Below are 115,343 nucleotides of genomic sequence, written 5' to 3' on the forward strand. Positions count from 1 at the left end.
TCCTCGCCCGAGATGAACGGCTTCTGCCAGATCACTTCGTTGCCGCGGACGATCTTCGACGTGCCCTCGACGTGGGCGGGCAGGTCGCCCGTCAGGATTTCGACGCCGAGCGACGCCGGACGCAGCTTCGAATGGGCCAGCCACAGATAGTTCTGCTTCTCGACCACGTGGTCCGAGAACTCGTTGGCCAGGGCAAAGCCGATGCGATAGGCCTGAGCGTCGTCGCCGATGACGTAGATTCCGGCCATTTCCGGCTCCTCGCCGCCGTCTTCGGCAAAGTCCGGCGAGACCAGCGCCTCGCCCGGACCGACCAGACCGTGACCGTTGCCCTTGTAGAACCATTCCGGCTGCGCGCCGACCGCGCCCGATGCCGGCTTGCCGCCCTTCACGCCCATCAGGAACATGCGCATCGAGTCGGTCAGGTTCTCTTCGCCGGCTTCCTTGGCCTTGGTGTGCATCTTATCGCGGCCCTCGGCCGAGCCGAGGTGCGTCAGGCCCGTGCCGGTCAGGTGCAGGTGCGCCGGATCCGGATGGTCGATCGGCGAGAGGATACGACCTTCCGACAGGGCCAGCGCGATATCGACGCCTTCACCGAGGCCCTGTTGGGCGACCTGATCGGCAATCGAACGCTTGGCCGCGATGGCGGCGCGGGCCAGTTCGTAGGTCGAGGTGACGCCGAGGATGACCCTGGCGGAACCGTCGTCCTCACCGGCGGCGACACCGCGCGCCCCGTGGGCGTCGACGAACTGGATCAGGCGTAAGGTCATGGCGCTTCCCTCAGGATTATGTGATATAACTCAGACAATTGATTGTGACTTAGGCCGCGCTTTCGCGTTTGTCAAATCGTGTTTATGATGGCCGCGACGAATCTTAAATTTCCCCTCTCCCTGAGGGAGAGGGTGGTGCGCAGCACCGGGTGAGGGGGAACGGGTAGCCACAGAGGTGGTGGACGCATTTCCCCCTCACCCCAACCCTCACCCCGCAGGGGAGAGGGGGCAAAGTACCGGACGTGGAAACAAAAAACAGAATGACCATCGATACACCTTCGCATCCGCCGCTTCGCCGCACACCGGTGTCCGATCAGGCGCAAAGCTTCGGCCTGACGTTTCAGGGGCGGCTGCACGGAGCGCTGGCGCACCGGCTGGGGGTCGATATCCTCAAGGGCGTCTATGCCCCGGGTCAGGTCCTGCCGAACGAGATCGATTCGAGTTCCACTCTGGACATCTCGCGCTCGGCCTATCGCGAGGCGATCCGGATTCTGGCGGCCAAGGGCATGGTCGAGAGCCGCCCCAAGGCCGGGACCAAGGTCACCGAGCGCAAGCGGTGGAACATCCTCGATCCGGAGGTTCTGGGCTGGATGTTCGAGACCGAGCCGTCGGAAGACTTCATCAAGGGGCTGTTCGAGCTGCGGCTGATCACGGAACCGGCGGCGGCGGAGCTGGCGGCGCTCAGGCGCACCGAGGCGCATCTGAAGCAGATGGATGCGGCGCTGGACGTGATGGAGACGGAGACGCTGGCGACCGAAGCGGGACGCAAGGCGGATCTGGAGTTCCACGACGCGCTGATGAACGCGACGGGGAACGAGGCTCTGGCCAGTTTATCGCATTCCATAGGCGCGGCGGTGGCGTGGTCGACGCGGTTCAAGCAGCGCTCGGGGCCGCTGCTGCGCGACCCGGTGCCGGACCACCGCCGGGTCTATGACGCCATCCGGCGTCAGGATGCTGGTGCTGCAAGGTGGTGCATGGAATCCCTCATCCGCATGGCCCTCGATGACACACAACGAACCATGAAAACTCAACTCATCGAGCCAAGGGGCTGACATAACAAAACCCCCCGCCGAACTTCGGCGGGGGGTTTTGTTTGCGCATTTGCGTCCACTATAATCGCGGGTTTGCACTGCGTCCGGTGATCGCATTGTAAACCAGACCGGCGATGAACAGCACCACGAAGATCACGGCGATGAACTTGGCGATATCGGCGAACGTGCCGGCGAGGCCGGAGAAACCGAACAGGGCGGCCACGACGGCCAGAATGAAAAAGGTGATGACCCATCTCAACATGGAAAGTCTCCGTAAGTAGTTGAATATCAGCTCGAAGACCATCCTGCGCCTCAGGGCATAAGAATACAAAATGGTGTCATTTCATCGGCGTAAAACCGGAATAAAAAATAAAACGGCGGCCGTTGGGGCGCGGCCGCCGTTTCTTCGCAGGGAGAGCGCTTAACCGGAGGGGGCTGTTAAGCGACGACCTCCATGCGGTAACCGATGCCGGATTCCGAGACGATGGCCTTCGACAGGCCTTCCTTCGCCTCCAGCTTTTCGCGGACCTGACCGATATAGACGCGCAGATACTGCGTATCGTCGACGTGGGCCGGGCCCCAGACTTCCTTGAGGATCTGCTTATGCGTCAACATGCGCCCGCGGTTGACGAGGAAAAAGCGCAGCAGGTCGTATTCCTTCGGTGTGAAGGGGACCTTCTTTTCCTCGATGAAGACTTCGTGGCGCACCAGGTCCATGCGGATCGGGCCGTTGGTGACGTCGGGCTCGCCGACTTCCTTGACGACCGATTTGCGCAGGTTGGCGTTGATGCGCGCCAGCAGAACTTCGGCGGAGAAGGGCTTGGTCACGTAGTCATCGGCGCCGAGGTTCAGGGCGGCGGCGGCATCCATGTCTTCGGAACGCGCGGTCAGGACGATGATGGGGATATTCGACCACTGACGAATCGTCTGGATCACTTCCTTGCCGTCGATGTCGGGCAGGCCGAGATCGAGCAGAATCAGGTCCGGCTTGACCGAGGCCGACAAGCGAATCGCCTGCTTGCCGTTCTCGCTTTCGACAACCTTGAAATCCGCGACATCGAGAAAGATGTTGAGCATCTTGCGGATTTCATCTTCGTCATCCACCACAAGAATAGTGTTCTTTTTCTCGATCATCAGGCGTCCTCTGAAAACAATAAGCCAGTCGAAATACAGGTTTTTATAACGGCTTTATGGGTAGCCTTCCAAAAATAAAAATTAAATGCGGCTGTGGGCGGCATTTCCCAAAGGAGGGAAGTGTCACAGGGCGCGAAAGCGGATGGCCTGCCCGCCGCCGGGCGCAAGGTAGAGTGTCAGGCTGTCGGCGGCGGTGACATTGCGCGTCTCGATAACCAGTGAGTGCCGGGTTTCCGTGCGGAAATCGGCATCGTCGCCGTCGCGGTATATCTGGGCTTCATAAGCGCCCGGATCGAGGAAATCGAGCGCCACAGTGACCTGACGGGCCTCTGCATTGGTCACGGCGCCCAGATACCAGTCGCGCCCGCCGCGTGTCTTACGCACGATCAGCGCGTGTTCGCCCGGTTCGCCGCTGAGCATCCGTGTGTCGCTCCAGTCGGTGGGGACATCCTTGATGAACTGGAACGCCGCCATATCGCGCTCGTAATGTTCGATCAGATCGGCCGCCATGTGGATCGGCGAATAGAGCACGACATAGAGCGCCAGTTGCTTGGCCTTGGTCGAATAGATCGGCTGACCGTTGCCTTGCAGTGATAAAATCCCCGGCGTGAAGTCCATCGGCCCGGAGAGCATCCGCGTAAAGACCAGATTGACCTCATGCTCCGGCGGGTTCGGCGGATTACCCCAGCAATTATATTCCATGCCGCGCTGGCCTTCGCGCGACACCCAGTTGGGCCAGGTGCGACGCAGGCCGGTGTCCTTGATAGGCTCGTGCGTATTGACGGCGATTCGGTACTTTGCTGCCGTTTCGGTGACGCGCTGGAAGTGGCGTACCATGTCCTGACTGTCGTTCCACGTAAAATACACGGTGCCATCGGGGGCGCTCAGTTGCGCGCCGCCCGCGTCGGCCACATAACCGGTCTTCACCGAATCGACGCCGTGCTGCAGATAAAGCGCAAAGGCCGCCTCCATCTGGGCTTCGTAGCGCGCGGCATTGCCCGCCGTTTCGTGGTGGCCGACGATGCGGACGCCTTTTTCGCGCGCATAGGCGGCGACCTCGGCGAGGTCGAAATCGGGATAGGCCTCTACGAAATCGAACAGGTGCCCGGTGGCGAACCAGTCTTCCCAGCCGAGGTTCCAGCCTTCGACCAGCACGCCGCGAAAGCCGTGCGCAGCGGCGAAATCGATATAGCGCTTGGTATATTCGGTTGTCGCGCCGTGGTTAGGCCCGGCCTCCCACGTTTTGAGCCCAAGGTGCATGTCCCACCAGATGCCGACATATTTGAACGGCTCGACCCAGCTCACATCGCCGAGAATATTGGGCTCATTCAGGTTCAGCATCAGCGGCGAATGATAGAGGTCCGGCGCGGTGTCGGTGATGATCATCGTGCGCCACGGCGTCGCAAAGGGGGCGGGGCGCGTCACGCTCGGGCCGGTGGACGAGGGGGCCAGCCGCACCTTGAGCCGCTGCCCGTCGACCCGGCGCAGCCACGCGGCGGCATAGTCGATCAGGGCGGCTTCGTGAAAGGCGATGTAAAGGCCCGAGTCGGTCTTGACCGTCATCGGCGTCTGCGATTGTGAGACCTCGGCCAGCGGCGTCTGCTGGACGATATATTCTTCGCGGCTCCATTCCCCCGCGACGTTCCAGAAGGCCGTCGCAGAATCCACCACCGCAAATTCGGTCAGTTCGTCGCTGATGTTGAGGACCGGCAATTGCGCCTGATCGGGGAAAACGTAGCGGAACCCGACCCCGTCATCGAACAGGCGAAACACGACACTCATCCGACGGTTTTCGAATTTTGCCTGAACCAGATCGACGCGCAATTCGGTGTGGTGGTCGCGGCGGAATTGCCATTCACCCCACGGCTGTTCCCACGTCTCGTCGTGCGTCGTGGTAGTCGCGGCTTCCAGCGCGAAATGCCGGTCGAGCTTGGGGTGGTCGGTCAGGATGAATCCCAGCCGCGACGGGGCGATGACGGGCCGCCCCTTGCGGTCGACCATATAGGCGGCGCGGCCTTCCTTATCGAGCCCGATGCGCACCCGGATCACGCCGCCGGGCGAGGTGGCCTCTGCCACCACCGCATAGCCCGTGTCCCTTGTCACTTCGGCGTCGAGGGTCGGGATATCGACGGCCGGGGCAACCCAGCCGATGGTCGTAGTGCTCATGATGATCCCTGTCCCAATTATGCCGCCGCAGATTAGGGCGCTTATCGCGGACTGTCACCGCCTTTAATGAGCCGCGGCAAATCCGTCACCGTTGAATAAAAAGACGCAAGGCAATCTTCCTTTCAGTAATTGTCATTTGGCGACCCCCGCGTTTGGGGGTAATGATTGCGACCAAAATAAGGCCTGAATTGCGACCTCGTTACAGGGCGGGCCATATCCAGAAAGTCATGTCCACCCGTGTCCGATACGCGCCTGCCGTCCAAAGCCGCTCTTGACCGCCTGCTGGGCAATGCCGCCCTGTGGGGCGTGGCGGTGGCCACGGTTGCCCTGGTCGTGCTGACGCTATGGGCCGCGCTTAACCTGCCGCAGTTCAGCGGGCGGTTCGTGGCCAGGGATGACGCCGTCTATCTGATAACTGACGATGGCGAAGGCCGCGTCACAGGCCTGTCCAATCTTAAGGTGCTATTGTTCACGCCGGAAGCCGCGGATTTCGTGCCTGAGCCCGACACCCTGCCCGGCTATGCCGACTATGACCGCTTCCTGTCGCGTCAGGCGGTGCTGAACCGCATGGCGCAGGGTGATTTCATTCGGGTGTGGATCGACGGCGGCCCGGTGCAGGATCTGAGGCCGCAGCCGCGCACAATGGCCGACCTGCCGCCCGCCTTCTGGTCGCCGGTGATCACCGGTCTGATCGTTTTCTTTATCGGTGGCTGGGTGTGGGCGATGCGACCGCGTGACCTGGTGACGCGACTGCTGTTCCTCAATGCCTTTGGTCTGATGGTGTCGGCCCTGAGCATGGCCGTCTATGGCGCGCGGCCTCTGGCGGTTGAGCCGCACCTGTTCCTGTCTCTGATGGTGCTCAACCACGCCGGGGCGGCGCTGTTCGGCACATCGATTCTGGCGTTGCTGATGCTCTATCCGCGGCGGCTGACGTCCGGCAACTGGGCGCTGGCCATGCTGTTCAGCGTCGTGCCGATCGTCGTTGCCGATCAGATGCGGCTTCTGGGCTCGCCCGGCGGGACGTACCTCGTCAACGGTATCCATACGCTGGGGATTCTCGGCCTGATCGCGGCGCAGGCGGTGGCGACGCGGCGCGATCCGCGCGGACGGGCGGCGCTGGTCTGGCTGGGGGTGTCGGTGGCGCTGGGGACCGTGGCGTGGATGACGGTGGTCACGCTCTACGCCCTGTCAGGTGATCTGACGGCCATGCCCGAAGCCTATGCCTTCCTGAGCTTCCTTGTCATCTATCTGGGGCTGGCCTTCGCCGTCAGCCGGTTCCGCCTGTTCGAGGCGGGCGACTGGGCCTTTCGGATTCTGTTCTTTGCCCTGGCCGCCGTGCTGTTCATCGCGCTCGACGCGGCGCTGGTCTATGTCGCGCATCTGGGGCAGTCCCCGGCCATGACCCTGTCCATGCTGCTGATCGCCTTCGGCTACCTGCCATTGCGCGACGGGCTGTGGCGACGGATCGTACGCGGCAAGGCGCTGGATGGCGAGGCGCGTTTTGCCGCCGCGCTCGACATCGTCCACGCGCCGGCGACGGAGCGCGCCGATCGCTGGGCCAACCTGCTGCACGGTCTATTCGAGCCCCTGCGTATCGACGCGGTTGCGGGCGCGGTGCCGGTCGCCGCCATCGAGGCCGAAGGCATGGCGTTGTGTGTACCGTCCTTCGAGCCGGGGCAGTCCCTGCGCCTGAACGAGCCGCGTCTGGGGCGCAGTCTGTTCACCCCGGCGCAGGAACATCAGGTGCGGCAGTTATGGGCCCTGATCGACAGCGGCGTGGCGGGGCTGGAGGCCTATGAACGCGGGGCGAAGGCCGAGCGGCGCAAGGTCGCGCAGGATCTGCACGACGATGTCGGCGCGCGGCTGCTGTCGGGCCTGATGGTCGCCGACGACCGGACCCGGCCGATCCTGCAATCGGCGCTGGCCGATATCCGCACCCTGTCGTCCGCTATGCTGGCCGAGGCCGCTCCGCTCGGTCACGTGCTGGCCGATGTGCGGGCCGAAGCGGCGGGGCGACTGGAGGCCGCGGGGATCGCGCTCGACTGGGAGCTTGCGCAGGATACCGATGCGGTCATCGATCACGCTCAGCAAAAGGCGCTGGTCTCCGGTGTGCGCGAAATCGTGTCGAACATCATCCGTCATTCGGGTGCCGCGCAGGTCATCGCCGGAACGCGAATGGATGACGGTCTGACGCTGACGATCGCGGACGATGGCAGGGGGCTCGATGCCGGCCTGACCGAGGGCAGCGGCCTGCCGGGGCTGCGCGCGCGTTTTGCCGCCGCCGGCGGGCGCGCCGACATATCAAGTGAAACCGGCGTATCCGTCACCTTGCACCTGCCGGTGACGGAACGCCCTTTATCGGGGATGGACGCGTATGGATGACGGTGTATTCCGGGCCGGAAAGCCGGTCTGCCTGCTGATCGAGGATCAGCCCAGAACGCGCGACTGGATGCGCGCGGCCCTGACCGAGGCCTATCCGGACGCCGAGATCGTCGATGCGGCGACGCGGCGCGACGCCAATCTGTGGCTCGATCATTTTGCCGCCACGCCGGAGCGCCTGTGGCTGGTGCTGGTCGATCTGGGCCTGCCGGACGGGTCGGGCGTCTGCCTGATCCATCGCCTGACGGTGGAGTTCCCCAAGGCGGTCAGCGTGGTCGCCTCGATCTATGACGACGACGCGCACCTGTTCGAGGCCATATCCGCCGGGGCACAGGGCTATCTGCTCAAGGATCAGGCGCCGGAACAATTTGTGGGCTATCTGAAACGCATCGAACAGGGCGAACCGCCTTTGTCGCCGTCGATCGCGCGGCGACTCCTGACGCATTTCCAGAAACGCCCTCAGGTCAGCGCGTCGGGCGTCCCGCTCACCAGCCGCGAGACCGAGACCCTGACGCTTCTGGCGCGCGGCCTGACCATCAACGAGATCGCCAAACGCCTGAATCTGAAAGGGCAGACGGTCGCCAGCTACGTCAAAACGATCTATCAGAAGCTCAATGTCTCGTCCCGTGCCGAAGCGACTCTGGCCGCCGTGCACAGAGGACTGGCGTAAAACAAAAGGCCCCGGACGAATCCGAGGCCTCTGCTATTGGCTCCCTTTCGGGCGGCGAAGGCTATTTTCAAGCCCCGCAAGTTTTTTAGTCATGCCCGATGCAAATCGGAATATTACGACACTGACCATAGCTTGACGTCGCTAGGTGGTCAGTGGCCCTTGTCAGGGTCTTAATGCGGATGTCAAAAGACAGAGCCGCCACGCTGTCAATATAGGCAAGATCGCTCAAAATGTCAAAGGGGTGGAATACCCAAGCCGTACAGTACGCAATGACTAATAGCCTTCATGTGTACATCCGAAAGTCGGCTCAACTGATAAATTCGCTTACCATTGGCATCCTTCCCCAGTCGGAGGAGATCTACACGGTGAAGACCAACCGCATATATCATATCGCCTTTTACCCAACGGGGTATATTGCCCCACGCCGCAGGTAACTGAAAAGGTATATCCAGTTGGTAATGATAAGCCTGCGGCGGGTTTGGAACCGTTGTACTTAAGGGGACAACGGTACACAATCCGACGCGTGCGGCAATCGGCGGCGATATGACAACGCATAGACGCGGCTTCACCATTTCAGGCTCTTTGAACGCCTTATCAAAATTTACAGCAACTATGGTGCCGCGTTTAGGGTGATAGCTAAGAGCCAAGTCGAGTCTATTGATCAGTCAAATATATATGGTTGAATATATTTAGGGTGCAATTTTTAGAATACCAACATTTTTTCTCACTCACCCCTCATACGGCGGCAGGACCAGCGCGGTACGCAATCCCGGGCCCTGATCCTTATATACCCCCGGCCCCTCATCGATCGTCAGGCGACCGCGGTGCGCGACGGCGACGGCCTCGACCATCGATAGTCCCAGCCCCACACCCGGCAGGGAGCGTGAATTTTCCAGCCGCACGAAACGCTGCGTGATGCGGGCGCGGTCGGCTTCGGGGACGCCCTGACCGGTATCGGTAACCGAGAACTCGACCTCCTGCCGCGAAGTGAGGCGCAGGCGCAGCGTGATGCCGCCGGTCTGGGTATATTTGATGGCATTGTCGAGCAGGTTGGCCAGCGCCTGAGCCAGAAAATCGCGGTTGCCGAAGGCCGTGACGCCCTTGTCGATTTCCGACGTAAACTCCAGCCCCTTGTCCTCAGCCAGAATCTCGAACAGCTCGCACATGTCCATGGCCAGAGCCGTCGCGTCGAACGGTTTCTGATCCGGTGCCTGACCGGCGGCCTGAAGGCGAGACATCGAAAACACCGTCTGGAAGGTGCGCAGCAACTGATCGGTTTCGGCCAGAGCCTTCTCGATCACTTCGGGGGCGTGCGACGGGTCTTTCTCGACGTCGTAGAGCGACACCTCCAGCTTTGAGCGCAACCGCGACAGCGGCGTCCTCAGGTCGTGTGCGATGGCGTCGCCAGCGTATTTGAGATTGCCCATGGTCTTTTCCATGCGGTCCAGCGTCTCGTTGACCCGCTGCGCCAGCGCGTCGAATTCGTCGCCGGAATGGCGCAATTTCGCGCGTGCCTTGAGATCGCCTTCCTTGACGGCGTCGAAGACCTGCATCAGGCCCTGCACCGAGCGCGACACCTCGTTATTGATGATCATGCCGGCGAACAGCCCCAGCACGATGACCAGCACGCCACCGCCCCACAGGGCCTTGAAACCCATGTCGAAACCCTTTTCCGACCACGAGGTGTCCATGCCGACATAGAGGTTGAGGCCGGGCCTGAGCGTCAGGACCTGCCCACGATAGGCATAGGCCTTGCGCTGTCCCGCCGGATCGGTCAGGCGGTAATTGATCTGAAACGGTGCGCGCGCATCGGGCAAGGTTTTGATGCGTTCGCGGATATGGTTGAAGACGCGCGGCGTGACCTCGGTCATCGCACGGCGGTTCTGCGCCAGAACGCGGCCCTGATCGTCGTAGATGTTCTTGATGAAGAACCACTCGGTGATGTCTTCCTCGACCAGGGTCTCCAGCACCGCCGCCTCGCCCTGTTCGCGATAGACTTCCTCAAGATAGTCGATGCGCGACCTGACCTGAGCGTCCGACACGGCCTTGGTTTCGGATGACGAGGCGATGTAGATATAGGCGAAGATCAGCACCGCCACGAAAGAGTAGACGGTGATGAACATCAGGGTCAGACGGAACGGCGTCTGACGGAAAACGTTGGAACTAAAACTCAGGTTCCGTAAATTTGGGATGCGGAACGGCATCAGGCTTTCAACTGATAGCCTTCACCGCGCACGGTGTGCAGCATAGGTTTGTCGAAACCCTTGTCGAGCTTGGCGCGCAGACGCGAGATATGCACGTCGATGACATTGGTCTGCGGGTCGAAATGATAGGCCCAGACCTTCTCCAGCAGCATGGTGCGGGTCACGCTTTGGCCGACATGGCGCATCAGGAATTCGAGCAGCTGAAACTCGCGCGGTTGCAGGTCGATTTCGGTCGTGCCGCGTTTGACGACGCGGGTAATCAGGTTCATCTCAAGCTCGCCGACGCGCAGCACGGATTCGACGGCACCGGTGTCCTTGCGGCGCAGCAGGGCCTCGACGCGCGCGACCAGCTCGACCAGAGCATAGGGCTTGACCAGATAGTCGTCCGCCCCGGCCTTGAGGCCATAGACGCGGTCTTCGAGTTCGCCCAAAGCGCTGAGGAACAGCACGGGGATATCCATGCCTTCGGAGCGGGCGATTTCCAGCATCGACACACCGTCGAGCCCCGGCATCATCCGGTCGAGCACCACCACGTCGAACGCCCCGCCGCGCAGGGCCTTTAGCCCGGCTTCGCCGTCATGCGTCACGGTCGAGTCGAAGCCCTGTTCCTTGAGGCCCTTCTGCATGGTCAGGGCCGCTTCGACATCGTCTTCGACAATCAGTATGTGCGTCATGAAATCCGGCCCCGCCTGCATAAAATCGTATCATTTATGTCTAAAGCGCTTTCCGAAACCTGTGAAGGGGCCGCCGCGTTAAAAAGATGTCACGTTTGGAGGTTCAGACGCCTGCTGCGATGCACAATCCGCGTAAAATCGGGCTAGTATCGTGAATTCGAAGTTCGCCTCATTTTGATATCAGGCGCAAAGCGAACTTCGAATTCAAAACGATACTAGATTCAATAATTAACTAGTGTCCTATTGAATCTGAAATTCGCCACAGGTCGATATCGAGATCATGCGAATTTCAGATTCAGGACACTAGCGATTATGGAAAAAATGGAGTTAGATTATCGTAACCCTGACCGACGGAAAACAAAGGGGGGAGGATGCACCATGACCAATCCGGATTCACCGTTCGAAAAAGGCCTCAAGCTGATGGGCGCCCAGCAACAGCTGGCGACGCGCTCTCTGGTCAATCTGATCGAGATGATTTCGACCAGTTCGCACCGTTACGCTCAGGAAACCACCGATTTCACGCGTGACGCCCTGTCGTTGATGCAGGAGGCTTCGCGGACGCGTGACCCGGCGGAACTGCGCGAACTGCAGAGCCAGTGGGCCAAGACCTGCGTCAAATATAGCCAGAACCAGACGCGCGCCACCATGAGCTTCGTGGAACAGTGCGGCCTGCAGGCGCTCAATGTGGCTTCGACCGCAAAAGCGCCCCAATCCGAAGATACCCCGGAACCGCCAAAGGAATAGTAAGGAGATACCCTATGCTGTCAGGAAAAACCGCCCTCGTTACCGGCTCCACCTCAGGCATAGGTCTGGCCATCGCCCGCAAGCTGGCTGCCAATGGCGCGAAGATCATGCTCAACGGCATGGGCAACCCCGACGACATCGAAAATATCCGCGCGGGCATCGCAGCGGAATTCGGCGTCGAGGTCTGTTTCAACGGTGCCGATCTGACCAAGCCGGATCAGATCGCGACCCTGATTTCCGATGCGCATGAGCGTTTGGGCGGGCTAGATGTCCTCGTCAACAATGCCGGGATTCAGTTCGTCTCGCCGATCGAGGATTTCCCGATCGAAAAGTGGGACGCCATCATCGCGCTCAACCTGTCCTCGGCCTTCCACACGACGCGCCTCAGCTTCAAGGCGATGAAGGACAAGGGCTGGGGACGCATCGTCAATATCGCTTCGGCCCACGCGCTGGTCGCCTCGCCGTTCAAGTCGGCCTATGTGGCGGCGAAGCACGGCATTGCCGGTCTGACGAAAACCATCGCGCTGGAAGGGGCAGAGCACGGCATCACCTGCAACGCCATCTGCCCGGGTTACGTGCTGACGCCGCTGGTCGAAAAGCAGATCCCCGACACGGCGAAGGCGCGCGGCATCACCGAAGAAGAGGTGGTGAAAAACGTCCTTCTGGCGGCCCAGCCGACCAAAAAATTCGTCGAAACCGACGACATTGCCGAACTGGTCGTGTTCCTGTGTTCGGACGCCGGACGCTCGATCACCGGGTCGCTGCAATCAATCGACGGCGGGTGGACGGCGGCGTAAGCCCTTTTACTCCGCCGGTGCGGCCTCGACCTTTTCCTCAGCTTCCAGCGCCTTGGCCAGTTGATCGCGGGCCTGATCGGCGGCCTTCTGACGCTCCCACATGCTGTGATAGATGCCGCTGATCTTCATCAGTTGCGCATGGGTGCCGCGTTCGGCGACAACCCCGTCTTTCAGTACCAGAATTTCATCGGCCCCAACGACGGTCGAGAGGCGGTGAGCGATGACCAGAGTCGTGCGGTTGGCCGACACCTCGTCCAGCGAGGCCTGAATTTCGCGCTCGGTATGGGTATCCAGCGCCGAGGTCGCCTCATCCAGCAGCAGGATCGGCGGCGATTTCAACAGCGTCCGCGCAATGGCCACGCGTTGCTTTTCACCACCTGACAGCTTCAGCCCGCGCTCGCCGACCTCGGTATTGAAGCCCTGCGGCAGGGTGGCGATGAAACCGCTGATCTGGGCCTTGTTCGCGGCATCGACCACATCGGCTTCGGTGGCATTGGCGCGGCCATAGGCGATATTGTAGGCGATGGTGTCGTTGAACAGGACGGTGTCCTGCGGCACCATGCCGATAACCTTGCGCAGCGAGGTCTGGTTGACGGCGCGGATGTCCTGCCCATCGATCTCGATCGAGCCGCCCTTGACGTCGTAGAAGCGGAACAGGAGGCGCGAAATGGTCGACTTGCCCGCGCCCGACGGCCCGACGATGGCGACGGTCTTGCCGGCCGGGACCTCGAACGACACGCCCTTGAGGATCGGGCGGTCGGCATCATAAGAGAAGACGACATCGTTGAAGCGGATTGCGCCGTTGCTGACCACGAGGTCGGCGGCATCGGGATTATCGACCACCTCGGCGGGCTCGTCGAGCAGTTTGAACATGGCGTCCATGTCGGTCAGAGACGTGGTGATTTCGCGATACAGCGTCCCGATGAAGTTCAGCGGGATCGACAATTGCGCCATCAGGGCGTTGATCATGACGAAGTGGCCAATGGTCTGACCGCCGGCCATGACTTCGCGCGCCGACATCCACATCACCGCGCCCATGCCGACGGTGAAGATCACCGCTTGCCCAAGATTGAGCCAGGCCAGCGAGGTATAGGTCTTGATGGCGGCCTTTTCGTACTTGGCCGTCGCGCCGTTATAGCGGGTGGATTCGAGGCCTTCGTTGTTGAAATATTTGACGGTTTCGTAGTTCAGCAGCGAATCCACGGCCTTCGACATCGAATCCGTATCGGCGTCGTTCATGTCTTTGCGGATTTTGATGCGCCAGTTCGAGGCGACGATCGAGAACCACACATAGAGCCACACGGTCACCGCAATGATGACCACGTACATCCAATTATATTCGTGCCCGATGATGGCCGCGGTCAGGAAGAATTCGATGATCGTCGGCACGCCCATCAGGATGGTCAGGCGGACGATGGTCTCGATGCCGGTCGAGCCGCGCTCGATGACCCGCGACAGGCCGCCCGTGCGGCGTTGCAGGTGGAAACGCAGCGACAACTGATGCAGGTGAATGAAGGTGCGGTTGGCCAGGCCGCGCACGGCGTGCTGCCCCACCGGGGCGAACAGGGCGTCGCGGACCTGATTAAGCGCATTGGCCGCCAGACGCGCCGCCGAATAGGCCAGCACCATCAGGATCGGCGAGGCCAGCAGCAGGTTGGTCACAGTGACATTTTTCGGGTCCAGCGCATCGGTCGCCCACTTATAGGTATAGGGCATCAGGACGGTGAACACCTTGCCCAGCACCAGCGCGAACAGGGCGGCGACCACGTACCAGCGCAGATCGGCGCGATCCTTAGGCCACAGATAGGGCTTGAGCACGGCCATCGTGGTTGCGAATTTCGAGGGTGGTTTGGCGGTGGCAGCGGGCGTGGTCATGACGGATCGGAAGCTTTCGGGCATGTAGGTGCAGCGCACTATATATGTCCGCAATGGTACAAAATCCAACGCGCAAACGATTTATTTTTACACGCATAACCGATAGTGTATGCTCAACATCAATCAACCAAGCTTCTCTCTCCCTGAGGGAGAGGGAGCTATCAATCATAAAAAAGGAAACACCATGCTTCGCCGTTCACTGATCGCCGCCGCGCTTTTGTTCGCCACGCCTGTTTGCGCGGCGGAAAAGCCTGCCGCAAAACCCACCGGTAACGGCCCTACCCGCGTCATCCTTGTCGGTGACTCGACCATGACCGACAAATCCGGCTACGGCAAAGGCTTCTGCGCCCAGTTCAAGCCCGAGGTCGTCTGCGTCAATGCGGCGCGCGGCGGGCGCTCGTCGAAGAGCTATCGCGTCGAAGGCCTGTGGGACAAGGTGATGGAGCAACTGGCCGATAAATCCTTCGGCAAGACCTATGTCCTCGTCGCCTTCGGCCACAATGACGGCTCCTCGAAGCCCGAACGTCACACCAATATTGAGACCGAGTTCGGCCCCAACATGCGCGGCTACGTGCTGGACGTGAAAAAGGCCGGGGCGACCCCGGTTCTGGTCACGCCCCTGACGCAACGTCATTTCAAGAACGGCAAAGTCCAGAACGACCTGTTGCCGTGGGCGCAGGTGACGCGCCTGATCGCCAAAACCACCGATACGACGCTGGTCGATCTCTATGCCGAAGGCCAGATCAAGGTTCAGGAAATGGGCATCGCCGAGTCCCTGACGCTGGCCGGTCAGCCGGTGCCGCAAAACGTTATCGACGCCGTGCCGACGGGCACGACGGTCCCCGCCGTCTTCACCGACGCTTCGCAGGGGCAGGGCAATGCACAGGCCTTCGACTATACCCATACCGGCCCGAAGGGCTCGGACTATTTCGGCAAGATGGCCGTCGATCTGTGGGTTGCCGCTGATCCGAAAATCAAGGCACTTCTGAAAGACTAAAGATCTGGGAAGCCGTGCTCACGCAGCACGGCTTTCACCTGCTCGACGTCCAGACCGGGCAAGAGGCCCAGTTGCATCGCGCCAAGCCACAATACCAGCGCGGTGAGGACCGCCGTCGCAATCTGCCACGGACGTTGCGGGGCGCCATAGGTCTTGCGCAATGACGCCGGGGCGGCCCCGTAGGAGCCGGTTTCAAGCTTGAAGGCCATCTCGAACCCATCCTGAAAGCGCTCGTCCGGATTGGGGGCGAGGGCCTGCAGGATGAGGCTTTCCAACCAGCCCGGCGCGTCCTTGCGCTTTTTGGTCAGCGGGTCGGGGCGTTTCAACACCGGCTTGGCAAAGGGTTCGGCCTCGCCATAGGGATAGGAACCGCCGGTAAACATGCGGTGCAGGGTCACGCCCAACGCGAAGATGTCTGAGCGCTCATCCCCCCACTGGCCTTCGAACAGTTCCGGCGCCATGTAATTGTTCGTCCCCGGCGGCAGGATGCCGGTCTTTTCATCAAGCGCGGGCAAACGCGCGAAGCCCAGATCGACCAGTTTCAGCCCCCCGTCTTTCAACAGGATGATGTTGTCGGGCTTGACGTCGCGATGGATGATGCCGACGCGGTGCAAAGACCCCAGCGCCTTGGCCAGCTTGGTGGCGATGTCGATACCTTCCTCAAGGCTCAATTCCGGCGAACGAGACAGTCTCTTCTCCAGCGTTTCCCCTTCGTAGAAAGGCTGTGCGACATAGAGACAGGTTTGTCTTTTGGGCGGCAGTTGCAGGACCGAACCGATCCAGATGTGCTGGACGCGGCTAGCCACCCAGGTCTCACGCACGAAGGCCGCGCGTGCCATGGTCTCGGCCCCCAGATTGTGGGGCTTGGGGAATTTGAGCAGGACGTTCGACTGGGGTCCGGTCGCCGACAGGTCGCGGGCGCGGAAGACGCGGCTATAGACACCGTCGGCCAGCATGGCTTCCAGCTTGAAATCGTCGACGATCGCGCCGGTTTCGGGCGGATCGAGCATCGGCAGCTTGGCGATGGCCGCGTCGAGATCCTTGACCGTGGCGGGCGGCAGCTCGAAAATGTCGATGACCAGCACGGTGGCGTTGTCGTCGCCGCCGTTATGGATGGCCAGATCGACCAGCTTCTGAGCCGTATCATCGGCGGAATGGCGCTCGGACAGGATAGTATTGATCTGGTTCTCCGACACCTTGCCGTGGACGCCGTCCGAACAGAGCAACAGGCGATCATGCGGAAAGATGTCGTGGATGCGGTAATCGATGCGCACCACTTCTTCGAAGCCGATGGCGCGGGTCAGAAAGGGCGAGTCTTCACCGCCCTGAGGCTTGTGGTCACGCGTCATCTGCCCCAGATAGCCCTCGCGCCAGCGATAGAGCCGCGTGTCGCCGACGTGGAAGCTGTGCAGGCGGTTGCCCTTGATGACCACGCCGGTAAAGGCACAACTCATGCCCTTGACGTTCTCGTCCTTTTCGCCTTGCCGGAAGATCCAGTAATTGATGCTTTCCAGCGCTCGCCCGGCGGTCTTTTGCGGTGACAGGGCCTCGGTCTGGCTGAGATAGTCGTCGATGAAGGAGCGCACGCTGAGTTCGGCGGCGACGCGTCCACCCTTGCGTCCGCCCACACCATCGGCCAGCGCCGCGACAAGCCCGTGGTGCGAACCGTCGTCGGCCAGACACGAGGCGGCGAAGTCCTGATTGTCCTCGCGGCGGCCGATATGGGTCGCAAAGCCGACAGCGGCTTTGAGGCGGGAATGGGTAGCGGTCGCGACCATGGTGTCTTTCTTCGGCAAACCCGCCTTTCATACCTCCCCAGTTTACTGGGGAGGGGGACCGCACGACGCGCGAAGCGCTAGATGCGGTGGTGGGGGCTCGCCCGGCCTGCCCCTGCTCAGAGGGATGAACCTGAGATGGCCCCCCTCCGTCGTTTTCGCTTAATGCTCAAACGCCACCTCCCCCGGCACGCCGGGGGAGTATGAGGGGACGGGACACGGTTAGTAATGTATCAGGACGATAAAACGAAAGAACCGCGATTGGCAAAGCTTTACAGCTTCACACCGATTCTAAATCCGCCCCAGTGTCTTCCGTGCACGAAAATAGGTGCCGAAACGTCTTTCATCATGATGAAGTCGCCGTTGCCCATGTCGCGGCGATAGGCCTGAACCAGCGGCGAGCCGTTGTTTTGTCCGGCCCGCAGGCCGACGCGATCGTTGAACAGGCGACGGTTGCGGCAATTGGCGGCATTCCATTCGGGTTCGAAAGGGCGTTGGGGTTGCGAAAACTTGCGGTTATGGGTGGGCAGGAAGCCCTTGCGGTCGACCGCAGCGCAGAAAGATATGCGCGAGTCAAATCCCAGTACCTGTTCCTGTACGTCCGGCAACAGACGGTCGGTGAGGGCGACGAAACGTGTCATATACTGTGGTGGGTCGCTGTCTTCTATGGGTTGATAACGCTCATCGAACAGGTCTGTCTCGCTGATATCGCCGGCGATCAGGGCCTCTTCGAACAGGACGCCGATGCGCGCAGCCGTTTCCGCGGCCTTGCGCACCATGGCACTGTCGGCATTCTGAACGCCCGCCGACGCGGTGACCTGCATGATGGCTTCGCCGTCCATCGCCACGCGCTCAAGGCGTTTGCCGCCCTCCGCCAGTAGTTTGTCCAGCGCCACCACATCGGCAGAAAGCGCGGACAGACCGGTCTGTACGTCGGTCGAGCGGCCCTCGATCAGACCCGCTCCGTTGGTCACGGCGTGAACCGTTTCCCGCACCTGGGCGAATGTCCCGCTGATGGCGGCCAGAGACGCGGTTTCCGCCCCTTCGGAGCGCCCCGACATGGCCAGGGCCATTTTCAGGTTCTCCTCGCTGATGCGCATCAGGGCGTCGATTTCCTGAGTCAGCGCGCCGAGCGTCTGCTGAATATGGCGCGACGCCTCGCGCGTCTGTCCGGACAGGGTCTTGACCTCCTGCGCGACGACGGCAAAGCCACGCCCGGCGTCGCCCGCACGGGCGGCCTCGATCGTGGCATTGAGCGCCAGTAGATTGGTATTGGCGGCGATGGTCTCGATCGACTTGGCGACGTGTCCGACCGAAGACAGGGACTGCGACAGGGACGAGATGCGCGCGGCCGAGCCTTCGGCGCTTTGCACCCACTGGCTCATGGCATTGAGTGCCTCGCCGACACGGTGTTCGGTTTCGCGCGCCGAGCGGTCGAGCGTGCCTTCGGCGGCACGGGCCAGTTCGACCAGACGGGCGTTTTGCGCGGAAACTTCAGCGGCGGCCTGCGCCAGCGTATCCAGCGTTTTCGCCTGATCGCCGTGGCGGCGGATGACGGTGTCGACGGCACCGGAGACCGAAACGAGTTCCAGCCCCAGCGATCCGGCGATGTCGGAAATGCGGGCAATCAGCGCGGCTGTGTCGTGGGTGCGGTCTTCAGCTGCGGGCGCAAGGGCCTGATCGATCATGAAAGCGTTTCCTGTAAATCCGGCGTTGCGGAGCCGGGCTTTTGCCGCGAATCATGTAACGATTTGGTGCTAACGTAAACCTTCGACTATGGTCGTATGACGTTTTGCAAAAAGGCAGGTTTATCGTGATCGGACTGGTTCTGGCCGGTGGCGCCGGGGTGCGGATGGGGGGTAACAAGCCCTTTCAGCCCCATGGCGGAAGCACCCTGATCGACCGGGTGATCGAACGCCTGTCGCCTCAGGTCGATGGGGTATGGATCAATGCCGGGGCGGCTGGCCATCCCCTGTCTGATGCCTTGTCAGAACTGGGGTTGCCGCTGGTTTACGACGATGCGGATTGGGCCGCGCTAGGGCCGCTGAGCGGGGTGTTGTCCGGGCTCCTGGCCGCGCAAGCCGCAAACGCGGAAGCCCTGATCACCGCGCCCTGCGATATGCCGAACCTGCCGCCGGATATGGTGGCGCAACTGGTGGCCGCCCGGCGGAAAACCGGCGCAGAGATCGTCCATTTCAGGGGGGAACGCGACTATCCGCTATGCGCCCTGTGGTCGGTCGAGGTCGTCCCGGCTCTACGCATCGCTCTACAAACCGCTAAATCGCAGGGCGGGTTGAGCGTGTTCAGGTTTCTGCAAACACAGAAGACAATGACTATTTCAGTGACAGATGAACTGGCATTTTTAAACGTCAATTATCTGGATAAAAGCTAGCTGTTATTGTCCAGATGCCAGATTTTTTTCTCGCAGATACGGCATTTAGATAACGGTATGCTCCACAAAGCAAAAGCAACAGGCCCGTTTATAAAAGACAATCCACGCCCTTGGCATCTGGTGCATAGCTTGGGCCGCACCCACTTCCAGAAACCCAGAAAATATAGTCCCGCAGCTATCAACCCGGCAGGAAGTGCCGTGTGAAAGCAGAGATAAGCCACGCAATAGACTATAACACAGACGACCAAAAGCAGCAGGGATCTGAAAATATAGCTTCTGTAACCTTGTTTCACGATTAATCCAGCGCGCCGATAAACGGCAGACCGCGCAGACGTCCGCCGTCATCGAGGCCGTAGCCGACGAGGTAACGCTTGGGGGCCTCCCAGCCGACATAGTCCGCTTCAATGTGGCGGGCGACGGGCTTGGATGCCATGACGGCGGTCAGGACTTCGGTTGCTCCGGCGCGCAGCAGATGGTCGCGGGCGAATTTCAGCGAGGCACCGGTATCGAGGACGTCGTCCATGATCAGCACCTGTTTGCCCTGTACCGGGCGTTGCAAATCGGCGCGCAGGATCATCTCGCCGCTTTCGCGTCCGTCGCCGTAGGACGACAGCCACATCGAGTCGAACCCGATGCCGAGACCGATCCGCGCCAGAGCCCGGGTCAGGTCGGCGGCAAACCAGATACCGCCGGACAAGAGGCAAATCCCGATGGTGTCGTCGGACAGGCGTGGGGCCATGTCTTTGGCCATGGCTTCGATGCGCGCGGCGATGTCGGTTTCACTCAGCAGGATGTCGTAGGTCATGCACGGTCCGGAACGGTAAAAATAGAAACAGGTTTCAGGATATAGAGCATGCTGCGAAAAAGTGGAAACCGGTTTTTCGCATCAAGCATGCGGCCACTAAAGAATCCAGACCACGCTACGTTTCCTTCAAAACGCAGCGTGGCCTAGAGGCGTGTGTAGAAATCAACCCCGCGCCAGACCGTTACGTTTGAAATCAGTGATGGCCTGCGTCGGACGCGCCGTGCGCGGGCTTGAGCTCCGGCAGTTTTTGCGCCGGGGCATGGGTTTCGGGCGCGTGGTCCGTGGGGGCCGGCTCGTGCGTATCGGCGGGGGCATGGCCATCGCCATGATCTTCGGCTATCGGCACCGCATCGGCGACCGGTGCGTCGTGACCTGCCGGTGCAGCGTCATGTCCGTCGCCGTGAGCGTCGCCTTCGTGGGCGGCGGGCGTGGCGTGATCTTCCGCCGGATCGGCGTGATCGCCTTTCAGCATCGACGGACGCAGGCGCTGCATATCCTTCATAGCCTGCATGTCGAAGCCGAGATCGAACAGCTTAATCTGGTTCTGGGCGTCGGGCAGATCGAAGACGAGGGTGCGCGTGGCGTTGGGTTCGACCGTCAGGCCCTGCGGCGGGATGAGGATGCTGCCGACCTCGGCACCGTGTTCGTCGAGAATCTTGACGCGCACCGGCGGGACCGGGGTTTCTTCGTTGCGCACATTGCGCACGACGGCGGTCACGGTGACGGCGAAACGCCCCCCGCGCAGGACGGTCTCGGCCTTTTGCGACACGAATTCCAGACCCGCGGCATTGACCGGTACGCCAACGGCAGCATAGGCCCCGGCCAGACGCGGGAAGGACTTCACGACATCGACGCGCAACAGATAGGCGCCGGCCATGATCATGACGAAGGTCGCGGCCAGTGCGCTCCAGATGATGCCCTGCGCCATTAGCGCCTTATGGCGTTTCTGGCCCTCGATCATCTCGCGGTACATCGACGGGATTTTCTTGGCCTTGACCTCGGCAAGCTTCTTGGGCGCCTTGACGGCGGGCTTTTCGACGGCCTTGTCCAGCGGCAGCTCGATCGGCTCTTCGGCCTTATGCGCGTGCCACGTCGTCTTGCACGCCGCGCAGCGCACCGTGCGGCCCTGCGGCCCCAGTTGAGCGTCGTCTATGGCATAGGCCAGGGCGCATTTCGGACAGGTTACAAGCATGTTTTCGGCGAATCGCTGCATAAAGCCCGTTAACCAAAACGGGTGTTTAACCTTTTTGGCCCAAAACTCTTAACAAGTGATAAGCGATTAACGGAAACCGCGTGGCCCCGATCTCCGAAGACGACGATATTTTCGCGCCCGATCACCGGCAGGTGGTCGTGTTCGACGGCGTGGGCCTGGGCTACGAAGGGCACGGCCACACGGGGCACGATCCGGACCATTACATCCTGAAAGACCTGAACTTTTCGCTCGAAGCCGGGTCGTTTCACTTCCTGACCGGACCGTCGGGCGCGGGCAAGACCTCACTGCTCAGGATGATCTATCTGTCGCAAAAGCCGTCGACCGGCGAAGTCAGCCTGTTTGGCGAACGAATCAGCTATGCCAACCGCAATCAGACGGCCCAGCTTCGCCGCCGCATCGGCATCGTGTTTCAGGATTTCCGTCTGCTCGACCATCTCGACGTGTTCGACAATGCCGCCCTGCCGCTGTTCGTGCGCGGCGAAGACCCGAAGCGGTTCGAGGCCGACGTGCAGGAACTGCTCAACTGGGTGGGGCTGAAAACCCGGCTGCACGCCATGCCGGACGTCCTGTCGGGGGGTGAGAAGCAGCGGCTGGCCATTGCGCGCGCCGTGGTCAATCGTCCGACGCTTATTCTCGCCGATGAGCCCACCGGCAATATCGATCACGCCATGGGTTTGCGCATCATGCGGCTTTTCATCGAACTGAACCGGCTGGGGGCCACCGTGCTGATCGCCACCCACGACGAAGCCCTGATCCGCGCCTCGGGGATGCCGGTGCTGGAACTGCGCGAGGGTCGGGTGCACAAACGCGATCTGACGGCGACGGTACGGGGGGGATCATGACCCTGAAACGCAAGGATTTGCTGCCGATTCAGGACACGCGCGAAGTGTCGCTGCGCTACGTCATCGCCGTGCTGTTTTTCCTCGCCTCGATGGCGTTCCTGATCGTGCTGGCGTCGAACCGCGCCGCGACGGGCTGGTCGCGCGAAATCCGCTCCGAAGTCACCGTGCAGGTCCGTCCGACGGGGCTGGAGACCGGTTCCGTCGCCGCCGCGCGCGCCGCCGAAGTGCTGGCCGGGGTTTCGGGCGTCAAGGAGGCGGCGGCCATAGAACCCGAACGCGCCAAGGAACTGATCAAGCCGTGGCTGGGCGACGCCGTTCTCGAAGACCTGCCGCTGCCCAATCTGGTCGAGGTGCGTCTGGACGATAAGGCGCCTGCCAAAACCGCCGCCCTGTCCGAAGCCCTGGCGGAAAAGGAGATCGACGCGACCATCGACGACCATTCGACCTGGCTTGAGGATATCGAAAAGTCGGCCCTGATTATCCGGCTGATTTCGATCAGCATTTTCCTGCTCATCGCCTCGGCGGCGGCGGCCGTGGTGGGCTTTGCGACGCGGGCGGGCCTGACGGCGCGCGCCAATATCGTCGAGGTCCTGAGCCTGTGCGGGGCGACCGACCTGTTCATCGCCCGGCGGTTTCAGTACCGTTTCGCGCGCATGGCGGGCCTGAGCGGTCTGTTCGGTGCGGGGGCGGCCGGCGCGGTCATGGCGGTCATTAAAGTCACAGCCGCGTCACAAAGCTTCCTGCTGGCCCTTCCCTTTTCGTGGCTTGACCTGTTAGTATTAATACCTTGTCCGTTGCTGGCGGCGGTAATCGCGGCCTTTACGGCGCGGACGGTCACCTTGAGGATGCTGGGGGAGAGCTGATGCGGCGTCTCGTTGCCGTGCTTCTGATCGTGGTCTTGTGGGCGGCGGGGCTTCTGGCCTTTGCCGATCGCGTCATCGACTCGACACCGGCCTCCGAGCCGGATCAGGCTGCCGATGCCATCGTCGTCCTGACCGGGGCGTCGGATATGCGCATCAAGGAAGGCATGCGGCTGCTGGAGCGGCGCAAAGGTACGCGGATGCTGATTTCCGGCGTCAATCGCGAGGTTACCCGTGACGAACTGCTGACCGTCACCGAAGGCAACAAGCGGCTGTACGAATGCTGCGTCGATCTGGGGTACGAGGCGCAGACGACGCTCGGCAACGCCCACGAAGTCGCCGAATGGGCGAAGGCCAAAGGGTTCAAGGACCTGATCGTCGTCACCTCCGACTACCACATGCCACGCAGTCTGCTGGAGATCAAGGCGACCTTGCCGGGTGCAACGCTGCATCCCTATCCGGTCGCGACGCCGTCTCTGGACGCCCGGGCGTGGTGGAAATCGGGATCGGGCAGCCGGACCCTAGTGATCGAATATTCGAAATATCTTGCCATACTGGGCCGCGATATGCTGTTGAGCGTCAAGGGCCTGTTCAGCAAGGACAAGCCAGAAACAGACGGCGCGCCCGACGCGTCGGCGGAAGGTTCGGCTTCGTGAATTTCATTCGTTCGCTGGTTTACGTCGTCTGGCTGTACGGCGCCGTGGTCGTGGTCGGCCTTCTGGGCATGCCGTTCATGCTGGTCTCGCGGCCCTGGGGCATGACGGTCATCCGTATCTGGGCGAAGACGGCCCTGTGGGGGTTGCGGGTCATTTGCGGCGTCAAGGTCGAGTTCCGGGGGCTTGAACACCGCCCGACCGGTGCGGCCCTGATTGCGGGCAAGCACCTCAGCATGCTTGACACCATTGCGCCCTTTGTCGTGCTGGATAAGACCTGTTTCATCCTGAAAAAGGAACTGACCTATCTGCCGTTTTTCGGCTGGTATATCTGGCGCACGAAGATGATTCCGATTCAGCGCAAGGATGCGGCCAAGGCGCTCAAGGCCATGGTCGCCGATACACGCGACCGTCTTGAGGACGGGCGGCAGATCGTGATCTTCCCTGAGGGGACACGCTCGGACGTCGGCGAGGATGCGGCCTATAAGCCGGGCGTGGCCGCGCTTTACCGCGACGTGGACTATCCGTGCCACCTGATGGCGACCAATTCGGGACAGTTCTGGCCCGCGCATGGCATTACGCGCAAACCCGGGACGGTGGTGTTCGAATTCCTGCCGCCGGTGCCCGCTGGTCTCAAGCGCGGCGAATTCATGAGCGAGATCAAGACGCAGCTGGAGACGGCGTCCAATGCGCTGATCGCCGAGCATTCGAAATAATTGAAAAAGGCCACGAACCGCGTTCGTGGCCTTTTCATTTAGTGCGCCGTCGCTGCCGTGCACTTCTTCTTGCACTCGACCCAGGCGGCGAGGCATTTGTTCTGGTCCTTGCCCGCTTTCTGGCAGGCCGCATAGATTTCATTGCATTTTTTCTTACAGTCTGCGGCCTGGGCATACACCACCCCCGCCGACAATACCGACACGACCACGACGGCCGCAGCGACCTTACGCACGTACTTCATCGGACGCCTCCCTTGGCGATTTCTCTGTCTCTTGGACGCCGGTTCCGGACATCCGGCGGCGCTTCTTATGCTGTGACCGCGTAGGATGCGATCCAGTGTAATTGAGTGTAACCCAATTTTGGGATTCGCCAAGAGGGAGAATAACGACGGTATGCAATTGCCGTAAGGGAAGGGCTCAGGGCGCGACCGTCATCGAAGGCAGCAACAGAAGGGCTGGCGCAGCGGCCACCGCCAGAAGCCCCAGACTGAGCAGGATCGCCCGTACTGTCGGGCTTTTCAGGGCGCGCTTCATGGCTTCTCGAATTCCTGCACGATCTTCAGCGCGGCGATCTGCATGATCAGCTCGGCGTTCTTGTCCAGTTCGCCGGTGTCGTCGATACGCATCTGGGTCAGTTTGCGCTGGGCGTCGGTATCATTGACCTGAGTGAGGTGCAGCAGTTCGTCGCGCGTCAGGTTCTGGGCGTGCTGCCGCGCGCTGACCAGCAATATCTTGTCACCCAGTTCCGTGGCGACCACCGCTGCGATGCTGGCCAGACGGTAGCGATCCGCTTCGCTGAGGGCGTTGAGATCGATATATTTGCCGACCTCGGTCACGATGAGGCGCATATGCACCTCGTTGACGAAATGGCGGATGATGGCCTCGGTGCCATCGACCTCCAGCAGACGTTGCGCCAGGGCTATGCGGTCGTCGTAGCTGCTGTCGCCCTTGACCGCCGCGCCGGGGGCCTGTGCCGCGACCAGAACCGGCCTGGGTTTGGTATCGATCATCTCGATGGAAGGGGCGATCTGTTCCTTGACGGCGGCCTGTACGTCGTTTTTGGCTGTGGGCGCGAGATCATTGCCTTTCGTCAGGTCCTTGTACGGCACCGGGGCGGCGGGCGTATCGCGCACCGAGTCGTAGGGCAGGGGGGCGGCGGGCTGGAACGGCAGCGGCGCTTCCGGCGCGGCAATCGGGCGGTTCTGCAACTTCTTCACGGGTTTCGGCGCGACGACGATAGGGGCGCCGGGCTCCTTAAGCGGCACCGGTGTCTGCGCGACGGCGGCAAACGATACGCTCATCATCAGACCAGCGCACAGACCGGCCATCTTCGTTTTAACTGACAAAACCCTGAACCCCCACATACGCCCCAAACCTGCTTAAGACGAGATCGATTGCTGGAACGTCTTGATGATCTTGACCACCGCATCGACCATGAAGCCTTGAATCTGCTGGGCATTGGCTTCGGGATTGGCGAATTTCCCGGCATTGTATTTCGCCGCCGCCAGACCGGAATTGGCGTTGATCAGCGACACGATCTCCGCTTCCTCGAAACCGGCGGCCTGCGCGGTAGCGATCTGGTCGATGATGGTGACCTCGGCTTCTTTCAGCACGCGATCGGCGATCTGGTCGAACTTGGCTTCTTCGGACGGCAGCAGGTTCTTTTTGCCCTGACGCTCAAGGATGACCAGTTTTACCGCCGACTTGGTATTGGCGAGGATCATCCGCACGTTCTTGGCCGTGCCGTTCAGCTCCATGAGCTGCTTATAGAGGGCGATCTTGCGCGTCTTTTTGGCCGCGGCGGCCTTGTCCTCAACGGATACGGTCGAGGCGGCGGTGCCTTCGACCTTGGGCGCGATGCCGATAAGGGCCGGGTCGATGACCAGCTTCGGCGCGGTGGGCGCTTCGGGCGACAGGAAGGAGCCTTGCAGGGTCGGCGGCACCAGCGTTTCCGCCGACGCGATGCTGGCTGAGGCCATAAGCCCCAGCGCCATTACCGTTACGATTTTACCCGATATTGCCATGAACGCCCCCAAAACCACGCCTGTAAGGAAGTGGTAAAGAGGACGTTAACTAAATCAGGGCCCCGTGGCAATGCTTGAATTTCTTGCCGCTGCCACACGGGCAGAGTCCGTTGCGGGGTGTGGCTTCCCAGCCCGCCAGCAGCGCTGAATGGGGGAGTTTTTCACGCTGTTCGGTCGTTAAATCGTCCGTCAGTTGCGGGGCGAGGGTGTTTTCCCCGGTCGTCGGATCGAGGTGGATTTCCTCGAACTGCACCGGCTCCGGGTCCGGCTGACCCTGGAAGCGGATTTCGACCGTCATCAGCCAGCGCGTCGTATTGTGGCGCAGGTTGATAAGCAGGGTTTCGAACAGCGAGAAGGCCTCGGTCTTGTACTCGTTCAGCGGGTCGCGCTGACCGTAGCCGCGCAGGCCGATGACCGCGCGCAGATGGTCGAGGTGCATCAGGTGCTCGCGCCACTGCATGTCGATCATCTGGAGCAGGAAGTTCTTTTCCAGCGCCTTCATCTGATCGGCACCGAGCAGGTCCAGACGCTGCGCCATGGTGTCGGCGGCGGTTTTCTGGATGCGCTCTTCGATCTCTTCGTTGGCGATGCCTTCTTCGGCGGCCCAGTCTTCGATCGGCAGGTCGAGGCCCAGCAGCTTCTCGCAGCTGTCCTTGAGGCCCGCGACATCCCACTGCTCGGCATAGGCCTTGGGCGGCAGATGGCGGTCGACGAGGTCGCGGATGGTGTCTTCGCGCATTTCCGAGATCAGCTCGGACAGGTCTTCGGAGTCCATGAACTCCTGACGCTGCTCGAAGACGGCCTTGCGCTGGTCGTTGACCACGTCGTCGTATTTGAGCAGGTTCTTGCGGATTTCGTAGTTGCGCTGCTCGACGCGTTTTTGCGCGGTCGCGATGGCCGAGTTGAGCAGCTTGTGTGTGATCGCCTCGCCCTCTTCGACGCCCAGCGTCTTCATCATGGCGTTGAGGCGATCGCCCGCGAAGATACGCATCAGATCGTCTTCGCAGGACAGGTAGAATTTCGAGGTGCCGGGGTCGCCCTGACGGCCGGTACGGCCGCGCAGCTGGTTGTCGATGCGGCGGCTTTCGTGGCGTTCGGTGCCGAGCACGAACAGGCCGCCGGCCGCCAGCGCCTTTTGCTTGGAATCGGCGATCTGGGCTTCGATCTCGGCCTTTTTGGCCAGAAGCTGTTCGTTGGTGACATTGGCCGCGGCCTCGTCGCCCAGTTCTTCGAGCCACTTCTGCACGCGCAGATCGACGTTACCGCCCAGCTGAATATCGGTACCGCGACCGGCCATGTTGGTGGCGATGGTCACCGCGCCCGGCACGCCCGCGTCGGCGATGATATAGGCTTCGTTTTCGTGATGGCGCGCGTTCAGCACGCTGTGCTTGATGCCCTTGCCCGAGGTGAATTCGATGTCGTAAGCCTCGTCGCCGAGCTTCGCCAGTTCCTTCTTGTCGGCGCTGGCGTACTGGCTTTTCAGCGTACGGCTCTGTTCGACGCGGTAGGTATATTTATCCAGGAAGTCCGACAGTTGCTCGGACTTTTCGATCGAGGCCGTACCGACGAGGATCGGCTGGCCCCGAACGAAGCAGGCGGCGACCTGATCGGCGATGGCCTTGAACTTTTCGGCTTCGGTGCGATAGACCTCGTCGTCGAAATCGACGCGCTTGATGGCGCGGTGGGTCGGGACTTCCAGCACGTCCATCTTGTAGATGTCGCCGAATTCCGAGGCTTCGGTCGCCGCCGTGCCGGTCATGCCCGACAGCTTTTCGTACATGCGGAAATAGTTCTGGATCGTCACCGAGGCCAGGGTCTGGTTTTCCGGCTGGATCGCCACACCTTCCTTGGCTTCGATGGCCTGGTGCAGGCCTTCCGACAAACGACGGCCCTGCATCATGCGGCCGGTGAATTCGTCGATCAGGATGATCTCGCCATCCTTGACGATATAGTCCTTGTTCGCGGTGTAGAGCGTGTTGGCGCGCAAAGCTTGGTTAGCATGATGGACCAGCGACACGTTGGCGGCGTCGTAAAGACCCGTCGTGTCTTCGGCCAGATAGCCGCCGGCCATCAGCATGTCTTCGAGACGCTCCGAGCCCAGCTCCGACAGCAGTACCTGACGCTGCTTTTCGTCCAGCTCGAAGGTTTCCGGATCGGTGATCAGTTCCTTGGTCAGGCCGTCGAGCACCTTGTACAGTTCCGAGCGGTCCTCGGTCGGGCCCGAAATGATCAGCGGCGTGCGCGCTTCGTCGATGAGGATCGAGTCGACTTCGTCGACGATGGCGAAGTGGTGGCCGCGCTGGACCATTTCCTGACGGTTATAGACGAGGTTGTCGCGCAGATAGTCGAAGCCGAACTCGTTGTTCGTGCCGTAGGTGATGTCGGAATTATAGGCCTGCTTGCGGGCGGGCGGCGACATGCTGGACACGATGACGCCGGTGGTCAGGCCGAGGAAGCGATAGACGCGGCCCATGGTTTCGGCGTCGCGTTTGGCCAGATAGTCGTTGACCGTGATGAGGTGGACGCCCTTACCCAGCAGCGCATTGAGATAGACCGGCGCCGTGGCGACCAGGGTCTTGCCTTCGCCGGTGCGCATTTCGGCGATACCGCCTTCGTGCAGGATCAGGCCGCCGGTGAGCTGAACGTCGTAATGGCGTTGCCCCAGCGAGCGCCAGGCGGCTTCGCGCACCGTGGCGAAGGCCTCTTCGAGCAGGGACTCCAGCGAGGCCCCGTTGGCGAGGCGTTCGCGGAACAGGACCGTCTGATGCGCCAGTTCCTCGTTGCTGAGGGCCTTCATCTTCGGTTCGAGCGCATTGATGCGGCTGACCCGGCCCGACATCGATTTAACCTTGCGCTCGTTAGCGGAGCCGAACAGCGATTTGGCGAAAGCCAGCATGAGAAACCCGACGGTAAATGTTCAAGAACCTGCCCCCCTGACCGCGCCCTGTTTCCACATTTAGCGAAATATCAAGGTCTTCGGCGTAAGGCTTTTAAGGCAGATAGGTAAAAGGTGACGCTTTTCAAGCGCGGGGACTGACTTAAGCGTGGCGCAGGCCTATGTCAACGATGAAGGGGTTTTGCCCTTTGCTGTAAAAGGCTCTTGCAGAGCCACGGGTTTGAATGGCTAATAGGCGCGATTTTGTGTGCGCGTGCTGACTGGGGATAGTTTGTATGGGGCAATCAACCGGCTTCAAGGCGTTTTTCGCCGTTCTGGCGTTAACCGTAACGCTGGCGGCGTGCGACAAGCCGACTCTGGACGAACGTCCGCCCGAACCCGGCGATGTCGCGGTCGCGCGTATCGACGGCCATACGGTCTGGGCTTCGGACGTGCGCTACGAAGCCATTCAGCAGGGCCTGATCGGTGAAGGCGAACCGCTGGATATCTCCTCGCCCCTGTTCCGCCGGACGCTGGAAGAAGTGATCGATCAGAAGCTGCTGGCCCGTGCGGCTCTGGCCAAGGGGCTGGATCGTACCGAACTGGCCCAGCGGCGTATCGCGGCGGCGCGCGAGGACATTCTGGGGCATATGTTGCTCGAATCCTCGGTCGATGCCGCCATCGACGACAAGAAGGTCAAGGACCTTTACGACGAACAGGTGCGTCTGGCTGAAAAATCCGAGGAAATCCGCGCCCGCCTGATCCTGGTCAAGACGAAGGAGGAGGCCGATAACGTCGTGCGCCAGATTCAGGGCGGGGCGCTGTTCGAAGCTTTGGCCATGGAGCGCTCCATCGATCAGGCGACCCGCTTCAACGGCGGCGATATGGGTTATTTCACCACCGACGTCATTCCGGCGGCCTATCGCGGCGCGCTTTTGAACGCCAAGCCGGGTCAGGCCGTCGGGCCGGTGCAGATCGACGGCGGCTGGGCGATCTTCAAGTTGGAGGAACGCCGTCCGGAACAACCCCTGACGCTTGAAGAGGCGCGCCCCAGCATCATGTCGGCGCTCAAGCTCGAACAGGTGCGCGGCCTTCTGCAAGGCCTGCGTGACGGGGCGCGCGTCGAAATGCTGGTCAAGGACATGGGCAGCGGCAATGAGCGCGAACCGGCCTCGGCCCCCAAGGACGTGCCGCCCGCCGGTGACGATGCCTCCGCCGCCGGGGATGAGGCGTCGGAAGACGCGCCTGCGTCGTCGTCCTCATCTGCGTCCAAGGCGGCCTCTAAGTCCGCTGCGCAAAAGCCCGCCGCGCAAAAGAATGCGACCAAAAGCGCCGCCAAACCGCTCGCCTATTCGCAGCCGCTCAACGACGGCACGGGCACGAAGACGAAACTGCTGGCAACGGCCAAACCGGCTTCGAACTGATTTACGCTAATAAAAGTCTTCACAGGGTCACAAATAGGGGGTAATCCGCCCTTTTTGAACAACCCTCTGGTGGAGTGCAGCGCGCATGACCAAGCCCCCTTCCTCTGGCAAATCGACGGATCACACGACCCCGGCGGCCAGCCATGACCGAGGGATCGGCGGCGCGTTCGATGCCATCAAAAAAGTCGTCCAGACCGGTGCCGAGCTGGTCGGGGTGCATCCGTCGGCACCGGCTGCCGAAGTGCCCCAAAATCAAAACAAGCCGGTGACCGGCAAGCCCGGACTGGCCGTGTCGCCGCTGGCGGTGCCGCTGCCCGCCATGCCGCCCGTCAACGGCGTCGAGATCGCCATCGGTCAGGCCGGCTTTTACAAGCACGCGCGTCCCGACCTGCTGGTCATGAAATTCGCCGAGGGCACCACGGCGGCGGGCGTTTTCACACGTCACACCATCGGTTCCGCCCCGGTCGACTGGTGCAAGAAGCAGTTGACCGCCAACGAAGGCAACGAAATCCGCGCGCTGGTCGTCAATGCCGGGTGTGCCAACGCCTTTACGGGCAAGCTGGGGGCCGACGCCGCCCGGCGCACCGCTGCGGCCCTGTCGCGGCGTCTGGATTGCCGTCAGCGCGATATCCTGCTGGCCTCTACCGGCGTGATCGGCGTGGTGCTCGACGACTCGAAAATCGCCGCGCAACTGCCGCTGATCGAAGAAACCTTCAAGGCCGACGCCTGGCACGACGCCGCTCAAGCCATCATGACCACCGATACCTTCCCCAAGGGCGCCTATGAAACCGCCTTAATCGATGGCGTCGAGGTAAAGATAGCCGGGATCGCCAAGGGCTCGGGCATGATCGCGCCGGATATGGCAACCATGCTGGCCTTCATCGTCACCGACGCGACCTTAAGCGCAGGCGTGCTGCAAAGCCTGCTCGGTCTCTATACGCGCACGACCTTCAACGCCGTGACGGTGGACGGCGACACCTCGACCAACGACACGGCGCTGCTGTTCGCCACGGGGGCTGCCGGGGCCGTGAAGATCAGCCGCGCGGGCGACAAGCGCCTGGCCGACTTCCGCGACAAACTGGAAAAGGTCATGCACAATCTGGCCACGCAACTGATCCGTGACGGCGAAGGCGCGACCAAGTTCGTCAAGGTTACGGTGACTGGCGCGTCGTCGCCTGCCTCGGCGCGCAAGATCGCCAAATCGATCGCCGAAAGCCCGCTGTGCAAGACCGCCTGGGCCGGTGAAGACGCCAACTGGGGCCGCATCGTCATGGCGGTCGGCAAGACCGAGGAAGAGGTCGACCGTGACCATATCGCTATCCGCTTCGGCGACCTTGTGGCCGCCGAACACGGCGCGGTGTCCCTCACCTACGACGAGGCGGCGATGAGCGCCTATATGAAGAAGCAGGACTTGGAGATCGCCGTCGATGTCGGCGTCGGTCGCGGTTCCGCGCACGTCTATACCTGCGACCTGACGCATGGCTATATCAGCATCAACGGCGATTATAGGTCGTAAGATATAAAAGCCCTTCCGAAGTCTGGAAGGGCTTTTTAGTATCGTCAGGGAGCGACATCGTCCGGCGACAGGTCGCGCAGGGTGATGTGCTGCGCCTTCCAGCCCTTTTCGGTCCGGAACATGACGACCGCAATAAAATAAGGGCCATTGTCGTTATAAAGCACATAGCGGCGGTAAACGAGCTGCGTCCCCAGCGTGCTTTCCGCGACCTTTTCATACTTGAGCGGCATCACGAAATATTCGCCCACCTGCTTGGTAAGGCCGACCAGATTGCGCAGCAATTGCGCCTGATCCTTGATCTGCGGCATCATGAGTTCATTATAGGCATCATCATATTGTTTCGCATTGACCTTTGTCATGAAGCTTTCGAAGGCCCGATCGATCTGCTTTGAATCGGCATCGCTGACCTGAGCCTGGACGGTGACCGGCAACAGCAGGCACAGGCTGATAAAAAGGCTGATTAAGGTTTTCATTTTTCCCCCTCGGAAAGTGTGCCGGGGTAGGATAGACAAGGGGTTTAGGTCGCGCAAGCGGCCATGCGGTAACATAGGATACGCCAGATCATGAAAACCGTACTCGTCGTCGCGGCGGCCCTGATCGATAACGATGGCCGTGTGCTGATCGCCCAGCGCCCCGAAGGCAAGTCGCTGGCCGGACAGTGGGAATTTCCCGGCGGCAAGGTCGAAGAGGGCGAAACGCCCGAGGCCGCGCTGATCCGCGAGCTTGAGGAAGAGCTGGGCATCACGACGAAAGCGGCCTGTCTGGCGCCGTTCGTCTTTGCGTCCCATACCTATGAGACGTTTCATCTGCTGATGCCGCTATACCTGATCCGCCGCTGGGAAGGCACGGCGCGCGCGCTTGAACACACGGCACTGAAATGGGTGAAGCCCAAGGATTTGCGCGACTATCCCATGCCGCCCGCTGACGCGCCACTGGTGGCCTATCTGGTGGATTTTCTTTAGATTTAAGCCGCCGGGCAATTGCCGTCGATCATCTTTTTCAACTGCACCTGACCGTCCGTGACGACGGTTCGCTTCTGCGCCATCTCGGTCTTTGAGGCTCTCGGCTTGTCGGCGGCATCGACGGGCGCGTTTTCGGCCTTATCAAGATTTTTGAGCGCATATCCCAGGGAATCGTAAGCCGAGCGCATGGCAACGCAGGCGTCCTTGAGGTTGCCGAGTTGCACGTGGGTCTGCGCACCGGTCAGTTGGATATCGACATTTTTCATGTTCATATCATAGACGAAAATCGCGTCATTATAGGCCGTATCCGCCAGGGCACTGGCGGGCAGGAGAACCAGACTGCTGAGGACAAGCAAGGCGCGACGAATGGACATGAGACAGCTCCGGAAAAACGATGCGGCTGTCCTAACACGTCTAAAATATCGACGTTACTTACAAAGCCTGATAGGATCGGCGTTCACAGTCGTCCCTCTTTGACGCCCAGCGCATCGGCCAGACGTACCTTGGCCGAGCCCGGTTGCAGCGGTTTTTGCTGGCTTTCGTGCGGCGTCCAGCCGGACAGGGTAATGATCTCGAACGTGGCGCGCACACCGCCTTCGGGGTGCGGGAAGCGTTCGGCATAAAGCTCGAAGGCGCGGTTTAAAATCGCACGGTTAAGGCCCTTGCGCGGGCGATCATGCAAGATATTGGTTTCACCCATCGCCCTCAGGTCGCGCAGCAGATTGAGCGGATGGTCATAGGCCACCACGACCTTATCGGTATCGACGACCGGCATGTTGAACCCGGCGCGTTTCAGCAGATCGACGCAGTCATAGCTTTCGGCAAACGGCGCGATGCGGGCACCGCTGCCGCCGCGAACCTCAAGTTCGGCCTCCATCAGCACGTTGCGCAGTTCACGCAGGGTTTCGCCGCCGAATTGCGAGGCGATCAGCAGGCCGTCTGGGCGCAAAGCCCGCCGGATCTGCACCAGAACCCCCGGCAGATCGTTCGTCGAGTGGAACGCCAGCGCCGACACCACCAGATCGAGCGTATCGTCGCCAAAGGGCAGGGCCTCTTCATCGAGAACAACCTGTGCATCATTTTGGTCGGACAGGTCTGTCTCTATAAGAAAATCAATTTTTTCAGAAACTAAAGCGTTCTCAAACAACGTGCGACGCAGGCTGCCGTCGCGCGAACCGATCTCCAGCGCCGTCCCGAAGCGCCGGTTGACCGCGCTCAAGGTGTCCAGAATATCCTCTATGGATCGCGTTTTCAGGAAGTTTGCCGCTGAAAAACCACTGGCGGCGCGTCCGATCCGGCGGCGCAGCAGTTGACGATCGAATAAACGGGGTGCACTGGTCATGGTCACAACATGGGGGGTAATGTGGCGCTTTCCATAGGCCATCTGCCGGAAAAGGTTAAGGCGTTTCTCGATGAACACGCCATAGGGCCGCGCTTGCGTGAGGGCGCAATGCAGGCGCTTGACCTGATCTATCCGCGTCAGCCCCTCAGCCACGACCCCGATATCCGCAACTATGCGGGGCCGTCGGTGTCGGTTCAGGCCTCCGGGCTCGATGCCGGGGATTGGGCCGCGATCCGTTTTCTCGGCGACGACGGTTGCGATATGTGCGCGCGACTGTTCGAAGGCGGTCTGCATCTGGGGACAGGTGCCCTGTGCGACGACTGCACGAAGACGCCATTTCCGTTCAAACGCGGTCGCGCGGCCTGTATCTATGGCGAGGCGTCGAAGGGTTTGATTCTCGCCTTCAAACACGCTGACCGGCTCGATTTGCGGCCCGTTCTGCTCGGTTGGTTGTCGCGCGCCGGGGCCGGGATCATGCCGGACATCGACGTCATCGTGCCCGTACCGCTGCACGTCGATCGGCTATTTCAGCGGCGCTATAATCAGGCTTGCGAACTGGCTCGACCTTTGGCACGCGCATTCCACAAAGACTTTGAACCCGACGGTTTGCGCCGCGTCCGCCCGACGCATCAGCAGGGCGGCAGTCTGGCGCGTACCGCCAAAGGTCGTCGCGCGGATCGCTATGAGAATGTGAAAAACGCCTTTGCCGTGACGCCTGCCGGGCAACGCCATTTGCGCGGGCGGCATGTGCTGCTGATTGATGATGTGTTCACCTCCGGCGCAACGCTGTCGGCCTGCGCGACAGAACTGCTTAAGGCCGGGGCGCGTCAGGTCGATGTGCTGGTCCTGGCCCGCGCGGTCCCTGCCTCACTGTTATAAGCGCGCCACACACCCTTCTTTAAAACTTACAAGCCCTTGCCTATATAAGTGTTTATGACATTGTTACGTTTTGACGAGTGACTCATGGCCAATATCGAAATCTACACCAAGCCCTACTGCCCCTATTGCGAGCGCGCCAAGTCGCTGTTCGACCGTAAAGGCGTCGAGTTCAAGGAAATTATCGCCTCGAACGACCCTGCGCTGCGCAAGGAAATGAACGAGCGCTCGGGCCGCAGCACCTATCCGCAAATCTTTATCGACGGACTGCATGTCGGTGGTTGCGATGACCTGATGGCGCTCGATTCGCGCGGTGGTCTGGACCCGCTTCTGGCCGCTTAAGATGAAAGTTGCGCTCCTTCAGACGACGACGCCCGGCCGCCCGGATCAGGCTTTGGCACACCTGACACCGCTGTATGAGACGGCGGTGGCTCAGGGTGCGCAACTGATCCTGACGCCGGAATGCTCGAACCTGATGGAGCAGCGCAAGGACCGCAAGGCCGAGGTCGTCACGACGCTGGAGGGCGACGCCTGCGTGCAAGGTGTGCAGGCTTTGGTGAAGCGTTATCGCGTCCCGACGCTTCTCGGTTCGGCCATCGTCGCCTCGCCCGACAACGACGAAGATCGTGCCGTCAACCGCACGCTCTATTTCGACGGCAATGGCGAGATCGCGGCCTATTACGACAAGATACACTTGTTCGATGCGACGACGCCGAACGGCGAGGTCTATCGCGAAAGCGCCTCGGTCAAGGGCGGTGATCGCGCGGTCGTGGCGCAAACGCCGTTCGGTGGATTGGGCCTGACCATCTGTTACGATGTGCGCTTCGGCTATCTGCACCGGGCTCTGGCGCAGGCAGGCGCCGCGATGATCGCTGTGCCTGCGGCATTTACGGTGCCGACCGGTCAGGCGCATTGGGAAGTCATGCTGCGTGCGCGAGCAATTGAAACCGGCGCGTTTATCCTCGCTCCGGCGCAGGGTGGACAACACGAGGATGGCCGCAAAACCTGGGGCCATTCCATGGTCGTCAATCCGTGGGGCGAGGTCATAGCGCAGCTCAATCATGACCACCCAGCGGTGCTGATGGTCGATATCGATCTGGCCGAGGTCGCCCGCGCCCGCGCGGCGATCCCGCAACTACAACACGACAGGACCTTTGTACGCGTATGATCCGCTATGCCCTCAGATGTGAATTCGACCACGAATTCGAGGCGTGGTTTTCCAATTCCAGCGCCTTCGACGAGCAGAAGGCGAAGGCGCTGATCGAGTGCCCGCATTGCGGCTCTCTGCACGTGGATAAGGCGATCATGGCGCCGATGGTGCGCACCTCGGAAACGGTGGATGCGCGTCAGGCCGATGCCACAAGGGCCATGCGCGAAGCTTTGCATAAGGTGCGCAAGCACGTCGAACAGAACTTCGACTATGTGGGCAACTCGTTCGCCAAAGAAGCGCGCGACATGCACGACGGCATCGCGCCCGAACGCGCCATCTATGGTGAAGCCAGCCGCGAAGAAATCCGGGAACTGGTCGAGGACGGCGTGCCGATCGCGCCCTTACCCGCCGCACCTGAGGCGGTAACGCCGAAATCGAAAGCCCTGAATTAGGACGTAAAGCATTAACGAATTCTTGGCCGAGACCTTGCATAAGAGATGCAATGGAGACCGCCATGAAACGCCTTGCCCTGATTGTCGCCCTGATGTTGATGCCCGTTGCCGCCTGCTCTCAGGTGCCGGTGACGGCGGCTGTGGTTAACCCTTTGTCGCGCGAACCGTTCTACGCGATGATCGTCAAGGACGCGGGCAATCTCAAGGCGACGACGGAGGGGTTCGCCAAAGCGCCGTCATTGGCATTACTGTCGCAACCGGGGTTCACCAAATATGCCGAGGCGATTACGGACCTGTCGGCGCGCGATCTGAAAGGGCATCAGGATCTCAAAAAGCGCGGCACGGACAATGATCTGAAATGCGTGCTGATGGGGGTATCGCTCGATTTGCCGATCAAGCTGAAAGCCATTCAGGCGGCGACAACCGAAGCCGAACTCAAAAGGGCTTTGAACGATATGGCTTTGTTGCTGGGCGATAATATCGACGTCATCGTCACGCCCGCGACGGCGGATTCAGGCCTCGATTGCGTCATCGAGTTTGGTGATAAGTAAGTAAGGTTTGACCACGAAAAACACGAAAAGCACGAAAATGGAGTACGCTTAAATTCTTGCGCGAAGCGCCTAAAATTGGAGTTGTGAGACGATGGAAAAAGCCCTTCGGGTAAAGACTGAGCAACCAATTTTTTCGTGCTTTTCGTGTTTTTCGTGGTCAAATCTTACTTCTTCAAAACTTTCACCAAATCATCCGTCTTGAGCAACTGACCCAGCACCACGGGTTCAGCGTTGTTTGCTCCGTAATAGACGTAGAGCGGCACCCCGGAACGACCATTCTGGCTCAGATATTGCGAAATCGCCGCGTCCTGATTGGTCCAGTCACCGACCATATAGACCGTGCCGGATTGCGTCAGTGCGTCCTTGAACGTTCTGGTCTCAAACACCAGTCTTTCATTCACCTTGCACGTCACGCACCAGGCGGCGGTCAGATTGACCAGCACCGGCTTGCCCTGTGCGCGCAGTTCGGCGATGCGGGCGGTCGAGAAGGGTTCATGGTCGGTGGCGACAGTCGGCGTGACGTTGGGCTTTTGCACGGCGGCGATGCCGGCGACGACCAGGGCCAGCCCCAGAAACAGCGGACGCAGGACGGACGGTAAGGACAGTTTCGGCCACCACAATCCGGCGGTCAGCAGCGCCAGCGCGATCACCAGCGCAAACAGGCCCCAACCGGAAACCTGCTGCGCGAAGACCCATGCCATCCACAGGGCGGCACCGTACATAGGCACCGCCAGAATAAGCCGCAGGCGGTCCATCCACGGACCGGGGCGGGGCATCTTTGCGGCCACGGCGGGGACGTAGGTGATCAGGTAGGTCAGGGCGATGACGGGCAGGGCGAAGCCAAGCCCCAGAGCCAGAAACACAGTGATGCTGACCACACCGCCCTGCGCCAGTGCGACGCCCAGAGCCGTGGCCATGAACGGAGCGGTACACGGTGCGGCGACGACGACAGCCAAGGCTCCGGTCAATACGGCGGTCACGTCGGCGTTTTTACCGCTCAATCGTCCGCCCGCCAGCGATTGCAGGCTGGAGCCGACCTCGAACAGGCCGGACATGTTGAGCGCCACGGCGAGCAGCAGCAACGACAGCCCCGCCGTCACCCACGGCGACTGCAACTGAAAGCCCCAGCCGAGCGCTGAACCGAGCACGCTCAGGACCAGCCCCAGCACAGTAAAGGTCAGCAACACGCCAAGGCCGTAGAACAGGGATTCACGCCGTCCGGCGGCCCCTTCGTGGCCAGCACGGGCCAGCGCCAGAAGCTTCATCGACAGGACCGGGAAGACGCATGGCATCAGGTTGAGGATCAGGCCGCCGACAAAGGCCAGCCCCATCGCGGTTAGGACGCCCGCGATGTTAATGTCCGGCTTTGCGGCGGCGGGACGACCAAGCCCTGAAGTTCCGGCGTGCAGTTCGCCAGCGGGCACGGTGATCGCGTAGGATTGGCCCGAAGCGAATTTGATGACGGCCGCGAATGGCGCCTCGATAGCGCGTTTGGTTTTGAGGGTCATACTGAACCCCTTGGGGCCCAGTTCGATGGTTTGCGCGGCGGACGGGTCGATCAGTCCGCCTTCGACGGGGAACAGATAGGCGCCTCCGGGATGGGTGAAATCCTCCGTTTGCGCGGGCGAGAGCAGGCCAAGCGTCAGGGTATTGCCATCGACTTTGTAAGCGCCGGCGACCGGCACGGTCTGCGGCAATCCGGCATGCGCCTTGCTGAAATCGCTCAGTTTTTCCGGTGTGACGGTGACCTTGAGATCGAGCGACAGATTGACGGTTTCCGGCACGCAGACCTTTTCGCAGACGAGGAAATCGACGCGTGCCTTGACCGGCAATACACCCGACGTCAGGGCCGAACCGTTGGTCAGCTTCGCCAGCAGGAAGGTCTCAGAACTGTAGCCATAGTTGGTCAGGCCCATATAGGGCTGCACCTCCGGCGTCGGGAAAACGAGGTCCGACACCGCGACATTGAGGGGCAATGTCCACGTCACGCGCGGCGCAAGGCCCGTATCGCCGGGGTTTTGCCAGTAGGTGTGCCAGCCTTTCAGCGGCACATGGCGGATGGCCAGCCACGTCTCGCCGCCCTTTGTGACGGTGGTCTCCGCGATCAGCTCGGTGGTGAGGTGGGCGGTTTTGACCGGTTCGGCGATCGCCATACCGTTGAGGGCAAAAAACGCGAGTACCAAAGCTAAGAGTTTACGCACCTGATCACCCGTCGAAAATGTCACGGTCTTATACGATCCGATATGGGATTTGGCTTGGATAAAAATCAAGCCGCGCAAATTTGTTCGAAAATGCGTGAGCTTGCGACGGAACTGTCTTTGCGCTACGTATGATTGGTCGAACAATCAAAAATGGTCATTGTCTTATTGGTTGACCAAAAGCACAGACAAAAGGGGTGCGGCGATCACATCGCTGCCGGAATAGAGGATCACGGCTTTGACGTCCAAATGGCTTAAAATTGCGCTGGTATCGGCGTCCGTTCTCGCGCTGGCCGCACCAGCATTCGCGCATCGCGCTTCGGTGGCGGTGCCGTCGCCGCGTCAGAGCTACAGCTTCGATCAGGGCTGGAAGATGAAGACCGGCGATGATGCCAAGGCGTCGGACATGGCTTTCGACGACAAGGCCTGGGCCGACGTCACCCTGCCGAATGCGTTTAACGAGGAAGAAGCCTTCGCGTCCGATATCCATGAGCAGAAAACGGGTATCACCTGGTATCGCAAGCATTTCAAGCTCCCGGCGGGTGCCAAGCCCGAGCACGTCCTGATCGAGTTCGAGGGCGTGCGCCACATCGCCGACGTCTGGGTCAACGGTGTCAAGATCGGCTACAACGAAAACGGCGTCATGGCCTTTGGTTTCGACATCTCGAAGGCGATGAAAGACGGCGACAACGTCATCGCCGTGCGCGTCGACAACGACTGGGCGGCGCGCGAACGCACGACCGGTACGCGTTATCAGTGGGCCGACAAGAACTTCTACGCCAACTATGGCGGCATCAACAAATCGGTCGTCCTGCACCTGACCGGCGGCGTCTATCAGACCCTGCCCCTGTGGTCGTCGCTGAACACGACCGGCGCCTATATCTACGGCAAGGACTATGACATTGCGGGCAAATCGGCGACGATCCACGCCGAGTCCGAAGTGAAGAACGACAGCGCCGCCGAGCGCACCCTGACCTACGGTGTGCAGATCCGCGACCTCGACGGCAAGGTGGTCGCCACCTTCGACGGCGGGCAGACGAAGATCGCCGCCGGACAGACCGCGACGCTGAAAGCCGAAAAGAAGGTTGCGGGTCTCAACTTCTGGAGCTGGGGCTACGGCTATCTCTATACGGTGACGACGACCCTCAGCGAAAACGGCAAGGTCATCGACGCGATGGATACCCGTACGGGCTTCCGTTCGACCGATTTTTCCGACGGCAAGGTCAAGCTCAATGGCCGCGTTCTGCTGATGAAGGGCTATGCCCAGCGCACGACCAACGAATGGCCGGGCGTCGGCACCTCCGTCCCGCCGTGGATTTCGGACTTCGGCAACAATATGATGCTGGAAGGTAACGGCAATCTGGTGCGTTGGATGCACGTCACGCCATCGAAGCAGGACGTCGAATCCTCCGATCGTCTCGGTTTGATTCAGGCCATGGGCGCGGGCGATTCCGAAGGCGATCCGCAGGACCGCCGCTTCGATCTGCGCGTCGAGCTGATGCGCGACGCTATCATCTATAACCGCAACAATCCGTCGATCCTGTTCTATGAGAGCGGCAACAAGGGCATCACCGAAGACCATATGGCCAGGATGAAGGCCGTGCGCGATCAGTACGACCCGAACGGTGGCCGCGTCATCGGTTCGCGCGAAATGCTCGATTCCAAAATCGCCGAATATGGCGGTGAAATGCTCTATATCAACAAGTCGAAGTCGAAGCCCGTCTGGGCGATGGAGTATTCGCGCGACGAAGCCGCCCGCGCCTATCAGGACGACTTCACGCCGCCGTTTCACAAAGATAGCCCCGCCTATAACCGCAATGTCGAAACCATCGCGGTCGAAAACGTCAAGCGCTGGTGGGACTTCTATCAGTATCGTCCGGGCACGGGCGACCGCGTCAGTGCGGGCGGCGTCAATATCGGCTTTACGGACTCCAATTCGCACTTCCGCGGCGACAATAATTACCGTCGTTCGGGCGAGGTTGATGCCATGCGTCTGCCTAAGGACAGCCTGTGGGTCCACAAGGTGATGTGGGACGGCTGGGTCAATTCGGAGGGCTATCATACCTTCCTGATCGGTCACTGGAACTACGCAGCAGGCGTCAAGAAGGATATCTTCGTGGCGTCGAACGGCGACAGTGTCGAGCTGTTCCTTAACGGCAAGTCGCTGGGCAAAGGCGAGAAGTCCGACGGCTTCCTGTTCACCTTCAAAAATGTCGCCTATGCGCCGGGTGAACTGAAGGCTGTAGCGACCTATACCGACGGCAAGACGTCTCAGGACGTGCGCAAGACCGCCGGTGCACCGGTCGCCGTGAAACTGACGCCGGTCTACGGGCCGCGCGGCTTTGTCGCCGACGGTATGGACGCCATGCTGGTCGATGTCGAGGTGGTCGACAAGGACGGCAACCGCGTGCCGACCGCCTTCAATAAGATCAATTTCAAGCTCGACGGCGCGGCGGTGTGGAAGGGCGGCATCGCGCAGGAAGAGGGTGGGGCCGACGCCAACAAGCCCGACACCAAGAACCCGCAGGATTGCAAGTGCACCTCGGCGGATAAGAAAAAATCCACCAACTACGTCCTGTCGCCCGTCCTGCCGGTCGAAGGCGGTATCAACCGTGTCCTGATCCGTTCGACGACGAAGGCAGGCAAGGTGACGCTGACTGCCTCGGCGGACGGCCTGAAACCCGCGACGATTTCGGCCGCCACCAAGGCCATCGTGGTCAAGGACGGCCTGTCTACGGTCTTTGCCGAGGATGCGCAGCCGGTCAACCTGTCGCGCGGTCCGACGCCGCTGACGCCGTCTTATACAGACACGATGAAGGGCGTGAAGGTGCTCGGTATCACCGCCGGGTCGAACGCCGCCGACGCGGCGAAGTCGCACGACGATGACGAGCGCTCGACGTGGAACTCGGACGGCACGCCGAACGGGGCGTGGATCGAATACGCGCTGGACGACGCGCAACCCGTGTCGAACGTCTCGCTGCGCCTGACCGGCTGGCGCGTGCGCAGCTACCCGATCCGCATCCTGCTTGACGGCAAGGAAGTCTATAAGGGCGAGGCGGCGAAATCGCTCGGCTATGTCGATTTCAACTTCCCGGCCCAAAAGGCGAAAGCCCTGCGCATCGAACTGACCTCGGCAACCCAGGACCGCGACGGTTTCGGCAATATCATCGAGGTGACAACCGATCGTGATGGCGCATCGACCGGGGCCGAAAAGGTCAAGACCGGCAATATCCTCAGCATCGTAGAGGCCGACATTCAGGGGCCGGCCCAATAGGCCGCTTCTGAAGGCACTCCTCTCTTTATCCCTCAACTTGCACCTTCCCGGGACATCGGGAAGGTGTTTTTTTGTCAGACAAAAGTGAAAGTGTGCTACAGGGGAGGGCAAAACAGGAAGGAACACATAGATGCGCACAAACATCAGAACGGTTTTAGTAGCAGGCCTGCTGTCATTGTCGATAACGGTGCCTGCGGTGGCCGGAGAGCCGATCTCGCCGCGCTTCAATGCCGATCCATCGCCGCACTATTTCAAGGGCAGGTTCTATCTCTATGCCACCGACGATGCTTCCAATTCCGGTAAATACTGGGATTCGACGTCGTGGCGCCTCTATACGTCGAAAGACCTGAAAACGTGGACAGACGACGGTGCGTTTTTGGACGTCAAGGTCTTCAAGTGGGCCAAGCCCGACGCCAAGGCCTGGGCCCCCGAAGCCGCGGCGCGCAATGGCAAATACTATTTCTACGCCCCCATCGGCGGCGACAAGATCGGCGTGGCCGTCGCCGACAAACCGCAAGGGCCTTATCGCGACGCGCGCACCGACGCCCTGATCGACAAGGCGCGCGACGCCAATGCCGGGGCCGAGCCGATCGACCCGGCGGTGCTGATCGACGACGACGGTCAGGCCTATCTGTTCTTTGGCACCCGCGTGCCGAAGGTCGTCAAACTGAACAAGGACATGATCTCGACAACCGGCCCGATCATGGATGTCGTGGTGACCGGTTATCCGAGCGACGACCCGAAGAAAAAGTACGGCGAAGCGCCGTTCCTGCACAAGCGCAACGGGCTCTACTATTTCAGCTTTTCGACGGGCTGGCCGGGGCAGATCATCTACGGAACGTCGACCTCACCGGTGGGGCCGTTCGAATACCGCGGCGTGATCCTCGACTATCTCAAGATCAGCACCAACCATCAGGCTATCATCGAACACAAGGGCAGGTCGTGGCTGTTCTACCACGACAACCTGCTGCCGGGGGGCGGCAGCCATCGCCGCTCGATCGCCATCGAACCGCTGGACTACAACGCCGACGGTTCGATCCGCGAGGTCGTGCTGAAAAAGAAGTAAGTAGTTTTGTTTGTCGCGATATTATTGCAAAAAACCGCTTACACTTTTTTGCATATCGCTTAAGCAGCCTTGAGCTTGCCGACGAAATCAGCGACCTCGGTTTCCAGCGCCCGCGCCTGATCGGCCAGGGCATTGGACAGGCCGCGAAGCTGTTCGGAGGCGACGCCGGTTTCCTGCGCCCCGTGCGAGACGGTGGACATTTGAGCGCTGACCTCGGTGGTGCCGGACGCCGCGCGGACCGTATTGCTGGCGATGTCCTGCGTGGCGCTGCCCTGTTGCTCGACGGCGTCGGCGATGGCCACGGTCGAGGCGCGGATCATCTCGATGGTCGAGACGATGCGCCCGATGGAGGCGACGGTGACGTGGGTCGCCGACTGGATTTCGCTGACCTTTTCGGCGATTTCGTCGGTCGCCTTGGCGGTCTGGGTGGCCAGTGACTTGACCTCGGTGGCGACGACGGCGAAGCCCTTGCCGCTGTCGCCCGCCCGCGCCGCTTCGATGGTGGCGTTGAGCGCCAGCAGATTGGTCTGGGCGGCGATGGCGCGGATCAACTCGATCACATCGCCGATGCGCGCGGCGGCACCGGTCAGGACGCTGATATTGTCGTTGGTGGCGGCGGCCTCTTCGGCGGCCGAGGCGGCCACGGCAGCGGAATGCGAGACCTGATCGTTGATGTGGCGGATGGAGTGGGCCAGTTCCTCGGCCCCCGCGGCCACCGTCTGAACATTATCGGAAGCGTTACGCGCCGTGTCGGTCACGGACGCCGCCGCGTGGTTGGTACGTTTCACGCTGTCGCTTAAGGACGCGGCGGCTTGCGCCATTTCGTGCGAGGTGTGGTTGAAGCCGCGCGTCAGATCCTGCACCCGGTCGATCAAGGCCCCGGCGAGGGCGTCGCGCTCACGGATGCGGCGCAGTTCCTCTTCCTTGATACGATCCTGACGCGCCGACAGGTCGCGGGCCTCGGCCTCGGCGGCGCGGGCGGCTTCGAGGGCGTCGTCGGCCTCGGCGAAGCTGCGCTCCAGTGTCATGACCAGCCAGACGAGGAGGCTGGTTTGCAGGACGAGGATCACCGCGTGCAGGACGACGCGCAGCAGGTCGGGCTGGCTGGTCGGAAAGACGGCGGCAGGCAGGAGGAAGTTGAGCCCCAGATGGTGCACGGCCACCAACGCCGAATAGGCGACCAGGGCGCGCCAGTCACACCACCCGGCCACCAGCGCCAGCGCTGCGAAGAAGTACATGTGCATGTCGATCTGATAGGTATGGCCGTCGAAGACATAGACCATCAGGCCGACCATCGCCGCCAGAGCCAGAGACGTCACGATACGCGTCGTCGGCCCTTCGCGATCCTGCCACCACATTAGGGTCGCCAGGCCGCAGATAAGCCCGCCGGTGATCAGGGGCAGACCGGCGGACACCCCCGTATGGAAGGCGAATGGCAGGATGGCCAGCAGCAGGAGGTTGACCCAAAGATAAGCGATCAGCGCGTGGCCGAAACGGGTGCGGAGAGCAAAAAGAGCGTGCATGGGCGTTTCCGGGGTCAGAGAGGGCGGCAGCCGGCGAGAATGCCGGGATTGAAGACGAGGACTGCACCCTGAGTATAGAGGCGGTCAATGAAATGAGGATCGTCCGAGCGGGCAACGATGATACGGCCCGACAGGGCGGCGTCCTCGAACTGGCCACCGGCGCGGGCAACCACCAGGCCGGTTTCAGCAACAGAAGACAATGGCAGGGTCAGGACGGCAACGCTTTTGCCGGGGCGTGGTGCAAGACCGTTGGCGATCAGCAACAGGAGACAAAGGCCGAACCCACCCGCGACCGCGCAAGCATTCGGCCGGCGCGGCGATGCAGATGTCGGTGATGGTAAGGGCTTACGCATACTCGGGTCACGCTGTTAATAAACACACCCCAGATAACGCCGCTTTGGTTAAAAAACCCTGAAACACCCGAAGACTTTCCAAACAGTCTCTCATAGTTCCGGTGTCGTGATGACCGCGCCCTGTGCCTCAAGCTGTTGCAACGCGCCGCCCTTGACCAGCAGGGCCGACAGCGGCAGGACGATCAGGCTCTTGCCGGGGGTTTTCAGCGCCGTATCGATGGACTCTACCGTCTGGGTCACCGTCTTGCCCAGCATGGCCGAGGTATTGGGCGCGCCTTCGAGACAGGCCAGCATGGCCGAGTCGGGCGACAGGCGCTGCACGGTTTTCAGATCGCCGATGGCCCAGGCCTCCGTCGCGGCGCGTGAATGGGCCGTGGCGAATTCGATCTCGTCCAGAGTCGCGGCAACGCAGGCGTTTTCCTGCGCGGTCGTGAAGGCGTCGACCCGCCCGATGGCCTTGGCGACGGAGAAACTGCCGACGGGTTTCGTCTTGAGCTTCTTGTCCTTCGCGAAACGCAGCAGGGTCTTTTCCGGGTCACGCGTGGCGATGCCGACCTTGTCGTAGACGTCTTGGCGCAGGGCGGCCACGGCCCACAGGGGCGCGGATTTGCGGTACTTGGTTGCATCGAGCCCATGGGCGGCGGCCACCGCATTGAAGCGCGTGATCAGCGCGGGCGGCAGGACCTGATCGAGGGTCTTGCCCATCGGCAGGCCCTTGTTCAGTTGTAGTTTGGTGATGCCGATGATCCCGCCCTTGGCTTCGGGTGCGGTGAGCAGCACGTTGGACAGGCCGATGACGCGCTCGACACGGTTGGAGTTCCACGGAATGCGCTTGGTCATGACCGGCATGGCTCCGAGAATATAGACCTCGGACTCGCCCTTTTTCACCTTCCACAGGGCTGGGCCGGGCAGGCGCGCGGTGACCGTGACCTCGGTGATCCATTCCTCGCCGTCCCTGACGGCTGGGCCGGTGGTGATGGTTTCCTGCGCCTGAGCCGCCAGCGGCAGAAAGGCGAGCGACGCAGCCAACAGGGTGGATTTGAGACAGGGCATGGTCGGGTCCTCACGGTCTTGCGCCGCAACATAAAGCCGCAAGACCTTGACCGGAATGGGGCAAGGCGACTTATTCGTCTTTAGTGTTCAGATCGTCTTCGTCAGGCAGGTACTCGATGATGTCGGCGGGCTGACATTCGAGCAGGAAGCAGATCTTCGACAGGGTGTCGAAACGCATTCCCTTCACCTTGCCGGTGCGCAACAAAGACATCTGGGTTTCGGAGATGCCGACCTGCGCGGCGAGGTCCTTGGCCCGGACCTTGCGCCGCGCCAGCATGACATCGAGCGTTACGTTTATGGGCATGTCAGACGAAATCATCCGATTTGGATTTGAATGCTTTCAACTGGCTTGCGGCGAGGTGAAACATCCCGCCCAGCGCAAAAAGCGTGAAACCGCTCGTATTGAAGGCGTCGTCAGATATTATCCATTTCTCTAAATAAAAGGCGAGCAAGCCGCCGAAGGCCAGGCATTGGCCCGCTCTCTTGAATGAAAGAATGAATTTATCCGCGTCTTTTTTCCAGATAATCGTACCTGACCCGAACCAGAGCGCGGCGGCGTAAAACAAGGCTGGGCATAGCTCTGCCAGGGATTTCGGCCCGGCAAGGTCGTGAATGTCCGGTACGGTTTTTGATACGAACAGGATATCCATACATGCACCCGCCAGCAGCAATACGGGCATTACAAGCCGGGCAATGAATATCTTGATCGGGCCATTGCCATAATAATGATCGTTCATCAGATGATACCGTCCAGAATGGTTTTGTCGCGACGATGACGCTGGAATAGTGCATTGCCGTTGAAGCCGAAGGTTATGATGGCCAGCGCCAGAAAGCAGGTGCTCAGCCCTTCGGTGTAGTTAACCGACAGATGCAGCCGGCCCTCTGTCAGAAATCGGGCGATGAGGGGCATGCCCATGGACGCAAAACTGCTGAAAAGCAATAAAATGCCGCCGAAAACGATGCGCCGGGCGTTGTGGGCGCCAAACGGCATGGCCTTGTCGGTATAATAGCTGACGGCTGTGACAAACAGCCATAGGGCGGCGGCAAGAAACAGCCACGGCGCGACGACGCTGGTCCATACAAGACTATCAAATACCGGCCCCGCTGGTTCCACGGCCGCGGCCCTGAAGGCGGCGATGAGTTCATGCTTCTGGCTATTGAATATCGGATATACTTGGCACAGGCCGATGAGGCTGAATATAATCGCCGTGAGACGTGAACCTGCTTTTGTCGTAGGCTTGGACCACTCCATCAGACGTACTGCTCCAGTTCGCTTTGCAGCGCGGTGCGGGCGGTCTGAAGATGCCGGATACGCCCGGCCACACCCATCAGGACCGCGCCCATCAATCCGGCGACCAGGGCGAACAACACATAGTTGGCCGTACCCGGTGGTTGAGGACCTGTATTGTTATAGATGACCGTCCATACCCACGGGTTAACCTTGAGCCCCAGCGCCATACCACCAAGGATCAGGCCGGTGCCTGCCCGGCGAAGGCCACGGATGAGCACGGGTTCCAGCGGCATATCGGGGCGGACCCGGCCAATCATGTCGGCGGCGAACCATAGGGCGGCGGCGAAAAACACATAGGGCAGCAGGGGCAGGCCGCCTTGCAGGACGGCCAGCCCGAAAATATCGGGGCGCTGACCGACCAGCGTCCACAGTTTAGGCAACTGGACGAGGGTAAGGAGGGCCATGCTCGCGACGGGCAAGCCGACGAGCCATTTCAGGCTGACTGACATGAGGCGCATCAGACGTAGCTTTCCATCTCGGTTTGCAGCTTCGCCCCGGCCTGAGTGATCAGCCACAGCATCAGGCCGATGAGGCCGATGGTCAGGGGCTCGATCGCGAAGTCGTAGTGGATGCCGCGGAATCGATCTTCGAACATGACGGTCAGGGTCGGCATGATGACGATGGCGGCCACCGCGCCGTAGATCAGGTTCGACCCGACGTCCTTGAGCCCCCTGACGACCGAAACCCCGAACCCTTCGCCCTTGTGCAGCCGCATGAACACCTCCGAGGCCGACCACAGGGCGGTCAGATAACAGATCGGCGCCAGCAGGCTGACCCAGAAGGACGGCAGCGCCATGCTGATCGTCAGCAGGGACACATGCACGAACGGATCGGGGTGCAGGTCGTTCAGCGGCGCGGCTTTTTCCACGACCAATCCGGCGGTGAGCAGGCCGACGGCGACCTTTGTGCCGATCCCGATCATATCGAGTGGCCATTTAGATATAAACATGTGAACCCCTCCTGAATTAACATTAGGGGTATATAAATTTAAATAAAACTTAAAGTCAAGCAGCGAATTAGGCACCCTCTGACAGGGTGCTCTGCGCGCTTTGCACGAAAAGACCTCGCCGGAAAACGATCTTGCCAGACCCCCAAAAAATCCGATACTGCATAACGGAGCAACAAAGGACAGGCGCGGTGAGTGAAATCGAAAGACGGGGTTTGATCGTGACCGGCGCAGCCCTGATGGCCAGCGCTTTGGCAGGGTGTGAGAAGCCCGAACCGCCCAAACCGGCGGCCAGGCCCGCGCCGCCGCCCGCCCCGCCCAAGCCTCAGGCCGACGGCTCCGAAGGGATCACCGCCACGAAACTGCCGACCCCGCCTGATGTCGTCCACATCAGCCTGATGACGTCGATGGGTGAGATCGTCTTCGAGCTGGACGGCAAGCACGCGCCGATCTCGACGGCCAACTTCCTGCAATACGTCAATGCCGGTAAATTCACTGATGCCGAATTCTGGCGCGCCATGAAATCCGGCGCGGCAGACGGCGGCGGCTTCATCCAGATGTCGGCGACCGGGCATAAGTTTCCGCCGATCCCGCACGAAGCGACAACGAAGACCGGCCTGTCGCACACCAACGGCACTCTGTCGACCGCGCGCTACGCCGTCGGCACGGCGTCGAACGAATTCACCATTTCCATCGGCGATATGAGCTATATGGATGCCGGACGCGACCCGTCGGGCGACAATCTCGGCTATGCCGCCTTTGGGAAGGTGGTGTCCGGCATGAGCATCGTGCGCAAGATCCTCAATGGCCGCATTTCCAAGGTCACCCGCGAAGGCGGCTGGGCCGGGCAGATGCTGGAAAAACCGGTAAAGATCCTGTCGGCGAAGCGGCTGGACTAGGATGGTGCATACGCTTGCCCAGTTGCGTGCCGGGCATCTGGCCGGGGCGACGCAGTTGCACCTGTCCGAACCGCTCGACGGGTTTCCGGATGACATCTTCGCTCTGGCCGACACGCTGGAGGTGCTCGATCTTAATGGCACCGGGCTGTCGGCCCTGCCGGACGATCTGCACCGGTTGCACCGGCTGCGGATTCTGTTCTGTTCCAATAACGCCTTTACCGAATTGCCCAAAGGACTGGGGGCGTGCCCGTCCCTGAGCATGATCGGGTTCAAGAGCAACCGCATCCGTAGCGTACCGCCTGAATCCTTGCCGGAAGGCTTGCGCTGGCTGATCCTGACCGACAATGAAGTTGAAGCCTTGCCTGACAGCATTGGGCGTTGCACGGCTCTGCAAAAATGTATGCTGGCCGGCAATGAAATATCGTTACTTCCGGAATCAATGAAAAATTGCACGTCGCTGGAATTGCTGCGCCTGTCGGCCAACAGGTTCGACGTGCTGCCGGATTGGCTGTGCGACCTGCCGCGGCTGTCGTGGCTGGCCTTTGCGGGCAATCCGTTTTCGACGGCGGCCGAAGCGCAGGCCCTGACCGATCCGGCCATCGAAACCGTCCCCTGGGCCGAGCTTGATTTGGACGACAGACTGGGCGAAGGCGCATCCGGCGTTATTTACCGCGCCCGCTATCGCAGCGGGACCGTGGCCGTGAAGCTGTTTAAGGGCGGCATGACCAGCGACGGTCTGCCGCAAAGTGAGATGGCCGCCTGCCTGTCGGCGGGCCGTCATCCGCATCTCATCCCGATCCGGGGGCGGGTGTGCGACCACCCGCAGTCGACCCCGGTTCTGGTCATGGACCTGATCGATCCGGCCTTCACGACTCTGGCCGGACCGCCCAGTTTCGCGACCTGCACCCGTGACGTTTATGCGCCGAGCCTTCGGCTGGAAACCGCCGCGATCGTCAGGATGTTGCAAGGGCTGGCATCGGCGGCGCAGCATCTGCACAGCAAGGGCGTGATGCACGGTGACTTCTACGGCCACAATATCCTGCACGATGGCCGGGGCGCGGCGCGGCTCGGCGATTTCGGCGCGGCGTCCTTCTACGCGACCGGCACCGCCCGGTTCGAGCGGCTCGAAGTGCGCGCCTTCGGCTGCCTGATCGAGGAATTGCTGACCCTTTGCGAAGACGCGCCACTGGCATTGATCGCATTGAAAGCGGCCTGCCTCGCACCCGATCCGGCCGAACGACCGTTGTTCGCCGACATCCATACCGCACTTGCAGCAGAAGCGGTTAACCTGCAAAATTAACACAAGTTTTTTTGCCTCTGACCTTTGAAATGCAATCTCCGGGCGGTGCAAATCAAGGTGAAAACATCTTAAGCATCAGGAACCCATCGCCTCTTTATGCGGCCCTGCTTACGCATCTGCGAAACAGGAGGTTGGCATGGTTCTGGAAATGGAAATCGAGCGGATTGCCGGATGGGTGGAGCATCGGGTCATGCCGCCGAACGCCGCGGCCAGAGCCCTCAGAAACCTGCTGGCCTGCTATGTCCGGGCCAGCCAGTTGAACCGCAATCTTACGGTGTTCGAGCAGTTCGCGCACGCCCTGTTCGAACGGCATTTTCACGGCACCGGACATCCGCGTCTTGCCGCGGTGCTGATCGAGCGCGCCTGGCGATTACTGGACACCTCCACCGGCCCGGCATCGGCGATTACGAGGCTGTCGTTTTAGAGCACGTCCCGATCCGATTGGATCGGAACTGTACTCTAAACTTTTGTTTTATCGCGCATTTGAATCCGAAAACCGTTGCACACTTTTCGGAATGCGCTCTAGCCGCCCGGATGCAGCCCCGGCGCTTCCTGCCCCGTGCGCGCGACATATTCCGTATAGCCGCCGCCGTACTGATGCACGCCTTCCGGCGTCAGTTCCAGCACGCGGTTCGATAGCGCCCCCAGAAAATGACGGTCGTGCGAGACGAACAGCATGGTGCCTTCGAAATCGGCCAGGGCCGCGACCAGCATCTCCTTCGTCACCATGTCGAGGTGGTTCGTCGGTTCGTCCAGCACCAGCAGGTTCGGTGGATCGAACAGCATCCGCGCCATGACCAGACGCGCCTTTTCACCGCCCGACAACACGCGGCACGGCTTTTCGACGTCGTCGCCGGAGAAACCGAAGCACCCGGCTAGAGTCCTCAGCGCGCCTTGCGGGGCCTGCGGGAACGCGCCTTCCAGCGACTCGAAGATCGTTTCTTCGCCGTCGAGCAGGTCCATCGAATGCTGCGCGAAATAGCCCATCTTGACGCTGGCGCCCACCGTGACCGTGCCCTTATCGGGCTTGGCGTCCCCGGCCACCAGCTTGAGCAGGGTGGACTTGCCCGCGCCGTTGGCGCCGAGGATGCACCAGCGTTCCTTGCGCCGGACCTTGAAATCGAGACCGGCATAGATCGACAGTTCGCCATAGCCCTTATGCACGTCACGCAGGTTCAGCACATCGTCGCCCGACCGCGGCGGGCTGCGGAATTCGAACTGCACCGCCTGACGACGGCGCGGGGCTTCGACGCGCTCGATCTTGTCGAGTTTCTTCACCCGGCTCTGGACCTGAGCGGCATGGCTAGCGCGGGCCTTGAAGCGTTCGATGAACTTGATTTCCTTGGCCAGCATGGCCTGCTGACGCTCGAACTGCGCCTGACGCTGGGCTTCGGTCAGGGCGCGCTGCTGATCGTAGAAGTCGAGGTCGCCCGAATAGGTGATCAGGGTGCCGCCATCGATTTCCACCACCTTGCCGATGATGCGGTTCATGAAGGCGCGGTCGTGCGAGGTCATCAGCAGCGCGCCGTCGTAGTTTTTAAGAAACGCCTCCAGCCAGATCAGGCTTTCGAGATCCAGGTGGTTCGACGGCTCATCCAGCAGCATCCCGTCGGGCCGCATCAGCAGGATGCGCGCCAGCGCCACGCGCATCTTCCAGCCGCCGGAGAGCAGGCCCACATCGCCGTCCATACGCTCCTGACTGAAGCTCAGGCCCGCCAGCACTTCGCGCGCCCGCGCCTCCAGCGCATAGCCGTCCAGCTCCTCGAATCGGCCCTGCACCTCGCCGTAGCGTTCGATGATGGTGTCGAACGCTTCCAGCTGATCCGGGTCGGCCATGGCGGCCTCAAGCTCGGCCATTTCGGCAGCCAGCGCGCTGACGGGACCGACCCCGTCCATCACGGCGGCGACCGCGCTCTGACCCGACATTTCACCGACTTCCTGACTGAAATAGCCGATCGTCATGCCGCTATCGATGGCGACCTGTCCGTCGTCGGGCTGTTCCTGACCGGTCATCATGCGGAAAAGGGTCGTCTTGCCCGCGCCGTTCGGCCCGACAAGGCCGACCTTCTCGCCCTTCTGGATGCCCATCGAGGCATCGATGAACAGGATCTGGTGGCCGTTTTGCTTGCTGATATTGTCGAGGCGGATCATGAGGGCTTACTGACGAAAAGAAAGAATATGGGCGGGCTTTACAGGGGCGCGGACCTTTAGGGAAGGGCCTCGGCGCGCATTTAACCGCACGCGGGCACAACCGGCCGGAATGTCCGGCATGTCTGCGTCGTCATAAGAGGAAGGTGGTGGTTGGAGGCGGGATCGAACCGCCGACCTGTGGGTTATGAATCCACCGCTCTAACCATCTGAGCTACCCAACCATGTTCACGTCCGGAACGGCGTCAAAGCCTCGCTCCGATATGAAGAGGCCCGCCTATATCCAAAATGCGGAGCCCGTTCAAGCCCGCTTTTTCAGTTTTGCCCACCAAATGCGTTGATAAGCGCGCTCAAACGTGCGCGCCCGGCGATCAGGCCGTAGCTTTCCAGTGCATGGGCCTGGGCATGGTGCGCGCGGTCGAGCGCCATGATCCAGTCGGCAAGGACGGTCTCCATGGCATCGGCCAGAGCGTCCGGGTCTTCCGGCGGGACCAGTCGGCCCAGTTGGCCGTCGAGCAGGATGTGGCGCGGGCCGTCGATGCCGGTCGAAACCACCGGCACGCCCGCCGCCATGGCTTCGGCCAGCACCAGACCGAAAGGCTCGACCCGCGACGACAGGACGAACAGGTCGCAGGTCGCCATGAAGCCGTCCGCCGGTTCGATCCAGCCGGGAAAGCCGACGATCGCCTGAAGGCCGAGATCGTCGACCAGTTTTTGAAGGCTGTCCTTTTCCGGCCCGTCGCCGGCGATGCTCAGATGGACCTCGGTGCCCCGGTCGCGCAAAAGACCGACGGCGCGGATCAGCACGTCGAAGCCCTTGTTGACGTGCAGTCGCCCCAGTGCCCCGATGACCGGAACGTCGAGCGGGAAGGGCTTGACCGGGTGCATGCTTAGGGGCGTGAAGTTTTCCAGTAGATGCACCGGCAGCTTCGGCTGGCGCGCGCTCAGGGCCTCGGCCACGGCGGGCGATACGGCGATGGCGGCGACGGCTTTGGCGATATCGGGCTTCGAGCGGAAATTATGCACGACCGCCACGGTTTCCGGTGCCAGATTGGCCCAACCGTGGACGGCCAAAGTGATGGCGCGGTTGCCGTGCGCCAGAACGATGTCGGGCTGGAATTTTTTGGCTATGGCCTTCAGCTTCAGCGCCGCCAGCGGCGAACCGGTGAATTTCGTATTGAGGGCGGTAAAATCCGCGCCGTTCAGCTTGCCTGACAGGACGCCATCGGCGTGGCCGACGCTGAGCACCTCGAAGCCCTCGGCCTTGAGCGCTTCATGATAGCGCAGCGCCATGGTCTCCAGACCGCCGCGGCCCTTGGCCAGCATGAGATTGAGTACGCGCATAAGGGCTCCCGCCGTCATCTGTTTGTGCTCTACAGCCTTATGGCGGTCTCGAAAAGACCGTCTGGTGCCCGTTTGGGCGTCTATTTTGCAATTTGTGACAGTTTGTCGCCTTCCGGGGGTGGATTTTTTTAAAAAATGCGTCCTTATGGAAAAGGTTTTGCAAAAATGGCCGCGAAGGGAAACGATTGTGTCCGCCGATATTGACGAACTCGATGCGCGTATTCTGACTCTGGTGCAGGAAAACGCCAGTCTGTCGGTCGCCGAGATCGCCGAAAAGGTCAATCTGTCGCCATCGCCCTGCTGGCGCCGCCTGAAGCGGCTGGAGGATATCGGCGTCATCCGCAAGCGCGTGACCATTCTCGACCCGGACCTGCTGGGGCTGGGGTTCGAGGTCTATGCCGCCGTCAAGCTGTCCCTGCCATCGCGGGAGAACCTCGAAGCGTTCGAGGCGCGGCTGGCGGAATGGCCGGAAATCGTCTCCTGCGCCACGGTTACCGGGCGCGAAGACTATATGTTGCGCATCGTGACGCGCGACATGCACGCCTATGACGATTTCATGCGCGACAAGCTGCTGGCGTCGGACCTCGTCTCGGCGATTGAGAGCCGCATCGTCATCCGTTCGGTCAAGACGACCTCGGCCTTGCCGTTGAAGCTGGTCGTACCGGAAGCCGACGCTTAACCGGCGAAAGTGCGGTGCGTGCCATAATCCAGTCATAATGGGCGGCTTTTTTTGCGCCTGCACATTCATAGCATAAGGCTCGACGATGAAGGTCTGGACCCCCGTACTGGCGTCACTGGTATTGCTGGCCTCCTCGGTTCAGGCGCAGAACGTCGATCCGACCTCCGATCTCGGTAAGTTCCGCGCCCTGCGCGCCGATGGCATAGCGGCTCTGCAAAAGAACGAGCGGCAAAAGGCGCTCGACCTGATCACTCAGGCCGGCGACATCCTGCCGGATTCACCGTCGATCCTGCTGCTCAAGGCGCAGATCGAACTTGAGATGAAGCGCAAGACCCTGGCGCGGGCGCATCTGCTCACCTATCTGCGCCGCGGCATGGTCGTCGACCTCAAGCGTAACCCCGAATTCGAAGCCATCTGGGACGCCGAGCTGGAGTCGATGCAGGCGGAAAACGCCGCGAAAAAGGGCGGGCTGACGGTGCGGACCGAGGTCGGGGACCTCAACCTGATCGAAGGCGTGGCCATCGCCGAAGACGGGACCTTATTCGCCACGGCCCTGCGTACGGGTATCGTCGGCACGGTGGGTAAGGACGGTATTGAAAAACGCCTCAATTTCCGTCCCGGTGTCGCGGCCAATGCTATCGGCCTGCGCGAGGGTGTCCTGTGGGCGTCGACGGCACCGTCGCGTCAGACCGTAGGCTACAAGGCCGATGCCAAACTGGTCTCGAAGATCGTCAAGGTCGATCCGGCGACCGGCAAGATTTTGGGGCAGTTCGAGAACAAACGCCCGGATCGTCGTCTGTCGGACATGCTGCTGGGTAAGGAAGACCTCTATGTGTCCGACGGCAATACGGGCGAGGTTCTGCGTCTGACCGGCTATCAGGGCGCATTGGACGTGCTGATCCCCGAAGGCTATCTCGGATCGCCGCAGGGTCTGGCCGAGAACGAGGCGGCGACGATGCTGATTGTGGCGGACTACAGCTCCGGGCTCTATCGCGTCGACCTGACCGCCGGGACGATCAAGCGCCTGCGCGCGCCGCAAAACGCCGTGCTGCTGGGGCTGGACGGCCTCTATCGCTACGGGAACGATATCATCGCGGTGCAGAACGGCTTCAAGCCGAACCGCATCCTGCGTCTGAAGATGAGTGCCGACTGGGGCGAGGTCGAGTCGGTCGAGGTCCTGCTGCGCGGCGCGCCGGAGATGCTGGAGCCGACCGGTGGGCAAATCGTCGGGGACAAGTTTATCTTCGTGGCGCGCAGTCAGTGGTCGGAATTCGACGACAAGGGCAATATCAAAAACCCGACGCCGGAACCTGCGGTGATCGGTGAGATTACGCTGGTGCCGTAATATTCATTTCTGACTAAGCACTTTCATACTCCCCCGGCGTGCCGGGGGAGGTGGATTTTGGCGCGAAGCGGCAAAAGACGGTGGGGGGCTCGCGTAGATACCACATGAGAATTTGCTGTCCCGTTTACTCGCTGCCACTACAGCGCAGGCCCCCACCACCACATCTCAGGGCTTACGCCCTTCGTGCGGTCCCATCGCTTGCGAAAGCTATACTTTCGCGGCGCTATACCCCGGTACACCGGGGAGGTATAAAAACGGTGCGTCAAAAATTCACTCGCCGTATTCGTCGTCGCAGACCATGCCCTTACCTTCCATGCCGTTCCATTCGATGACGAAGCCTTTTGACATCATCTTTTGATCGATGCTGGCCTTGACCTGTGTGGCACTGTGCTTGGTGAGTTCCGTGTAGCGTTTAAAGGCCCGTTCGCGCGCCTTGATCATCCACGCATCGGGCGACTGCCGGGCATGAAGATAATCGTAGGTGGCCAGACAGATTAAGGCGAACTCGGTCTCTTTGGCAATTTCCGCCTTGGAGGGCGGGACCGGTGTTTTGGAAGTTTGGGCGTTTGCGGAAAAAGAAATAACCGTCAGGCAGGCCGCGAAGGTCAAACACCGTATGATCATGACGTCTATCTCATTTACCATTGAAAGCGGTAGAATGGGGGGATCAAACGCGTGTCACAACCCGCATTCGGGGGGGAGGCGTCTCCCGAAAACTTTATCGCCTGTGACGAAATAGTCGGTTGCCAATCCGATATTGCGAGTTATTCTCATTAAATCGGAGTGTTCGGCAACGGAGTCGTCTCATGATCCTGCTCAGCCTGGGGGTTCAGTCCCTGACCCAGCGTCTCAATGCCGACCGGGTGCGGGTGACACCTGTCCGCGATACCGGACGTTTCGCCTCAAAAGAGAACAGTGCTCAGATCGGTTCTCCGATAGCGGACAATCATCGCTAAAACATGTCCCGATCCGAATGTTTCGAGACATGTTTTAGGATTTTCTTTTGTCGCGCATTTGATTCCAAAAACCGCCAAGAAAGTATTTTGGCACTTTTTGGAATGCGCTCTGATTTTGACGCATCTGACAAAGATGTGAATTGGCTAATCCATTCAAACCGCTATTCGGTTAACGAAAGCGCTTTACCGGCGTTAACCTTTGTGGCAGTGGTGGCATAGAACCTGCATTAAGACAGGGTGAGCGGCTTTGCCTGTATGATTGCAGGACAAAAAAGTCGCCAACGTCAAAAAGCGACATAGGAAACGACGGATGTTTAAGGGTTTGGTTCAGGCTGCGGCTGTGGTGTCTCTTCTGTTCGGCGCGGGTACCGTGTCGGCGGCGGAACTGAAGGCTGATGTCGTGAAGGCCCCCTATGCCGGTCTGGCTGCGCCCCTGAAAGGCGACTTCGATGGCGATGGCCGTCAGGACGACGTCTGGTTCAGCCAGGACGACGATGCCCGTCAGAGCGTCTATATCCGCCTCAATCGCGAAGATGCCGCCGAAGATATCAAGGTGATGAGCCTCGACGCCAAGCTGACGCCACAGGCCCAGCGCGCCGCGGCGGCGGAATACAAGATCGATTGCGGTGCCTTTTCGGATAATTGTAGCGAAGGCGTCCGCCTGAGCACCGATGGCCTGATCCTCTCGCTGGATGAAGGCATGACGGTTCTGATCCACTGGACCGGCAAGGGTTTCGATCAGGACTTCATCCGCAGCGACGATGTGCGCCTGAGCCGCGCGGTCGCCACCCTGTTTGCGTTGAATCCGTAGTCATAGCGGTTACGAAAATACACCTTTCGTTAGCCGTGTTCCTTAGGTCTTCGTAAAGAGAAGGCCTATTAAGTCTTGCATCCAGTAGGATGTTGCGACGCAATATCAGTGTTTTTCCAATAGGTTCCAGCGTACCCGACGGCCCGTTTTCCGGTGTCCGGCGCTTGGGCTTTGTGCGGAGTGGCGCTGTCGCGACGTATAAGAAAAGAAAGACTTCATGGGACGTTCGGCCGACTATTCCAAGGAAAAATGCGCCATTGCCGCCTCGGTGGATCTGGTGGGGGAGCCGTGGACCCTGCTGATTATCCGCAATGCCTTCATGGGACATAGCCGCTTCGAGCAATGGCAAAAGAGCCTTGGCGTGGCGCGCAACGTACTGGCGGCCAGACTGAAACGGCTGGTGGCACTGGATATCATGCGCGCCGAAGCCTATAGCCAGCGGCCCCTGCGCTATGAATACGTTCTAACGCCGAAGGGGCAGGGGCTGCTGGGCGTGATCATGGCGCTCTACAGCTGGGGTCGCGAGCACGTCTATGAGTCCGAGGCCGTCATCGAAATGGCCCATGATGACTGTGCGCACGATCTGCACACGACGGCGCACTGCACCCATTGCGACGCGACCCTGACGCCGCAGAATGTGCTCAAGCTGAAGTTTCACGACGAGGCCCTGACGCTGGCCGAGCTTTATGAGAAGAAGGGTATCGTTCTCTAAGCGCACGCCAAAAAGTGTGCAGCGGTTTTTGGATTAAGTGCGCGACTATAAAAATGCGTGGGTGCGCTCGATAAAGCCGCCGCCCAGCACGCGGTCGTCATCTTCCGGATCGTACAGCACGCAGGCCTGACCGGGAGCGACACCTTCTTCGCCATCGCCGAAGATGACGCGGATTTGAGCGCCTTCGAGTGCCAGATGTGCGGCGACCGGCGGGCGGGTCGAGCGGACGCGTGCCAGCACCGGGCGGTGGTTTTGCGCCGCCTCGATCAGGCTGTCCTCGTCGCCGAGCCAGTTGGTTTCCTTCAGATCGAGCGCCCGCGTCAAAAGCGCTTCGCGCGGCCCGACATAGACCCGGCGCGTCGCGGCATCGAGCTTGATGACGAACAAAGGTTCACCGACGGCGACGTTGAGGCCGCGGCGCTGACCGATGGTATAGCCGGTAATGCCGTCGTGACGCCCCAGCACACGCCCGTCCAGATGGACGATTTCGCCGGCTTCGCGGCCCTGTGGGCGCAGACGGTCGATGAGCGTCGTGTACTTGCCTTCGGGCACGAAACAGATGTCCTGACTGTCCGGTTTGGCGGCGATGCTCAGGCCCAGTTGGCGGGCGATGTCGCGCACCTGCGGCTTGGGGATACCGGCCAGCGGAAAGCGCAGGAAATCGAGCTGATCGCGCGTCGTCGCGAACAGGAAATAGGACTGATCGCGACTCTTATCTATCGCGCGGCGCATCTCGACGCGGTTGCCGGTATCCGCGCGCTCAACGTAGTGGCCGGTGGCCATGGCTTCGGCGCCCAGATCGCGGGCGACGTCGAGCAGGTCGCGGAACTTGACCGTCTGATTGCAGCGGATGCACGGCACCGGGGTTTCACCGCGCAGATAAGAGTCGGCAAATTCCTCGATAACCGAGTCCTTGAAGCGGCTCTCGTAATCGAGGACGTAGTGACTGATGCCGATCTTTTCGGCGGCGACGCGGGCGTCGTGGATGTCCTGACCGGCACAGCAGGCCCCGGTTTTCTTGAGCGCCTGACCGTGGTCGTAGAGTTGCAGCGTAACGCCCACGACTTCGTAACCGGCAGCGTGCAGCAGGGCGGCGGCCACGGTGGAATCGACGCCGCCGGACATGGCCGCGACGACGCGCGCGCCGATAGGCAGGCCGACGCTTTGCCGCACGGCCTCGATCGCCGAACCGAGGTCGGCGGTATCGAAGGCAGGAATGGGGCAGGCTATCGGAGCGTTCATGAGCGGGTAAATAAGCTTTTTAGAGCCAAAAGAGTAGGGGGTGGCGTGAAACTATTTAAATCATTCCTCCCTGGCTATGCCGAGGAGCCGGGCTGCCGGTGCCGGGGACCGCTTTGCGAAGCAAAGGGGTGGTGGGGCATCTTGCTTACTAAGATTCCACGTCTTCTATAGAAAGTAAGCAAGAACCCCCACCACCACATCTCACTCACTGCGTTCGCTCGTGCGGTCCCCCTCCCCAGCAAGCTGGGGAGGTATAAAATCAACAAAGGCTCCGCCTTACGACGGAGCCTTTTTGCTTTTGCATCCCGAATGGGCGGTTCGTGACCTAGGACGTGAACTGCCGACATTCCGATGGCCCCACACGGGGTCTTTTCATGTGGATTAACCACACATCTATCTTACGCCTTACGGGTACGGCGCGAAACTCACATTCCGGTGACTCTACCGCAGCAGATCGAGCAAGGACGTGCTGCGCAGGTTCGAGACGACCTGCGCCGAGGCCTGAACGGCCAGTTGGGCCTGTTCCAGTCGCGTATAGGCTTCGGCCATGTTGACGTCGGTCTTGTCTGAAATCAGGTTTTCCAGACTTGAGGCCTGGGATTCCAGCGACGTCATCGTATTGTCGACGCGGTTCTGGAACGTGCCGTTGAGCGCGGTGGCGTCGATCATCTTGTCGTAGGCGGCACCGAGCTTGGTCGCCATGTCCTGCATGAAGGTTTGCTGGGCTTCGGTCATCTTGCCGGTCATCGGCTGATTGGCGTCGGCGAACTGCTTGATCTGACGGAACAGGTCGGCGGCTTCACCGCCCAGATCGCTGGCCAGCATACCGGTTTGCAGGGTGGTCGTGCCGTCGATCTTCGACGTCTTCTTCACCGTGCCGTTGGCAAAGGCCGTCGCCGAGGTCGTGGCCGCCAGCTCGTCGAGATTGTTGGCCGCCAGAGGCAGGGTATCCTCGCGCCCGCCGCTGAACAGGTACGAGCCCTGATGCTTGTAGTTGATCCCGTCGGCAAAGGCCATGTAGCTCGATTGCAGGGTGGTCATCAGCGAGTCGAGGCTGTCGGTGGCGATGGCGTTCTGGATGCCTTCCTTGGCCGTCATGATGCCGTCGCTGGCGCGTTCCAGCGCCACGTTCTGGCTGTCGAGGCGGTCGGAAACGCTCTTGGCGACTTCGGTATAGCCGTTGGTGCGGGTGAGCGACGACTGATAGGCGGCGATGACTTCGGACGAGCGCCCGTAACCGCCGAGGTCCGACGCGATCTTCTGCGACGAGACCTGATTATTGGCCTCGTTCTGACGGTTCTGCGCCTGCATCAGGTTGGAAAGCGCGTTGTTCCAGATCTGTCCGGTCGAGATACGCATGACCTTGTCCTTAAATTAGATTGAGCAGGACGTCGTACATGTCCTTCGCTGCCTGGATCAGGCGCGAAGAGGCGCTGTAGGCCTGCTGGAAGGTGGTCAGATTGACCAGCTCTTCATCGAGATTGACGCCTTCGGTGGCGCTGCGGCGGGCGGTGGTTTCGGATGACAGGGCCTGAGCGCCCTCCATCCGGCTCTTGGCGGTCGAGGCGAGCGTGCCGACCTGACCGGCGAGGTCGGCGGCGTAACGCGTCAGGCTCGATGTGCCCCCGGCGTTGTAACCGGCCTTCTGGAAGGTGACGCTGGCCGAACCGATGGCGGCCATGGCCTGACCGCCGGTGCCGTCGCCCGACACAAGCGCCGGGCTTCCGGCGGCGGCGTTGAGATTGACCTTGGCGAGCGACAGGCGGTCGAGATTGCTGAGCACCGTCGGGTTGACGGTGAGGCCGCCCGCGCGTTCCGCCGCGGCACCGCCGAGGCCGAAAAAATCGCTGAACGAGGCGCCGCCGGTCCCGAGGCGGGCGGTGGTGTCGTCACCGATATTGAGCGTATTGGCCGGATTGCCAAAACCCTTGAACGACAAAGCGCCGGTCGACGGATTGAGCGAGAAGGTGCCGTATCGCCCCAGCCCGTTCGTCGAATCGTTCAGCGTATTGACCAGATCGGTCATGGTGCCGCCGGCGGGGAAGGCGACATCGACATTGGTCAGCTTCTTGCCGTCGCCGCTGGCCAGCTGGAAGCCGACCGTGCCGCTGTCGAACCCGTGCGAAGAGGTGGGCGTCAGGCCGGTATTGTAGTCGAGTGCCGCCGGCGACGTGATAATGTCGTTGAGGCCGAAATAGTGCGAGAACCCCTTGCCCAGCTTGGCCGAGCCCGTGGTGGCGTCGTCAGCCACGGCGACCCCGTAGCCCGCGCCCGCCGACAGGCTGAGCTTGCCGCCGGTAAAGCTGACCGAACCGTAGGCCCCCAGCGCACCGCTGACGTCGCTTTCGAAACTGGCAGCGGAAAACGGCGCGGCGGCCCCGCCGTCGACCGACATCTGCATGGTCGAGAAGTCGAGCTGGACTTCGCGGGCGATCGTGCCGTCTGCGTTGGCGATGACGATATTGGTCGTGCCGGTAAAGCCGTTCAGGGCTTCGGGCAGGGTCTGGCTCAGGGCTTTCCCGGTCAGCGACGAGGGCGCAGGCACGGCGGTGGCGGCGTTATGCGCGGCGTTCAGCTTGTCGGCATAGACCGACATATATTCCGACAGCTGATCGGCGACGGCGGTGGAATCCTTGTCGCGCACGTCCAGAAGCCCGCGCAGTTCGCCCGACCCGACGTGGTCGGCAAAGTCACGCTTTTCACCGTTCGGGCCGGTGACGATGATCGAATTGAAGCTGCTTTCGGCGGTGACGGGGTTGGTCGGCGTATAGCTGAGCGAGGCCTGCTGATCCCCGGCCAGCACCATGCCCGACGTCGTGCGCACCGTGACGCCGCCATTGGGGTTGGTGGTGACCTGAACGTCGATCAGCTTGGACAACTGGTCGATATAGGTCGACTGGCTGGTCTGGGCGCCGCTGGCGTCGCCGCCGGAAATATTGGCCTGAGAAATGGTCGGATTGAGGTCCGAAATATTCTTGATCAGTTCGTTGATCGACTTGACCGCCGTCGCGATGCGGCCATCGGCGCTGGCGCGGACCGACTGGATTTCGTCCGAAATGCGTGCCCCTTCGTCGAGGAAGCTTTTCAGCGACGAGACGACCTCCTGACGCGCGGCGCTGGAATTGGTGCTTTCCGCGGCTGTGGCGATGGCGCTCAGGGTCTGGTCGCCAAGATTGAACAGGCCGTTCTTGTTCGTGATGTCGCCGAACTGCGACTGGATCTGGTCGAACATCTCATAGAAGACCTCGGCCTGCGACGTGGCCGAGGTGGCTTTCAGCGAGGCCGATTGCAGGTACTTGTCCGCCGCCAGCGTGACCTGGGTCGCGGTGACGCCCGCGCCCTTGCCGCCGAGGATCTGGGCGGCCTGACCGCCGATCTTGCGGATATAGCCCGGCGTATTGACGTTCGAAATATTGTCCGACACGACCTTGAGCTGGCTTTGCGCCGTCATCAGGCCGGACACGCCGATATTGAGGATGGAATTGAGCGACATGACTAAACCTTCGCCTCCGTTCTGGAGGCTTCGCTGCCGTGTTTAGGCAAGCCTTGCCCGCAAACCGGCAAAATTTGCCCGTTCTTTGGGAATGTGTCAAAAAATTTACTCATATTTTTCATTGACTTAAGGTTTTGCCATGGGCGGGTTTGTATAAAGACTGATCGCAGAGGTTCAAATACGGTGCCACAGGCCGAAGAGGTGCCGGAATGTTTCGGGCCGGACATCCGCCAGGCCGGGTTTTGGCGGCACCCGGCAAGTTTGAACCGGCGGTTTAGGGGCCGTCCCGGCAAATTTCACCCGGCAGGAAAATAAAAACTCAATAAATACAGTGGAGTGATCTGTGGCACGGGGTTTGCGAAGGTGACGTGACGATCTGTGGGCGCAAAAGGCGTTCACCCAGACCCCGGCCTGAAGCTGTCGCGAAACGCGCCCTCACGCCCCGTTCGTTGTGACCCCGCCTGTGACTGCCTTCCTTGCTCAGACTGCCGCGATCAGTGCCGCCCGCGTCCTGCCTCAGGACGGTGGTGCCGTCGTGCGTGCGGGGGACGGGGCATTCGGGCATATTCTGGCGGGGCTGGTATCCGGTGTCGATGCCTCGACCGAAACGGCCAGTGTCCAGTCCGCCAACCCCCGGCCTGAAGGCCTCGCGGGCAATGGTCAGGCTGTTGTGAATACCGCGTGGCAGGCCCAAACCATCGACGCTCCGCTACCCACCGAAGAGACTGAAACGCCCGTCACTAATATGGCCGAGGCGCTGCCTCAGGGGCTGCCGGGCGATGAGCCGCTGCCGAATCCTCAGGGAACGCTCAAGGCCGGCGATGCGACGATTGAAGTTGCGTCCGGGACTACGGTCGAAAACGTCCGCCTTATGCCGTCGCCCCGGATCGAGCGGACTTATACCGCCGATAGCGCATCGCAGGTCAAAGACGAACCCGAGGCAAGAGCCGTTTCTGAAACGGCCGACAAGGACACGTCGGAAACCGATATCGAGACCACGGTCGCCGTGAAAGCCGACACGTTCGTCGCACCGGTGATCATGCCGGAGACGGTTAGACCCGCTGAGATCAAACCTGTGGCGGTAGATGCGTCGGTTCAGGCAGCGGATATCGGATCGGTCAACCCGAACACCGCGGACCTTAAGACCACCAACGCTCAGATGGCGCTGGCCTCGGCCTTCGAGGGTCTGGAGAATGCGTCCGACGCCGATGCGCCCACGCTCGATGAGCGGGCGGTGGAAGGCAAACGGGCGTCGTCGAAGGTACGCGGCAAGGAGACGAACACTGCCGAAGCCGTCGGTGACAATGACGTTAAGGCTAAGGCGGCGATCACCCGGGACGGGGCGTCCGCGGATCGCCTGACCAGCCTGCTCACCACACTGTCTTCGGGCCTGGTCTCTGGTCTGGCCTCTGGTCTGGCGGCGGAGGCGGCTCCGCCATCCCTGGCTCCGGCCTCGTTTCAGCCGCAGGTCGTCAGCGATATGGGCCTGAAGCTCACCGCCGCGCCACACGCCCAATCCACGGCGCAAACCTATTCGCCCCAAAACGCGTCGACTTCTCAATTGGCACAGCACACGATCGAGAATATCGCCGCCCTGAGCGCCCAGATCACGCGCAAGGTCGGTCAGAAAACGACGACCTTCGATATGGAACTGCGTCCCACCGATATGGGCCGCGTCGAGGTGAAGCTTGAGATCGGTGCCGATGGCAAGCTGTCGGCGGCGCTGAATTTCGACAGCCCGATGACAGAGAGCCAGTTCCGCGACCGTCAGGACGATCTGCGCCGCCAGCTGGAGCAGGCCGGGTTTCAGCTTGAGGACGGCGCCCTGAGTTTCTCGTCGCGCGAGCAGGGGGGCCGCCGCCGCGAACAGCCTGAGGCTGAAACCTCGCCCATCGTGGCCGTCGAGGCCGCAAACGATACCAACACCCTGATCGGCGCGCAAATGCACGCGCAGTCTTTGGCCGATCATATCCCGCAAGACACGTTTCTGAACGGAGTCGGTCTCATGGGCGGCCTTTATGGCGGCGCGCAGACCCTTTCGCTCAGCGTACTGGTTTAGGAGCTACCCATGGTTACCGCCGTCAGCAATTCGACGACCACCACTTCCACCACTGGGACGACCACGGATACGTCGACGACCAGCGCCAGCTCGCTGGCCACGACCTATGAAACCTTCCTCGGTCTGCTCACGGCGCAGATCAAGAACCAGGATCCCCTCTCGCCGATGGATTCGACCGAATGGACGAACCAGCTGGTGCAGTATTCCAGCGTCGAGCAGCAGCTCAAGTCGAACGAATATCTGAAAGCCCTCGTGGGCCTCGGTTCGGGCAGCATCGCCAATTCGGTCAATATGATCGGCAAGACGGCGATCGCCGACATCGACACCCAGTCCTACACCGATCAGCCGCTCACCTGGCATTACGAACTGGCCTCGACCGCGTCGAGCGTGCAGGCCGAAATCCTCGATGCCGACGGCAATACGATCTGGAAGGGCGACGCATCGTCCATGACCAAGGGTGACAACAGCTTCACCTGGGACGGCAAGGATTCGTCCGGCAAGACCGTGTCCGAAGGCAATTACACGCTGAAAATCACCGCTACCAATTCATCGGGTGCCACCATCGCCAACGCCATTTCGGTGCAGGCCCCCGTGACTTCGACAGAACTGATCGACGGAGAAATCGTCCTCAAGATGGCGCAATCGCTTATCGCCCTCAGTTCCATCTCCGGCGTCAAGGAAACGACTGACGCTTAACCCGATCCCTCTCCTCATCCCTGTTCCCCCCCTTTTCCGCATTTATGGAGCCTAAAACATGTCTGGTCTGAATGCTGCCATGCAAGCCGGTGTGTCCGGTCTCGCCGCTTTCTCCACGTCCCTCTCGGCCATCTCGAACAACATCGCCAACGTCAACACCACCGCTTACAAGCGCGTGCGCACCGACTTTCAGGCCATCGTGACGGCCTCCTCGACGCCGACCGGCTATAATGCCGGCGGGGTCATCGCCACGACGCGTCATATGATCTCGCAACTGGGCACCCTGCAAAAGGCCGCCACCGACCTCGATCTCGGCATCGACGGTCAGGGCTTCTTCGTCACCACCCAGACCGCCGACGCCACCGCGCAGGACACGCACCTGTTCACCCGCGACGGCTCGTTCTCGCCGGACAAGCAGGGCTATCTGCGCAACTCCGCCGGTCTTTATCTTCAGGGCTGGCCCATCGCGGCGGGCGGCAGCGCGGTTCAGTCGGCGGCGGACCTTAGCCAGCTGACCGCCATCAATGTCGATCAGATCGCCGCGGCGGTCGAAGCCACGACCTTTGCCGGGGTCAGCGGCAACCTCAACGCCAACCAGACCGTATCGAACAACGCCGCCCGCTATGCCGCCGATCCGACGACCTATCCGATGTCGAAATACGACGCCTCGACGGTCAATACGACGGTAGCCACGGGTCCGGACTACGAAATCAGCATTCCCGTGTCCGACTCGCTGGGCGGCGAACGCACCCTGACCATGTCGATGATCAAGCTGGCGCCCGACGCCACGGCGACCCCGCCGATCGCCGACAACACCTGGGCCTACGAAGTCTGGTCCGACGACGTCGATCAGGGCGCGCCGGTCGACAATATCGTCACCTCGGGCCGACTGGTCTTCAATTCGTCGGGCAAGCTGGAATCGATCACCCAGGGCGGCGTGACGCAGGTCGACGCCAATGGCGACCCGGTCACCAATTTCAAGTTCAATGTCGACTGGAAGGATTCCATCGGGGTCGCCGATCAGGAAATCACCCTCGACTTCAACAATGCTGCCACCCAGCTGACGCAGCTCAATGCCGCCTCGACCAGCCGTGTCGATCCGAACGGCACGCCCTTCTCCGGCGTCGATCAGATCAAGATCTCCGACAGCGGCATGGTCACCGCCGTCTTCAAGAACGGTTCGACCCGCGACATCGCGCAACTGGCTCTGGCGACCTTCGTCAATGCCGACGGCCTGACCCCGGTGTCGGGCAATGCCTATACCGTCTCCAACACCTCCGGGCCCTTCACGCTCAAGGTGCCGGGCGTTTCGGGCTCGGGCCTGCTCAGCGTCGGCACGCTCGAAGCCTCAGGCGTCGACCTGTCCGAAGAGTTCACCAATCTGATCACCACGCAACGGGCCTATTCGGCCAATTCCAAGACGATTACTACTGCGGATGAGATGTTGCAGGAACTTCTTCAGATTAAGCGTTAAGTATTAATCTGAATTAATTATGAATAACAGGCGTAAAGCATGATGAATGAGAGGTTAATATCCTGAACCGTTGTTATTAGTAATATATTTACTAAGGCAATTAAGTGGATGTTAGACTCCTGATGCTATCTTACCGTTATGTGATGGTAAGAGAGGCGTGAAGAATCATGCTGCAAGAACAGCGCCGCGATAGCAAAGGCGAAAAATACGTGATTGGACCTACGGGTGCGAAACTGACCCTGAACGACCTGCCGCCGCCGGGAACGGAGCGCTGGGTTATCCGCCGCAAGGCCGAGGTTGTCTCGGCGGTGCGCGGGGGGCTTCTGAGCTTTGACGAGGCGTGCGAACGTTACCGCATCACCTCGGAAGAATTCCTGGGCTGGCAAAAGGCGATCGACAGCCACGGCATGGCAGGTCTGCGGACGACGCGGATTCAGCAGTACCGTTAATAACGGTAAAGCCGGGGTGCGCCCGCACCCGAGCAACAGGAAACGACCTCAGGCCCTGCCCCGCGAAACTGCGGGCAGGGCCTGTGTGGTTTCAGGGGTCCGGTTCATGCCTCGACCTAGGCCCGAGCCGATCCTTTTGTTAACAAATTTACCCGTTTACCCTCCGTCTTAACGCGGCGTTTACGCTTCACTGGGAAATTACTGCCTAGTGAGCCGCGCACGACGCGCGGAAATTTGTGGGTAGTCGGGATCGTGGAGTTCCTTAAACAGTTCGGTCTGAGCCGTCTGGCCGTGATTATCGGCGTGTCGATCGGCGTTGCCGCCGTTCTGGCGGCGGTCTTCCTGAACATGGGCGGCAAGCCGCAGGCGCTGCTCTATTCCAATCTCGACCTCAAGGAAGCTTCCGAAATCACCGCCGCGCTCGATCAGGCGGGCATCAAGTACGAGGCCAAGGGCGACGGCTCGACCCTGATGGTGGATCGGGATTCTGTCGGCGAAACGCGTCTCATGCTCGCCTCGAAGGGCCTGCCGACCGCGGGCTCCGTCGGTTACGAGCTGTTCGACAACGCCCCGGCGCTGGGCCAGACCGAATTCGTACAGAACCTCAACAATCAGCGCGCCCTCGAAGGCGAGCTGGCGCGCACCATCTCCTCGCTGAAAGGTATCAATTCGGCGCGGGTGCATCTGGTCATGCCCAAGCGTGAACTGTTTCAGGACGAAGCCGCCGCACCGACCGCTTCGGTCGTGGTCGGGTTGTCGAACGGCGAACTGAGCGGCGATCAGGTCCGCGCCATCCGCAACCTTGTGGCGGGTGCCGTGCCGAACCTCAAGGCCAATGCCGTGACCCTGGTCGATGACAAGAATCGCCTGCTGGCCGCCGGTGGCGAAGACGACGCACTGTTGGGTGCCGGTGGGGCAGAGCGCAAGACCGAGATCGAGGAATCCCTGCGCAAGCGCGTCAAGGAAATCGTCGAAGGCGTGGTGGGTCCGGGTGCGGCGCGTGTCACGGTCACCGCCGAACTCGATCTCAACTCGATCACGCGCAAGCAGACCCAGTACGATCCGGACGGTCAGGTCGTCCGTTCGACCCGCACCAATTCCTCCGCTGACCGCGCCAACGAAGCGGCACCGGACGGCACGGTGACGGCGCAGTCGAACATCCCTGGTGGCGATCCGAATGCCGGAACGACCGCAACCGGCACCCAGAGCGAGACGACGGACGAACTGACCAACTACGAAATCTCCAACACCCAGACGACCGAGGTCGTGGCCCCGGGCGCGATCAAGAAGCTGGCTGTGGCGGTTGTGGTCGACGGGGTGTCTACGCCCGCGGCCGACGGCAAGTCGCCGGCCGCCTATGCCCCGCGTTCGGCCGAGGACATGCAGCGCCTCGATCAGCTGGTCAAGGCCGCCATCGGCTTCCAGCAGGATCGCGACACGGTCGAGGTGCTGAACGTTCGCTTCAACCGCGACGCCAATGCCGTCGGCGGCACCGAGGCGAAGGCGGGTATGTTCGATTTCACCAAGGACGACATCATGTCGGCGATCCAGTGGCTGATCCTCGCCATCGTGGCGATCCTCGTCCTGTTCTTCGTCGCGCGGCCCTTGCTCAAGTTCGTCAATGGCGGCGCGGCGGGCGGCGTAGCGGGTCTCAGCGGCCCCGGTGGTATGGGCGCGCTTCCGGCGGGGGCTGCGGCGGGAGCGCTCGGCTATAACGGCGAGCCGGGCACCGATCTGGCCATTTCCGCCGTCGATCCGCGCATCGACATTGCGAAAATCGAAGGTCAGGTGAAGGCGTCTTCGGTGAAGCGCGTGTCGGAATTCGTCGACCGTCACCCGGATGAATCGATCTCGATTCTCCGCGCGTGGCTGCACGATAACTAAGGTAGGCGTAGAATGGCCAAGAACATCATCGATGATCCCAAGCGACTGAGCGGGGTGGAAAAAGCCGCCGTGGTCATGCTGGCCCTCGGCGAAGACCATACCGAACTGTGGGCGCAGCTCGACGAGGAAGAGATCAAGGAAATCTCTCAGGCCATGTCGTCGCTGGGCTCGGTGTCGTCGGGCGTCGTCGAGGAGCTGCTGGTCGAATTCGTGTCGGGCATGTCGTCGTCGGGCACGATCATGGGCTCGTTCGAACAGACCCAGCGCCTGCTGCAATCCTTCCTGCCGGCGGATAAGGTCGACGCCCTGATGGAGGAAATCCGCGGTCCGGCGGGTCGGACCATGTGGGACAAGCTGGGCAACGTCAACGAGGCGGTGCTGGCGAACTACCTCAAGAACGAATACCCGCAGACGGTGGCCGTCGTCCTCAGCAAAATCAAGTCCGACCATGCGGCGCGCGTTTTGTCGTCCCTGCCCGAAGACTTCGCGCTGGAATGCGTGCAGCGGATGCTGCGCATGGAGCCGGTGCAGCGCGAAATCCTCGACAAGATCGAGCAGACCCTGCGCGTCGAGTTCATGTCAAACTTGGCGCGGACCTCGAAGCGCGACTCGCACGAGCTGATGGCGGAGATATTCAACAATTTCGACCGTCAGACCGAAAGCCGCTTCGTGGCCGCTCTGGAAGAGCGCAACCGCGAATCCGCCGAACGCATTCGCGCCCTGATGTTCGTCTTCGAGGATCTGTCGAAGCTCGATCCGGGCGGGGTGCAGACGCTTTTGCGCGCGGTCGAAAAGGACCAGCTCGGGCTGGCGCTCAAAGGCGCGTCGGACAGCTTGCGCGACATGTTCTTCTCCAACATGTCCGAGCGCGCGGCCAAGATCATGCGCGACGACATGGACTCGATGGGGCCGGTGCGTCTGAAAGACGTCGATGGCGCGCAGATGGCCATGGTGCAGGTCGCCAAGGACCTCGCGGCCAAGGGCGAGATCATGCTGGCCGGTCAGGGAGGCGATGATGAACTTATTTATTAAGATCAGCGACGCCGACAGGGCGCAAGCGCGCCTCGGCGACACTTCGCCGCCCTCGCGGAGGCCTTTGGCCGTGAGCGAAAAAATGGGAGGCGACGATGAACTCATCTACTAATCCCCCGCAGTACAAGAAATTCGACTTCGGCACGGTCTACGACACCGGCGGGCGCGTCACCGCGACCACCCCGAAGGAAAAGAAATTCTACACCCCCGAAGAGGTCGAGGCGATCCGTCAGCAGGCCCATACTCAGGGCGAATTGTCGGCCATGGCGCGCGCCCAGATGGCGCAGGCTCAGGCCGTGCAGGCCCTGGCCGAAGCCGCCGGGGTCGGGCTTGAGGCGCTGAATGGCGTGCTGGCCCAGCACAAGGAAGAATGCGTGCAACTGGCGCTGGTCTGCGCGCAGAAGATCGCCGCACAGGCGCTTGAGCTGTTCCCCGAAGCGCCGGTCAAGGCGGCTCTGGAGGCCTTGGGCGAGGAAATTTCCGGTGCGCCGCGTCTGGTCATCACCGCGTCGTCGCCCGACGCCAACCTGCAAAAGGCCGTGCGCGAAGCCGCCGCCCTGACCGGGTTTTCCGGCGCGATCGTGTTTCGCGACCAGCCGGGCGGACATCGCGGGGCTTTTGAAATTCAATGGCCGGAAGGCCGGGCGGCCTACGACCCGGACAAGGTTTTCGAGGCTTTGCGCGGCGCGCTCAAGGAAGTGCTGCTGGCGGAAGCCTATCACAAGCAAAAAGTCGGCTGATGCCGTTTGTAAGGATGCCTGATCATGGCTGACAATTTTGAACTGGAAGATTTTGGCGATGGCACCGCCGCCGCTGTGACCGATGAAGACGGCAACAAGTCCGCCGTCGATCTGGCCCCGGTCTTCGACGTGCCGGTGAACATCTCGGCGGTGCTGGGCAAGTCCTACATGTCGGTGTCGCAGTTGCTGAAGCTGGGGCAGGGCAGCGTGCTGGAGCTGGACCGCAAGGTCGGTGAGGCCATCGATATTTACGTGAACAACCGTCTGGTCGCCCGCGGCGAAGTGGTGGTGGTGGATGAACGTCTTGGGGTGACCATGACGGAAATCATCAAGTCCGAAGACAGTGCGGGTTAAGGGAGTAGAGACATGAGACTTTTAGTTGTTGGACGACTGAGCGGTCAGCTCTCTGCGGCGGTGAAGATGGCGATGGATACGGGCGCCAAAGTCGCCCACGTCGACACGATCGCTCAGGCCACCGAAGCCCTGCGCAAAGGGCAGGGCGCGGACCTGCTGATGGTCGATTACGAGCTGGATATCGCGGGCCTGATCGAGGCCAATGAGCGCGAGCGCATCCACGTGCAGATCGTCGCTTGCGGCGTCAATCCCGATCCGCGCAAGGCCGCCTATGCCATTTCGCAAGGTGCCAAGGAATTCATCCCGCTGCCGCCCGATGCCGAACTGATCGCCGCCGTTCTGGCCGCCGTGTCGGACGATTCGCGCCCGCTGGTCACCCACGACCCGGCCATGCAGGCGGTGCTGAAACTGGCCGATCAGGTGGCGGGCTCCGACGCCTCGATCATGATCACCGGCGAAAGCGGCGTCGGTAAGGAAGTCATGGCGCGCTACCTGCACGAAAAGTCGAAGCGCGCGCAAAAGCCGTTCATCTCGGTCAACTGCGCCGCCATCCCCGATAACTTGCTGGAATCGGAACTGTTCGGCCACGAAAAGGGCGCCTTCACCGGGGCCATGGCGCGCCGTGTGGGCAAGTTCGAAGAGGCCGACGGCGGTACCCTGCTGCTCGACGAAATCTCGGAAATGGACGCCCGCCTGCAGGCCAAGCTGTTGCGCGCCCTTCAGGAACGCGTCATCGACCGCGTCGGCGGCACCAAGCCCGTGCCGGTCAATATCCGGGTGCTGGCGACCTCGAACCGCAATCTGGCGCAGGCCGTTAAGGAGGGCGTCTTCCGCGAAGACCTGCTCTATCGCCTCAACGTCATCAATCTGGCCATTCCGCCGTTGCGTGAGCGTCCGGCGGATATCCTCGCCCTGTCGGAATTCTTCGCCAAGAAGTACGCCGAAGCCAACGGAATCCCGCTCAAGCCGATCTCGACCGAGGCCAAGCGCCGCCTTCAGGCCCACGGCTGGCCCGGCAATGTGCGGGAGCTTGAAAACGCCATGCACCGCGCCGTCCTGCTGTCGCCGGGGGCCGAGGTCGATGCCGAGGCCATCCGCCTGCCGGACGGTCAGCCGCTCAATCCGGTCGCGCCGATCGGTATGGACTATATCAACCACGCCGCTCAGGCCTCGATCAGCGCCGCGCGCACCTTTGTCGGCTCGACGGTGGCCGAGGTCGAGCAGAAGCTGATCCTCGACACATTGTCGCACTGCCTCGGTAACCGGACCCACGCCGCCAATATCCTCGGCATCTCGATCCGGACCCTGCGTAACAAGCTGAACGAATATTCGGCGGCGGGTTTGAGTGTGCCCGCACCGCAATCGGGGGCTTCAGCCGCTTAAATGTGAGCGATTGACCTTCGTCCAATCACACCTCCCTGCGTTTGCGCGGGGAGGGGGACCATTTGCAGAGCAAATGGTGGTGGGGTGCCTTGCGGAGATTCAGCGGTGACAGTCTAAGTAAGTAAGAAACCCCACCATCACATCTCACCGCTACGCGGTTCGTGCGGTCCCCCTCCCGGCATATCCAGGGAGGTATAAATGTTCAGGGTGCAGGGGCCGTGCCCCTGCTTTACCCTTTCACCGGCATGGGCACAGGGCCATCGTGCCCCGGCATGGCGGGCATCCGGGGTGTGTCCAGCCCACTGACCAGGCTGTCGATACGTACCGGCTGGCCGGTTTCGAAACAGCGATTGGCGGCCACGCCGATCAGGATCGAGGCCGCGCCGCCCCGTTCGTCCGCCGCTCGCATCAGCGGATCGGCAGGCGCCGCCGGATTGAACAGATCGTTCAGCATCACCGCATCGCCGCCGCCATGCGCGCCCTCTCCGGTGCGCAGAGGGATGGTCTGCGCCGCCTGACGCAGCGGGATGAGGCGGATGACGCCGCGCTCGGTTTCGCTTTGCGGCGCGCCCGATCCGGCGGTGGTCGCCTGTTCGTTGAGCGTATGCTCCAGACGTCCCTTGGTGCCGTTGAAGGCGATATTATAGCCTTCCCAGGCATTGAAGGCATTGAGGCTGTAGTTCAGGGTCGCGCCGTTGCCATAGCTGACCGTGACGTTCATCGTATCCTCGATATTGATATCGGGACGCCAGACGCAGCGATCGCGGAAATAGCCGTCGTATTTCTCATTGTCGAGATAGAGCGCCTTCAGGCCGGCATCGGCGGCGAGGTCAAGATGGAAGCTGCACGCCGCCTTTTCCGGACAGGTCAGGCACCGCTCGTGCGGTCCCGACAACCCCATCCGGCGAGCCATCTGCGGGGTATAGAAATCGCGCTTGCCGACCGCCGTGACCGAGACCGGCATGTCGGACAGCCACCAGTTGACGAGGTCGAAATGGTGCGTCGCCTTATGCACCATCAGCCCGCCGGATATGGCTTTGTTGGAATGCCAGCGGCGGAAATAATCGGCGCCGTGCGAGGTGTTGAGCAGCCATTGGAAATCGACCGACAGGATATCGCCGATCACGCCGCTCATCAGCAACTCCTTGATCTGACTGCGGAAGGGCGCATAGCGATAGTTGAAGGTGACGCGGATGTGGCGGCCGGTACGTTTGACGGCATCGAGAATTTTCTGGGCCTTGGCGGCGTCCGTCGTCATCGGCTTTTCCGTCACGACATCCAGCCCGGCCTCCAGCGCCTTCAGGATATAGTCGACGTGATAGGCGTCCGGCGTGGTGACGATGACCGCATCGGGCTTGGTTTCGCGCACCATCTTGTCGAAATCGTTAGCCAGATAGACGCCGGGGACGGGCGCGCCCGCGCTTTTGGCCCGGGCGGCGACATAGGCCAGGCGGCCCGGATTGGTGTCGCAGACGGCAACCAGCTGATTGTGGTCCTTGTGCGCGCCCCAGATCGCCGACTGAAACATGCGGGCGCGGCTGCCGCAACCGACGAGGGCGTAGCGTTTGCGCGTATCGGCAGCCCGGGTTTTCGTTGCCGTGGTAGCCAGTAAACCGGCGGCGGCACCGGACAGCACGGCCCGGCGACCCGGACCTTTGGCGGGTTCATGTGACATGGGGTTTCCTCGGTATATTTTATGGTTGGCTATTACATACCGCCGAATCCGCCATCTGACCACAGCCTCTTCTTAACCGGCCTTAACCCTTTCTTCACCACGCTATAGGTAAATTTTGCCTAACACCCGAAGTGTGTCTTTGGGCGAAGTGTGCATAGGTTCGGAGAGCGTTCTTGGCTGAGGCGGCAGCGGCAAATTCGGGCATGGCCCCTTTCAGGCTGTCCGACATTCAGGGCTGGCTGAAGCGTGGCGAAGTCGTCATGGCCGTCGGCGTCATGATGATCATCGTCTTCCTGATCATCCCGATTCCGTCGGTTTTGCTCGACGTCCTCCTGTCGATCTCGATCGCCTCGTCGGTCCTGATCCTGATGACCTCGATCCTGATCCAGAAGCCGCTGGAATTTTCGGCCTTTCCGACCGTTCTGCTGATCACCACCCTGTTCCGGCTGGCGCTCAATGTCGCCTCGACGCGCCTGATCCTCAGCCACGGTCACGAAGGTCACGCCGCTGCCGGTGCGACGATTCAGGCCTTCGGCAACCTGATCATGCAGGGCAATTTCATCATCGGGCTGATCGTGTTCGCGATCTTCATCCTGATCAACTTCGTGGTCATCACCAAGGGTTCTGGCCGCATTGCCGAAGTGGCGGCGCGCTTCACCCTCGATTCCATGCCCGGCAAGCAGATGGCCATCGACGCCGACCTGTCGGCGGGCATCATCGACATGGATGAGGCCAAGCGGAAACGCAAAGAGGTCGAGCAGGAATCGAGCTTCTTCGGCGCCATGGACGGTGCCTCGAAATTCGTGCGCGGCGACGCGGTCGCGGGCCTGATCATTACCGCCATCAATATCATCGGCGGCATCCTGATCGGTATCCTGAACCATCAGATGCCCGCGGGCGAAGCGGCCTCGACCTATATCCAGCTCACCGTCGGCGACGGCCTGGTGACGCAGATTCCGGCCCTGATCATCTCGATGGGTGCGGGTTTTCTGGTGTCCAAGGCCGGTGTCGACGGCTCTGCCGACAAGGCGCTGGTGGCGCAGCTGGCGACCAACCCGGTCGTGCTGGGCATGGTTTCGGCCTCCGCGGGCGTGCTGGGTCTGGTGCCGGGGATGCCGATCCTGCCGTTCGCGGTGATCGCCATCGGGGCCGGGTTTCTGGCGTGGCGGCTGGGGCGAAAGCCGAAGCCGCCGACCCCCGCCGAAGTCGCCGCCGCTCAGGCCGCCGCAACGGCTGCCGCGGCTCCGCCCGAAGAAGAAACCATGGCCGCGACTCTGGCCATCGATGACGTCAAGGTCGAGTTGGGGCTCGGCCTTCTGGGCCTGATCAACGACAACGAAGGCCGCAAACTGACCGATCAGATCAAGGCGCTGCGCCGGACTCTGGCGCAGGAATACGGCTTCGTCATGCCGTTCGTGCGCCTGATGGACAATATGCGTCTGGCCCATCAGGGCTATACAATCCGCCTCAAGGAGATGGAAGCCGGGGCGGGCGAGGTGCGTCTGGGCCACCTGATGGCGATGGACCCGTCGGGCCGTCAGGTCGAACTGCCGGGCGAGCACATGAAGGAACCGGCCTTCGGCATCCCGGCGACGTGGATCGACAACGCCCTGCGCGAAGAAGCGACCTTCATGGGCTATACCATCGTCGATCCGGCGACCGTCATCACCACGCACCTGACCGAACTGCTCAAGGACAATATGTCCGAACTGCTGTCCTATTCCGAGGTCGCCAAGCTGCTGAAAGAGGCCCCCGAAGGCCAGAAGAAGCTGATCGACGATCTGATCCCGTCGGTGGTCACCGTGGCGACGCTACAGCGCGTCCTGCAGGCGCTGCTGAAAGAGCGCGTCTCGATCCGCGACCTGCCCGCCATCCTCGAAGGCCTCGGCGAAATCGCCCCGCACACCAAGTCGGTCACCCATATGGTCGAACACGTGCGCGGGCGTCTGGGGCGGCAACTGTGCTGGCAGAACCGCTCCGAAGACGGGGCCCTGCCGATCGTCACCCTGTCGAACGACTGGGAAAACGCCTTTGCCGGGTCGCTGGTCGGGGCGGGCGAAGAGCGGCAATTGTCGATGGCGCCGTCGCAGCTTCAGGACTTCATCCGCGCCGTACGTGACACCTTCGAGCGCGTCTCGATGAATGGCGAGGTCGCGGTGCTTTTGACCAGCCCCGGCATCCGGCCCTATGTGCGCTCGATCGTCGAGCGCTTCCGCGGCAATACGACGGTGATGAGCCAGAACGAAATCCACGCCAAGGTGCGCCTGCGGACCGTGGGGCAGGTATAATGCCTCTTATGTCAGCGCCGATTCTCGGCTATCACTTGACAAGGCATGGGGTTTTCCGGCTTTAGGACGGAAAAGTATCAGCGTTTTTAAGGACGGGACATCATGGGCGGCCTCATCAAGACAGCGTTCGGCAGCAGCAAGCCTAAGGACATCTTTCACGGTATCCTGACCTTCGACCGCCTGCTGACCAAGCCGGTCATCCACCTGATCTACTGGGCCGGGCTGGCGCTATTGGTGCTGGGCCTGTTTGCCGTCGTCGGCGGTACTTTCGGGATCGCCTTCAAGGAAGAAATGCCGTGGGGCCTGTTCCTGGCCCTGCCGTTCCTGATCGGCGGGCTGGTGTTCCTGCTGGCGGCGCTGCTGCTGTGGCGCTCGTTCTGCGAGCTTTATGTGGCGCTGTTCCGTATTGCCGAAGACCTGCGGTTCCTGCGCACCGCCGCCGAACAGGGGCAGGGCGCATTGGCGCCTGCACCGGTCGCGGCGAACCCGACGTTCCAGACGCCCGCGCCGGACACGACGGGCACGCACCTGTCAGCGGATGACGCCAAGGTCGGTGATGCGCTGGATAACCCGTTCTTTCCGGGCCGTCGTATAGTCGATTAACGAAGCGCCTTTACAAAGGCCTGCCCCAGCGGCTTGAGCGCACCGGTGTCATCGAACAGCAGAGGTTCGTCGGCCAGCAAACCCTTCTGGCTCCGATTATACCACGAATCCTTGTCGCGCAGGCCCCAGATGGTGATGCCGTACTGCTGCGCCACAGGCAGAGACAACCACGCCTCGGCCAGTTCCTCGATCTGACGGATCTGCTGCGCGCGGTAACTCTTGAAATCGAATGCGTTTTTCGCGGCCTCTTTCAGGCTGACATCGACCTCGGACACATGGATTTTCAGCCCCGTCGCCGCCAGATCGCGCAGGGTCGCCTTCAGCGCCCCCGGCTCCAGCGCCGCCGAAATATGGGTCTGCGTCCCCAGCACATGCAACGGCACGCCGCGCTTTTGCATATCGTCGACCAGTTTCAGAAACTGACGCCGCTTGGCCGGGGTGTGTTCGAGATTATAGTCGTTGAGCACCAGCGGGCAGGCCGGATCGGCCCCATGCGCGGCGTGATAGGCAATGTCGATATAGTAATCGCCCAGAACGTCGCGCCACAGGCAATTACGCAAACCCGATCCGTCGTCGAGGATCGGTTCATTGACCACGTCCCAGCCGTCGACCTGGCCTGTATAGCGCCCGACGACGGCCTGCACATAGGCGCGATAGGCGGCCTCGAAGCGCGCCTTGTCACTGCGCAAATTCTGGAAATAGGCCCCGTCCTGCGCGTACCACACGAGCGCGTGCCCGAAGATACCCTGACGGTTCAGCTTGGCCTGACGCAACAGGCGATCCGGCGCCTCGAACCGGTGCGAACCGTCGGATTGAAGAATATATTCCATCTTCATTTCCCATTCCGGCGTCAGGCGGTCGAAATGGGTGGCGGTCAGGGCCTGCCACTGCGGATCGGCAAACTCCGCCGTCATGGCGGCGACGCCCAACGGCGCGGTCAGGAAAGATTTGAGAGGGGCGGCGTCTGTGGTGGCCGCTTCGCCGGTACAGGACGACAGGATCGCCGCCGACAATCCGGTAAGGGCGGCGCGTCTGTCGATCATGGTTTATCCGGCCTTTTTAAACCGCAGGGCCGCTTCGTCCATGGCGGCGTTTTCGCGCTTGAGATCGGCGGCGACGCGCGACAGGCGGGTGACTTCGGCCACGTGCTCGAACTTCTTCAGTTCTTCGAACGCGCCGGTCAGTTCGTCGCGGATACCGGCTTCTTCGTGGGCGACCAGTTCCAGATCGGAGACCGCCTGCTGACGGCGCATCGCCCAGCCCGCCTTATAGGCCGGCATGTGCTGGGTGATCAGGATGTCTTCGGAGGCGCGGGCGATTTCGAGTTGAAGCTCGGCATCGAGCGTGGCGATCTTCATTTCGGCGTGGGTGCGACGGACGCCGACCTCGGCCAAGCGCTTCTGCAGGGTCTCGACCTCGAAGGTCGAAATACGGATCAGAGACTTTACCCACTTGGCCATGACGCTCACCTAACTTTTGCCACGCTAAACGCGCGTTAATCAGAAGCTAAAATCTGAGCCAAAAGAGTAAAGGAGTCGTCAAGACTGGTCGCCTCATCGGGGGATTGCGTTAAAAATTCCTCGATGTGAGGATTGAGATCGATGGCGCGGTCGACCAACGGATCGGCCCCGGCGCGATAGGCCCCGATGCGGATCAGTTCTTCCATGTTGGAATAGGCCGACATGACCGCGCGGGCATTTTTGACGACGCCGCGTTCGGGGATGGTCTGGCATCCCGGCATGGTCCGGCTGATGCTTTTCAGCACGTCGATGGCCGGGAAGCGCCCGCGTTCGGCGATGTTGCGGCTCATGACGATGTGACCGTCGAGAATACCGCGCACGGCGTCGGCGATGGGCTCGTTATGATCGTCACCATCGACCAGCACGGTGAACAGGCCGGTGATCGGCCCGGTCTGCGTCCCGTCGGGCAGGATCGGCCCCGGCCCGGCGCGCTCCAGCAGCTTCGGCAGTTCGGCAAAGCAGGTGGGGGTATAGCCCTTGGTCGTCGGGGGTTCGCCGGTGGCCAGACCGATCTCGCGCTGAGCCATGGCGAAACGCGTCACCGAGTCCATCAGGCACAGGACTTCCAGGCCCTGATCGCGCAGATATTCCGACAGGGCCAGCGTCATATAGGCGGCCTGACGGCGTTTGAGGGCGGGCTCGTCCGAGGTCGCGACGACGACGATGGCGCGCGCGATCCCGGCTTCACCGAGGGTTTCTTCGACGAATTCGCGGACTTCGCGGCCGCGTTCACCGATCAGCCCGACCACGACCGCGTCGCAAGCCGCTTCGCGCGCCAGCATCGACAGCAGCACCGACTTGCCGACGCCAGACCCGGCAAACACCCCAAGGCGCTGCCCGCGGCAGCAGGTGGTAAAGACGTTCATCGCCCGGACGCCGAGGTCGAGCCGCTCACCGACGCGGGCGCGCGAATGGGCGGGCGGCGGCGCGGCCTTGAGCGGGTAACCGATCCCGCCCTTGGGCAGCGGGCCCAGACCGTCGATGGGGTCGCCGAACGAGTCGATGATCCGCCCCAGCCACGCCGTGGTCGGATAGACCTTAGCCCCTTCGTTCGAGATGCGGATTTCGGCCCCCGGCGCCACGCCTTCGACGGGGCCGAACGGCATCATCAGGGCGCGGTCTTCGCGGAAGCCGACGACCTCGACGGGGAGGGGGGCGTCGTGACGGCGCAGGATTTCGCAGCGGGAGCCTACCTCCATGAACGACATGCCGCCCTTGGCTTCGATGAGGAGGCCGTTGACGACGGCCACGCGGCCAAAGACCTGCATGGGCTCGATATCGGCGGCGGTTTTGAGAAGGTCCTGCATGGCCGCCATTATGGTGAACGACGGCTTAAGAAAGGTTAACGAGGTAAGCGTTTTCGTGTCTTGTCAAATGTCTTGCTTAGGCGCAGGGTCGCGGTAATCGAGGGGAAGCGATGCTCAGAAAATACCTGTTCCTGATCCTGCTGGCCGCCGCCGGCCTGTGGCTGTTTCTCTACATTTTCGCGGGCGGCATTATCCTGCATCGAGGTTTGGGACGCCCCGGCTGGCCTGAAATGGCGCGCGACGATTTTCGCATCGCCGAGCCTATGCGTCTGGCGCTGACGCATTCCAAGGCACCGGTCACGGCGGGCACACTGGTATGGCGGCAGGTTGCGCCGGGCTATGAGGTCGCCGAGTTGCCAGTGCTGATGAACGGTAAGGAAGTCGATCGTGTCCTGCTCAACCGCATCGATCCGAAGCTCTACGTCTTCTCGGTCCAGACCCAGCCGCACAAACGCTGGACGATCAGCGACTGGGAGCGCGAATTGCCGACGGCGGCCCTGATTGTGAACGGCAGCTATTTCGGTCACGACCGGCTGCCGGATACGCCGACGATCAGCAACGGCATGGTCATGGGACCGCAACGCTATGACGCCAGGGCCGGTGCCTTCCGGGCGGATACAAACGGCGCGACGACTATCGATTTAACGACCGGCGCAGGCGGGATGCCGGACTTCGCCGGTGCTGAGAATGCCTTTGCTTCCTACCCGTTGCTCATCGGCGACGATGGCGCGCCCCATATCAAACGCCCGAGCGAATGGCTGGCCAACCGTAGCTTCGTCGCCGAGGATCATGAGGGGCGGATCATTGTCGGCAGCACGCAAACCGCCTTCTTGTCGCTGACGCGTCTGGCGGATTTTCTGGTGGCTGCGCCGCTCGGTTTGAAACGCGCCCTGAACCTCGATGGCGGGCCGGTGGCCTGTCAAAGCGTTCGCGTCGGGGGCTATCGTCGCCACCATATTGCCCGTTGGGAGGCGCAGGTAACCGGGCCAAAGGTCAATCTGCTCAACTGGGCGGTGGGCGAAGCCGACATGCCGGTGGTGCTGGTCGCTACGCCAAAGGCCCGATGATGCGCGCCTACTACACCGCCGACCGGGCGAAGTTTTTCAGCGATAGTGACGACCATATCCTCGGCGAGCTGGCGCGCGGGCACAGTTTCGCGCTGGAAATCACCCAGCGCGAGGCGTGGCGGCAGCAGGTGACGATCCTGCGGCAGGCGTTAAGCGACCAACCGGCCTTCACCCTCTATCTGGAGTTCGCCATCCCGCGCATGGGCAAGCGCGCCGACGCGGTGGTGCTGATTGGCGACGGCGTCTTTGTTATCGAGTTCAAGGTCGGCAGCGAGGCCTTCGACCGGGCGGCTATAGAGCAGGTCGAGGACTATGCGCTCGATCTGAAAAACTTCCATGCGGGCAGTCATGACCTGGCCATCGTACCGATACTGGTGCCGACCAAGGCCAAAGCGTCGGGCATTATCCAGTTCGAATTGCCCGGCAATCACGTCGCCAGACCGTTGTGCGTCAGTGCCAATGACCTTGGCTACGTGCTGAAACTGTTCAGCGCCGGGCATGACGCGCGGTTCGATGCGGATCTATGGGCGGCCAGTGGTTATCGCCCGACGCCGACCATCATCGAAGCGGCACGGGCGCTGTATGATCGCCACGATGTGAAAGACATTGCCCGGTCCGATGCCGGGGCGTTGAACCTCAGCCGGACACAGGACGTTATCGCGCAGGTTATCGAAACCTCGAAAGCGCAGCGCCAGAAAGCCATCTGCTTTATCACCGGCGTGCCGGGCGCGGGCAAGACCTTGGCCGGTCTTAATATCGCTACTCAACGCAGCGATGGCGACCGGTCCAGTCACGCGACTTTTCTGTCCGGCAACGGGCCGCTGGTCGCCGTCCTAAGCGAGGCCCTGATCCGCGATCAGGCGGCGCGTAACAAGACGCCGAAAACCGCTGTGGCGCGCAATGTCCATGCCTTTATTCAGAACATCCATCACTTCCGCGATCATTATCTCCGGTCTGACGAAGCCCCGTCGGACCATATCGTTATCTTCGACGAGGCTCAGCGCGCCTGGACCCGCGCCAAGGCCGCCAGCTTCATGCAGCAAAAACGCGCGGTGGCCGACTTCGACATGTCCGAGCCGGAATTCCTGCTCAGCGTCATGGACCGTCACGACGACTGGTGCACGGTGGTGTGCCTGATCGGCGGCGGGCAGGAGATCAATACGGGAGAGGCCGGGCTATCCGAGTGGATGGCCGCGATCCGTGACCGCTTCCCGCACTGGCGCGTCCATGCCTCGGCGCAGATCGTGCAGCCCGATTACGACCTGAATAATGACGCCCGCGCATTTATCCAGCAGGATCAGGTGACTCTGCACGACGACCTGCACCTTAGCGTGTCGATGCGCTCGTTCCGCGCCGAAACCGTGTCGGAGTTTATATCGCACCTGCTGAATGGCGAGGCCGAGGCGGCCAGAGGGGCGCACAATAAACTGACCGAATATCCAATCTGTCTGACGCGCGATCTCAATGCGGCGCGTCGGTGGCTGCGAGATAAGGGGCGCGGCACCGAGCGCTATGGGCTGGTGGCGTCGTCGGGGGCCTATCGCCTGCGCCCGGAAGGCCTGCATATCAAGGCCGGGATCGAGCCGCCCAACTGGTTCCTCAACGACCGCAGCGACGTGCGCTCATCCTGGTATCTGGAAGACGTCGCGACCGAATTCGACGTGCAGGGGCTGGAACTCGATTGGGCCGCCGTGTGCTGGGACGCTGATTTTCGTTATGTCGATGGTGAGTGGCGGTCTCACAGTTTCAAGGGCACCAGATGGCAGTCGATCAATGACCGTTTCCGCAAATTATATTTGAAGAACGCCTACCGTGTGATCCTGACCCGTGCGCGGCAAGGCATGGTTATTTTCGTGCCCGCAGGTGACGACAGCGATCCCACGCGGCCGCGGGCCTTTTACGATGAAACCTACGCCTTTTTGCGGGCCTGCGGATTGCCGGAACTGCCGTCTAATATGCCTCAAGGCTATATCTGAAAATGAAGACGCTATGGGCTGTGGGATCGTCGTTGGCGTCCTGAGACGCCACCGTCGTCGGTCGGGTTAGGATTTGTTGCAACAAAGGTGCGAGCCCGTGCCCGATAGGGCGTTCGGTGATCGTCAGGCACACATCGACCACGTGCTCTGCCGTTATGTAGCAATGTAGGGTAGCCGTTTTTTCGCTGTCGTTCTTTTCGGCCATCTTTACGAAATGAGACTCGTAAATATTGAAGTTGAATTTCTGCTCCCGCTTACCGTTTTTGTCCGTGAAGGTCTGAGTGATCAGCCATCCATCCGCGGCTAAGAGCTGATTCCGGTGCAGGGGATCGACGGGCTGCGTCTGTGTCAGCCAGTCGGTTGCACCCTTATGCCCCAGACGCGCGGCATTGGTATAAAGCCAGACGGCTTCCTTCGGGTCTTTAAAACCACCCTGACCGGCTTCGGTCATTTTCGCCAGATTGACCATTGCATCTACAGACCCGGCCCGGACGGCGTTGCGGAACCACTGCCGGGCCTGAGAAGCCTTGTCAGTTTGCGCCAGTATTTTGAGGCCGATCCGGTTCATGGCCTCACCACTTCCGGCCTGCGCTGCTGCCGCATATTCGTTCAGGGCGGCAGTTTCGTCCTTCGGACCGGACAGGCCGTATTCGTAGTCGTAGCCCACAGAAAAGATCAGGGTCGGATGTTTGACGTCCAGTTTGTTGCAGTAGGTCATGGCCCTGGCGGCATTGACCGGGCGGTTGAGCCCCAGAAGATAGGCTGTACACATGACGCTTAGCGCCCGGACCTCGCCCTTTTCGGCGGCGGCTTCGTAGAGGTCGTAAGCGGTTTTCAGGTCGGGTCGACCGTCGACATAGCCCTGATTCAGACGCGACCCCAGATCGAAAAGGCCACTGCCGCTCAGACGATCGGCCTTGGCGCGTTCCTTGTCGATTTCGGCCTGACGCGTCTGAATGTCCGACTGATATTTGGCATAGACTTCCGCATCCATGACCTTGCCGGAAGAACTGCCGGTGCCGTCATAGACCACGCTCTGAGCCATAGCCGGTCCCGCACCGATTAGAATCAGGCTTGCCAGTAAAAGTGTCGCTGCAAATCTCATAACTAAAAACCCACCCCCAGATTATACCGAAACAGGAAGACGCTTTTTGCCGTAGACTGATCCCTGCTGTCTTTTGGGTCGGCGATTAGCACGGGGCCGAGCATTTCGTGCACGATAGCGGCCAGATTATATCCGACCGGATATTCCCTTAGGGTAAGGCAGACATCGACCACATGTTCGGCATTTATATAACATTGAAACATCGCTGACTTTGTGAATTCATCCTTTCCTGTCAATGCTACCAAGACCTTGTTATTGTTTTGCAGGGCAAAGGGTTTGGTGTGTCGGCCTTTGTTGTCTTCGGTGGTTTGGGTTATAAGCCAGCCCTTGGCAGTGCGCAGACTCACCCGGGGCCGCGGCATGGGCGGGGTGGTTTGTGCGGCCAGCCACGCTATGGCTCCTTTATGTCCAAAGCGGGCGGCATTGGTATAGAGCCACGCGGCCTGCTCGGAATCCTGTAGCCCCCCTTGTCCGGCTTCGGCCATTTTAGCCAGATTGACCATGCCCTCAAGCGAACCGCCGCGTGCGGCCTTGCGGAACCACTGGCGCGCCTGACTTGTCTTGTCGGGTTGTTTCAACAACTTCTGACCGATCATGTTCATGGCCTCGGCATTGCCGGGCAGTCCGTAACCGGGCTGAGCCGCGCTCAGATATTCCTGCATGGCCATGGCTTCGTCTTTCGGGCCGGACAAACCGAGGTCGTAATCATAGGCGACCGAAAAGATCAGGGTGGGGTGCTTGACGTCCAGTTTGTTGCAATAGGTCATCGCCCTGGCGGCATTGACGGGGCGATTAATGCCCAGCAGATAGGCCGTGCACATGACGCTCAAGGCACGAACCTCGCCCTTGTCGGCGGCGGCTTCATACAGGTTGTAGGCCGGTACGAGTTCGGGCCGCCCATCGACATAGCCTTGATTCAGCCGCGTCCCCAGATCGAACAGGAAGGTGCCGCTGGCGCGATCGGCGCGCGCAAGCCCGTCATCGACGTCATTGCGTCGGGCCTGCATGGCTTTGAGATATTCGGCGTAAGACGCGGCGTCCATAGGACCGTCAGGGACCGAACCGATATTGTCGTAAGGCGGGCTTTGAGCGAGCGCTGCGTTCGACATCAGGCCCGTCAGACCTATCAGAACCAGTTTTACGGCATGTTTTATGATTTGACGCACAAGCAGCATCCCCCATTTCCCGTCACCGAGCCTAGCCCAAATTCAGAATTTGTGAACCTAAAAACCCAGGCGTGTAAAATCGTGTCTGGCCGTATTATGGATTGCTCCGGCGTAAGGGGCACGCTAAGCGGGCGGCAGGAAACTATTCGGGAGGTGCGCCATGATATCGGTCAAAGACTTCGGCGCGACGGGGAACGGCGCGACGCTAGATACGGCGGCGATCAATGCCGCTATCGAAGCCGCGCATCATCGCGGGGGTGGCGAGGTTTTCCTGCCGGAAGGGCGCTATCTCAGCTTTTCGATCCGACTTCTGTCGGGCGTGACATTGCATCTGGAAACCGGCGCGGTGCTCATCGCTGCCGATCCGGCGCAGCATCCGGGCGAATACGATCCCGCCGAAGACAATCCTTTCGACCTCTATCAGGATTTCGGCCATTCCCACTGGCACAACAGCCTGATCTGGGCCGAAGATGCGGAACACATCGCCATCATCGGTGAAGGGCTGATCGACGGCGAAGGCCTGACGCGCGAAGGGCCGGGTTCGCAATGGAAAAAGCAGGCGGGCGAGTTCCCGCTGTCTATGCGCGGATTATCTGCCGAGGTCATGGCCGAACTGGCGCCTGAGGTTTCCGCGATGAAGGGGCTGGGCAATAAGTCCATTGCGCTGAAAAACTGCCGTCACGTGACGCTGAAAGACTTTACGATAAAGAACGGCGGGCATTTCGCCCTGCTGGCGACCGGGGTCGACGATATGACGATCGAAGGCCTGACCGTCGACACCAACCGCGACGGGCTGGATATCGATGCCTGTCGCCGGGTGACGATCCGCCATTGCCGCGTCAATACGCCCAACGACGACGCCATCGTGCTCAAATCGAGCTATGCTCTGGGCGAAGCGCGGGCCTGCGAAGACATCACGGTCGAAGGTTGTACCGTGTCGGGCTATGATTTGGGGACGATGCTCGACGGCACCTATGGCCGGACGCAGGAACGTTCGCCGGATCAGGACCGTGTGACGGGCCGCATCAAGATCGGCACCGAGTCCAATGGCGGTTTCACCCGCATCCGTGTCCGCGATTGCCGTTTCGAGCGGTCGCGCGGGCTGGCGCTGGAAACGGTCGACGGCGGCTGGATCGAAGACGTCATGTGCGAAAACCTGACCCTGACCGAGATCACGACCGCGCCTATCTTCCTGCGCGTCGGTGCGCGGCTGCGTGGACCCGAGGGCACCACGGTCGGCGGCATTCGTAAGGTGACGATCCGAAATCTGACGGCCACCGATATCCTGCCGGACTATTGCGCCCTGATTATGGGCTTGCCGGACAGCCCCATTGAGGATGTGGCGCTGGAGAATATCTCGTTGACCTATCGCGGCGGCAAGACGATGGCCGAGGTCGCGCCGTTCACCGATGACCTGCCGACCGCCTATCCGGAGCCGTCGATGTTCGGGGTGACGCCGGCGCATGGCCTGTGGGCGCGGCATGTCAAAGGGCTCACCCTTAAGGATATCCGCATCGCTACGGACCGGTCCGACGAACGCCCCGAACGCGTTTTTCACGCGGTCGATATCGCCTGAGCGGAGACGGCAAAGAAATTTTTTAATTTATTTGTCGCGAATAAGGCAGGTTTTTATCGCGCCATACCTGTGCAAGGTCGCGTTTAAGTTTAAGAATTTGTTAAGCTTTCCGCGAATGATTTTCTGCGCCTGATTTTCGCATCTCGTCGCATTTTTCACGAAAAAGCGTGTAAAAACAATTCGTCATTGGTTTTTTACGCGCGGACTTCCAAACTGAGCCGCTCGCCAAAAGCGCGAGGGGCCGCCCTGAACCGTGGGCGAAATGAGACTCAATCTTAAAAAAGGGTTAAAAAAAGTTTGGGAAAAGACTCAAGTCTTGACTCGCGACTCTTGTCAGCGATTCGCAAATCAGCGTACCCCTTTTTGAGAATTGATTAGGCTTAACCAATCTTAAGGGATTTCAGGTTTAGCTATCTAAATCTTAACGGACGCAGGGCCTCCTGCCTTGTGTCTATGTGTTTGCCGTAGCCGGGAGGGGCTTTATGCGCGTACTGCTGATTGAAGACGACAGCGCCACTGCTCAAAGCATTGAGCTGATGCTGAAATCCGAAGGGTTCAACGTCTATACTACGGACCTGGGCGAAGAAGGCGTGGATCTGGGTAAGATCTACGACTACGACCTGATCCTGCTCGACCTGTCGCTGCCCGACATGTCCGGTCTGGAAGTGCTGCGCCAGCTGCGCGTCGGCAAGGTCAATACGCCGGTGATGATCCTGTCGGGGTCTTCGGAAATCGAAACCAAGGTCAAGACGCTCGGCGGTGGTGCCGACGACTATATGACCAAGCCGTTCCACAAAGACGAACTGATCGCCCGCATCCATGCGGTCGTGCGCCGCTCCAAGGGCCATGCGCAATCGGTCATCAAGACCGGCGACATCATCGTCAATCTCGACGCCAAGACGGTCGAAGTTGCGGGCAACCGCGTCCACCTGACCGGCAAGGAATACGAGATGCTGGAGCTTCTGTCGCTCCGTAAGGGCACGACCCTGACCAAGGAAATGTTCCTCAACCACCTTTACGGCGGTATGGACGAGCCGGAACTGAAGATCATCGACGTCTTCATCTGCAAGCTGCGCAAGAAGCTGGCCGTCGCCAACGAAGGCAACTCTTATATCGAAACCGTCTGGGGCCGTGGCTATGTGCTGCGCGACCCGCACGAAGCGGCCAACGGCGGTATCGTCGCCGCCTAAGCCTTTCGGTTTCGGATGATCAAAAAAGCGCCTGCCGTCCTCTCACGGCAGGCGCTTTTTGTTTGCGCCTGCAATCGATGTCGCCTGATGGCTTTCGATTTTTCTCTATAATTTTCGCTTTATCCCCTGTAGCCTGATCGGAACTCATAATGACATCAGGAAGGAACGGCGATGAAGGCATTGATGCTGGCGGGCGCTTTATTGGCCGCAGGGTCTGCGCAGGCGCGTGACGCCGACCCGTGGTACACGCAGCGCGAATTCGTGCCGGTCGAACGCGTCGAAATCCGTCTGCACAATCCGCTGAATGCGCCGCGCCTCAACAGCCCGGTCATCATCCCGCGCTCTGCCGTGCCGCAACTGCATCACACGCACGAACTATGGATGACGCTGGTCGATCCATCGAAGCCCGGCATCGGTGTCCCCGATGCGAAAACCCGCGCGAAAGAGGGGCCGCACGGCCGGCTGGAGGAAACCAATGGTCACGCCATCGACTATCAGTTCGACGACCTCGATCAGGACGGTCTGTGGGACGAGCTGTTCCTGATGACCGACTTCGCGCCGAATGAAACCAAGGTCATCTATGTCTATTTCGGCAAGCAGATGCGCGGCTGGAATCCGCACCGCACCCACGCGGCGACCGGCAGCTATATGCGCCACACGGTGCCGTTCTGGGAGAGCGAAAATATCGGCTGGAAACTGTGGTTCCCCGATGCGGCGGATGTTTACGGCAAGCGCAAGCCGCAACTGATGTCGAACCGGCTCTATGGCGAAAACCTCGATGGTTATGCGGTGTCGCTGATCGATCCGGGGCTGGGCTCGGACATCATGTCGGTCGATGATTCCTTCGGTGGCGGCGGAATCGCCGTCATGGACGATCCGAAAGATGCGAAGGCCGTGTCACGGGCGCGCTTCACGCCGGGCGCCAATTTCGACGGGCGGTTCAACGGCGACCCGACGAAGGACACGCGCTACGCCTATACGGTGCTGGCCAACGGGCCGCTGCGGTCGATGGTGCGGGTGCGTATTCTGAACTGGGACAGCGGTCACGGGCGCTATGCGGCGGATCAGGTCTATACGGCCTATGCCGGTGAAGACTACGCCACGGCCACGGTGCAGTTCACCGAATTCGCGCCTAAGGCGTCGGCGCGATTTGTGGCCGGTATCCGCAAGCACGGCGTCCAGACCTTCTTTCGTCAGTCGGGCGGCATGGTGGTTACCGCCGGTCCCGAAGTCATCCGCAACCCGGACGATGTCGAGGCCTTGCAGCCGGATATGAAGGTCGATTTTGCCGGGGCGGCGCTGGTGGTGAAGGACGCCTATAAGCCGCGCTACCTGTTCTCCGAAGCGCGGCAGGGCAATCACCTGATGGTTATCGAGCCGACCGCAGACCGGCGTTTCGAATATCTGATCGCTGCAGGCTGGAGCGAAGGCGCGCAACGCAAGACCGCCGAGGCCTTCGGCGACTATGTGGCGCGTGTGGCGAAAGAGTATAATGCCCCGATCGAGGTCAAGGGCGCGGTATTGGAAAAGAAATCGCTTAATCCGTAACGCACTGGGTCGGCACCATCTTGCCGACGGTCCAGGTGGCGTTGCGGCCCTTGCCGCGGAAATCGTGACGACCCGACGAGTACCAGATGCCCGAGGCCGCCACCTGTTGCGGCAGGATCAGCTTTGTGCCGTCGCTTAAGGTCACGGTCGCGGCGTTTTCGCTGAAATAGATATTGAACTTCGTGCCGTTGTCGCAGCTATAGACGATGCCCGTGCTGGCCTCGGCCGAAGGCGGCGGGGGAGGGGGCGGAGGTGCCACATCGCCCATGCCGGGATCGGACGTGGTGGCGCAGGCCGCAAGAGTCAGGGCAAGGACAGACAGGCTGGCAAAGGCGTTCAGGCGCATGGGTTCCCTCCGTAAGAGGACGGGACCTTAGCCGGTTTCCCGGGTTTCGGAAATAAGCTCACGATAAGGTTTATCGTGAATTTTTATCAACACCTCCTTAACCGCGTTTATACACCGTAACCTAATGCGTGCGTGATAACGTGGTTCTCAAGAGGGCCGCGTACAGACCCTCCGCCGCAGTCAGGCCGCAGGGGACGTGGGGCCCAGAAAGTAAATTGGGAGGATATAATAATGATCAACGTACTGTTTATGGCCGAACGCAATTCGTCGCGCTCGATCCTGGCCGAGGCCCTGCTCAACCGTCTGGGCGCAGGCCGTTTCGAAGCCTTTTCGGCGGGCGTGACCCCGGCCATGGCCATCAGCCCCTATGCCATCGCCCTGCTGCACAAGATCAATTACAAGATCGAGATGCTGTCGCCCAAGTCGGTCGAGGATTTCGGCCACGACGCCGCCCCGCAAATCGACATCGTGTTCCGTCTGTCGCATCACCTGCCCAAGGGCAAGATGCCGATTTTCCATGGCGACCCGATGGTCATCGACTGGTTCCTGCCGGACCCGGAAGACGTGAGCGGCTCCCCGGCGCAGATCGCCACGGCCTATGCCGACCTGTTCGGGGCGCTGTGCAATCGCATCGAGGTCCTGACTCACATGCCGGTCGAGCACGTCTGTTCGCCGGTGGCGCGCCTGCGGCTGGAGCGCATGGGCGAAGACTATATCCGTCTGGCCTCCTGATACCGCCCCTATATCGACATCCGGGCCGTCGTCCCTGCGGACAGACGGCTCTTTCTTTTATCGAATTCTTACAAGCGAGCGTTAAAAAACAGGCGTTTGCTACGATAGCAGGTCTTTCACAGACTCATGTTTCGTGTATGCTCGGTATATGGAACTCGATGACGCCGTAGTTGCTCTGTTCGCCCTGGCCCACCCCGGTCGGCTTGAAGTGTTTCGCACCATCGTGCGGGCCGGTCCCGGCGGCATGCCTGCCGGTGATGTGGCCAAGGCCATCAAGGCCCCCGCCAATACCACCTCGACCCATTTGAGCATACTGACCGGGGCGGGGCTGCTGAGCGCCTATCGTCAGGGTCGATCGATCATCTACAGCGCTCAGTTGCCGCACCTGTCGAGTCTGGCGGCTTATCTGCTCGAAGACTGTGCGCAGGGCGCGCCCGAAGCCTATAGCCAGTTGACGCGACTGCCGACCGGCAAGAAGCCCGCCTGAGCCGGAACAGACATGTCCGACTTTCCGGTGACGATCTATCACAATCCGCGCTGCTCCACGTCGCGAACCGCCCTGTCTCTGTTGCAGGATAAGGGGTATAATCCTGAAATCGTTGAGTATCTGAACGTCGGCTGGACGGAACAGACGCTTCTGTCTCTGGCGGCGAAGTCCGGTGGACTGAAAGGTCTGCTCCGTGGCAAGGAGCCCCTGGCGCAGGAGCTGGGACTGCTGAAGCCGCGCGTGCGCGAGGCGACGATTCTCAAGGCGATGATCAAGCATCCGATACTGGTCGAACGTCCGATCATCGACACCCCGAAGGGCGTGGTCGTGGCGCGCCCTATGGAACGGATCAATGACGTGATGGATCGGGTGATTGTCTAAACTACTCCGCTACTATCTACTCCCCTGACTTGTCGGGGGAGGTGGCATTTGCGTAGCAAATGACGGAGGGGGGCTCGCGTAGGCATCGCGAATAAATCTGCGGCCCGCTGAGTGCGTTACTCAAGCCGCGCATGCCCCCACCACCACATCTCACCCGCTACGCGGGCTCGTGCGGTCCCCCTCCCCGGTACACCGGGGAGGTATGATTTCTTAAGTCCCGAAACGGCGCGGTGCCGTCGCGGCGGCGGCGGTGTTCTTCACATACAGACCCCGCATCCCCGTCATCGGTTTGAAGGCGTCGGTGATGCCGAGCACGGTTTCCGCCGCACCGAGGAACAGGTAACCGTCGTCGGCCAGCAGATTGGCGATCTGCTCCAGCACGCGCTTCTTGGTCTCAAGATCGAAATAGATCAGTACGTTACGGCAATAGATGACGTCCTGACGGCCGACGGAATGCAGGTTGTCGAGCAGGTTCAGCTTGCGGAAACGGATGGCCTGACGAATCTTGGGCGACAGGCGCCACATCTCGTCGACCTTCTCGAAATACTTGACCATCATCTGGATCGGCAGGCCGCGCTGGACCTCGAACTGCGTGTAGAGGCCGGACTGAGCCTTTTCCAGACAGCGTTCCGAGATATCGGTGCCGAGGATGTCGAGATTGATGCGCGGATACTGATGGCGCATGTCTTCCATCATCATGGCCAGCGAGTAGGGTTCCTGACCGGTCGAGGCGGCGGCGCACCAGATCTTGATATCGCCCGACAGGCGCGTCTTGGCCAGGGCTGGCAGGACGTCCGACTTGAACTGGTCGAAGGGAGTCTTGTCGCGGAAGAAGAAGGTCTCGTTGGTCGTCATCGCGTCGGTGACGGTGTAGATCAGCTTTTCGTCGCGACGGGTGCGCAAGGACGTCAGCAGGGCCGCGACATTGGCAAAGCCTTCGCGACGCGCCACGGGCGCGAGGCGGCTCTCAATGAGATAGGTCTTGTCCGAGCCGAGGATCAGGCCGGATCGTTGTTTCAGCATCGCCGCCAGGTGTTCGGTATCTTCGGGGCTCATAGTCTTTCACCTCTGGCGATGGCTTTGCAGGTCTGCGACAACCCGTCTATTGGTTTTATGAATTCGGCGAGGCCGGCTTCGGCCACGGCACCGGGCATCCCCCACACGACCGAGGAGGCTTCGTCCTGCACCATGACGGTGGCATTGACATCGACCAAAGCACGCGCGCCGTCACGGCCATCGTGGCCCATCCCGGTCAGGACGACGCCGACGATGTTCTTGCCGTATAGCTCGGCGCCCGAACGAAACAGGGGATCGACGGCGGGACGGCACCAGTTGACCTGAGGCCCCTGATCCAGCTTGATGACCGGCGCGCCGGGCGTGCCTTTCAGCGTCATGTGGAAGTCGCCGGGCGCGATATAGATGTGACCCCCGCGCAGCGGCGTGCCGTCTTTCGCCTCGACCACCGTTTGCGGCAAGGCCTTGTCGAGATGTTCGGCCAGAATGGCGGTGAAGGTGGCGGGCATGTGCTGCACGATCAGGACCGGGATCTTCCAGTCGGCGCCAAGGCCCATCAGGAAGCTGCGCAGGGCGGGCGGACCGCCGGTCGAGGCACCGACCAGAAGGACATCGCAACGACGCGGACCGGGCGTGCGCACGCGGACCGGTGCAGCGACATGGCCCAGATGAGCCGTCGTTGGCGCGGCGGGCGCGGGTCGTGCCGCCGGGGCGGGCGTATTAGGGTTAACCGGATAGAGGCGGACCGGCGGGGCGGCGGGCTTGTTCTCCGGGGGCTGGCCCGGCCAGTGACGGATGCGACCGCACAGGGCGCGAACCTTGGCCAACAGCTCGGTGCGATAGCCGTCGGCACCGCCGATGCGGGCCGAATCCGGCTTGGCGACGTAATCGGCTGCGCCCAGTTCCAGCGCGCGCATGGTCACCGACGCACCGCGCGTGGTCAGGGTCGAGGCCATCAAAATCTTGAGGCCCGGCTTGGCGGCGAGAATCTTCGGCAGGGCTTCGAGACCGCTCATATTTGGCATCTCGATGTCGAGGATCATCACGTCCGGCTGGAATTCCCGGACCTTTTCGACGCCCTTGGCGCCGTCGGTGGCAGAACCGGCCAGCACCATGTCGCTTTCGGCCTCGATCCAGCGCGTCACCAGGCCCCGCACCACGGCGGAGTCGTCGACGATCATCACCCGAATGGGACGAAGCGAGGCGGCAGGATTGGGATTGAGGGACATGGGTACTCTTTACGCTTTACTCAGATCAGGCCGACTTCGGAGAACTTCGCTTCGAGAATTTCACCATCGAAAGGCTTCATGATGTATTCCGACGCGCCTTCGGTCAGGGCCTCGGTGATGTGCGACAGGTCGTTTTCGGTCGTGCAGAAGACGACGACCGGGGCCTTGCCGCCCTCTTCCTTGCGCAACTGGCGCAGGAAGGTGATGCCGTCCATGACCGGCATGTTCCAGTCGAGCAGGATGGCGTTGGGCATCGCGGTCTTGCAGGCGTTCAGGGCCTCAAGACCGTCGGCGGCCTCAAGCACCTCGAACTGCAGGTTTTCCAGAATGCGGCGGGCGACCTTGCGGATCACGCGGCTATCATCGACGACGAGGCAGGTTTTCATGTGACAGGTTCCTGAGGCAAATACGGGGTTACGCAGCCTTGAGGTGTGCAGCGTCGAGAAGGGTGTGCGGGTCCAGAACGATAAGCAGTTCCTTCTCCAGCTGGCAGACGCCGACGATGATTTCGGCCCACCGCGGCGGCAGGTTGCCCGGCGGCGAGTGGAACTTTTCGTCGTCCAGCTTGAGCACCTCATCGACCGAGTCGATGACGAGGCCATAGCTGTCGCCGTGGACTTCGAGGCCGATGGCCAGAGGCTCGGGGGCGCCCTCTTCGCGAGGGGCCAGGCCGAGTCTGCGGCGGGCGCAGACGGCGGTGACGATGCGGCCGCGCAGGTTCAGCACACCGGCGATTTCCGAGCGCGACAGCGGCACGGGCGTCAGGCCGCGCGGATGGAAGACGTCGTGGACGCGGGCGGCGTCGACACCGAACAACTGACCGCCGACGCGCAGGGTAACGTAATCACGGATACTCATATCATTCTGTTCCCTCTGGAACCTCATGCCGAAAAGTGGCTCCCACTTTTCGGATACACATGAGGTGACCAATCTTTAAGCCGCTTCGACGGCGACGTCGTGAGTGGCATGGTTCTGACGGCGGGCGTGTTCGGCCAGACCGCGCAGCTGATAGTGATCGACATCGAGGATTTCGCAGGCGCGGCCCGAGACGACGGCCGTGCCGCGCACGCCCGGACGGTCGGCGGACAATTCGATCGACAGGCGGTCCTCGACCACATCGACGATCTCGTCGACGGCCAGACCCATGGCGTAGCCTTCGCCGGTGAAGACGAGCAGCGGCTGGATATGGCCTTCCTGCGCCTGGGCTTCGAGCAGGTCGTGATAGTGGCCGCTGACGGTCAGGATCGGCATCAGCTTACCGCGATATTGCAGGGCGGCGCGGCCTTCCATAATCTCGATCTGCGACGATTCGATGTGCTCGAGGCGCGTGATGTGCTCAAGCTCCACGGCCTTCGGCGTGCCGCCGCCGGCCTTGAACAGCAGCATGGCGACGCGCTGGCCCTGAACGTCAGCATGGACCTCTTCGCTCTCTTCGGCGGCCTTTTCTTCCAGCATGTTCCCGGCGCGCTCACTCATGGCGTTCGGATCGAGGATCAGGACCACGGAACCGTCACCGAGAATGGTGGCACCCGAGAAGACATCGACGTCGCGCAGGATCGAGGCCAGCGGCTTGACGACGATTTCCTCGGTGTCCAGCACGTCATTGACGACGAGGCCGTAGCGGCGCTCACCGACCTGAATGACCATGACGAAGGTGGCGTCTTCCTGGGTGGCGGCTTCCAGTTGCAGCGTCGGCCCCAGTTGGACCAGCGGCAGCAATTTGTTGCGCAGACGCAGGACGAGGGACTGCTCGATCTTTTCGATCTTGTGTTCGGCGTTGTGGCCGGTACGGACCAGTTCCATGACGGCGGTCTGCGGCACGGCGAACTTCTGGCCGCCCGCGCCGACGATCAGGGCCGAAACGATGGCCAGGGTCAGCGGGATCTTGATGGTGAAGGTCGTGCCCTGACCCTGGATCGAGTTCAGGTCGATCTGGCCGCCGATCTGTTCGATATTGGTGCGTACCACGTCCATGCCGACGCCGCGGCCGGACAGGTTGGTGACCTTGGCGGCGGTCGAGAAGCCCGGCGCGAAGATGAAGCGATGAATCTGCTGATCGTTCATGCCATCGACTTCGGCGCGGGTCGCCAGCGCCTTTTCGACGATCTTTTCACGGATGCGGGCGGTGTTCAGGCCGCGACCATTGTCCGAGATACGGATGACGATATAGCCGCCTTCGTGGAAGGCCGACAGACGAACCGTGCCGTTGGCGGGCTTGCCGAGATCGATACGTTCCTGCGTCGGCTCAAGGCCGTGGTCGGCGGAGTTGCGCACCATGTGGGTGAGGGGGTCGCGGATCAGTTCCAGCACCTGCCGGTCCAGTTCCGTGCCTTCGCCTTCCATGACGAGGTCGATCTTCTTGCCCAGTTCGTGGCTGAGGTCGCGCACCAGACGCGGCAGCTTCTTCCACGCCGCGCCGATCGGCTGCATGCGGGTTTTCATCACGCTGTCCTGAAGCTCGCCGGTCAGGGTCGACAGGCGTTGCAGCGGGGTGGCGAAGGCCGAATCTTCGCGGTTGCGCGAGATTTGCAGCAGCTGGTTGCGCGTCAGAACCATTTCCGAGACCAGCGTCATCAGGCCTTCCAGCACGTCGACCGACACGCGGATCGACTGGGTGGTGGCGATGCCCGCGCCGTCTTCGCCGCCGGCGATGGCCGATAGGGCGCTGAGCGAGGACGAAAGATCGCTGGCGACGGTTTCGACAACCGGGGTCGGGGCGGGGGCTGGCTTCGGCGCTTCGGCGACAGGCGCCGGGGCGGGCTCGGGTTCCGACATCCAGTCGGGGGCTTCGGCGGCGAGGAAGGCGGCCTCCAGCTCTTCTTCGGACACTTCACCGGGGCGCAGGGTGCGGGCGACCTCGGCCTTGACCTCGACCAGAGCGGCTTCGGCGACGTCCGACGCGATGGGGCGGTCGGGCACCGAGACGGCCTGAACCGTGTCGATGGCGACTTCGCGGCCTTCGGCCATGGCTTCGAGCTGTGAGATCAGGTCGTGGTCGTCGCCGTCGGGCTCAAGGCCCGTGGTTTCCAGACCGGCAAGGATCATCTTGATGCGGTCGATCGAGTGCAGGACCAGCGTCACCGCATCGGCATTGACCTCAAGCTTGCCGTCGCGGAAGCGGCCCAGCAGGGTCTCACCGGCATGGGCGACCGCTTCGAGGCGACCAAGGCCGAGGAACCCGCAGGTGCCCTTGACCGTGTGGACGAGGCGGAAAATGTTGTCGAGCGTCTTGCGCTCGTTCGGATTGGCTTCGAACTTGACCAGTTCGCTGTCGACCACTTCGAGGCTTTCGGCGGTCTCGGTCAGAAATTCGGCAATAAGGTCGTCCACAGCATACCCCGTCAAACGCAATTGGTGCCGCCCGACGCCGGTCAAAAACGGACGCAGGGCGGGCCTTGTAACGGGCTATATTCACTGTGTTTGGTTAAGGGAGTGTTTTCAGAACGTTACCGAAAGCTGAATTTTGACCCTTTTGTGCAAAAAAGCGTAACGTGGTTTTATCCTTGCTTGGGCAGAGTAATCGTAAGCGACAAGTGATCGGGTTCCGCCGTCACCTCCAGCGTGCCACCGGCTTCCTTCACCACGCTGTAAAGCCAGAACGGTTGAATCCATTGTCCCGTCAGGCCGTCCGACAGGGGCTGACCCGCCAGACCTTCGATGGCTTCCGGCTTGAGACGGGCGCGGTTGCCCTTGGAATCGGATTTCAGAACGATGGTGGTGTCCGTCTCTTCGCGCGTCAGGGTGGCGATGCCGCCGGTCGGCAGAGCGTTGCCTGCGATATAGCCGAGGTTCATCAGGGCGCGGGCGGCGGGTTTTTCGAACACGATAGCGTCCTCGATCTGGAACTCCAGATTGGCGCGCATGGTCGAGAAAACGTCAGACAGGGTCTTGTTCAGTTCCCGGGCCGAAAAGGCTTCGGCGGAGCTGGCCGCGCCGAAGGCCACGCGGGCGAAGTGGACCAGCGTCACCATCTTGTTGGCCGAGGTCTGGATCAGGTTGATCGCGTCGTCGCGCATGTCTGCGGCCTGTGGGTCGCTGAGCAGGTCGAGGCCGGAAATGATCGCGCCGGTGGGCGAGATGAAATCGTGGCACAGCTTGCCGACCAGTTGCGTGGCCAAGTCGTAAGGGCTGGGGCCTTTTGCCTCGTTCGCGGGGGCCTCATTGGCAAGGTCGGGGGCGGTGGCCAGCGAAACGTCGTCCATGGCAGAGTCTTTCTTGATCAGTACGGCTAACGCCATGTGTGAGGTGATTTGCCTTATCAGGAAACACCCCAGAGGCTATATTCTTTGGAAATTCCTGTTTCGGGGAAAGGCCGCAGCCGTTCGGCCCTTAGGTTAGTCACGGGAAATGCCGATCACGAAAGGGTTAGCGCTCTTTCATTGCCGGGTTTTTGTAGTAACAAGCGTACCGCACCACATTCACGATACGGCGGTCCGTAAGGTCGTCAGTATAAATACAGCCGAATAAAAGACCAATTGTGGAGGTCCTTTCATGCCTGACTCCTTACCCGCCGCTTCGACGTCGCGCTATGCCCGCAAGGGTCGCGGCAAGGTGTTCGAGTCGATCCTCGACACCATCGGCGACACGCCGCTGGTCAAGCTGCCGCGCCTGTCGGAGGCCTACGGCGCCAAGGCCACGGTGCTGGCCAAGCTCGAATTCTTCAATCCCCTGTCGTCGGTCAAGGACCGCATCGGCGTGGCCATGATCGAAGCACTCGAAGCCTCGGGCCAGCTCAAGCCCGGCGGCGTGATCATCGAGCCGACGTCCGGCAATACCGGTATCGCGCTGGCCTTCGTCGCGGCCTCCAAGGGCTACGAACTGATCCTCGTCATGCCGGAATCGATGTCGCTGGAACGCCGCAAGATGCTGGCGCTTCTGGGCGCGCGTCTGGAACTGACCCCGGCGGAAAAGGGTATGCGCGGCGCCGTCAACCGCGCCACCGAACTGGCTGCCGCCACGCCCGGCGCGGTTATTCCGCAACAGTTCGAAAACGCCGCCAATCCTGAAATCCACCGTATTTCGACGGCCGAGGAAATCTGGAACGATACGGCGGGCGCGGTCGACGTCCTGATCTCAGGCGTCGGGACGGGCGGGTCGATCACCGGCATTGGTCAGGTACTGAAAGAGAAGAAACCGTCGGTCGAGATCGTTGCCGTCGAGCCGGAAGCGTCGCCGGTCCTGTCGGGCGGCGAACCCGGGCCGCACAAGATTCAGGGCATTGGTGCAGGCTTCGTGCCGGGTATTCTGGACAAGGGCGTCATCGATCGCGTGGAAAAGGTGTCGAACGACGCGGCTTTCGCGACCGCGCGCAAGTCGGCTCAGCTCGAAGGTCTGCCGGTCGGCATTTCGTCGGGCGCGGCGCTTGAGGCGGCCTTCCGTCTGGCGACACTGGACGAATATGCCGACAAGACCATCGTGGCGATCATTCCAAGCTTTGCAGAACGGTATCTGTCCACAGCTCTGTTTGACGGTTTGTAAATCCCCATCCTTGGGCAACTAGTGCGTCGGCGTCGCTAGCAGGTACTAGGTGTACCTGCGTCGCTAGCCTCCTGCTATTTGCCTCAAGGCTGGAAATTTACGGACGGTGATTATTTATTGATCCCTCTGAAAGCCTCGCGCATTCAGGGGGATATTCTTTTTTAACACGTCAATGCCTATAGTGCGGGCATGACCGCCAGTGCCGCACCCGAACCGATCCTGCCCGAGAGCGATTTCGCTCCGGACGCCGACGGTATCGGTGACATCGACGAAACGACCGAGCTTGTCTTTCCGGCGCGTCAAACCCTCCTCAAGCGCCTGTCCGACGTGGTCTGCCTGCCCGAAACGCGCGTCAATGCGTTCGAGCGTGCGGTGACCGCCGACCTGCTGGTCGAGATGCTGCGTGAGGCGCAGAAGGGCGAACGCCTCAAGGTATCGCGTCGTCTGAGCCGCCTGAGCGAAGTGCCGCATTCGCTGGTGCGCCTGCTGATCACCGACGAGCCGGACATCGCCCGCTGCCTGATCGAGGATTGCGATTCTCTGTCCGACACCGACTTACTGTATTGCGTGCGCAACGGTACGGCGCACCACCACCGCCTGCTCGCCCAGCGTAAGCACATCGGCCCGGTCATCTGCGAGGCCATTGCCGATACCGGTGATGCCGAAGCGGTCGAAAGCCTGCTCAGGAACCGGCAATCGACCCTGTCCCAGGCGGCCATTGAAGTGGCTGTGGCGATGAGCCAGAACGAGCCGGGCCTCGTCCCCCTGATCATCAAGCGCCTCGAACTGCGCCCCAGCTCGGCCTATGTCATGTTCTGGTGGTCCGATGCCGATGTGCGCCGCACGATCCTCAGCCGCTTTGCCGTCAATCGCGAGGTCATGCAGGACGCCGCCGCCGACGTCTTCGCCATGGCCGCGAAAGAAGGCTGGAACGACGCCCTGTCGCGCAAGGCCCTGCAATTCATCGAACGCCGTCAGCGCAATCGCGAGGCGATCAAAAAAAGCCCGTTCGACAGTCTGGAAGACGCCATCAAGGACGCTGCCTCGCGCGGCATGACGCGCCACACGGCCGAAGAGATTTCCTACATGTCGGGCCTCAAGCCCTCGACCGGCGCCAAGATTCTGCGCGACCGCGGTGGTGAGGGGCTGGCCGTGCTGTGCAAGGCGACGGGCCTGAAAAAGGCCGATCTGCGCAACCTGTGGCGAGCCCTGCGCCGCCCGGCGGAAAAGGACGGCGACACCCATCCCGATCTGGCGCGGGTGCTGCTGGCCTACGACATGCTGGCGGTCGACCGCGCCCAGACGGTGCTTCGATACTGGAACTGGTCGCTGTCCTCGGCCCTGACCCACGTCATGATCCGCGCTATTGCGCGCGGCGAAAGCTTCGACATGGATGAATTGTCCGTGCCGCAGCGTACCGCCATGCTGGCTTTCTCGCAGGATCTTAAGGCTTAAGGCTTCCTGACCGTATATTCGATGGTCGCCAGCCCCCAGCCCTTCAGTTCCTTGCCGGCCTTGGTGGCCGCCATCTGCTTCGAGATTTCGTTGGCCAGATTGCCCGCATACTGGTCGGAGCTGTTCTCGCCGCCTTCCCAGCCGGGCGCATAGGAGACGTCCACGCCTTTGGTCAGGGTCTTTTGCGAGGCAACGAAGGCGTCCAGATTGGCCCCCGGCGGCAGGAGGATCGCCATCAGCTTCGACTTGCCGTAGGGCTTTTGCGCCTGAATGCGGAATCCGTAGCTGCGGTCGGGGAAGAAGATCGGGGTGCTGGCGGTGATATTACCCTTGGCGGCGGTCGAGTCGAAGTCGTTGGGATAAAGCTGCGTGACCATGAAATCGGCATTGCGATCGATCAGGACCAGACGGCCGCTCATCGGGCTCGAAACCTTGAGCTTGATAAAGGCGCCTTCGGTCAGGTCGCGCAGGCCGCAGGTCGAGGCCGCTTCGTCGGGGCTGTCGGAGCAGATGTCGATCTGGATACGGCCCTTCGCCGGGGCCAGCAGGATTTCAAGCTCGGCAAAGCCCTGGGGCTCCGTCGGGGCTTCGGTCTTCTTGTCGAGCGGCTGGGCGATATTGACGCTGCCCGCCACGCTTTTGATCCACGGCAGGAAACGGGACACGCGGGTATAGACGCCGGGCTTGCCGACCTGACCGCAGGGGGTCGGGCCCCAGCTGACCAGACCGACCTGATAGGGGCGCTGGTTGCCGTCATAGGCCATCAGCGGGCCGCCGGAATCGCCGCCGCACGAATCGCCGATGGCGCTGGCCGGTGAGGGCGACATCCATCCGGCGCAGATCTGGTTCTGACCTACGATGCCGCCGCCGGTCCGGCCGCGTCCGCGCACGCAGTCGGCGGTCGAGACGACGGGCATATGGACTTCCAGCAACTGGTTCGAGCGCGCCGCGATCAGCATGCCGTCGCGGCCTTTTTCGGCGACGGTCATTTCCGACTCGGTGGTGCCCAGTCCCGCCACGCCGACCAGCCCGGCATCGGGGTCGTCGGCACCGGTACCGGACAGGGCGACGACCGCGCCTTTCCAGTCGCGATCCAGCTCGATAATGGCCAGATCGTTGTCGTAGGTCGGCGCCGCATTGGCCAGTTCGTCCGAACAGTGCGCCCCGGGGTGCACGGTTAATCTGACGACGCGATAGGCGCTGGCGCGGGTGGCGTTGCGCAGATCGGTCAGGCCGGGAAAAATGCGCATCTGAGCGATCGGCATGGCCGATTTCTTACACTTGGCGGCCAGTTCCGGCGAAAACTCCTCCAGACAATGCGCCGCCGTCAGGACGTGACGCGGCCCGATCATGCTGCCGCCGCAGAAGACGGCGGTCTGCTTGGGGGTTTCCAGCGCAATGGCGGCGAACCCCGGCCATTGTTCGGCCTGAGCCAGACGCCCGCCCACCACCTTGGTGTTGGCGGGCGGCGTCGAGGCACGGGCGAAAGCCTCAGGCGCATCCGCCGCGAAGGCAACCGTCAGGGCGAAGCCCAGCACCGGCAGAAGGGCGACCGCTTGTCTCATCGACCTTAATCCTTCGCGTAGGCGCAGGCGGCTTCGTAACCGCGGTCGCACGACTTCTTGTAGGTTTCGCGCGCCTTGGCCGCATCCATCACGCCGCCCGAACCGTTGGCATACAGGCGGGCCAGATTGAAGCAGCCGACGCTTTCATTGCTGTTGCAGGCCTTTTCGTAGAACTGACGCGCCTTCACCATGTCGATGGCGGCCCCGCGACCCAGCTCGTAGAAGACGCCGAGATTGGTGCAGCCCGTGGCGTAACCGCCGTTGCACGACTTCTGGTAATAGACGATGGCCGTGTCGTAGTTCATGACCGTGCCCTTGCCGTCGCGCCACATGTTACCGGCGTTGTCGCAACCATTGTAGTTGTTGTCGGAACAGGCCTTTTCGTAGATCTGGCGCGCCTTGACATTGTCCATGGAGCCGCCGCGACCGTTTTCGAGCATCAGGCCGAAATTGTTGCACGACACCGTATTGCCGCCGTTGCAGCCCTTTTCGTAGAGGGCGCGGGCCTTGACCATGTCGATGGCCACGCCCTTGCCCATTTCGTACATCCAGCCGGCATTGGCGCAGCCCGAGAAGACGGCGTTGTCGCAGGCACGGGTGTGGAAGGTCATGGCCTTGGCGAAGTCCTGAACCCCGCCCTTGCCTTCGCGCCACAGGCCGCCGGCATTGTCGCAGCCGGAATAGTTCTGGCCGGTGCAGGCCTTTTCGTAGATCTGGCGCGCCTTGACGTTATCCATGGAACCGCCCTTGCCGTTTTCGAGCATGATGCCGAAATTGTTGCACGACACCATGTTGTCGCCGTTACAGCCCTTTTCGTAGAGGGTCCGCGCCTTGGCGGCATCCGTCGCAACGCCCTTGCCGTTTTCGTACATGACGCCGAGATTGTTACAGCCCAGCATATTGCCGCCGTTACAGGCCTGATCGTAATAGGTGCGGGCCTGGGCCAGGTCGCGGGCACCACCCTTGCCGTTGTCCAGCAGGTAGCCGATGCCGAAGCAGCCGGCCATTTCGTCGAGCGAGCACGACTTGGTATAGAGGACGCGGGCCTGAGCATAGTCCTGCGTGACGCCGCGGCCGTTTTCGTAGGCGATGGCCAGGTTGTTACAGCCCGTCGAGTTCCCGCCGGTGCAGGCCTTGGTGTAGTAGGCATTGGCCTTGGTGTAGTCCATGCTGATGCCCAGACCGCGTTCGTACAGGTAACCATTATAGGTACAGCCGCGGAATTCGCGCCCGTTACAGGCCTGATCGAAGAGCCGGATGGCCGTGGTGTAGTCGCGGTTGTTATAGGCGGCCACCCCGTCCTCATAGACCTTGGTCATGGCGGCGGGCGAATTGTCGACCGGCGGCGGCGGGGTCACCTGCGACAGGCTCTTGACCTGATCGCAGCTTGAGGTGTGACCCAGATCGCAGGCCTTCTGATAGTAGGTCCGTGCCGTGCTCAGGTTCTTGGTCACGCCGGTGCCGTAGTAATAGAGGCGACCGAGGTTGGAGCACGACAGGCTTTCCTTGTTGGTGCAGGCCTGCTCGTACAGGGTGCGCGCCTTGGCGATGTCGGCGGTCGTCCCGGTGCCGTTTTCGTACAGGACGGCCTGACTGTTGCAGCCGGGATAATAGGCGTTGTCGCAGGCCTTCTTGTAGAAGCCGAGCGCCTTGCCGAAGTCCTGAGGACCGCCGCGGCCCTTTTCGTTCAGGAAGCCGATATTGAAGCAGCCGATACCGTTGCCGCGCGTACAGGCGGTGTCGTACAGGCCTCTCGCTTTGACCGGATCGGCGGTGACGCCCTTACCCTGATCGTACAGGTAGCCGAGGCCGGTGCAGCCCATGGCGTCGCCGTTGTTGCAGCCCTTTTCGTAGTAGGTGCGGGCCTGAGTGAAGCTTTGCGTCACGCCGGAGCCGTTTTCGTAGAAGCTGCCGAGGTTGGAACAGGCGAGCGAGAAATCGCCGTCGCAGGCCTTTTTGTACAGCGTGGCGGCGCGGGCATAGTCCTGCGTTACGCCGGTACCCTGATCGTACATGAAGCCGAGATAGTTGCAGGCCTTCATCGAGCCGCCGTTACAGGCCTTTTCGAACAGGCTGCGGGCCGTGGTGAAATTGCCGCCCGTATAGGCTTTCAGGCCGTCGTCATAATCCTTGGCCGCCTGTTGCGCGCCGAAATCGTCCTGCTGCGGATTGGGCTGCGGTGCCGGGGGCTTCTGGGTCTGGCAACCGGCGGCGTTCAGGCGCGCCCTGGCCTGACTGGCGAAAGCGCCCGTCGGATAGTCGGCCAGATAGGCCTGATAATCGGTACAGTCGCGCGCCATCGACCACACGGTCTTTTCGACCTCCCAGGCCGAGGGCTTGTCCGGTTGCGGCAACGGTGGCGGTGGCGCGACCTCGCAGCTGACCAGGCAGATGCGGTCGTAGATGCGGTTGTTGGACCACGGACGCTGCTTCTTGCCGGTGCGCTTGGACACCTCGATCTGCACCGAACCGAAGACCTGGGTGATGTCCTGACCCGGGCGGACGATCTGTTCGGCCAGAACGGGCGCGTAAACGCCGACATCGGCGACGTCGCCGAGGTCGGTTGAAAACGCGATGAGGGTATTGGCTTCGGCGGCAACGGCCACAAGGCCCTTGGTCCCGGCCTTGCCGAAGGAGGGCGTATTGCGGCAGGCGTCGGCGACGATGATCACCGCCCGGGCATTGGTGCGCGAAAACTGCGCCGTCAGCGAGCCGAGCTTGACGCCGTAAGCTTCGAGATCGGCCTCGACCTGAAGATCGGCCTCGACGCCGAGCAGGTAGTTGTCGCCGCCTTCGTCGGAGGGATCGCGGGTGCCGTGGCCGGTGTAATAGATGAAGCCGATGGCGTCGGGCGACGCGGCCAAGGCGCGGCGGAAATTGGTGAAGGCGGTATCGAGCTGCGACTTGCTGGCATTGTGGACGCGGGTGACCTTGAAGCCGACCTTGGTCAGCGAGTCGGCGACCATCCCGGCTTCCTTTTCCGTGCCGGGCAGGGGCGTCAGCTTGGTGTAGGACGTCTGATCAATGACCAGTGCCAGACGGGCCTGAGCCTCCGCCTTGCTAAAAGCGCCGCCCGCCATCATCACGACAGCCGCCAAAATCGCGATCAGAACTCTCATCAACATCCCCTGCCGAAGTGGTGCTCCGGCCGCCAGCTAAATTACCGGATTTTAAACATATCTGACGCCGCCACAGCACCCCGATTCAGGGGTATGCGACGTCGCTGCAACCGATTTTCGGGTCGGTGTGCCTTAGAAAAACAACTTTTGAAACAATCGGAACGGCATTTTCGACGCGGTATAGCCCCCGTGTCCGGATACCGGCGTTCACCTTATTACAGGCCTGACATTTCCGCCAGAGGAGGCGGCGCGCCTTACAGCATTTTTCACGAAGCGGGCTTCATACGGTCGGCACGCTCACAAGCATGGCTGTATCCCAGCTTGCAGCCCTTTTCGAACAGGACGCGAGCCTTGTCCATGTTCTTTGCGGTGCCGATGCCGTCTTCATGAAACTGGCCTGCCTGGTCACAGGAGACACCCGAATTCCCGGCGCAGGCTGTTTCGAAATAAATCCGCGCTTTCACCATATCCTTGGGCACCCCTTCGCCGGACTGATAAATTGACCCGAGCATGCCGCACGCCGCCGCTTCCTTGCCGTTGCAGGCCTGCTCGTAATAGGTTCTCGCCAAATTCAGGTCGGTTCCGCCCCGACCGTAATAGAATGTGGCGGCCAGTTGCTCGCAGCTTTTCGCGTAGGTTTGGGTGCACGCCTTTTCATAAAAAGACCGCGCCTTGGCATAGTTCTGAGGCTTGCCGGTACCTGACTCATACATGCTCCCCAGATAGTGGCAGGCGACATAGGCATTGCCACCGCAAGCGGTCTCGAACCAGTGTACGGATTCCGGGATATTGGCCGTGACGCCGTATCCATTGTAATAAAGCAGACCCACACCATTGCATGACCACATATCACCGTAGGTGCAGCCCATCTCGTAGTAGGTTTTGCTTCTGGCATAGTCGCGCCCCAGGCCACTGCCGCCGAAGTAGTAGTAGAGGCCCAGCCTGCCACAGGCCTGAGCGTCCTTACCGGTGCAGGCTCGATCGTACAGGCTGCGCGCCCTGGCATAGTCCTGAGTTAATCCGCCTAAGCCGCTATCGACCATCCAGGCGAGGTAGAAACAGCCTTTAGCCACACCGCCATCGCAAGCCTGTTCGAAAAGCGGTCTGGAGATATCGTAATCGGCGGCGTCATTGGCTTTGAGCCCCTCCTCCAGAGCGGCTTCGGGCGTCCGTGCCGGAGAGGTTTTTTTCTCGATCCGACATCCGGCACCAAGCCGTTGGCGTGCCTGAGTTACAAAAGCGCCCGATGGATATTGAGCGAGGTAAGCCTCGAAATCAGGACAGTCCCGGCTGCGATCCCAGACGGCTTTTTCTATCTCCCACGCCGAAGGTCCGGCGGGTTGGGGGACTGGCCCGGCCATCTGTTCCGTGCACGAAACAAGGCACACATCATTGTAAATCAGGTTGTTCGACCACGGCAGTTGTTTGCGGTTCGTCTTTGACGCGACCTTTTTCTGAACGCTGCTGAACAGTTGAATGACGTCCTGACCGGGCTTGAGTATTTCTTCGGCCAGCACCGGAGCATAGACGCCAACATCGGCGACATCCCCCGCGCCGGTCGAATAGGCCACCAATGTGTTGGCCGCAACAGATATGGGAATGAGCCCTTTAGTGCCGGCCTTGCCGAGTGTAGGCGTGGTGCGGCAGGCATCAAGAACAAAGATGACGGCGGCGGCCCCCGTCTGAGCGAACTGATCGGTCAGGTTCTGAAGCTGGACGCCATAGGCGGTAAGGTCTGAAGCGACCGAAATGTCAGCCTCGACCCCCAGCAAATAGTTATCGTTGGTATCGGAGCCCGCATCGCGGATGCCATGACCGGTATAGTAGATGAAAACCACCGCGCCGGGGTTGGCGCTGACTTGGCGGCGGAAATCGCGGAAGGCGGTGTCGAGTTGCGGTCGGGTGGCGGAATGGACGCGGGTGATCTGAAAGCCGGTTTTTTGCAGCGATGCTGCGACCTGATCGGCTTCCTGACGCGCGCCGGGCAGGGGCGACAGATTGCCGGAATAGCCGACCTGATCGATGACCAGCGCCAGCCGTGTTTCTGCGTGAGCGGATACGCCCCACATTATCACGCATGTGGCTATAAATGCCGCTAAAACTCGCATCTGAATCCCGATACCCTTATCCCGCTACCAACTTAACACAAAAAAACAGGCGGCGCGACCTGAGCCGCGCCGCCTGCAACTTGTTGGCGCGGTCTACTGACCCGCCGTGACCGCGATCTCGACGATAGCCTCGCGGCCCTTGTCGTCGAAGACCGACACGCGGATCAGGTGCTTGCCGTTCGGAATATCCATCGGCGCGGCGACGATTCCGGCGGCGGAGACCTTGGCGTCCTTGCGGACCCGGTCGGTGACGTCGAACCAGCCCACCGGCGTCTTGTAGCGGACGCGGACGGTTTCCGGGCGGACCTTGGCGTCGACAGGGGCCGTGAAGTCGGCGCGGATGGCCATCTTGCCCGCGATGGCGCTGTCCAGCTTCGGGCTGAGCACGGTGATCTTCGGTCCCTTGGGGTCGCCGATCGCGGTCATCATGCCCGCGCCAGGCGCCTCGTTCGAGAGGTCCTCGACCCCGGCGGCCCGGAAGCTTTCGACCTCGGCGGCGGTGACCAGCCAGCTTGTGCCCGGGGCGACGGTGTCCTGCACCTCGACCTGAGTGATGGCGGCGCGGATATCGGCATTGGCGTCGAAGGCCGTCGCCAGATCGGTACGCAGGCGGTCCATGAACGACACTTCCGAAGCGTTCATCGCGATTTCCTTCTCCGTCACCGGTTTGGTCGAGGCCAGCACCAGCACGGCCTCGATGCCGTAGGGCGGCGACGCCTTCAGCCGTAGCGGCGAGCCGTCGGAGCCGATCGACATGTGGTAAAGGCCTGCCGCGTTCGGAGCGACCTTGCCGCGCCAGATTTCCTTGGCCGACTGATCGGCCTGCAGGTAGAAGACCTGCACATAGGGCGCGGCGGCGGTGGTCGTGACGTCGATCTTGAAACGGTCGCCCTTTTTCAGGATCGGCGTCGATTCGATATTCTGTTCGGCCAGCGATACCTCGACGCCGCGTTCGGCGGTGACCGCCCCGGCTTCGAGATTGGTCACGCTGACCTGAACGCCACCGCGCGCAATGGCCGTTTTCATCAGGCCGCGGATTTCGCAGGCCGGCCAGGGCGTTTCCTCGATATTGATCATCAGGCGGCCGATATAGGGGCTCAGTTGCTTGCGCAGGCGACGGACCTCGTCGACGCAACCGTGACCGGTGACGCGGTAACCGTTGCCGAGCTTTTCCAGACGCAGTTCGCCGGTGCGGAAGCTGCCGATGATCTGGGTCAGCTGCGGATAGATATCGACCGGCTGCGGATTGGGCTGGGGTTGGGGTTTGGGGTCGGGCTGAGGCTGAGGCTTCGGATCTGGCTGCGGCGCGGGCCCGGCCTCGTTACGCGGATTGAGCGGCGTGGTCATGCCGGTCATGACATAGGCTTCCTTGACCATCGCCTTGAAGGCTTCGTAGGAAATCCACACATAGCCGCCGTCGCCCCAGTCGCGGCTCCACGAATTGATCAGCTTGAACGCGCCCTTGTCGCCATTGGCGGCGACGCGGTCGTCGTCATAGGCGATGACGACCATGGCGTGATAGCCGTGCTTGCCGCCCGCCATCAGCGAGGTCGCCCCCAGCGTATAGGTGTAGTTGCCGCGCGGCATGCGGAACCATTCGTCGGTATTGATCGTCAGGCCCACGATGACCGGATGGCCGCGCTCCAGCCGCTCACGATAGGAGTCGAGCGTCTTGATATTGTCGAACGTAAAGGCGTCGTAGCCCGGAATCTTCCAGCGCGACGAGACCGACAGCGCGTCGTTGGACGGCACGTTCGGCATACAGGTCGTGTCAGTATAGGGCCAGTAGGTCAGGGAGGTCGAGCCGACATTGACGAGAACATTGAGCGCGCCGCGGAAGGTCGCGCCGCCGCACTGATCGCCCTTGATATTGGGGCGCGAGGACGACTGGTTGAAGACAAAGCCGGGGCTCGAAATCTCGTCGCTGGTCGTGGGTTTTTTCTTCGTCTCCCCGGCCAGATAGTAGGAGCGCGCCGCATAGGACACGGCCCAGCCGGAGCACGAGCCCATCATGCCCTGATCGCCCGGATTGGGGAAATAGGGCGTCAGGTCGGCCTTCGACAGCAGCACCGCCGAGCGGGCGCGCGGCGCGGCGGGTTCGGCAGCGTATTCTTCGGGCGGCAGGGCGTCGAGGCCCGTCTTGAACGCCGGCTGCGCCAGCGCGCTCAGCGGCGACATGAGCGGCATGGCGACGGCTATGCCTGTCGCAAGGATATTGGTAATTTTGCGCATGACCTAAGCCTGCCTCCCCGAAAGACGCTGATATCCGCGTTACGCTCAGCATAAACGCATGACCCCCCGCCCGCCAATACCCCTGAATGGGGGAATTGGCACACAAATATGGTAAGGATTCCCGCCGCGCGGCCATAACCGGCCATTATGACGTTTTCGTTACGGCATTTATTGCAATGCACCCTTTTCCCCACTGCTTCTTTATACGCGATACCCCCAAGATGAGGCTCTGCTTCCGGACAATCAGCGACGCTTATTTTTCTTTGCGACTCTTATTTTCAGACGCTTCCACCGGTCACATAAAACCGGTTCCGGCAGGCAGGCCACAGATTTTGAAAAGGGTTTGCCATGCTTCAAGACAAGAGCTTCGCCGTCGAGACCGAGGTCTCCGATTTGAGCCAGATTCTTTCTCACCCCTCGCTCGCCCCGACGACGCTCAGGCGCATCGCCGTCATGGGTAATTTTCCGCCGCGTCAATGCGGTCTGGCCACCTTTACCCGCGATATCTACAAATGCCTGCACAAGGCCCTGCCTCAGGCGCGCTGCGATGTCATCGCCATGGACGACCGGGCCGAAGCCTACGAATATCCCCCCGAAGTAACGAAACATATCGCTCAGGATGACGTGGCGGCTTACCGGAAGCTGGCCGACGACCTCAATGCCGCCGATACTCAGGTTCTGTTTCTTCAGCACGAATTCGGCATCTATGGCGGACCGGCCGGGGCGCACCTGCTCGAATGCCTCGATCGCGTCACCATGCCGGTGGTCACGACCCTGCATACGGTTCTTGAAAACCCCAATGACGAGCAGCGCCGTGTCATGGAGGCCCTGATCCGCCGTTCCTCGACCCTGATCACCATGGCCCACAAAGGCGCCGACATCCTGAAGCGCGTCTATGATGTGCCGTCCGAGCAGATCGAGGTCGTCCTGCACGGCGCGCCGGAGCGTCCTCTGGTCGATAGCTCGCTGTTCAAGGGGCCGTTGAACGTCGAGGGCCGTCAGACCCTGAGCACCTTCGGCCTCCTGTCGCCGAACAAGGGCATCGAAACCGTCATCGAGGCCCTGCCGGAGATCAGCCGGCGCTGCCCGGACGTGATATATATGGTGGTCGGCGCGACCCATCCGAACCTGATCGCCCACGAAGGCGAGGCCTATCGCGACCGCCTGAAGCAGATGGCCGCCGATCTGGGCGTCGATGCTCACATCACCTTCATCAACAAATACCTGTCGGACGACGACCTGATCGATATTCTTCAGGCGACCGATGTCTATGTGACGCCATACCTGACCGAAACCCAGATCACGTCCGGCACGCTCAGCTACGCGCTGGCGGTCGGCAAGCCGGTCGTGTCCGCCCCGTACTGGCATGCGGTCGAGGCGCTGGCCGACGGTGTTGGTGTCGTCTGTCCGTTCCGCGATTCCGACGCCTTTGCAAAGGCGATCATCGGCCTGCTCACCGACGATGAGGCGCGGGCCGCCATGTCGGCCAGGGCCTATCACTACGCCCTGCCGTCGCGGTGGAGCGCGGTGGCGGCCAGCTATATCCGCCGCGCCGAGGCCGATCTGGACCATCCGGTCACCGCAGCGGCGGTCAAGGCATTTGCCCTGTGCCCCGCGCCGTCGTGGCGCGCGGTGGAGCGCCTCTCCGACGACTGCGGCATGGCCCAGCATGGCCGATATCGCCTGCCCGACCGGGCGCATGGCTACTGCGCCGACGACAATGCCCGCGCCCTGATGTTGATGGCGCGGCAGTCGAAGCTGACGGCGCTGGATGAGCGTAAGGTCGATATGGCCTACCGCTATGCGGCCTTCATGAACCACGCCTGGCAGGGCGAGCGTTTTCGCAATTTCATGTCCTTTTCGCGCCAGTGGCTGGATGAGGGCGGTTCCGACGATTGCTGCGCCCGTAGCTTCGAGGCGCTGATCGAGGTCGTGCGCTCAAATCTGCCCGCCGACCTGAAACTGTGGGCGAAAGAGCTGGCCCAGCGCGTCCTGCCGCACGTTATGGAATGGACCTCCAACCGGTCGCGCGCGGTCCTGCTGCGGGCGCTGGACGGGGCGCTGGGTCATGTCGGCGACGCCGCCGGACTGACCGCCCTGATCGCGCGGATTGCCGCTCAGTTGCACGGCGCCTATCGCGACTGGTCCAGCGCCGATGGCCATAGCTGGTTCGAAACGGCCCTGTCCTACGATAATGCCCGGTTGCCGGAAGGCCTGCTGATCGCCGGTGTTCGTCTGAACGATGCGGCGATGACAACCGATGCCCTGTCGGCGCTTACCTGGCTGATGGACCGGCAAACGGCGTCCGGTCACCTGCGCCCCATCCCGACCCAGTGGTTCGACACCAATCCCGATACCCCCGCCCAGACCCACCCCTTGTTCGATCAGCAGGCACTGGAGGCGCAGGCGACGCTCGAAGCCTGCCTGACGGCGGCGCGCCTGACCGGTGATGCGAAATGGACCGCCGAAGCGCATAAGGCCTATGGCTGGTTCCTCGGTCAGAATGACCACGGTTTGAGCCTGATCACCGACGATGGCGGCTGTTACGACGGCCTGACGCCGCACGGTGTCAACGAAAATCAGGGCGCGGAATCGGTTCTGGCCTGGCACCTTGGCTGGTCGGCACTCAAGGCAGCAAACTAACTTACTAACCGGCCTTTGTTTCATGCGCTGAGGCCGGGGGAGACGGGGATATGAAAAACATCAGATTCGACGACACGGTCCTGACCGCCAATCCGGAGCGCGTCGTCCTGCGCCCCTTCACCATTTCGGTCGAACCAAGTTCAACCGCACAGGGGTCCATGTCGCGGGCCGAGCGCGTCTGTCGGGCGCTACTCAAGCTCAGTCGCGACGAATGCTGCGCCGAACTGGATAACGTCAGTCGCGACTTCATCGGCCGCCATTTGCAGGCGCGTGCCATCTTCCTCGACCGCTTCAGGCAGATCAAGAACGTCCTGGGGCGCGTCGAAGACCTCGATAAGATCGACGAGGATCACGCGGCCCTGATCGGCGCCTATTTCTGCCACGAATATTCCTTCGAGGCCGCCGCCATCATGAACCCGTCGGTGGTGCCGCACCCGGATCAGTCCGGCGCCCCCGAAGGCACGACGCGCTTCATCATGTCGGTGCGCACGGTGGGCGAGGGGCACATCTCGACCATCTCGTTCCGTATCGGCCTGTTCCACAATACCGACGGCTCCATCGATCTGGAGCCAGAATCCGACTTCATCGTCGCGGCCAAGCCGGCGCAGTCGGCGACCGACGGGCCGGTGACGGTCATGCGTTACAAGGCCTGCGATATTTCCGGCATGGTCATCTTCCCGACCACGCGGGCGCAGTCGAACGGCCTCGAAGACCTGCGACTGGTTCATTTCACCGATGACGACGGCGACACGACCTATCTTGGCACCTACACCGCCTATTCGGGCCGTGAAATCGGCTGCGAGCTGTTCGAGACCGAGGATTTCGACACCATCTATCTGACGCCGTTTCGCGGTCTGGCCTCGACGCACAAGGGACTGGCCCTGTTCCCGCGCAAGATCAACGGGCGTTATGCCGCCATCGGGCGGCTGGACCACGAAAGCCTTTATTACATGGAAACCGACG

Annotated in this window: 103 protein-coding genes and 1 tRNA gene (1 of these 104 running past the window's edge); 52 read left to right on the forward strand and 52 right to left on the reverse strand. The window is 61.4% G+C overall.

What is annotated here, in order from left to right; all coding sequences use genetic code 11:
• The coding region (araD1, locus tag PQU92_RS07480; protein ID WP_272747596.1) for an AraD1 family protein at positions 1–767 on the reverse strand (767 nt) is incomplete at its 3' end.
• 260 nt (positions 768–1,027) lie between these two features.
• On the opposite strand from araD1, the gene PQU92_RS07485 reads away from it, so the two are divergent.
• Positions 1,028–1,819, forward strand: a complete 792-nt coding sequence (locus PQU92_RS07485; RefSeq protein ID WP_272747597.1) for a FadR/GntR family transcriptional regulator — start codon at positions 1,028–1,030, stop codon at positions 1,817–1,819.
• A gap of 58 nt (positions 1,820–1,877) precedes the next feature.
• Here PQU92_RS07485 and PQU92_RS07490 read toward each other — a convergent pair whose 3' ends face one another.
• The 3 genes from PQU92_RS07490 to PQU92_RS07500 all read right to left on the reverse strand — a co-directional run bounded on the left by PQU92_RS07490 (position 1,878) and on the right by PQU92_RS07500 (position 5,098).
• Positions 1,878–2,060 (reverse strand): DUF1328 domain-containing protein, encoded by a 183-nt coding sequence (locus tag PQU92_RS07490; RefSeq protein WP_023460866.1) that lies wholly within the window; start codon positions 2,058–2,060, stop codon positions 1,878–1,880.
• A gap of 176 nt (positions 2,061–2,236) precedes the next feature.
• Positions 2,237–2,932 carry a response regulator gene (locus tag PQU92_RS07495; RefSeq protein WP_023460869.1) on the reverse strand — a complete coding sequence of 232 codons (696 nt, stop codon included), beginning with the start codon at positions 2,930–2,932 and terminating at the stop codon, positions 2,237–2,239.
• Positions 2,933–3,055: 123 nt separating this feature from the next.
• The gene (locus PQU92_RS07500; RefSeq protein ID WP_272747598.1) at positions 3,056–5,098 is read right to left on the reverse strand and encodes a glycoside hydrolase family 97 protein; all 2,043 of its coding nucleotides are present in this window, start codon (positions 5,096–5,098) and stop codon (positions 3,056–3,058) included.
• A gap of 237 nt (positions 5,099–5,335) precedes the next feature.
• Here PQU92_RS07500 and PQU92_RS07505 point away from each other — a divergent pair, with 237 nt between their 5' ends.
• Together PQU92_RS07505 and PQU92_RS07510 are read left to right on the forward strand one after the other, a co-directional pair.
• Positions 5,336–7,480 carry a sensor histidine kinase gene (locus PQU92_RS07505; protein WP_272747599.1) on the forward strand — a complete coding sequence of 715 codons (2,145 nt, stop codon included), beginning with the start codon at positions 5,336–5,338 and terminating at the stop codon, positions 7,478–7,480.
• Positions 7,473–8,147: a LuxR C-terminal-related transcriptional regulator gene (locus tag PQU92_RS07510; protein WP_272747600.1), complete on the forward strand. Its 675-nt coding sequence runs from the start codon at positions 7,473–7,475 to the stop codon at positions 8,145–8,147. Before PQU92_RS07505 ends, PQU92_RS07510 begins: the two co-directional genes overlap by 8 nt.
• Positions 8,148–8,380: 233 nt before the next feature.
• Here PQU92_RS07510 and PQU92_RS18855 read toward each other — a convergent pair whose 3' ends face one another.
• The 3 genes from PQU92_RS18855 to PQU92_RS07520 all read right to left on the reverse strand — a co-directional run bounded on the left by PQU92_RS18855 (position 8,381) and on the right by PQU92_RS07520 (position 11,025).
• Positions 8,381–8,794 carry a type II toxin-antitoxin system PemK/MazF family toxin gene (locus PQU92_RS18855; RefSeq protein ID WP_368407098.1) on the reverse strand — a complete coding sequence of 138 codons (414 nt, stop codon included), beginning with the start codon at positions 8,792–8,794 and terminating at the stop codon, positions 8,381–8,383.
• Positions 8,795–8,875: 81 nt separating this feature from the next.
• Positions 8,876–10,351 (reverse strand): sensor histidine kinase, encoded by a 1,476-nt coding sequence (locus PQU92_RS07515; RefSeq protein ID WP_272747601.1) that lies wholly within the window; start codon positions 10,349–10,351, stop codon positions 8,876–8,878.
• Positions 10,351–11,025 (reverse strand): response regulator transcription factor, encoded by a 675-nt coding sequence (locus tag PQU92_RS07520; protein ID WP_272747602.1) that lies wholly within the window; start codon positions 11,023–11,025, stop codon positions 10,351–10,353. Before PQU92_RS07520 ends, PQU92_RS07515 begins: the two co-directional genes overlap by 1 nt.
• Positions 11,026–11,403: 378 nt before the next feature.
• Here PQU92_RS07520 and PQU92_RS07525 point away from each other — a divergent pair, with 378 nt between their 5' ends.
• Positions 11,404–11,769, forward strand: coding sequence for a phasin (locus PQU92_RS07525; protein WP_272747603.1), 366 nt, complete (start codon positions 11,404–11,406; stop codon positions 11,767–11,769).
• A 14-nt stretch (positions 11,770–11,783) separates the two neighbouring features.
• Entirely contained in the window at positions 11,784–12,566 is a 783-nt protein-coding gene (locus PQU92_RS07530) for a 3-hydroxybutyrate dehydrogenase (protein ID WP_272747604.1), read from the forward strand.
• A gap of 6 nt (positions 12,567–12,572) precedes the next feature.
• Here the strand turns inward: PQU92_RS07530 and PQU92_RS07535 are convergent, their stop codons facing one another.
• Positions 12,573–14,441: an ABCB family ABC transporter ATP-binding protein/permease gene (locus PQU92_RS07535; protein WP_272747605.1), complete on the reverse strand. Its 1,869-nt coding sequence runs from the start codon at positions 14,439–14,441 to the stop codon at positions 12,573–12,575.
• A 184-nt stretch (positions 14,442–14,625) separates the two neighbouring features.
• Between PQU92_RS07535 and PQU92_RS07540 the strand changes: the two genes are divergently transcribed.
• Positions 14,626–15,438 (forward strand): SGNH/GDSL hydrolase family protein, encoded by an 813-nt coding sequence (locus PQU92_RS07540; protein WP_272747606.1) that lies wholly within the window; start codon positions 14,626–14,628, stop codon positions 15,436–15,438.
• Here the strand turns inward: PQU92_RS07540 and PQU92_RS07545 are convergent.
• Positions 15,435–17,216 carry a bifunctional protein-serine/threonine kinase/phosphatase gene (locus PQU92_RS07545; RefSeq protein ID WP_272747607.1) on the reverse strand — a complete coding sequence of 594 codons (1,782 nt, stop codon included), beginning with the start codon at positions 17,214–17,216 and terminating at the stop codon, positions 15,435–15,437. The two genes, PQU92_RS07540 and PQU92_RS07545, sit on opposite strands and share 4 nt — an antisense overlap.
• A gap of 269 nt (positions 17,217–17,485) precedes the next feature.
• Complete coding sequence (locus PQU92_RS07550) at positions 17,486–18,901, reverse strand: methyl-accepting chemotaxis protein (RefSeq protein ID WP_272747608.1); 1,416 nt, start codon at positions 18,899–18,901, stop codon at positions 17,486–17,488.
• Between the two features lie 125 nt (positions 18,902–19,026).
• On the opposite strand from PQU92_RS07550, the gene mobA reads away from it, so the two are divergent.
• Positions 19,027–19,605: a molybdenum cofactor guanylyltransferase gene (gene mobA, locus PQU92_RS07555; RefSeq protein ID WP_272747609.1), complete on the forward strand. Its 579-nt coding sequence runs from the start codon at positions 19,027–19,029 to the stop codon at positions 19,603–19,605.
• A gap of 295 nt (positions 19,606–19,900) precedes the next feature.
• Here mobA and PQU92_RS07560 read toward each other — a convergent pair whose 3' ends face one another.
• Together PQU92_RS07560 and PQU92_RS07565 are read right to left on the reverse strand one after the other, a co-directional pair.
• Entirely contained in the window at positions 19,901–20,410 is a 510-nt protein-coding gene (locus tag PQU92_RS07560; protein ID WP_272747610.1) for a phosphoribosyltransferase, read from the reverse strand.
• Between the two features lie 193 nt (positions 20,411–20,603).
• Entirely contained in the window at positions 20,604–21,602 is a 999-nt protein-coding gene (locus PQU92_RS07565; RefSeq protein WP_272747611.1) for an MJ0042-type zinc finger domain-containing protein, read from the reverse strand.
• Positions 21,603–21,703: 101 nt separating this feature from the next.
• Between PQU92_RS07565 and PQU92_RS07570 the strand changes: the two genes are divergently transcribed.
• The 4 genes from PQU92_RS07570 to PQU92_RS07585 are packed head-to-tail and all read left to right on the forward strand — an operon-like array spanning position 21,704 to position 24,694.
• Positions 21,704–22,465 (forward strand): cell division ATP-binding protein FtsE, encoded by a 762-nt coding sequence (locus tag PQU92_RS07570; RefSeq protein WP_438263812.1) that lies wholly within the window; start codon positions 21,704–21,706, stop codon positions 22,463–22,465.
• On the forward strand, positions 22,462–23,328 hold the full coding sequence (locus tag PQU92_RS07575) for a cell division protein FtsX (protein WP_272747612.1): 867 nt from the start codon (positions 22,462–22,464) through the stop codon (positions 23,326–23,328). The genes PQU92_RS07570 and PQU92_RS07575 overlap by 4 nt, the downstream gene beginning before the upstream one ends.
• Positions 23,328–23,981 (forward strand): YdcF family protein, encoded by a 654-nt coding sequence (locus tag PQU92_RS07580; protein ID WP_272747613.1) that lies wholly within the window; start codon positions 23,328–23,330, stop codon positions 23,979–23,981. The genes PQU92_RS07575 and PQU92_RS07580 overlap by 1 nt, the downstream gene beginning before the upstream one ends.
• On the forward strand, positions 23,978–24,694 hold the full coding sequence (locus PQU92_RS07585) for a lysophospholipid acyltransferase family protein (RefSeq protein ID WP_272747614.1): 717 nt from the start codon (positions 23,978–23,980) through the stop codon (positions 24,692–24,694). Before PQU92_RS07580 ends, PQU92_RS07585 begins: the two co-directional genes overlap by 4 nt.
• Positions 24,695–24,732: 38 nt before the next feature.
• Here the strand turns inward: PQU92_RS07585 and PQU92_RS07590 are convergent, their stop codons facing one another.
• The 4 genes from PQU92_RS07590 to secA form a co-directional block, all read right to left on the reverse strand.
• Positions 24,733–24,936 (reverse strand): hypothetical protein, encoded by a 204-nt coding sequence (locus PQU92_RS07590; RefSeq protein WP_272747615.1) that lies wholly within the window; start codon positions 24,934–24,936, stop codon positions 24,733–24,735.
• 288 nt (positions 24,937–25,224) lie between these two features.
• Positions 25,225–26,040, reverse strand: coding sequence for a hypothetical protein (locus PQU92_RS07595; protein WP_272747616.1), 816 nt, complete (start codon positions 26,038–26,040; stop codon positions 25,225–25,227).
• Between the two features lie 33 nt (positions 26,041–26,073).
• Positions 26,074–26,718: a hypothetical protein gene (locus PQU92_RS07600; RefSeq protein ID WP_272747617.1), complete on the reverse strand. Its 645-nt coding sequence runs from the start codon at positions 26,716–26,718 to the stop codon at positions 26,074–26,076.
• 49 nt (positions 26,719–26,767) lie between these two features.
• Complete coding sequence (secA, locus tag PQU92_RS07605; protein WP_272747618.1) at positions 26,768–29,614, reverse strand: preprotein translocase subunit SecA; 2,847 nt, start codon at positions 29,612–29,614, stop codon at positions 26,768–26,770.
• 275 nt (positions 29,615–29,889) lie between these two features.
• On the opposite strand from secA, the gene PQU92_RS07610 reads away from it, so the two are divergent.
• Positions 29,890–31,017: a peptidyl-prolyl cis-trans isomerase gene (locus PQU92_RS07610; RefSeq protein ID WP_272747619.1), complete on the forward strand. Its 1,128-nt coding sequence runs from the start codon at positions 29,890–29,892 to the stop codon at positions 31,015–31,017.
• Between the two features lie 85 nt (positions 31,018–31,102).
• Entirely contained in the window at positions 31,103–32,533 is a 1,431-nt protein-coding gene (gene argJ, locus PQU92_RS07615; RefSeq protein WP_272747620.1) for a bifunctional glutamate N-acetyltransferase/amino-acid acetyltransferase ArgJ, read from the forward strand.
• Between the two features lie 44 nt (positions 32,534–32,577).
• Here the strand turns inward: argJ and PQU92_RS07620 are convergent, their stop codons facing one another.
• On the reverse strand, positions 32,578–33,006 hold the full coding sequence (locus PQU92_RS07620) for a hypothetical protein (protein WP_272747621.1): 429 nt from the start codon (positions 33,004–33,006) through the stop codon (positions 32,578–32,580).
• A 90-nt stretch (positions 33,007–33,096) separates the two neighbouring features.
• Between PQU92_RS07620 and mutT the strand changes: the two genes are divergently transcribed.
• On the forward strand, positions 33,097–33,495 hold the full coding sequence (mutT, locus tag PQU92_RS07625) for an 8-oxo-dGTP diphosphatase MutT (protein WP_272747622.1): 399 nt from the start codon (positions 33,097–33,099) through the stop codon (positions 33,493–33,495).
• 2 nt (positions 33,496–33,497) lie between these two features.
• Here mutT and PQU92_RS07630 read toward each other — a convergent pair whose 3' ends face one another.
• On the reverse strand, positions 33,498–33,869 hold the full coding sequence (locus PQU92_RS07630; RefSeq protein WP_272747623.1) for a hypothetical protein: 372 nt from the start codon (positions 33,867–33,869) through the stop codon (positions 33,498–33,500).
• Positions 33,870–33,952: 83 nt separating this feature from the next.
• Positions 33,953–34,837, reverse strand: coding sequence for a methyltransferase domain-containing protein (locus PQU92_RS07635; RefSeq protein WP_272747624.1), 885 nt, complete (start codon positions 34,835–34,837; stop codon positions 33,953–33,955).
• A gap of 21 nt (positions 34,838–34,858) precedes the next feature.
• Here PQU92_RS07635 and PQU92_RS18860 point away from each other — a divergent pair, with 21 nt between their 5' ends.
• The 5 genes from PQU92_RS18860 (at position 34,859) to PQU92_RS07660 (ending at position 37,866) form a co-directional block, all read left to right on the forward strand.
• A complete protein-coding gene (locus tag PQU92_RS18860) occupies positions 34,859–35,716 on the forward strand; it encodes a ComF family protein (RefSeq protein ID WP_272747625.1) in 858 nt (285 codons plus the stop codon).
• 84 nt (positions 35,717–35,800) lie between these two features.
• Positions 35,801–36,055, forward strand: a complete 255-nt coding sequence (gene grxC / locus PQU92_RS07645) for a glutaredoxin 3 (protein WP_272747626.1) — start codon at positions 35,801–35,803, stop codon at positions 36,053–36,055.
• 1 nt (position 36,056) lies between these two features.
• The gene (locus PQU92_RS07650; RefSeq protein ID WP_272747627.1) at positions 36,057–36,881 is read left to right on the forward strand and encodes a carbon-nitrogen hydrolase family protein; all 825 of its coding nucleotides are present in this window, start codon (positions 36,057–36,059) and stop codon (positions 36,879–36,881) included.
• Positions 36,878–37,315, forward strand: a complete 438-nt coding sequence (locus tag PQU92_RS07655) for a DUF1178 family protein (protein WP_272747628.1) — start codon at positions 36,878–36,880, stop codon at positions 37,313–37,315. The genes PQU92_RS07650 and PQU92_RS07655 overlap by 4 nt, the downstream gene beginning before the upstream one ends.
• A 62-nt stretch (positions 37,316–37,377) precedes the next feature.
• Positions 37,378–37,866 (forward strand): hypothetical protein, encoded by a 489-nt coding sequence (locus PQU92_RS07660; protein ID WP_272747629.1) that lies wholly within the window; start codon positions 37,378–37,380, stop codon positions 37,864–37,866.
• 164 nt (positions 37,867–38,030) lie between these two features.
• On the opposite strand, the gene PQU92_RS07665 is transcribed toward PQU92_RS07660, so the two are convergent.
• Positions 38,031–40,067 carry a protein-disulfide reductase DsbD family protein gene (locus PQU92_RS07665; RefSeq protein WP_272747630.1) on the reverse strand — a complete coding sequence of 679 codons (2,037 nt, stop codon included), beginning with the start codon at positions 40,065–40,067 and terminating at the stop codon, positions 38,031–38,033.
• Positions 40,068–40,302: 235 nt separating this feature from the next.
• Between PQU92_RS07665 and PQU92_RS07670 the strand changes: the two genes are divergently transcribed.
• Both PQU92_RS07670 and PQU92_RS07675 read left to right on the forward strand, forming a co-directional pair.
• The gene (locus PQU92_RS07670) at positions 40,303–43,338 is read left to right on the forward strand and encodes a DUF4982 domain-containing protein (RefSeq protein WP_272747631.1); all 3,036 of its coding nucleotides are present in this window, start codon (positions 40,303–40,305) and stop codon (positions 43,336–43,338) included.
• A 130-nt stretch (positions 43,339–43,468) separates the two neighbouring features.
• Positions 43,469–44,404 carry a family 43 glycosylhydrolase gene (locus PQU92_RS07675; protein ID WP_272747632.1) on the forward strand — a complete coding sequence of 312 codons (936 nt, stop codon included), beginning with the start codon at positions 43,469–43,471 and terminating at the stop codon, positions 44,402–44,404.
• A 59-nt stretch (positions 44,405–44,463) separates the two neighbouring features.
• Here the strand turns inward: PQU92_RS07675 and PQU92_RS07680 are convergent, their stop codons facing one another.
• The 8 genes from PQU92_RS07680 to PQU92_RS07715 form a co-directional block, all read right to left on the reverse strand.
• Positions 44,464–45,927: a methyl-accepting chemotaxis protein gene (locus PQU92_RS07680; protein WP_272747633.1), complete on the reverse strand. Its 1,464-nt coding sequence runs from the start codon at positions 45,925–45,927 to the stop codon at positions 44,464–44,466.
• 14 nt (positions 45,928–45,941) lie between these two features.
• On the reverse strand, positions 45,942–46,280 hold the full coding sequence (locus PQU92_RS07685) for a hypothetical protein (RefSeq protein WP_272747634.1): 339 nt from the start codon (positions 46,278–46,280) through the stop codon (positions 45,942–45,944).
• A 90-nt stretch (positions 46,281–46,370) separates the two neighbouring features.
• Complete coding sequence (locus PQU92_RS07690) at positions 46,371–47,333, reverse strand: TraB/GumN family protein (protein WP_272747635.1); 963 nt, start codon at positions 47,331–47,333, stop codon at positions 46,371–46,373.
• 70 nt (positions 47,334–47,403) lie between these two features.
• Positions 47,404–47,637, reverse strand: a complete 234-nt coding sequence (locus PQU92_RS07695; protein WP_272747636.1) for a helix-turn-helix domain-containing protein — start codon at positions 47,635–47,637, stop codon at positions 47,404–47,406.
• Position 47,638: 1 nt separating this feature from the next.
• The gene (locus PQU92_RS07700) at positions 47,639–48,070 is read right to left on the reverse strand and encodes a hypothetical protein (protein ID WP_272747637.1); all 432 of its coding nucleotides are present in this window, start codon (positions 48,068–48,070) and stop codon (positions 47,639–47,641) included.
• Positions 48,070–48,585, reverse strand: a complete 516-nt coding sequence (locus PQU92_RS07705) for a hypothetical protein (protein WP_272747638.1) — start codon at positions 48,583–48,585, stop codon at positions 48,070–48,072. Before PQU92_RS07705 ends, PQU92_RS07700 begins: the two co-directional genes overlap by 1 nt.
• The gene (locus PQU92_RS07710) at positions 48,585–49,082 is read right to left on the reverse strand and encodes a hypothetical protein (protein ID WP_272747639.1); all 498 of its coding nucleotides are present in this window, start codon (positions 49,080–49,082) and stop codon (positions 48,585–48,587) included. Before PQU92_RS07710 ends, PQU92_RS07705 begins: the two co-directional genes overlap by 1 nt.
• Positions 49,082–49,573 carry a hypothetical protein gene (locus PQU92_RS07715; RefSeq protein ID WP_272747640.1) on the reverse strand — a complete coding sequence of 164 codons (492 nt, stop codon included), beginning with the start codon at positions 49,571–49,573 and terminating at the stop codon, positions 49,082–49,084. Before PQU92_RS07715 ends, PQU92_RS07710 begins: the two co-directional genes overlap by 1 nt.
• Before the next feature lie 218 nt (positions 49,574–49,791).
• Between PQU92_RS07715 and PQU92_RS07720 the strand changes: the two genes are divergently transcribed.
• From PQU92_RS07720 to PQU92_RS07730, 3 genes are all read left to right on the forward strand, one after another.
• On the forward strand, positions 49,792–50,469 hold the full coding sequence (locus PQU92_RS07720; protein WP_272747641.1) for a peptidylprolyl isomerase: 678 nt from the start codon (positions 49,792–49,794) through the stop codon (positions 50,467–50,469).
• Position 50,470: 1 nt separating this feature from the next.
• The gene (locus tag PQU92_RS07725; protein ID WP_272747642.1) at positions 50,471–51,769 is read left to right on the forward strand and encodes a leucine-rich repeat-containing protein kinase family protein; all 1,299 of its coding nucleotides are present in this window, start codon (positions 50,471–50,473) and stop codon (positions 51,767–51,769) included.
• A gap of 136 nt (positions 51,770–51,905) precedes the next feature.
• Complete coding sequence (locus tag PQU92_RS07730; protein ID WP_272747643.1) at positions 51,906–52,193, forward strand: hypothetical protein; 288 nt, start codon at positions 51,906–51,908, stop codon at positions 52,191–52,193.
• A gap of 98 nt (positions 52,194–52,291) precedes the next feature.
• On the opposite strand, the gene PQU92_RS07735 is transcribed toward PQU92_RS07730, so the two are convergent.
• The 3 genes from PQU92_RS07735 to PQU92_RS07745 form a co-directional block, all read right to left on the reverse strand.
• On the reverse strand, positions 52,292–53,920 hold the full coding sequence (locus PQU92_RS07735; RefSeq protein ID WP_272747644.1) for an ABC-F family ATP-binding cassette domain-containing protein: 1,629 nt from the start codon (positions 53,918–53,920) through the stop codon (positions 52,292–52,294).
• 144 nt (positions 53,921–54,064) lie between these two features.
• Positions 54,065–54,141 (reverse strand) — tRNA-Met (locus tag PQU92_RS07740).
• 91 nt (positions 54,142–54,232) lie between these two features.
• A complete protein-coding gene (locus PQU92_RS07745) occupies positions 54,233–55,261 on the reverse strand; it encodes a glycosyltransferase (protein ID WP_272747645.1) in 1,029 nt (342 codons plus the stop codon).
• Between the two features lie 187 nt (positions 55,262–55,448).
• Between PQU92_RS07745 and PQU92_RS07750 the strand changes: the two genes are divergently transcribed.
• Positions 55,449–55,940 (forward strand): Lrp/AsnC family transcriptional regulator, encoded by a 492-nt coding sequence (locus PQU92_RS07750; protein ID WP_023460942.1) that lies wholly within the window; start codon positions 55,449–55,451, stop codon positions 55,938–55,940.
• An 85-nt stretch (positions 55,941–56,025) separates the two neighbouring features.
• The gene (locus PQU92_RS07755) at positions 56,026–57,285 is read left to right on the forward strand and encodes an NHL repeat-containing protein (protein WP_272747646.1); all 1,260 of its coding nucleotides are present in this window, start codon (positions 56,026–56,028) and stop codon (positions 57,283–57,285) included.
• Between the two features lie 270 nt (positions 57,286–57,555).
• On the opposite strand, the gene PQU92_RS07760 is transcribed toward PQU92_RS07755, so the two are convergent.
• Positions 57,556–57,894, reverse strand: a complete 339-nt coding sequence (locus PQU92_RS07760; protein ID WP_272747647.1) for a hypothetical protein — start codon at positions 57,892–57,894, stop codon at positions 57,556–57,558.
• A 197-nt stretch (positions 57,895–58,091) separates the two neighbouring features.
• Between PQU92_RS07760 and PQU92_RS07765 the strand changes: the two genes are divergently transcribed.
• The 3 genes from PQU92_RS07765 (at position 58,092) to PQU92_RS07775 (ending at position 59,764) form a co-directional block, all read left to right on the forward strand.
• Positions 58,092–58,241, forward strand: a complete 150-nt coding sequence (locus PQU92_RS07765; RefSeq protein ID WP_272747648.1) for a hypothetical protein — start codon at positions 58,092–58,094, stop codon at positions 58,239–58,241.
• 310 nt (positions 58,242–58,551) lie between these two features.
• Entirely contained in the window at positions 58,552–59,052 is a 501-nt protein-coding gene (locus PQU92_RS07770; protein WP_272747649.1) for a hypothetical protein, read from the forward strand.
• A 217-nt stretch (positions 59,053–59,269) separates the two neighbouring features.
• Complete coding sequence (locus PQU92_RS07775) at positions 59,270–59,764, forward strand: winged helix-turn-helix transcriptional regulator (RefSeq protein ID WP_272747650.1); 495 nt, start codon at positions 59,270–59,272, stop codon at positions 59,762–59,764.
• Positions 59,765–59,809: 45 nt separating this feature from the next.
• Here PQU92_RS07775 and mnmA read toward each other — a convergent pair whose 3' ends face one another.
• The 3 genes from mnmA to flgK all read right to left on the reverse strand — a co-directional run bounded on the left by mnmA (position 59,810) and on the right by flgK (position 64,499).
• Positions 59,810–61,006, reverse strand: a complete 1,197-nt coding sequence (gene mnmA, locus PQU92_RS07780; protein WP_272747651.1) for a tRNA 2-thiouridine(34) synthase MnmA — start codon at positions 61,004–61,006, stop codon at positions 59,810–59,812.
• A 441-nt stretch (positions 61,007–61,447) separates the two neighbouring features.
• Positions 61,448–62,365 (reverse strand): flagellin, encoded by a 918-nt coding sequence (locus tag PQU92_RS07785; RefSeq protein WP_272747652.1) that lies wholly within the window; start codon positions 62,363–62,365, stop codon positions 61,448–61,450.
• A gap of 10 nt (positions 62,366–62,375) precedes the next feature.
• Positions 62,376–64,499 carry a flagellar hook-associated protein FlgK gene (gene flgK, locus PQU92_RS07790; RefSeq protein WP_272747653.1) on the reverse strand — a complete coding sequence of 708 codons (2,124 nt, stop codon included), beginning with the start codon at positions 64,497–64,499 and terminating at the stop codon, positions 62,376–62,378.
• 463 nt (positions 64,500–64,962) lie between these two features.
• Between flgK and PQU92_RS18865 the strand changes: the two genes are divergently transcribed.
• From PQU92_RS18865 to flbD, 9 genes are all read left to right on the forward strand, one after another.
• Positions 64,963–66,558: a flagellar hook-length control protein FliK gene (locus PQU92_RS18865; protein ID WP_272747654.1), complete on the forward strand. Its 1,596-nt coding sequence runs from the start codon at positions 64,963–64,965 to the stop codon at positions 66,556–66,558.
• A gap of 9 nt (positions 66,559–66,567) precedes the next feature.
• Positions 66,568–67,254 carry a flagellar hook assembly protein FlgD gene (locus tag PQU92_RS07800; RefSeq protein WP_272747655.1) on the forward strand — a complete coding sequence of 229 codons (687 nt, stop codon included), beginning with the start codon at positions 66,568–66,570 and terminating at the stop codon, positions 67,252–67,254.
• A gap of 58 nt (positions 67,255–67,312) precedes the next feature.
• Positions 67,313–68,728, forward strand: coding sequence for a flagellar hook protein FlgE (locus PQU92_RS07805; RefSeq protein WP_272747656.1), 1,416 nt, complete (start codon positions 67,313–67,315; stop codon positions 68,726–68,728).
• 167 nt (positions 68,729–68,895) lie between these two features.
• The gene (gene sciP, locus PQU92_RS07810) at positions 68,896–69,177 is read left to right on the forward strand and encodes a CtrA inhibitor SciP (protein ID WP_023460953.1); all 282 of its coding nucleotides are present in this window, start codon (positions 68,896–68,898) and stop codon (positions 69,175–69,177) included.
• Positions 69,178–69,429: 252 nt separating this feature from the next.
• Entirely contained in the window at positions 69,430–71,061 is a 1,632-nt protein-coding gene (gene fliF / locus PQU92_RS07815) for a flagellar basal-body MS-ring/collar protein FliF (protein ID WP_272747657.1), read from the forward strand.
• A 12-nt stretch (positions 71,062–71,073) separates the two neighbouring features.
• Positions 71,074–72,093, forward strand: coding sequence for a flagellar motor switch protein FliG (gene fliG / locus PQU92_RS07820; protein WP_272747658.1), 1,020 nt, complete (start codon positions 71,074–71,076; stop codon positions 72,091–72,093).
• A 95-nt stretch (positions 72,094–72,188) separates the two neighbouring features.
• Positions 72,189–72,833 carry a FliH/SctL family protein gene (locus PQU92_RS07825; RefSeq protein WP_272747659.1) on the forward strand — a complete coding sequence of 215 codons (645 nt, stop codon included), beginning with the start codon at positions 72,189–72,191 and terminating at the stop codon, positions 72,831–72,833.
• Positions 72,834–72,854: 21 nt separating this feature from the next.
• Entirely contained in the window at positions 72,855–73,187 is a 333-nt protein-coding gene (gene fliN, locus PQU92_RS07830) for a flagellar motor switch protein FliN (RefSeq protein WP_438263815.1), read from the forward strand.
• 12 nt (positions 73,188–73,199) lie between these two features.
• Complete coding sequence (gene flbD, locus PQU92_RS07835) at positions 73,200–74,570, forward strand: sigma-54-dependent transcriptional regulator FlbD (protein WP_272747660.1); 1,371 nt, start codon at positions 73,200–73,202, stop codon at positions 74,568–74,570.
• 229 nt (positions 74,571–74,799) lie between these two features.
• Here the strand turns inward: flbD and PQU92_RS07840 are convergent, their stop codons facing one another.
• The gene (locus PQU92_RS07840; RefSeq protein ID WP_272747661.1) at positions 74,800–76,245 is read right to left on the reverse strand and encodes a Gfo/Idh/MocA family protein; all 1,446 of its coding nucleotides are present in this window, start codon (positions 76,243–76,245) and stop codon (positions 74,800–74,802) included.
• A 173-nt stretch (positions 76,246–76,418) separates the two neighbouring features.
• On the opposite strand from PQU92_RS07840, the gene flhA reads away from it, so the two are divergent.
• Positions 76,419–78,533 (forward strand): flagellar biosynthesis protein FlhA, encoded by a 2,115-nt coding sequence (gene flhA / locus PQU92_RS07845; RefSeq protein WP_272747662.1) that lies wholly within the window; start codon positions 76,419–76,421, stop codon positions 78,531–78,533.
• Positions 78,534–78,635: 102 nt separating this feature from the next.
• A complete protein-coding gene (locus PQU92_RS07850) occupies positions 78,636–79,136 on the forward strand; it encodes a DUF4282 domain-containing protein (protein WP_272747663.1) in 501 nt (166 codons plus the stop codon).
• Here the strand turns inward: PQU92_RS07850 and PQU92_RS07855 are convergent.
• The 3 genes from PQU92_RS07855 to fliI are packed head-to-tail and all read right to left on the reverse strand — an operon-like array spanning position 79,133 to position 81,963.
• A complete protein-coding gene (locus PQU92_RS07855; RefSeq protein WP_272747664.1) occupies positions 79,133–80,179 on the reverse strand; it encodes an endo-1,4-beta-xylanase in 1,047 nt (348 codons plus the stop codon). The genes PQU92_RS07850 and PQU92_RS07855 overlap by 4 nt on opposite strands.
• Before the next feature lie 3 nt (positions 80,180–80,182).
• Positions 80,183–80,596: a flagellar export protein FliJ gene (locus PQU92_RS07860; protein WP_272747665.1), complete on the reverse strand. Its 414-nt coding sequence runs from the start codon at positions 80,594–80,596 to the stop codon at positions 80,183–80,185.
• Between the two features lie 35 nt (positions 80,597–80,631).
• The gene (gene fliI / locus PQU92_RS07865; protein ID WP_272747666.1) at positions 80,632–81,963 is read right to left on the reverse strand and encodes a flagellar protein export ATPase FliI; all 1,332 of its coding nucleotides are present in this window, start codon (positions 81,961–81,963) and stop codon (positions 80,632–80,634) included.
• Positions 81,964–82,073: 110 nt separating this feature from the next.
• Between fliI and PQU92_RS07870 the strand changes: the two genes are divergently transcribed.
• Together PQU92_RS07870 and PQU92_RS07875 are read left to right on the forward strand one after the other, a co-directional pair.
• Complete coding sequence (locus PQU92_RS07870; protein WP_272747667.1) at positions 82,074–83,030, forward strand: phosphodiester glycosidase family protein; 957 nt, start codon at positions 82,074–82,076, stop codon at positions 83,028–83,030.
• Positions 83,030–85,006 (forward strand): DUF2075 domain-containing protein, encoded by a 1,977-nt coding sequence (locus tag PQU92_RS07875; protein WP_272747668.1) that lies wholly within the window; start codon positions 83,030–83,032, stop codon positions 85,004–85,006. The genes PQU92_RS07870 and PQU92_RS07875 overlap by 1 nt, the downstream gene beginning before the upstream one ends.
• Here the strand turns inward: PQU92_RS07875 and PQU92_RS07880 are convergent.
• The gene (locus PQU92_RS07880; protein ID WP_272747669.1) at positions 84,981–86,051 is read right to left on the reverse strand and encodes a tetratricopeptide repeat protein; all 1,071 of its coding nucleotides are present in this window, start codon (positions 86,049–86,051) and stop codon (positions 84,981–84,983) included. The two genes, PQU92_RS07875 and PQU92_RS07880, sit on opposite strands and share 26 nt — an antisense overlap.
• 62 nt (positions 86,052–86,113) lie before the next feature.
• Entirely contained in the window at positions 86,114–87,277 is a 1,164-nt protein-coding gene (locus PQU92_RS07885) for a tetratricopeptide repeat protein (protein ID WP_272747670.1), read from the reverse strand.
• A 160-nt stretch (positions 87,278–87,437) separates the two neighbouring features.
• Here PQU92_RS07885 and PQU92_RS07890 point away from each other — a divergent pair, with 160 nt between their 5' ends.
• From PQU92_RS07890 to PQU92_RS07900, 3 genes are all read left to right on the forward strand, one after another.
• Positions 87,438–88,853: a rhamnogalacturonidase gene (locus PQU92_RS07890; RefSeq protein ID WP_272747671.1), complete on the forward strand. Its 1,416-nt coding sequence runs from the start codon at positions 87,438–87,440 to the stop codon at positions 88,851–88,853.
• Between the two features lie 482 nt (positions 88,854–89,335).
• A complete protein-coding gene (gene ctrA / locus PQU92_RS07895; RefSeq protein WP_023460969.1) occupies positions 89,336–90,043 on the forward strand; it encodes a response regulator transcription factor CtrA in 708 nt (235 codons plus the stop codon).
• Between the two features lie 171 nt (positions 90,044–90,214).
• The gene (locus tag PQU92_RS07900) at positions 90,215–91,591 is read left to right on the forward strand and encodes a DUF4861 family protein (RefSeq protein WP_272747672.1); all 1,377 of its coding nucleotides are present in this window, start codon (positions 90,215–90,217) and stop codon (positions 91,589–91,591) included.
• On the opposite strand, the gene PQU92_RS07905 is transcribed toward PQU92_RS07900, so the two are convergent.
• A complete protein-coding gene (locus tag PQU92_RS07905) occupies positions 91,581–91,937 on the reverse strand; it encodes an MliC family protein (RefSeq protein WP_272747673.1) in 357 nt (118 codons plus the stop codon). The genes PQU92_RS07900 and PQU92_RS07905 overlap by 11 nt on opposite strands.
• 231 nt (positions 91,938–92,168) lie before the next feature.
• Here PQU92_RS07905 and PQU92_RS07910 point away from each other — a divergent pair, with 231 nt between their 5' ends.
• The 3 genes from PQU92_RS07910 to arsC all read left to right on the forward strand — a co-directional run bounded on the left by PQU92_RS07910 (position 92,169) and on the right by arsC (position 93,537).
• Positions 92,169–92,669: an arsenate reductase/protein-tyrosine-phosphatase family protein gene (locus PQU92_RS07910; RefSeq protein WP_272747674.1), complete on the forward strand. Its 501-nt coding sequence runs from the start codon at positions 92,169–92,171 to the stop codon at positions 92,667–92,669.
• 148 nt (positions 92,670–92,817) lie between these two features.
• Positions 92,818–93,156, forward strand: a complete 339-nt coding sequence (locus tag PQU92_RS07915) for an ArsR/SmtB family transcription factor (RefSeq protein ID WP_272747675.1) — start codon at positions 92,818–92,820, stop codon at positions 93,154–93,156.
• A 12-nt stretch (positions 93,157–93,168) separates the two neighbouring features.
• On the forward strand, positions 93,169–93,537 hold the full coding sequence (arsC, locus tag PQU92_RS07920) for an arsenate reductase (glutaredoxin) (RefSeq protein WP_272747676.1): 369 nt from the start codon (positions 93,169–93,171) through the stop codon (positions 93,535–93,537).
• Positions 93,538–93,747: 210 nt separating this feature from the next.
• Here arsC and PQU92_RS07925 read toward each other — a convergent pair whose 3' ends face one another.
• From PQU92_RS07925 to chpT, 6 genes are all read right to left on the reverse strand, one after another.
• Complete coding sequence (locus PQU92_RS07925; protein ID WP_272747677.1) at positions 93,748–94,593, reverse strand: CheR family methyltransferase; 846 nt, start codon at positions 94,591–94,593, stop codon at positions 93,748–93,750.
• A complete protein-coding gene (locus PQU92_RS07930) occupies positions 94,590–95,780 on the reverse strand; it encodes a protein-glutamate methylesterase/protein-glutamine glutaminase (protein ID WP_272747678.1) in 1,191 nt (396 codons plus the stop codon). The genes PQU92_RS07925 and PQU92_RS07930 overlap by 4 nt, the downstream gene beginning before the upstream one ends.
• A 20-nt stretch (positions 95,781–95,800) precedes the next feature.
• Entirely contained in the window at positions 95,801–96,166 is a 366-nt protein-coding gene (locus tag PQU92_RS07935) for a response regulator (RefSeq protein ID WP_023463561.1), read from the reverse strand.
• A gap of 28 nt (positions 96,167–96,194) precedes the next feature.
• Complete coding sequence (locus PQU92_RS07940) at positions 96,195–96,638, reverse strand: chemotaxis protein CheW (RefSeq protein ID WP_272747679.1); 444 nt, start codon at positions 96,636–96,638, stop codon at positions 96,195–96,197.
• Between the two features lie 75 nt (positions 96,639–96,713).
• Entirely contained in the window at positions 96,714–99,110 is a 2,397-nt protein-coding gene (locus PQU92_RS07945) for a chemotaxis protein CheA (RefSeq protein WP_272747680.1), read from the reverse strand.
• Positions 99,111–99,277: 167 nt separating this feature from the next.
• Positions 99,278–100,018, reverse strand: a complete 741-nt coding sequence (gene chpT / locus PQU92_RS07950; RefSeq protein ID WP_272747681.1) for a histidine phosphotransferase ChpT — start codon at positions 100,016–100,018, stop codon at positions 99,278–99,280.
• A 253-nt stretch (positions 100,019–100,271) separates the two neighbouring features.
• Between chpT and cysK the strand changes: the two genes are divergently transcribed.
• Together cysK and PQU92_RS07960 are read left to right on the forward strand one after the other, a co-directional pair.
• A complete protein-coding gene (gene cysK / locus PQU92_RS07955; RefSeq protein WP_272747682.1) occupies positions 100,272–101,258 on the forward strand; it encodes a cysteine synthase A in 987 nt (328 codons plus the stop codon).
• A 189-nt stretch (positions 101,259–101,447) separates the two neighbouring features.
• On the forward strand, positions 101,448–102,713 hold the full coding sequence (locus PQU92_RS07960) for a DUF2336 domain-containing protein (RefSeq protein ID WP_272747683.1): 1,266 nt from the start codon (positions 101,448–101,450) through the stop codon (positions 102,711–102,713).
• Here the strand turns inward: PQU92_RS07960 and PQU92_RS07965 are convergent.
• The 4 genes from PQU92_RS07965 to PQU92_RS07980 all read right to left on the reverse strand — a co-directional run bounded on the left by PQU92_RS07965 (position 102,710) and on the right by PQU92_RS07980 (position 111,737).
• Positions 102,710–104,278 carry a trypsin-like serine protease gene (locus tag PQU92_RS07965; protein WP_272747684.1) on the reverse strand — a complete coding sequence of 523 codons (1,569 nt, stop codon included), beginning with the start codon at positions 104,276–104,278 and terminating at the stop codon, positions 102,710–102,712. The two genes, PQU92_RS07960 and PQU92_RS07965, sit on opposite strands and share 4 nt — an antisense overlap.
• Positions 104,279–104,283: 5 nt before the next feature.
• A complete protein-coding gene (locus tag PQU92_RS07970) occupies positions 104,284–107,397 on the reverse strand; it encodes a caspase family protein (RefSeq protein ID WP_272747685.1) in 3,114 nt (1,037 codons plus the stop codon).
• Positions 107,398–107,663: 266 nt separating this feature from the next.
• On the reverse strand, positions 107,664–109,466 hold the full coding sequence (locus PQU92_RS07975) for a caspase family protein (protein ID WP_272747686.1): 1,803 nt from the start codon (positions 109,464–109,466) through the stop codon (positions 107,664–107,666).
• A 132-nt stretch (positions 109,467–109,598) separates the two neighbouring features.
• Positions 109,599–111,737, reverse strand: coding sequence for a C1 family peptidase (locus tag PQU92_RS07980; RefSeq protein WP_272747687.1), 2,139 nt, complete (start codon positions 111,735–111,737; stop codon positions 109,599–109,601).
• 348 nt (positions 111,738–112,085) lie between these two features.
• Between PQU92_RS07980 and PQU92_RS07985 the strand changes: the two genes are divergently transcribed.
• Positions 112,086–114,380 (forward strand): glycosyltransferase family 4 protein, encoded by a 2,295-nt coding sequence (locus PQU92_RS07985; RefSeq protein ID WP_272747688.1) that lies wholly within the window; start codon positions 112,086–112,088, stop codon positions 114,378–114,380.
• A gap of 50 nt (positions 114,381–114,430) precedes the next feature.
• Positions 114,431–115,343, forward strand: partial view of a glycoside hydrolase family 130 protein gene (locus PQU92_RS07990; RefSeq protein WP_272747689.1) — the 5' portion only. Its footprint extends 383 nt past the window's final position; only the first 913 of its 1,296 coding nucleotides appear in the window; the start codon lies at positions 114,431–114,433; the stop codon falls past the right edge of the window.

Origin of the sequence: Asticcacaulis aquaticus (genome assembly GCF_028550415.1) — a bacterium.
Classification (GTDB): domain Bacteria; phylum Pseudomonadota; class Alphaproteobacteria; order Caulobacterales; family Caulobacteraceae; genus Asticcacaulis; species Asticcacaulis aquaticus.

Coding starts and splice junctions, on each gene's coding strand:
- PQU92_RS07485 (WP_272747597.1), top strand. CDS start 1,028: ATGACCATCGATACACCTTCGCATCCGCCGCTTCGCCGCACACCGGTG.
- PQU92_RS07490 (WP_023460866.1), bottom strand. CDS start 2,060: ATGTTGAGATGGGTCATCACCTTTTTCATTCTGGCCGTCGTGGCCGCC.
- PQU92_RS07495 (WP_023460869.1), bottom strand. CDS start 2,932: ATGATCGAGAAAAAGAACACTATTCTTGTGGTGGATGACGAAGATGAA.
- PQU92_RS07500 (WP_272747598.1), bottom strand. CDS start 5,098: ATGAGCACTACGACCATCGGCTGGGTTGCCCCGGCCGTCGATATCCCG.
- PQU92_RS07510 (WP_272747600.1), top strand. CDS start 7,473: ATGGATGACGGTGTATTCCGGGCCGGAAAGCCGGTCTGCCTGCTGATC.
- PQU92_RS07515 (WP_272747601.1), bottom strand. CDS start 10,351: ATGCCGTTCCGCATCCCAAATTTACGGAACCTGAGTTTTAGTTCCAAC.
- PQU92_RS07520 (WP_272747602.1), bottom strand. CDS start 11,025: ATGACGCACATACTGATTGTCGAAGACGATGTCGAAGCGGCCCTGACC.
- PQU92_RS07525 (WP_272747603.1), top strand. CDS start 11,404: ATGACCAATCCGGATTCACCGTTCGAAAAAGGCCTCAAGCTGATGGGC.
- PQU92_RS07530 (WP_272747604.1), top strand. CDS start 11,784: ATGCTGTCAGGAAAAACCGCCCTCGTTACCGGCTCCACCTCAGGCATA.
- PQU92_RS07535 (WP_272747605.1), bottom strand. CDS start 14,441: ATGACCACGCCCGCTGCCACCGCCAAACCACCCTCGAAATTCGCAACC.
- PQU92_RS07540 (WP_272747606.1), top strand. CDS start 14,626: ATGCTTCGCCGTTCACTGATCGCCGCCGCGCTTTTGTTCGCCACGCCT.
- PQU92_RS07545 (WP_272747607.1), bottom strand. CDS start 17,216: ATGGTCGCGACCGCTACCCATTCCCGCCTCAAAGCCGCTGTCGGCTTT.
- PQU92_RS07550 (WP_272747608.1), bottom strand. CDS start 18,901: ATGATCGATCAGGCCCTTGCGCCCGCAGCTGAAGACCGCACCCACGAC.
- PQU92_RS07560 (WP_272747610.1), bottom strand. CDS start 20,410: ATGACCTACGACATCCTGCTGAGTGAAACCGACATCGCCGCGCGCATC.
- PQU92_RS07565 (WP_272747611.1), bottom strand. CDS start 21,602: ATGCTTGTAACCTGTCCGAAATGCGCCCTGGCCTATGCCATAGACGAC.
- PQU92_RS07575 (WP_272747612.1), top strand. CDS start 22,462: ATGACCCTGAAACGCAAGGATTTGCTGCCGATTCAGGACACGCGCGAA.
- PQU92_RS07580 (WP_272747613.1), top strand. CDS start 23,328: ATGCGGCGTCTCGTTGCCGTGCTTCTGATCGTGGTCTTGTGGGCGGCG.
- PQU92_RS07590 (WP_272747615.1), bottom strand. CDS start 24,936: ATGAAGTACGTGCGTAAGGTCGCTGCGGCCGTCGTGGTCGTGTCGGTA.
- PQU92_RS07600 (WP_272747617.1), bottom strand. CDS start 26,718: ATGGCAATATCGGGTAAAATCGTAACGGTAATGGCGCTGGGGCTTATG.
- secA (WP_272747618.1), bottom strand. CDS start 29,614: ATGCTGGCTTTCGCCAAATCGCTGTTCGGCTCCGCTAACGAGCGCAAG.
- PQU92_RS07610 (WP_272747619.1), top strand. CDS start 29,890: ATGGGGCAATCAACCGGCTTCAAGGCGTTTTTCGCCGTTCTGGCGTTA.
- argJ (WP_272747620.1), top strand. CDS start 31,103: ATGACCAAGCCCCCTTCCTCTGGCAAATCGACGGATCACACGACCCCG.
- PQU92_RS07620 (WP_272747621.1), bottom strand. CDS start 33,006: ATGAAAACCTTAATCAGCCTTTTTATCAGCCTGTGCCTGCTGTTGCCG.
- mutT (WP_272747622.1), top strand. CDS start 33,097: ATGAAAACCGTACTCGTCGTCGCGGCGGCCCTGATCGATAACGATGGC.
- PQU92_RS07630 (WP_272747623.1), bottom strand. CDS start 33,869: ATGTCCATTCGTCGCGCCTTGCTTGTCCTCAGCAGTCTGGTTCTCCTG.
- PQU92_RS07635 (WP_272747624.1), bottom strand. CDS start 34,837: ATGACCAGTGCACCCCGTTTATTCGATCGTCAACTGCTGCGCCGCCGG.
- grxC (WP_272747626.1), top strand. CDS start 35,801: ATGGCCAATATCGAAATCTACACCAAGCCCTACTGCCCCTATTGCGAG.
- PQU92_RS07650 (WP_272747627.1), top strand. CDS start 36,057: ATGAAAGTTGCGCTCCTTCAGACGACGACGCCCGGCCGCCCGGATCAG.
- PQU92_RS07655 (WP_272747628.1), top strand. CDS start 36,878: ATGATCCGCTATGCCCTCAGATGTGAATTCGACCACGAATTCGAGGCG.
- PQU92_RS07660 (WP_272747629.1), top strand. CDS start 37,378: ATGAAACGCCTTGCCCTGATTGTCGCCCTGATGTTGATGCCCGTTGCC.
- PQU92_RS07675 (WP_272747632.1), top strand. CDS start 43,469: ATGCGCACAAACATCAGAACGGTTTTAGTAGCAGGCCTGCTGTCATTG.
- PQU92_RS07680 (WP_272747633.1), bottom strand. CDS start 45,927: ATGCACGCTCTTTTTGCTCTCCGCACCCGTTTCGGCCACGCGCTGATC.
- PQU92_RS07685 (WP_272747634.1), bottom strand. CDS start 46,280: ATGCGTAAGCCCTTACCATCACCGACATCTGCATCGCCGCGCCGGCCG.
- PQU92_RS07690 (WP_272747635.1), bottom strand. CDS start 47,333: ATGCCCTGTCTCAAATCCACCCTGTTGGCTGCGTCGCTCGCCTTTCTG.
- PQU92_RS07695 (WP_272747636.1), bottom strand. CDS start 47,637: ATGCCCATAAACGTAACGCTCGATGTCATGCTGGCGCGGCGCAAGGTC.
- PQU92_RS07700 (WP_272747637.1), bottom strand. CDS start 48,070: ATGAACGATCATTATTATGGCAATGGCCCGATCAAGATATTCATTGCC.
- PQU92_RS07705 (WP_272747638.1), bottom strand. CDS start 48,585: ATGGAGTGGTCCAAGCCTACGACAAAAGCAGGTTCACGTCTCACGGCG.
- PQU92_RS07710 (WP_272747639.1), bottom strand. CDS start 49,082: ATGCGCCTCATGTCAGTCAGCCTGAAATGGCTCGTCGGCTTGCCCGTC.
- PQU92_RS07715 (WP_272747640.1), bottom strand. CDS start 49,573: ATGTTTATATCTAAATGGCCACTCGATATGATCGGGATCGGCACAAAG.
- PQU92_RS07725 (WP_272747642.1), top strand. CDS start 50,471: ATGGTGCATACGCTTGCCCAGTTGCGTGCCGGGCATCTGGCCGGGGCG.
- PQU92_RS07730 (WP_272747643.1), top strand. CDS start 51,906: ATGGTTCTGGAAATGGAAATCGAGCGGATTGCCGGATGGGTGGAGCAT.
- PQU92_RS07735 (WP_272747644.1), bottom strand. CDS start 53,920: ATGATCCGCCTCGACAATATCAGCAAGCAAAACGGCCACCAGATCCTG.
- PQU92_RS07745 (WP_272747645.1), bottom strand. CDS start 55,261: ATGCGCGTACTCAATCTCATGCTGGCCAAGGGCCGCGGCGGTCTGGAG.
- PQU92_RS07755 (WP_272747646.1), top strand. CDS start 56,026: ATGAAGGTCTGGACCCCCGTACTGGCGTCACTGGTATTGCTGGCCTCC.
- PQU92_RS07765 (WP_272747648.1), top strand. CDS start 58,092: ATGATCCTGCTCAGCCTGGGGGTTCAGTCCCTGACCCAGCGTCTCAAT.
- PQU92_RS07770 (WP_272747649.1), top strand. CDS start 58,552: ATGTTTAAGGGTTTGGTTCAGGCTGCGGCTGTGGTGTCTCTTCTGTTC.
- PQU92_RS07775 (WP_272747650.1), top strand. CDS start 59,270: ATGGGACGTTCGGCCGACTATTCCAAGGAAAAATGCGCCATTGCCGCC.
- mnmA (WP_272747651.1), bottom strand. CDS start 61,006: ATGAACGCTCCGATAGCCTGCCCCATTCCTGCCTTCGATACCGCCGAC.
- PQU92_RS07785 (WP_272747652.1), bottom strand. CDS start 62,365: ATGCGTATCTCGACCGGACAGATCTGGAACAACGCGCTTTCCAACCTG.
- flgK (WP_272747653.1), bottom strand. CDS start 64,499: ATGTCGCTCAATTCCATCCTCAATATCGGCGTGTCCGGCCTGATGACG.
- PQU92_RS07800 (WP_272747655.1), top strand. CDS start 66,568: ATGGTTACCGCCGTCAGCAATTCGACGACCACCACTTCCACCACTGGG.
- PQU92_RS07805 (WP_272747656.1), top strand. CDS start 67,313: ATGTCTGGTCTGAATGCTGCCATGCAAGCCGGTGTGTCCGGTCTCGCC.
- sciP (WP_023460953.1), top strand. CDS start 68,896: ATGCTGCAAGAACAGCGCCGCGATAGCAAAGGCGAAAAATACGTGATT.
- fliG (WP_272747658.1), top strand. CDS start 71,074: ATGGCCAAGAACATCATCGATGATCCCAAGCGACTGAGCGGGGTGGAA.
- PQU92_RS07825 (WP_272747659.1), top strand. CDS start 72,189: ATGAACTCATCTACTAATCCCCCGCAGTACAAGAAATTCGACTTCGGC.
- flbD (WP_272747660.1), top strand. CDS start 73,200: ATGAGACTTTTAGTTGTTGGACGACTGAGCGGTCAGCTCTCTGCGGCG.
- PQU92_RS07840 (WP_272747661.1), bottom strand. CDS start 76,245: ATGTCACATGAACCCGCCAAAGGTCCGGGTCGCCGGGCCGTGCTGTCC.
- PQU92_RS07850 (WP_272747663.1), top strand. CDS start 78,636: ATGGGCGGCCTCATCAAGACAGCGTTCGGCAGCAGCAAGCCTAAGGAC.
- PQU92_RS07855 (WP_272747664.1), bottom strand. CDS start 80,179: ATGATCGACAGACGCGCCGCCCTTACCGGATTGTCGGCGGCGATCCTG.
- PQU92_RS07860 (WP_272747665.1), bottom strand. CDS start 80,596: ATGGCCAAGTGGGTAAAGTCTCTGATCCGTATTTCGACCTTCGAGGTC.
- fliI (WP_272747666.1), bottom strand. CDS start 81,963: ATGCAGGACCTTCTCAAAACCGCCGCCGATATCGAGCCCATGCAGGTC.
- PQU92_RS07870 (WP_272747667.1), top strand. CDS start 82,074: ATGCTCAGAAAATACCTGTTCCTGATCCTGCTGGCCGCCGCCGGCCTG.
- PQU92_RS07875 (WP_272747668.1), top strand. CDS start 83,030: ATGCGCGCCTACTACACCGCCGACCGGGCGAAGTTTTTCAGCGATAGT.
- PQU92_RS07880 (WP_272747669.1), bottom strand. CDS start 86,051: ATGGCTCAGAGCGTGGTCTATGACGGCACCGGCAGTTCTTCCGGCAAG.
- PQU92_RS07890 (WP_272747671.1), top strand. CDS start 87,438: ATGATATCGGTCAAAGACTTCGGCGCGACGGGGAACGGCGCGACGCTA.
- ctrA (WP_023460969.1), top strand. CDS start 89,336: ATGCGCGTACTGCTGATTGAAGACGACAGCGCCACTGCTCAAAGCATT.
- PQU92_RS07900 (WP_272747672.1), top strand. CDS start 90,215: ATGAAGGCATTGATGCTGGCGGGCGCTTTATTGGCCGCAGGGTCTGCG.
- PQU92_RS07905 (WP_272747673.1), bottom strand. CDS start 91,937: ATGCGCCTGAACGCCTTTGCCAGCCTGTCTGTCCTTGCCCTGACTCTT.
- PQU92_RS07910 (WP_272747674.1), top strand. CDS start 92,169: ATGATCAACGTACTGTTTATGGCCGAACGCAATTCGTCGCGCTCGATC.
- PQU92_RS07915 (WP_272747675.1), top strand. CDS start 92,818: ATGGAACTCGATGACGCCGTAGTTGCTCTGTTCGCCCTGGCCCACCCC.
- arsC (WP_272747676.1), top strand. CDS start 93,169: ATGTCCGACTTTCCGGTGACGATCTATCACAATCCGCGCTGCTCCACG.
- PQU92_RS07925 (WP_272747677.1), bottom strand. CDS start 94,593: ATGAGCCCCGAAGATACCGAACACCTGGCGGCGATGCTGAAACAACGA.
- PQU92_RS07930 (WP_272747678.1), bottom strand. CDS start 95,780: ATGTCCCTCAATCCCAATCCTGCCGCCTCGCTTCGTCCCATTCGGGTG.
- PQU92_RS07935 (WP_023463561.1), bottom strand. CDS start 96,166: ATGAAAACCTGCCTCGTCGTCGATGATAGCCGCGTGATCCGCAAGGTC.
- PQU92_RS07940 (WP_272747679.1), bottom strand. CDS start 96,638: ATGAGTATCCGTGATTACGTTACCCTGCGCGTCGGCGGTCAGTTGTTC.
- chpT (WP_272747681.1), bottom strand. CDS start 100,018: ATGGCGTTAGCCGTACTGATCAAGAAAGACTCTGCCATGGACGACGTT.
- cysK (WP_272747682.1), top strand. CDS start 100,272: ATGCCTGACTCCTTACCCGCCGCTTCGACGTCGCGCTATGCCCGCAAG.
- PQU92_RS07960 (WP_272747683.1), top strand. CDS start 101,448: ATGACCGCCAGTGCCGCACCCGAACCGATCCTGCCCGAGAGCGATTTC.
- PQU92_RS07965 (WP_272747684.1), bottom strand. CDS start 104,278: ATGAGACAAGCGGTCGCCCTTCTGCCGGTGCTGGGCTTCGCCCTGACG.
- PQU92_RS07970 (WP_272747685.1), bottom strand. CDS start 107,397: ATGAGAGTTCTGATCGCGATTTTGGCGGCTGTCGTGATGATGGCGGGC.
- PQU92_RS07975 (WP_272747686.1), bottom strand. CDS start 109,466: ATGTGGGGCGTATCCGCTCACGCAGAAACACGGCTGGCGCTGGTCATC.
- PQU92_RS07980 (WP_272747687.1), bottom strand. CDS start 111,737: ATGCGCAAAATTACCAATATCCTTGCGACAGGCATAGCCGTCGCCATG.
- PQU92_RS07985 (WP_272747688.1), top strand. CDS start 112,086: ATGCTTCAAGACAAGAGCTTCGCCGTCGAGACCGAGGTCTCCGATTTG.